Source organism: Carboxylicivirga taeanensis, from assembly GCF_051851475.1.
GTDB classification, from domain to species: domain Bacteria; phylum Bacteroidota; class Bacteroidia; order Bacteroidales; family Marinilabiliaceae; genus Carboxylicivirga; species Carboxylicivirga taeanensis.
In genome coordinates this window covers 1-115,343 of the sequence record NZ_JBPUSJ010000004.1, presented here as the reverse complement: position 1 = coordinate 115,343, position 115,343 = coordinate 1, and the positions used below count along the sequence as shown (strand labels likewise).

Sequence of the window (115,343 nt, the reverse complement as noted above, 5' to 3'; positions counted from 1 at the left end):
ATCCACATAAGAACATTGTCATTTTCATGCTGGAGAGCTTTAACCGGGAGTTTATTGGTGCATTAAACCCAACACTTGACAATGGCAAATATCAGGGATACACCCCCTTCTTGGATTCGTTGGCTCAGCACTCTCTGGTTTTCCCCAACGCATTTGCTAACGGCCGAAAATCCATTGATGCCATGCCATCTGTATTGGCAAGTATTCCTGCACTAGTACTCCCATATGTTGTTTCAGAATATTCGGCCAACAAAATAAACGGACTGCCCTACCTCCTCAAAAAAGAAGGTTACCACAGTGCATTCTTCCATGGAGCACCCAATGGTTCAATGGGCTTTGACTCGTTTGCCAATGTGGCCAGTTTTGATGAATATAAAGGCATGACTGAATTCAATAATGATAATGAATTTGATGGCATGTGGGGCATTTGGGATGAACCATTCTTTCAGTTTTATGCCAAAGAAATGGATAAAATGAAGGAGCCATTTATGACATCGCTGTTTTCGCTGTCGTCGCATCACCCATTTAAAGTACCAGAACAGTATGAAGGTGTTTTTCCCAAAGGCACACTTCCGGTTCATCAATGTGTTGGGTATACCGATAACGCCTTAAGAAAGTTTTTTGAAACAGCTAGGCAAATGCCTTGGTATAACAATACCCTATTTGTGATTACAGCCGATCATAGCACGCAATCACAATTCGACATCTCGCAGACAAGCGTTAATAAATTTCAGATTCCCTTAATACTGTTTAGTCCTGGCGACAGCACATTACAAGGGGTGAACCACGAACTGGCTCAACAAATTGACATCATGCCTACTGTTCTTAACTATGTTGGCTATGATAAAGAGCCGTACATTGCCTTTGGTAAAGATTTGCTGCACGAAGAGAGCGACCGCTTTGTAATTAACTACACAAACAACAGCTATCAGTTGCTTCACAACAACTATGTTATCCATTTTGATGGTGAAAACCTGATCAGTGCCTTTGACATTGCCAAAGATCCTATGCTAAGCAATAACATCAAAAACACGGATGAAGGCTATAAAGAAAGTCTGCCGCTCATGCAAGGGATAATACAGCAGTACAATAACCGAATGATTGAAGACCGCCTTACCATACAGTAAGAAAAGATGACATCATAGACATCTTGAAAAGAAAAAATTGCCGGTATATTGCCCACTAATCAAGGCAAGCGACTTAAGAAAGTAATGGAATTATATCCACAAAAAATAGAGGCTGTCAGTTTTGACAGCCTCTATTTGTATACTTGCGATTTTTAAAACTTATGCTTTAGTTTCTCATCCATTAACTCGCGGGCTAACTTTTGCTCACGCTTCAGTGCCGATTTTCGGTGCGTTTCAAACTCTTCTTCCACCTCACTCAGTCGAAGTTTTGTTTCATTGGTTACCGTATGACTCCGCTTAAAGAGCATAAATAAAACCAGCACCAGCACCACTAAGGCAAATACCAGCCCCCACATAATTGAGTTATAGGCAACCTTAGACACTTCAATACCCAGAAACATCATGCTGTTTTTACTGTTGGTCAAGGTCTGCAGCTGGTTTGTTAAAGAATTTATTTGGGCATCCTTGCCTTCCACTGTCCCTTTTAGTAGATCAATTTCTTCGTTTCGATCGACCAAATCATTCCTATAAAAAGCAACGCTATCAATCGAACTGCTTTTGAGCAGGTTATATGTAGATATTTTAATCACTTTGTAACGTTCATACGTTTCCGACTTGCTATACACATAATCAAACTGCTCCTTTAGGCTTAAAGAATCAAATCTTGTAGCCAAATCACTCTGCGCAACCATACTTGCTGATTGCACCAATAACAATGCGGTAAAAACCAGGGAAAAAAATCTCATTTTTAATAAATTTATAGTTGAGTGTTAATATATTTTGCAAACGCTACGGCCAATTAATTTATTGCCTCTTAGATAAATTTCTGCAAATCAAATATATCGATTATTCCTTTAAAATGTAACTATTATCTTTTTAGGTTATGTGAAAACAAAAGAGCCTGCATAACGCAGGCCCGAATTTTTTTTTAAGTGAGAACCACTACATCCGCTCTGGTACGTCAATCCCCATCATCCACATGGCATTCTTAATAGTTGTGCCAACAGCCTTACAAAGCAACAAGCGCATTGCTCGTTTGGCTTCATCCTCCTCTACAGCAATTGGCGATTCGTGATAGAATTGATTGAACTCTTTGGCTAAATCATAAACAAAATTGGCAATTAAAGCAGGACTATAGACCTTGCCTGCCTCAGCCACAACAGAAGGGAAGTTAGCGATCATTCTCATTAACTGCACTTCTTTGGCGCTCATGGCCGTTGTAGTATCTGCCTCCTGAGGAATGGTAATATTATTTGCCTGAGCCTTTCGATAAATCGACTGAATACGTGCATAAGTATACTGAATAAATGGCCCTGTATTGCCGTTAAAATCAATTGATTCTTTCGGATCAAAGGTCATGTTTTTACGCGGGTCCACTTTCAAAATGAAGTACTTTAAAGCGCCTAAAGCGATGGTTTCATACACGCGCTCAGCCTCTTCCTCGGTATAGCCTTCCAGTTTACCAAGTTCTTTGGACATATCGCGAGCCGTACTAATCATATCGGCCATCAGATCGTCCGCATCAACAACTGTTCCTTCACGCGATTTCATTTTACCTTCGGGCAGCTCCACCATTCCATAACTAAAATGTACCAGGTCTTTCCCCCATTCCAGTCCCAAACGATCGAGTAAGATGGCCAATACCTTAAAATGATAATTCTGCTCATTACCAACCACATAAACCATCTTATCGATAGAGTAGTCATCATACCTCAGCTTGGCTGTACCAATATCCTGAGTCATGTAAACACTGGTTCCATCGGCGCGCAGCAAAAGCTTTTCATCCAGACCATCCTTCTCTAAATCGGCCCACACACTGTTGTCATCTCTGCGGTAAAATACTTTCTTATCGAGGCCTTCAAGCACCATGTCGCGCCCTACCTTGTAAGTATCTGATTCATAATATATTTTATCAAAACCAACACCCATTTGTTTGTAAGTCACATCAAAGCCTGCATACACCCACTGGTTCATCTGCTGCCAAAGAGCGTACACTTCAGGATCGTGCGCCTCCCATTTTAAAAGCATTTCACGCGCCTCCTTCATTAAAGGCGAGTTGGCTTCGGCCTCCTCTTTTGATTGGCCGGCTGCAATAAGCTCAGCCTGTTCCTTTTTGTATTCCTGATCGAATTTCACGTAAAAATCCCCTACCAGGTGATCGCCCTTTTTACCAGTTGACTCGGGTGTTTGTCCTTCACCCCACTTCTTCCAGGCCAACATGGACTTACAAATATGTATCCCCCGATCGTTAACGATGTTGGTTTTCACAACCTGATTACCGTTTGCTTCCACAATACGCGACAAAGAATAGCCTAAAAGGTTGTTTCTAATGTGTCCGAGGTGTAAAGGCTTATTGGTATTGGGAGAAGAATATTCAATCATCACCAATGGGGCGTTTTCTGCCGCTTTAGTTTTTCCATGGTCCACATTGTGCACACAGGAATTTAGCAACCCTAACCAATAATCGGATGATAATTGCAAGTTCAAAAACCCTTTCACCACCTCAAATTCAGCCACATCACCACATTCCTTCAGAATATAATTTCCTAAGTCGTTGCCTGTTTCTACAGGGTTCTTTTTAGACACTTTTAATAACGGAAAGACAACTACAGTATAATCACCTTTCATGTCTTTACGGGTTAACTGCAGTTGAACAGCTTCTTCTGTAATACTGGCTCCATATAAATCATTTACGGCTTTGACCACCGAAGCTTTTATCTGACTTTCAATTATCATTTTCGTATATTTAATTACCTGGTTACTTTATCGATTTGCAAAGTTAATAAAGTTAACGTTTTTAGAATGTAAGAATATTCGAAATGTATGTATAATTATTGCATCAGCTATTTAAGAATATTTTTGTGGCTCTTGTGCGGTTGGTAGTAGAATAAAAAATAGTTTTGTATTATATTTAATTAAAATAACCGATATAAACATACTGTTAATGCCAGAGCTACTATTCGTATATTATAATATTTTCATAGCATCAATTGCTGCTTCCCACCAAGCAGGAGCTGTAGCAAGTGATGATTTGGAAGTTGGTGATGTACAAAACTTATTCTATCAAATCATAGCTCTTTTAGGCCTCTCACTTATTATTTACCTATACATCAATTTCAGAAATAACCGCACAAGGCGGCCGGCGAAACAAACACCTATCAGCATTGCACAGGAGGCCAAAAATATTTCCCATAACCTGCAGCAGGTGGTCGATCTGATACCGTACCCTGCCTGTATTTCCAACGAAAACCAAAAAGTTATTTATAGCAACACCCGATACAATACGCTTGTTGGATCAATTAGCATAAGCACCACTCCTTATTGGGATAAACAGCTTCATATCAACTACCAACCCACTCATACGCAACATGAGGAACAGTTTATTGCGAAAAGCAACCACCGCAAACGGTATAAAATTTCAACCACCCCAATTGGCATCAGCGATATCAGCTTCCAATTGTATACGGTAGTCATTGAACAGGTAACAAACTCACCAAGGCCCAAAAATGAAACGGATATCATTAAGGAAACCATTACCAATGCCGACTTTCCAATCATCCTTATTGATGACAGTTATAAGATCGCTGATTTTAACCAGTTCGCAATTGCGCTGCTGGACTCTAAAGACCTTTATCAACAGTCAATACTGGCACTATTTCCGGATGATGAACATGAAGCACTGATTCAGCTTATTAATTCAGGCAACGAAACAGGCATTCACAAAACTTTCCATTTACTATCCCGCAAAACACCCCTCGTTCCGGTAGAAGTGTATCATATTTCTATAATGAAGCCCGATAAAAAGGTTAACCTTTTTATTCTAATTGATATTTCTGAGCGCCAACAAATGGCGGCGGAGATTCTGCGTGCTAAACTACAAGCTGAAGAATCTGATCGGCTCAAATCATCGTTCTTAGCAAACATGTCGCACGAAGTGCGAACACCACTGAACAGCATCATGGGATTTACTGAGTTAATGTGTGATGAGCAGCTCTCCCCTGAGGAAAGAAAAGAGTACCATAGCATTGTTAAAACCAGCTCTAACGAGTTATTAAGGCTCCTCAATGACATCATTGAGTTCTCTAAAATAGAGTCGGGGCTCGTAAAACTGGAATTAACAGACTCCTATGCCCATGAAATTGTTAATGAACTAAGTGAAGAAATTACACCATTAGTGTCGAATAAACCTGCTATTAAGTTTATGGTAGAAGAGCCCATTGGCTTTGAAACACCAGTGGTAAGAACCGATATAAAAAGAGTGATCCAAACTTTGAGGTATTTGATTGATAATGCACTCAAATTTACCTATAAAGGCTCAGTTACATTATCTTACCAATACCGCCCGGATAGCTCCATTGAGTTTATTGTGTCGGATACAGGCATTGGCATACCCAAAGAAAAAATTCCCAATATTTTCCACAAATTCAGGCAGGCAAACGATGATAATTCAAGAGACTTTGGTGGGGCCGGCCTAGGCCTTAGCATCGCCAAGCACCTTGCTAATGTGCTTGGAGGTTTCTTATGGGTATCATCCGTTGAAAAGGTTGGCTCTGACTTCCATTTTATTCTACCCGGCATCAATTCCGGTAATCCGTATTACAAACATCAAAACACCATACTCTTCTACTCAAAAAAACCTCAGACAATTCCCTTTACGATTGCGGATGTAAAAATATTACCACTGTATCAATTTACAGCGTTAATAAATGTGCCAATAGCTCATCATATTTCAGCCATTTTGTTGGATGCAGAACTAAGCCGCGAGGAGATGACCATACTAATGGCGATTCCACAACTGCAAACCGCATCCATCATCCTGTATAACCCTACTCAATCAATTGTACTATACAGTCCAATAGCAAGAGAAAAAGGCAGTAAGTTTACAGACATTCCTCATTTAAAACGATATATTTCAAAATGTGCAGAACGGCAGCCGCCAGACAAAACCACTAAAAGGCCGACTTAGTCCAGATGAAACTCAATAGCAATATGATATTCGCCTTGCACAGACTGCCCCATTTTGGTGGCAGCAAAAAACCGCCAATCAGCGGGCATAGTCGTGGCTACTTCCATCACCGCCTTGTCAATGGCGGGATGCAGCTTTTGAGCAATGTAAAACCCAAACACTTCACCCAATTCGTTAATTTTAAGAGCTAAAACCACCCTCCCTTCAATTGCCTTATTAACTGCACTTTGAGGGTAGCTCAGGTTATTAACCAGAAAAAGATACGGAATTAGTGGGCTCCCAATAAATAAACAAGGACTGTTCCGCTTTAAATCATGCCGGTCCTGTCCGCTCACCATAATCAGTTCATCGCTATCAAAATCATACTCATAATCAATAATATTTCGAAGATTATAAAACTTCCACCTTCCAACCCGAAGATTATCCCTGTACCTCCCCCGCTCAATCACTCTGCCTTTGTAATACGTAATACTTTCGCCTTGCCGTAGGGTCGTATCAAGGGCATGAGCCCAACAAACTTCTTTTAAGTAGCCGTTTAATCGGGTGGTCAAAACACGTTCCTGTGCATTCGTAGCTATTGACGCAATAATCACCAGGCAAAGCAACAGGATAGCACGCAAATAATCAGAATCCTTCAAATTTTAAATTTTCTTTAAAAGTGAACGATGAATATACAACATTTTTTAGGGACAAAAAGGAGACCACATCCACCGCTACGATGCGGCATTGACAGTGAATGTCCCATCGTCAAGCCCCTGTCGGGCATGGTTCTTTCTCATTTTTAGAACCTAGCCTCAAATGAAAAGTGAATCATGAGCTATACACAACCTTCCTTATCCCGGCAATAGATTATCAAAACAAAAAAATAGCATGACGAATGGTAATACACGTATGTTGTGCAGAAACTTTGCTAAAAACAGTGTCCATCCTATCATATGCATCGCAAGTTTTCTATTTTTGACCACTCATAGCTGCAACAGCCTGTAATGAGTTATATGAATACAAACCGGATGCATTCTAACCAACAAGCACACAATACGAATAGTAACTTTACAAGTAGGGAGAGAACATTTGAGGTACGTCTAAGAAGAAAACGTCACATCATACCAGTCATCACGTCTGTTAACTTTTCGCCCCCCATGCAAAACAGCTTAAAAAGTGAGTAGAACAAAAACATAAAATCTGAGTCTTTGCAGAGCTCAGGTTATTCAAAAATAATAACATCGAAATAAAATTAAATCAATGAAAAATTCAATTATTTACGTGGTGGTATTCGCCGTTTTAGGGCTGATGATTGGCTACCTTTTTTTTGGCAAAATAGCAGGAGAATATATTAGTGTATCAACCCTGATTAAACCGGCTTCTAACGAACTTTTGGCCTTTGGACAAAAGCTCAGTGGCGTTGACAAAATAAGAAGCAACATTGCAATTTGTGGTGGCATTGGTGCTGTTATTGGCATTATCATTCGCCTACTGAAAAAATAATGCAACGAAAGCGCATAATTACATAAATATTCAATAATTATCCGCTATATTCGTTTCGGCTTTTGACTGGAATTTCCTTCTGGCAAGGACATTTCCATCACAGCAGCCCGTGGGTCGATTTCGGCCAAAAGCCATTTTCTATTCTACTCAGCTCATTTCAACTTGCTGCTTCACATAGTTACTATGCCTTGATTGATCAGAATCTATTTATTTATACCTGAATATTTATCATTTTTTGATAATTTTACGCCTCCATTCAAAAACAATTAACAGTGACAAAAACAGATAGTCAATTCGACCACGTCATTAATATTTGTAAAGACATCTTTGAGAAAAAGATGAAAGACTACGGCACAGCCTGGCGCATCTTAAGGCCATCAAGCATGACCGACCAAATATTCATCAAAGCACAACGCATCAGAAGTATTGAAACCAAAGGCGCTTCAAAAGTAGATGAAGGCATTCGGGAAGAGTTCATTGGCATCGTTAACTATTGTGCCATGGCCTTGGTTCAGCTCCGCCTTCAACCAGCAGATCAGCCGGAAATGGATCATGAGGAAGCTCTGCAGCTCTACCTGAATAATATTTATGAAGCAAAGGCGCTGATGGAGAATAAAAACCATGATTATGACGAGGCCTGGCGAAAAATGCGTGTGAGCTCTTTTACCGATCTGATTCTGATGAAACTGCACCGGACCAAACAAATAGAGAACAATCAAGGTCAGACATTGATTTCAGAAGGCATTGATGCCAACTATATGGACATGATTAACTACGCAATTTTTGCCCTGATTAAACTAGAATTTCCAGAAGACAAGAACTCATAAACCTCAATAAAATGCTCAAACTCATAAGCCGACTACTCACTGGTGCCATCTTTATCTTTTCAGGCTTTGTAAAAGCGGTTGACCCTCACGGAAGTCTGATAAAGATTAGCGAATACCTCGAAATCGTTGGTTTGCACAATAGCAACTCACTGGCTCTGTTTTTAGCCATTGCCCTGTCGTCCGTCGAATTTCTGATGGGTTTCCACTTACTGCTGGGCTTCAAAATTAAAAGAGTTGCTTTGCCAGCATTAGCGTTTATGATAGCTTTTACAGTCATCACCTTCTTCATTGCAATATTTGAACCTGTGTCTGACTGCGGATGTTTTGGCGATGCAATTAAGCTGAGCAACTGGGAAACCTTAATCAAGAACCTGATTATACTGCCATTCAGCCTTGTCGTGTACTATCGACGAAATGATTACAAATGCAGTCTGCCCCAATGGCGTCAGCATCTGCTAACAATAATCGCACTCGCTTTTACTGTTGGTATATCAATTTACAGCCACTATTATCTGCCGGTGCTCGATTTCAGACCCTATAAAGTAGGCGTAAACATTCCTGAAAGCATGCGCATTCCTGAAGGAGCAGATGAAGGCGAATACGAAACCACATTTATTCTTGAGAAAGATGGTGTTCAAAAAGAGTTTGATGTCAACAATTACCCCTACAATGACAGTACCTGGGTGTTTATTGATAGCAAAACAAAAGTAATTCGGGAGGGCTATCAACCACCTATTGCCGCTCTTCATTTTGAATCTACTGAAGGCGAAAACATCACCGAAAAGATTATCAGCAGTGAGCAACCTGTGTTTTTAATGATCGCCCCAAAATTAGAGCGTATCGCCACACAAAACCTTAAGCACTTTATTGAGATAAAGGAAATGGCGTATAAAAACAATGCGCGGTTTTACGCAGCTACAGCCTCCTTATCGAACGATTGCTTTCAGTTTGATCTCGCTCATCAGGCAGGCTTTGAATACGCTTTATGCGATGAAACAACATTGAAAACCATCGTCAGAGGTAATCCTGGCCTGGTTATTATTCAAAACGGAACGATACTTGCCAAGTATAACCACACGCAACTACCCGATTCCAAAGTCCTCGTAAACCCACTATCCCACTCATTAAAAGCTATGCAGAAAACGCATGATAAAACATGGTTATGGCTATGCTTTTGCGCTATTTCCGGATTAATCATTATCATATACAAATTCAAATAAACTAAAATTTTTATCAATGAGACAAAACATTGTTGCAGGGAACTGGAAAATGAATAACACCTTGGAAGAAGGTGTAGCATTAGCCAAAGAAGTGAATGAAATTTTAAAGGCTAATAAGCCTAATTGTCAAGTTGTATTAGGTGCTCCATTTATTCACCTTACCGAAGTAGTGAAAAATGTTGACGCCAACCTGATTGGAGTAGCAGCTCAAAACTGTGCTGATAAAGTGAGTGGAGCCTATACTGGAGAAGTATCTGCTTCTATGATTAAATCAACTGGTGCACAGTATGTTATTCTAGGTCACTCAGAAAGACGTGCTTACTACGGCGAAACTAACGCTATGTTGAAAGAAAAAACTGATTTAACACTTGCCAATGGCCTTACTCCTATCTTCTGTATCGGAGAAGTTTTGGAAGAGCGTGAAGCTGGTAAGCACTTTGAAGTTGTGAAGCAGCAAATTGAAGAAGCTTTATTCCACCTTTCTGCCGAAGATTTTGGAAAAGTTGTATTGGCCTACGAACCTGTATGGGCAATTGGTACTGGCAAAACAGCGTCTCCTGAACAAGCACAGGAAATTCATGCTTTCATTCGTCAAACTTTAGCCAACAAGTATGGTGCTGAAGTAGCTGATGAGACCAGCATTCTTTACGGTGGAAGCTGTAAGCCATCAAACGCAAAAGAACTATTCGCCAACCCTGATGTTGACGGCGGTCTAATTGGTGGTGCATCATTAAAAGCAGAAGATTTTCACGGCATTATCGCTGCATTTTAATTAGAGTATAGCAACTCAAAATAGTTTTTCAGAAAAAAGGACCGTCAAAAAGCTGACGGTCCTTTTTATATACTTAAAGCTAAAGTCTTTCCAAAAACTTACTCTACTATTACTGCTTCCAAAGTAACCACTTCAAGGTCGGTTACCACTCCCATTTCCACATTAACACCTTCAATAGTTTTACCAACATATCCCTCAACAGGCTCAAATGTTACGCTATAAGTACCAGGCTCGACTCCTTTAATCATAAAAAAGCCGGTTTCTTTATCAGCCATAGTGCCTAACGTATCATTCTCGGCAGAGATTGCCATAACATGAGAAGCAGATTCAATAGGAGTTACGAGTCCCTTAATAGCACCACTTGTTGCTTCTGTATAGGTTCTGATAACAGGTTTTAAAGAATAACCACCGTTGCCTTTTTTAACAATCGAGCGTCCCGCATCAAAATCAATCCATAATTTATAGGTAATACCATCAGTCAGGTCTGCATGGATGTTAAATTTAAGACCTGATTGCTGTGCTGAAGGCGTTTCCAGATCGTGATATTCTCCATCGATCATTACCTTATTATTATCTCCCAATACTAAACGCATCTGAGAAATTTTACCGGCTGGCAAAAATTCATCCACTAATAGGGTATCCATACCATTGGTGAAATCCAACAAATTATACACACCCTTTTTAGTACTTTGGAGAGTTTGCCATCCACTTTCATCTTCTGCGGATACGTTGATTTGCACTGCCTGTACATCAATCAAAACCTCCTGATAATCGCCTGGAGCATCTGTTAAGCGGATTGATAATCGAGCTTGCCCATTGTCATCAGAGCAAGAAAATAAGGCAACTGACAGGCTTATTAAAGCCAACTTTAATAAATTTTTCATTCGTCCAAATGTTTTTTAGCGGTTCTAAACTTATTATATAAGCAATGAACCTTGTTATTGTTTTCCATTGATAAAAATAGAAAAAAACTAGTAATAACGTATACGTACCAATCTTGTTTAACACAAAACTCCTATTATTTTATTTATTCTTGTGAATTAATTACGTTTTATTAGGTTTGCAATCTATTTTATACCTTACACAAACTTTATGAAACCTACTAATCAACGTTTACATGTAGTAGATGCTCTGCGGGGATTTGCCATTGTCGCTATTATGCTGCTTCACAACCTCGAACATTTTGATTTTTACTTTCTTCCACCCAACCTGCCAGAATGGATGAAAGCACTTGACAAAACAATATGGGAAACCTTATTTATTCTGTTCGCCAGCAAATCCTATTCAATATTTGCGCTATTGTTTGGCTTAACATTTTTCATCCAATCTAATAATCAAGCAGAAAAAGGGTTTGACTTCAGAGGACGCTTTGCCTGGCGACTCATTTTACTTTTTGGCTTTGGCATCATCAATTCCCTCTTCTTTCAGGGAGACATCTTAACCATCTATGCGGTCATTGGTTTATTGCTCATCCCTGTTTCAAAGTTAAGCACAAAACTACTCATTACCATTGCTATAATTATGCTATTGCAACCTCTGGAATGGCTGGGAATCATCAGGGCCATTCAAAACCCGGCAATGGAACTCAGCAATCCTGCATCATGGGCCTATTTTGGCAAAATGAATGATTACATACCTGAAAGCTCAGCCCTTAATACCTGGATAGGCAATATTACCAACGGGAAAAAGGCTGTTTTACTCTGGAACTGGGAAAACGGCCGCTTTTTCATTATATATGCCATGTTCCTTTTGGGGTTAGTAAGCGGACGAAAGCAATTATTCGTCGCCTCCGCATCGTCAAACCGGTTTTGGAAAAAGGTATTAATTATGGCAGGCTCAGCCTTTATTGTACTCTATCCGATGCGAATGGCTCTTCCTGGTTGGATTGAAAGTGCTGCGATTGAACGTTCGGTAACAACAATTTTCTCACCATGGTCGGACATTGCCCTGATGCTGGTTTGGGTATCAGGAATTACCCTTCTCTTTCAAAAGCGCTACTTCCAAAAGGTTCTTATGCTTTTTGTCCCCTTGGGCAGAATGAGCTTAAGCAACTACGTTATGCAGTCAATATTAGGTTCCAGCCTCTATTATGGTTACGGTTTAGCCTTGTATAAATACACGGGGGCCACGTATAGTTTCTTAATAGCTATCGGCCTAACGTTGCTGACTGGAGCGTTCTGCCATTGGTGGAGCAAGCGTTTTAAGCACGGACCATTGGAAGCAATATGGCATAAACTTACCTGGATAGGTAGCAAAAAATAAAAAAGGGGCTTGAGCCCCTTTTTATCATTTAAATATTATGAATACTTTAAAGTAATATTTCATTTATCATAGATATATACAATAACAAAGCAACAATAAAAGAAATGGCCAAAGTAAGTGCTAGATCTACTGCAATGGCTTTAATCAAATATATTTTCTCCCTTATTTTCATACGCCTTTACTCTATGCTGCTTACATAAGCAATAAGCGTACCATTTTTTAATCATTGGGAGTGCTGTTTTGTGACTCGTCCACCTCAATCGCCTCTTCAATTAACGAATGCGTATCCCAGGCACAATCCATTTCCTGATAAGGATGTTTTTGCTGCATCAGCAAAATATTCTCCAGGTGTTCGGCAAACTTTTTTGTCTCCATTAAAAAATGAGGGTCGTCTTTTGAATAGCGTTGCTGCAGGTTCTTCATAAAACGCTTATCCAGGTGCCTGAAGGTTAGGCCAGAACGGTAACTCTGGTGCTGACTGTGGCCCAAAGCCGATAAGGCATCAGTCCCCAACTGAATGGCTGAATCGAAAATAGCCTGGCGATGCCCCTCAACCCCAATATTTTGGAGCGCTAACTCATGAGCCACATCTACCGCTCTAACAATTAGCTTAAGATGGGGATAGTGCTTTTGTGCCAAGTGAACCAGTTTGTCAATCTGATCTCGCTCACTCATGGTAATCGCAAGCACTTTGGCATTGGCTGCCCCGGCGGCATCAAGCATATCCTTGCGTGTCATATCTCCAAAGTACACCTTATACCCAAACTTTTTAAGGTACTGCACATTGTGAGGGTTATTGTCTATAATCTTCAGTTTGATTCCATTGGCATTTAAAAAACGCCCAAACACCTGTCCAAAACGACCAAAACCGGCAATGATGACTGGATGACCATTATCCTCTACAGTATCTTCTTCCTGATTAACAGATTTAATTAAACGTGGTTGTATCAAATGCTCATTAATGATAAAAAGAACCGGCGTGATCAGCATTGACAAGGCTACAACAATTAACAGCACACCAGAGGTAAAGCCGTCGTAAAGGCCAACTTGGGCAGCAAAAGTTATTAATACAAATCCAAATTCACCAGCCTGCGCCAGGCTAAAGGTAAACAGCATGTTATGCGATGAGTTCAGCTTAAAAATTTTTCCTAATACAAATAACACCCCCAGCTTAACTCCCACCAGCACAGTTAAGATTAACACAATCAGCATCCAATGACTGATAAGCAAGTCAAAATTTATACTGGCCCCAACGGAAATAAAAAATACCCCTAATAACAAACCCTTAAAAGGCTCCAGGTTATTCTCAAGTTCGTAACGGTATTCACTATTGGCTAAAACAACACCGGCCAAAAAGGTCCCCAGTGCAGGTGATAAGCCCACTGCATCCATAAAAACAGCCACACCAATTACCAGCAGCAGAGCCGTTGCTGTAAAAAGCTCGCGCAAACCGGTCTCGGCAATTAACTTAAACACATAGTGTGCTAAATACCGGCCCCCGATAATAATAACAGCAACAGCACCTATAATAATCATCAGCTGATACCATCCGTTATCGGTTAGTCCGCCATTGCTATCTAGTTCTGCCCCGTCTGTAACAACCTGATTGGCCAGCAGCGCGATAATGGCAAAGATGGGCACCACAGAAATATCCTGCATGAGCAACACTGAAAAACTATGCCGGCCTCCACGGGTTTGCAGCATGCCCTTCTCCGATAAGGTTTGCAACACAATCGCTGTTGAAGATAAGGCGAGTATTAATCCGGTTGTGATCGCCTGAGCGGTATTCAACCAAAACAGGGCTGTTATCACCGCAAAGATAAATGCCGTAAAACCTATTTGCATCCCTCCTAAACCAAAAATCAGGCGCTTCATGCGCCATAGCATTCCTGGATGCAACTCTAAGCCAACAATAAAGAGCATGATCACCACCCCAAACTCGGCAATGTGCATTACATCCTCACCATCGCTACCAACTAGTGCTAGCGCAAACGGTCCAATAACAATACCAGCAATTAAATAACCTAAGACTGAGCCCAGGCCCATTTTTTTGGCTATTGGCACTGATATAACAGCCGCCAACAGGTAGATCATTATCCTAAAAAAAATTTCATCCAGATGCATGCAGTAAGCTTAAGTAATTAAATTATTCTGATTCCAGCACAAGCCATTTTCATGTTGTTCTGATTGTAAAAAGTTAACATCAAAACGATTGTCACGCAGGTTTTTAATCAACGCCCAATACTTCTTCACCTCTTGCTCAATATTTATTTCGCTTAACAAATGGGAGCCAAACACAACAAATGGCGATAAATAGTTCATCTGACACAGTTTGGCCGACTGCTCAAAGGGCAAAAGAAAATTTTTTATGGGATATTGATTCATTCCTTCCGCCTGATAGGTGGATTCGCGCCCACCGGTGGTAATGCTGTTCATGGCCCACTTTCCTTTTAGTGCTTTGCCTTCGCGGCCATAAGCAAAACCATGCTCCAATACCAAATCGAACCATTCTTTGAGCAATGCCGGGGCACTATACCAATAAAAAGGATGGTGCCAAACAATTACATCATGTGTTAGCAAGAGTTCCTGCTCCGCCTTTATATCAATAAAAAAATCAGGATACTTCTCGTATAAATTACTAACAGTCACACCATCCATCCGCTCAACAGCCGCTATTAACTGTCGATTAATTCGGGATTTGTGCTCAATTGGATGTGCGTATATTATAAGTACATTTTTCATTGACCGAAATTGAACTCTAAAAATACACAAAACAGAGTGTACAACAATGAATTCCCTTTTTTTTCATTCACAATCAATATATTACATCCTCATGCATTTATTTATACGCTTGATATTAAACATCTTAAAAGCAAATCAATATCAAGCTTATTAATGAAGGTTAATCCGAACGACTCCCCTTCCACCTTGATATATTTATTTTTGAAAATGCACCTGTCAGTTATAGTTAACAAAGCAGGTAAGCTTGATTTAGATATTATTAACACGAATTATAAGACAGGTAGATTGAAAGTATTGCTTATATGTCGCTAAGTGGCCAACAATCCCAGAAACATTCACGCATCAATAATTTTAGCAGTTAAACCACTCGCACAAAATACGGAAAAACCAATAAAGAAGCAGGTAAGTGAGTTGGCGAATAAGCTCCTACCAAAGCGACCAGAAATTGCCACCAATGGCAATTTCTGGTCCAAACGAGCGGTGGTGACAACCTTCATGCGCATGAGAGAAGCACACATAAAGAAACTTACAGGATAATACCCTTATAATCACAATTAAAAACCATCCATCAGCATACTGCACAAGGTTAACTCGCCAAACAGCGAATTCAAAGTTAAATAGCTTTTATCTCAACATAATAGCCACCTGCACTTACCAATTTATGCTAAAGCAATCGAAGTTTGTGACCTTTCTCATTATCTTGGTGGCTCAAATTATTTATCTTGCCTTTTTTTGAATAATCAAAACATCAATATAATGAAACAAGAGGTACAACTAGCGCAGGAACTGATTGATTTTATACACAAGAGCCCTACAGCATTTCATGTAATTGCCAACACAGCTGAGGAACTGGAAAACAATGGCTTTAAATACCTGGATATTAAAGCACCATGGAACATCGAAGAGGGAGGTAAATATTACACAACGAAAAGTGATTCGGCTCTTTTTGCATTCCAGATAGGTAGCGAAGCACCCGAAAACAATGGCCTTAAGCTCATTAGTGCACACAGCGACTCTCCAGGCTTTAAAATTAAACCACAGCCAGAAATACTGGTTGAGGATAAATATTTAAAACTCAACACAGAGGTGTATGGCGGCCCCATTCTGATGTCGTGGCTTGACCGTCCTCTTTCACTGGCCGGGCGCGTACTAACAAAAGGCCAGCACACACTCTTCCCCAAATCGCAACTCATCGACTTCAAAAAACCATTACTGGTGATTCCAAGTATGGCCATTCACTTGAATAGAGGGGTCAATGACGGAATGGAACTTAACAAGCAAATTGACATGTTGCCTCTAATGGGAATTGTGAACGAAACCTTTGAAACAGACAACTACCTGCTTAAGCTGATTGCCGATGAACTGAAGATTGATTTGGAAGAGATTCTGGATTTTGACCTATTTATATACGAATATGAAAAAGGCTGTTTAGCAGGCCCAAACCAAGAATTTATCTCATCGCCAAAACTGGACGATTTGGCAATGGTACATGCCGGACTAAAAGCAATTACCTCCCAAAATAACACAGCATCAACCAATATACTTTGTGTATTTGATAATGAAGAGGTTGGTAGTGTCACCAAACAAGGGGCAGGCTCACCTGTTTTACGGAATATCATTGAGCGCATCATGGAAAAACTTGGCAAATCGCAAGAGGAATACCAACGGGCGATCTACCATTCATTCATGATTTCAGCCGATATGGCTCACTCGGTTCACCCGAACCATCCAGAAAAACATGATCCTGTGCTTCACCCGGTTATCAACGGAGGCCCTGTAATTAAAATACATGCCAACCAAAAATACACCACTGATGGTGAAAGCGGAGCCATTTTTGAATCAATTTGCAAACAGGCCGAAGTGCCGGTTCAAAAATTTGTGAACCGCTCTGACATGGTTGGTGGTTCCACATTGGGGAATGTATCAACGGGAAAAATAGACATCAGAACTGTAGACATAGGCAACCCCATGCTGGGCATGCACTCGGTTAGAGAACTTGGCGGCACAAAAGATCACAGCTACGTTACCAAAGCATTTGAGGCTTTTTATAACTTGCGTTAAAACAGCTCATCACAAGGCAAAAGCAGCATTTTCCCAATGCTGCTTTTTTTGTTAAAAATAGTACATTTACCAAACGCTTAGAAGTGGTATTCACCTCTAACAACAAAATAACAAACCCTTAAACACAAACGAATGAGATTAATCAAACTGTCAATGCTCGCCCTAACGATTGCAAGTTTAACTGCCTGCAAAACAAGTGAAGTATATTCTGATTACGACCCAGCTGCTAAGTTTGACAGCTATTCAAGCTTCATGGTTCTGGAACATATGAAATCATTTCCTATAAAAGAAACCGCCAAGAATTGGATGCATGAAGCCATACAAACGGAAATGTCACAAAGAGGCTATACCGAGAACAACGATCCCGACCTGCTGGTCAAAGTCATGATTAAATCAGAAACAAAAGAAACAACCTCTTTGCAAAGAAACAATGATTTCTACTGGGGAAGTTCCTATTACCAATATGGCTGGGGAATTAATACCGGCGTTGACCGCGTAAGTTATAACACCCATACCGAAGGAACAATTATAATTGATGTGATTGATAGAAAGAAAAAAGAGTTAATATGGCAAGCAAGTGCCTCTGGTGCAGCGCAGCAAGATAAAACACTAAATGAGGAATCGGTAAAAAAAATCATCCGGAAAATATTTGCCACCTACCCTTTAGCTCCTACACAATAGAAAAAACAATACCTTCGCAAAAGTAGCAGCCGGGTTAAAAAAACATCCTGGCTGCACTTTGCATTGATAAACAACCTTTAACTTCATAACACATTCAACATGAAGAGCACAGAACTTTCAGAAACCGATAAGGCCTTTTATCAGGATGGACAACGCCTGGCTGAAATAGCCCTAAAAACCAAAGCAGAGGCCAATTATCTATGGCAAGCAACCCGCCAGGAACAGGATGCTATTGAAGAACTAGTTAGTGCGCTGATGGTGGAAGCTAAACGCCAAAACATTACTGTTGATTGTAAAAAAGGTTGCAGCTGGTGCTGCTATCAACCTGTATTTGGCGTAGCTCATGAGTTTCATTACTTGTGGAAATTTATAGAGCTAAACATGGATGCCGCTGAGCAAAAAGCCATTCTGCAAAGAGCCTTCGATAACTATCAGAAAAGGGGACGCTTATCGCAAGAAGAACTTGAAAAAAGCAAATTACCCTGTCCACTGCTTAAAAACGGCTCCTGCAGTGCTTATCCAGCCCGCCCAATGGCCTGTCGTATATACCTTTCAATGTCGGAAGAAAGTTGTAAAAAATATCACGACACTCCCGAGGATAAAGATAATTACCCGGCGCTTCTTGAATTTCCTCTCAGAGCCGGCCAAATGATGAACGAAGGCTTTAGCGAAGGGTTAAAAGGGGCCCAACTAAAAAATAATGAATACCTTTTTGAAGAAGGGTTGCTGATCGCCCACAACAATGGCGAACCAATAGACCTTCCACTAAACGACCACCCTCTGTTTAAAAACATGGAGTAGATCTTTCCATACCTTACCTATGCTATTGCAATCAAATGAAAAACAAAAGCAGCAGTCATCTGGGATAACCAGAGCCCTAGTTATCTCACTGCTGCTCATCACCAACCTTATAGTCATTTACCTTTACTACTATGTATTGGTGTTTTACTCAGTGGAATCGGGCAAAGTCTATGGCGAAAGCACTTACAAAGACGGTCAGTATGAAATATATACGCTAAAGTATTACTACCAGCATAAGGGAGTAAGCTACTTTGACAAGATCGACTATGTTATGGGCCATGATTTAGAGCTAGGCGACTCATTGGCTGTTAGAGTTCTGCGTCCTCACCCACCTAAACACATGGTGGATAAGGTATACAGGGATGAATCCAAAAAATTTCATTACCATAGTGATGATGGCTTCCTGATTCAGTATAATGAATTTATCAATAAGCTTTCAGACTATGAAGAAGTTTCCTCTAAATGTGTTCGAAGTCCCCAGGGAAATACCCTCCATTTAAGCAAGGAAACAGCAGAATATGATATTGGTCCGATCATCGAAGTGATTGACAACATTCGGTTTAACAGAGGTTCTCTGATAGATTACTTTATACTCGATGTTAATAATGACTCCATCCAACTAAGAGCCACTTATCATTATCTGAATAATTTCTCAACGGATGCCATGCCCTCAAGAATAATGCATCACCAACTCAAGTCATTATTTCCAAAGAAACATATTCACGTTTCTGTTATCGATGCTAACAGACCCAAAAAAGAATATATATACGATAGCAGCTGGTAAAATGAAAAAATTACCAATGATTCTTTGCTTTGATATTGACAATTCTCAATAAATACCCGTATTTGAACTCCAAAACCAGTTCAATTCTATGCCGGATAAGCTTATTAATAATAAAAATAAACTATTAAACACCTCTGAAAACCAGTACACTAACGGAGGCAAACAAGAGTATAAGCAGACACTAAGGCAAGAATTAATACAGGGATTAACCGCCGAACAAAAGTATGTTTCCAGTAAATTTTTTTACGATCGATATGGTTCTCAACTATTTAATTGGATAACTCAACTCCCCGAGTATTACCTTACTAAAGCAGAAAAATCAATACTTAAGAAGTACCGGAAAGAACTATTTGCCCACTTAAGTCATGTAAACATAATTGAGCTTGGAAGTGGCGACAGCTCCAAAATTTCATTAGTGCTGGAGACCATTCCTCAAGAGAGGCATAGCCACATTCACTATTTCCCAATTGATGTGAGCGACTCCTCTATTCGCCAATCAAAAAATACCTTAAATGATGCATTCCCAAACATAAAAGTTCAGGGCATCGCTACTGATTTTACCTGGCTAAATACACTGCCAAATGAACGCCCACGAATTATCTGCTTCTTTGGCAGCACCGTTGGCAATTTTGAACTTCACAAGGCCGAGGCGCTGTTGAAAAACCTGCAGCAGATAATGAATCCGGGCGACCAACTGATATTAGGTCTCGACCTGGTTAAGGATTCTGCTATTCTCGAACTTGCGTACAACGATAGCCAACGCATAACAGAAGCTTTTAATAAAAACATCTTACGTGCCTGCAATGCCTTGCTGAACTCCAATATTCAACCCGCCGATTTTGAACACAAGGCTTTCTTTAATGCTGCAAAAAGTCGCGTTGAGATGCATCTGATTGCCCAGGACGAAATAATAATCACCTCTCCATATTTAAAAGAGTGCATTGAGTTAAGCAAAGGTGAAAGCATTCACACTGAGAATTCTTTTAAGTATTCGCTTGAAATGATCGAAAACTTATCGGCTCAAAGTAAACTGCCCATTAATCGTATCTTTTACGACGACCAAAAGTGGTTTGCCTTGGTACAGTTTATAAAATAGTTCAATAATCCTTTAACTCAATGCCATAAAAATGACCATTGGCATCACCAATATACAGCATTCCATTATCAATAAGAGGAGTCGATAAAAAAGCACCCAGGTTCAATAACTGCTTTTCAATCTCTTCTCCATCGTCACCATACAGCTCAACGCCATCTGCAAATTGTGTCTCCGACTTAAAAAGAGATGCATAGTTTTGCAAACTGGCTTTTGTTTGAAATTCAAACACCTTCTGCCCCGACTCAGCTGACAAACCATAAACTTTACCATTGAAACAACCGAAATATATCCGCTCATTCTTTGCTAGTGCTGTTGAATACACGCGCATATTCAAAGCCTTTTCCCATAAAATCTCTCCACTATTAGCCTGAAAACAATAAAAACGATGCGTATCAGAGGTACCAAAATACAATCGGTCATTTACGACTAAGGGCGTTGCAATGATCCAGCTCCCTCGTTCTTTATAGTTCCAATGGCCACGTCCTGTTTCAATGTCCAACGCATAAATATTAAAATCCCGACTACCAAAAATTACTTTATCGCGATAGATACAAGCGGCTTTTTGAATAGCTCCGTTGGGGAAATATCTGTCACCTACAGTCTTAAACCGCCAAACCAAACTCCCGCTAACGGCGTCTAAAGCATAAAAATAACCATCAAAACTCCCAATCAGCACTTTATTATCGTGCACAACAGGTGATGCGTGCACAACACCACCTGTTTTATATTTCCATTTTAATTGGCCGCTGACAGCATCAATGGCATAAACATGATTATCGCCACTGCCAACATACACCATATGATTGACTACCACAGGCGATGAGTTGTAATAATCCCATTGGTCAACACAGCTCTCTCCTTCTGTCGAAAACGTCCAGATACGGCGTCCTGTCTGGCTATGAATAGCCGAAACTGTGCCACTACCATCATATACAATAAGCCAATTGTTATATACACAGAGTTTTGATTTAATACTGCCAGCTAATTTAATTTTCCAATTGAGCTGCCCTGTCTGCTTATTGAGCGCATATAAGTAATTGGCATTATCTCCAAAATAAAGAGTTTCCAAAAGAATTACAGGTGACGAATAGATGCCTGCTTCAGCGTCAAATTGCCACGATGTGTTAGTTTGTGCTTTTGCACAAAAAGAAATGAGCCCCAACATCAAAACAGTTAATAATTTCATCATAGATAGTAAAATTGGTTATAGTTTAAAGACAGCTGAGAACGACCTTACCCCTAACCATCCAATTTCATTTTTACAAAAGGTCCCACCATAAGTCACAAGGTCTTTACTAGCACTCTAGTAAACTATTTATAAAAACAAGATCAGCCATTAGGCCAGCCTTACCTTCGGTTTAAAAGAAGGTGAATAAATTTGTTATTCCAATGAATAACTAGTGTACCTTATTATGAGTCTAATAATGCATAAAAAGTATCAACCTGACTCACTCCATAACACCCCAGCAAAAGATATTAACTCGACTTTCCAATATTCCTGAGTGATAATTTTATACTTTTGCAATTGTTAAGGTGCTCATGCTTAAAATGGGAATCCGGTGCTATAAGATTATAAATTCCGGAGCTATCCCCGTAGCTGTAAGCCTCTTGCTTTTTAAAAGCAGGTTCTGTTGATAACCACTATCCAAGTTAATTGGATGGGAAGGCGACAAAACTGAGGTAAGCCAGAAGACCTGCCTTAACATGAAATACTTCGGGGTAAAGTGAAATAGATGGCCATTTATGTGTGGACTATGTTTTCATCGATCCTCCTGAAGCTTGTTAAACTAATAAATTTCAACAATGCAGGAGCTACAAATCAAGTCAGTTTCATCTGCCAAGGATGAAGAAATTCAACGCAAAATCAATCTTAAAACAAAGCCAGTTGGTGCTTTGGGCATGCTCGAAAAAATAGCCTTTAAGGTATGTAGAGTGCAACAAACAACCAGTCCCCAACTTTCAAAACCCACCATTCTAGTTTGTGCGGCGGACCATGGCATTACACAAGAACAGGTAAGCCCTTACCCTCAGGAAGTAACCTTTCAGATGGTGATGAATTTTTTGAACGGCGGTGCAGCCATCAATGTGTTCTGCAAACAAAATAATATCCAGCTATTAGTGGCAGACACCGGTGTAAATTACGACTTCGATACCAACAATCAATTACTAGACCTCAAAGTCCGAAAAGGCACCCGTAATTTTGCGGTTGAGCCAGCAATGACAATTGACGAGTGCAGCCTAGCCATGCAAAATGGAGCCAGGCTTATGCAACAACTCCATGAAGAAGGCACCAATATTGTAGGGTTTGGAGAAATGGGAATAGGCAATACTACGGCTGCTACCGCGCTTCTGTGTAAATATGCGGGCTACTCAGCCACCGAAGCAACTGGAGCGGGCACTGGACTTAGCCCCGAAGGCATCGCGCACAAAGCCAATGTCATCGACAAAGCTCTTACTCTGCACGAGGCTATTACCGACCCAATTGAAATATTAGCAACATTTGGGGGCTATGAAATTGCTACCATTTGCGGAGCTATCCTTAAGGCGGCTGAACTTAATATGCTGGTAATTTCAGATGGATTTATCGCTACATCAGCGCTTATTGCGGCACACGCAATCAACCCCAAAGTAATAGATTACTGCCTGTTTGCGCACAAATCAAACGAACAAGGACACAAACTCATGTTAGAACATCTGAAAGCCGAGCCCATTCTTCATTTAGATTTGCGCCTGGGAGAAGGAACCGGTTCCGCTGTGGTGTATCCAATTATTCAGTCGGCAGTTAACTTTATGAACGAAATGAGTAGCTTCGACGATGCCGGTGTCAGTAATAAAGAGTAAATAAATCAAGCTATTAGCTGATGGCTATTGGCTAATAGCATATTTTTATTCCTGGCATTTCCTAATAAACCAAAATACATGAAACAACAACTCAGCCTGCTGCTCACTGCCTTTGGCTTTTTCACCCGCATACCTGTGCCGTTTAAGGTTGCATTTTCACAAGAGAATTTAAACAAGTGCAACCGCTACCTGCCGCTGGTGGGCCTGGTGGTTGGCGGAATTAGCGGATTAGTATTCTACCTATCGGCATTGATTCTGCCACAAGCAGTAGCCGTTATGTTGTCGATGATTACCTCGATACTGCTTACCGGTGCGTTCCATGAAGATGGCCTAGCTGATGTATGCGATGCCTTTGGTGGTGGCTGGACAAAAGGAAAAATCCTTGATATCATGAAGGATTCCAGGGTGGGTGCCTATGGAGCTATTGGGATTTTACTGGCGTTACTTTTGAAATTTACAACACTCAATGAGATTCCACCGTCAAAAATGGTGCAGGTTTTAATAGCTGGCCACATGCTCAGCCGTGCTATGGCTGTATGGACGATGCACTCATTAAACTACGTAAGGGATGATGAGTTGAGCAAGTCAAAACCAATTACTAAATCACTCCAAAGTACTGATTTGATGATTGCTGTTGGCATTGCGTCCTTATCTTTAATTCTTTTTGTCGATTGGTTGGCAATACTGGTGGTATTACCTGCTTTTATCGTTAAGGTTTTGCTTGAACAGTACTTTAAAAAATGGATTGGTGGATACACCGGAGACTGCCTTGGAACCATTCAGCAGGTATCCGAAATGATGGTATACCTGTCCTTACTGGCCTTGTTCACCTATCAGGCCAGTGAAATAACATTTCCCTTTATAAAGTAATTCGCAATGGAAATATGGCTAATTAGACATACAACGCCCAAAGTGGAAAAAGGCATCTGTTACGGGCAGCTGGATCTGGATGTAAACAATGACTTTGACTGTGAAGCAAAAGCGATAATGGAGCAGCTTCCTTCTCAAAAATTCTGCTCCGTATATACCAGCCCTTTACAGCGTTGTTCTATGCTTGCCCAAAAACTATTTTACCAACAAACAATAACTCAGGAGGAGCGGTTAAAAGAGCTCAATTTTGGTGACTGGGAAGGCATGGCATGGAACACAATTGACAAAGAACGTCTAAAAGAATGGGGCGATAACTACCTATTACAACCGCCTCCCAATGGAGAGAGCTTTAGTGAGTTGATGCACAGAGTCGATGATTTTTATAGCTATTTGATTTCAAAGTCATACCAAAGAGTGGCTCTCGTCACCCATTCTGGCATCATGCGAGCATTTCTAACACGTTTCCTTCATGTTCCAGCCTCAAGGGTTTTTAATCTGGAACTAAGTTACGGCGCAATCGTTCGTGTCAAGATACATTCAGATGAATATCAACAAGTCAAATTTATAAAAGGCTAAAAATGACAAAAATCATTCTGATAACAGGCGGCCAACGCTCGGGCAAAAGCTCTTATGCGCAGCAGCTGGCATTACAGCTATCCCCTAACCCGGTTTATCTGGCCACGTCACGCATATGGGATGACGAACATCAGGAACGTATTATACGCCATCAAAACGACCGTGGCCCGGAATGGACCAACATTGAAGAAGAAAAAGCCTTATCGAAGCACGATTTTAACGGCCGGGTGGTGTTGATAGACTGTGTCACCCTTTGGTTAACCAACTTCTTTTTTGATAATGACAGTAATATTGACCAGTCGTTGAAAGAAGCAAAAAGTGAATTTGCCCAACTGATTCAGCAGGATGCTACCTTTATATTTGTTACTAATGAGATAGGCCTGGGCGGCATGCCTGAGAACCCTATTCAACGTAAGTTTACCGATTTACAGGGTTGGATGAATCAATATATTGCCAATTGTGCCAACCAAGTCTACTTAATGGTTTCGGGCATTGCAGTGAAGGTGAAATAATCCAATAGCCTCATTGGGTAAAATAACTCAATTACCCCTTTACCGTTCCCACCATGAGATAGCCTTCCTTTTCTGCCGGGCACCGTTTCTCAGCATGGGAAGACAGCCTGTTCAATTGGGTATTCCCCAAAAAGGAAGGCATCAAGGACCTCTAACACTGTAATACAATCACAAAATCGCACAAAAAAAAGGTACCTGCACAAGCAGGTACCCTTTGTCAATAGTATCAGTTGCCGATTATGGCATAGTTAATACCTCATCATAGACTCCCCAGGTATGATCATACTCTGGTAAATAATGCTCAATTTCCATGGCAAATACCATTTTCCCATCGCCATTGGTTGAAACTGTTCCACTACCCGCGATACGAGCAGGCAGCTCAACATCAGTCTGAAACCAGGCCTTCTGCTCCGGTACCGAAACGGTGCCTGCGCCCTCATCCTCAATAATCAGAATATCATACCCATCCTCATACATGGCTTCGGCTTTATAAATGCTCAATCCTTCTGCTTTGAAAATTTCCACTGTCCACGCTTCTTCAAAAAAGGCACTCACAAAACTAGCTGTTCCCACCGACTCAAACTTCAACTCCAGCTGGCCATTAAATTCAGCCGTATGGTACAGCGGCGAAGCGTTGTCGCCCGTCACACTCAATTCAAATGAGTATATTTTAGCCGGGTCAATGGCCGACGGATTGGTGGCAGATACAACCGCATATGCCACTGCCTCACCATCAGTAAAGCTCAACGTCGTACTTTCCAACTCAAACAGTCCGGTATCATCATTACTAGTCATCTCAAGGTTAGCCACTGTGCCGCTTGCATTCTTATAAGTCCGGTGTATTGGAAATGAGATACTATAATTATTATCTGCATTCAGCATGTAAGGTGCATCTATGGCTGTATGTGCCACAGCTACATAATCAACACCTCCGGTATCTAGTTTGGTCATCACATTATCCTGGTCACAGGCCGGTAATGCAACGACAGCAATCATTAAAATCAATAATATATTTTTCATCTGCTTATATTTTGTTTTTAAATTGTGTGAAACATTGAATCTGATTAAACCTACCATGGATTCTGATCTGCAGTGGCATCCAAGGCATCGTTACCATCAAATTCGGCCTGTGGAATAGACATCACCCAATCAGGACAGAGTGGATCTAAGGGATTAATATATGGTATTAATTCACTGTGGTTGCTACCGTCAAAATTGCGTGTAAAACCAGTGCCCAATCGCTTAATATCATAAATTCGTGATATCTCACCCCAAAGCTCTATGCGACGTTGCAGCATAATCTCATCCATTAAAGTGATGCTACCCGACTCTGGCGTAGTAGGGCCATTATCGCTATTGATAGTAAGCGCTTTGGAATCAGTTAAGGCACTGATATCATAGTCTTCCTGGCGTTCTTTCATCAACTTTTCCAGAATGGTTCGAGCTTCGGCATACTGGTCCAGCATACATTTAGCTTCCGCCTGCATCAGCATCATTTCCTCGTGACGCATAAAAATATAGTCACCGGCACCTGTGGCTACATTAGCAAACTGAAACTTAAACTGGTTATAGCTCTTCTCTGTACCTGTGGCTTGTTCATCTTCTTCTGCCAATGGTCCGTACCACCAGTTTTTACGAACATCTGTTTCATCCACCTGTTCATAGAGCCAGTTACTAACGCAAACGCGCGCGCGACTAGCATAATAATCAGACGATCGGGAATCCATATGGCCAAACAGCATCGCTCTACCGGCACCAGCTACCTGGTCGTCTAATACCTCAAATCCCCATAAAACACAATTTTTACTGGCATCATTAAAAGCAAAACCGCCGGAAATATCGCCAGCTGCCAGCATGGAAGAGCCACCTTTTAATGCTTCGGTAGCTGCATCGTATGCTTCCTGCCATCTTTCCTGCTCAAGCATAATGCGTGCCTTTAAGCCATTAGCCGAATAGTAGTCTAAGTTAGAGATATGCACACGTTCCTGCGCTTTATCAGGATCCAAACGCACCAATGCACTGTCAATGTCAGCATTGATAAGCTTATATACATCGTTTAATGTACCTCTGCCAACGCCTTTAGTTTCAATGGTTGTTGGCTCTGTGTAAATAGGCACTCCCGGCAAATCGCCACCTCCAACAGCAATTGACTGCTGATAGAAGCGGGCCAGGTAAAAGTATGAAAAGGCTCTTAAGGCAAAGGCCTGCCCCATTAACGAGTTAATTTTACTTGGCGCTCCCTGCAACTCATCCTTTGATGCCAGAATAGAATTAACATTGGTAATTAAAGTATAGTAGAAGTTCCAGCTCGAATACGGACGCCCTTGTGTATTGGTAAAATCCGATTTCACCTGGTACATATAGTCGTAGTAGAACCAACCACTACCCATTTCGGCCTGCACCATATCTTCAGCCATCAGGTTACCCGAATGCACAATGGAGATATGTCCAAACTGCTCATGCTCCCATCCGGTACCCCACTCTGTTACATACATTGCACGATAAAGTCCGTTGATGGTACTCATCGCTTTATCGACATCGGAAAACAACTCTGCACCACCTGCCTGGTCTGTTGGGAAAGTATCCAGATTATCTTCACAAGCAGAAATAGCGATGGCTAAACAAACTAGTATAATATATTTAAGTTTCTTCATTCTTTCAGTTTTTAAAATTTAACATCGATACCAAACAGGGTCGTACTTACCGGCGTATAGTCATAATCAGTGGTACCAGTAAAGTTATATTGCGGATCTAAACCATCGAGGTGAGAGAACAGGGCAATATTATCCAATGTTACATACAGACGTACTTTTTCAATACCTACAGAAGACACCAGGTTTTGTGGTAACGTATAGCCCAACGTTACGTTTTTAATAGCAAAATAAGATGCATCAATCAGGCCGGCATCATTTTGCGCGCGTGCAAACCCGGTTCCATTTTCCACGCGTGGAATATCTGTAATATCACCTGGCTCCTTCCAGGCTCTTTGAATATTCTTATGGTAATTGGCACCCACATAGATTGGGTTCAATAAATCCTGGTATAGGTAATCGTAAACTTTACCACCCACTGAGAAGGTAGTTAAAAACGACGCATCGAAGTGACGCAGGAACCTGAATTCACTGCCGAATGAACCATAAAAGTTAGGAATACGACTACCGCTAATGACACTTGAATTAACCGCTTCACTCTTCTGATCAGAAATAGAATAAATACGATTGCCATCCTCATCTTCTTCGAATACATGATACAGCTGAGCTCCATTGGTAGGATCAACGCCGGCACTCTTTGCCAGCCAGAATGAGTTGATCTCCTCACCCACGCGGTTAATCCGGATGCCATTGATAATTTGTTCCGTTTCACCGTCCAGTTTCAGGATCTCATTCTTAACGGTTGAAACATTTCCAGAAGCAATCCACTCAAAGTTGCTTGATTTGATGACTTCCACGGCCGTACTAAACTCGATACCCTTATTGGACATTTCACCTACGTTATCCCAATAATTACGGAAACCGCTTGACAAAGGCATTGGTCGTTGCATCAGCATATCAATGGTTTTACGATTGTAGTATTCCAATGTAAAGTTGGCCCGGTTGAATATACGAGCTTCAATACCAATATTAAAGTTCAGGTTTTCCTCCCATTTAATATTCTCATTACCTAGGTCTGCTAAACGAGCTCCTCCTAGCGTAGCATTGGGCCAGGTTAGGTCATATAAGGTTTGCCAGGCATAGTAGTTATCTTCATCCACAGTATTGATATTATCATTACCCTGCAGACCATAACTAGCCTTCAGCTTAAGGTTATCAATCATCTCAACACCATCCATGAAGCCTTCTTCAGAGATGCGCCATGAAGCTCCCAATGACCAGAAATTACCCCAGCGGTTATCCTTATGGAATCTGGATGATGCGTCAGCACGGAAACTGGCACTTAAATAATAGCGATCTTTAAAATCGTAGGAGATATTCATAAAGTATGACTCGATGGCATAATTATCTTCGTAAGAAGTTAAATCTTTGGTGGTGGTACCGGGTGCCAATTCAGTAATACCGGCAAATGGGAAACCCGACTTCTCACCGCGCATATAATTGTATTGATAGGCATAGTTCTCATGCCCCAGAAGCACATTAAAACCATGTTCGCCTACGTCTTTGGTATAACGCAGCAACTGGTTCCAGGTATAGGCAAAGGTTCTGATATTGTACTTGAACAGGTAGCCTTTTGCAGATGCATAATCGCCAAAATCAGGATTGTTATACCAGTAGCGGTTTTCATTAACGTAGTCAAACCCGAGGTTGGTGACTAAGCTCAAACCTTTGATAAAACCGCCAATACCGTCACCTATCAGATCCACATGAAAACGCCCGGACAGGTTATCGAAATTACGAACACTCTCATCTTCGTAAAGTGTTGCCACAGAGTTGAAATTAGCACTGGCCCCACTCGGACGATTCGTACCGTAGTCAAACTGTTTCTCACCTGTTTCTGATAAAATTAAATCACCATTTCGTTCGCGCTGATAAACCGGATAAAGCGAAGGCATAAACTGTGCCGAATACCACACATTGGAAGATTCTGAACCTGTTGATGAAAGGTAGTCGGTTTTGGTTTTGGCAAAGTTCACATTACCACCGTACTTAAACCATGGCTTCGTTTCAAATTCGGCTCCAACTCTACCAGAGAATCTTTCAAAGTTAGTATTCTTCAATAATCCTTCTTCTTCCAAATATGCGAATGAAGAAAACACCTGCGTATGCTCTGTACCGCCATTGATCATTATCTGATACTCCTGACGAATAGCATTATCGTTGGTTATCTCATCCTGCCAGTCACTTTCAAAAAGCAGATTAGCATTGGGATTTACCTTACCTGTTGCAGGATCGATAAGGCTGGCCACCGGCATATCATAGAAATTGTATTGCTCGTCAGAACCAAAAATACCATTGTTACCAAGCATTTCTGCAAGTGCCAGTTCTCCAGCCAAATGAGGTGCCACATTCTTCTGATAAATCAACTGGTTTTTGTAGCCCTGAAATGCCGTTTCGATGTAATCAGTTGCATTCAGCGTTTCGTAAGGCCTGATAGCGCGGTTTGATATACCCCGGGATACTTTAAGCTCAACAGATGTTTTTCCACTTTTACCTTTTTTGGTGGTAATCAGTACAACACCATTGGCCCCACGTGAACCATACAAAGCACCTGCCGAGGCATCTTTTAACACAGTAACAGACTCAATATCGCTGTTACTAATGGCATTCATATTACCATCATACGGAACGCCATCTACTACATAAAGTGGTGCATTACTGGAGTTAATGGAGCCAAAGCCCCTGATACGAATGGTCGCTCCTTCTCCCGGCTGCCCCGAGCCGGAGGTGGTTTGCACACCTGCAACCTGCCCCTCCAGGGCCTTCGTAATATTAGAAGCCACACGTTTCTCAAGTTTTTCAACTCCTACGACTTCGGCCGAGCCTGTAAATGATTCTTTTTTGGCGGTACCATAAGCCACCACCATCACCTCACCTACCTGCACTTCATCACTTTCCATTTCTACATTAATAGTAGTATTGCCATCAATTGGTATCTCCTGCGTATCCATACCAACAAATGAGAATATGAGCGTAACTGCATCATCGGGTACAGCTAAAGAGTAATTACCGTCATAGCCAGTAACGGTACCAATGGACGTGCCCTTCACCACAACCGATACACCTGGTATTGGCTGACCATCTTCTTTATCGGTTATTTTACCTGAAATGGTCGTTGTTTGAGCAAACATAACGTTAAGTCCGACTAGTAGAATTGCGAACAGTAGACATGCTAATTTTTGCATAGACTAAAGGTTTTAATTAATAATTGCGATTAGTGCCACTAGGGCTTAATAAATATTTTATAATTCACACAACTATTAAACCTTTAGCATACCGATAACCTATAAACGCGTGGTTTATTCAGTTCTCGAAAAAAAGGAATAATTAAAATCTATTGGGACTAGATTTTGGTTTAAGTTAATACGATTTTATCTGCTCGTATGAATTGTAATTTCAACTAATAGACTAAATAAAAATCGTCGTTTCGAACAACCAATTAAGGCATTCGAAATACTAATTTAATCATTTAATACGAAATAACAACATTTAACTATTTTTAATTTATTTGTTAAGTTTTTAAAATCTGGTGTAATTCTAATAAAAATCAGAAGGGGTGCCGCCTGACACCCCTTCCTCACACAACTAAACCTTTAATCTACGTTCCATCACAGCTTAAAAGTTTGTATCATTAAAACTTTACGCCTTGCGTATAGCTAAATTCAATACCATTTGTTGCATCACCAATATCTGTTGCATGCACTTCGTTAACCATCAGGTAGCCGTAATGAACTACATCTTCATAATTATAAACAAAGCCATAAACATCGCCAATTGCGATATCATTAATATCAGAACTCAAAGTTGCGTTATCAACGATTTGAACAAGCTTAGAAAACTTGTTTAAATCAGCAAAAAGCTCAACCTGATCTCCTTCCTCTATTTTAACAAAAGCCACATCTTCAGATGTCAGACTACGAGGCGAAACAAAGTTTAAAACACCTGCGTCAGCCACTTCTTCACCAGGCATAAATGCAAAATACGCATCTTCATCGCTAACAAAACCACCCATTTTATCGCCCAACATCTTAGTAACAACAGGCATTTTAAGCATGGTTGATTCCGAAAGCCCACCTGAGCTAACCGTTACCTGATATACAATGGTATCGTTCAGGTGGTAGTCAACCCCAAAAATTTCTTCTGTAAAATGATACTCTTTCCCATCCTTGGAAATAGTAAGCATTTCAAAATCAGGATTCGGATCAGCTTCAGTAATCACCTTACGAGCCATCTCTACATCACCCTGAGGCAGCTCATTAAAAATGGTATGTGCCATTAAGTTCACCTCAATGGTAGCTGTATCAAACTCTTGAACACCGGCTGCTGTAGCTTCTGCTGAAACAGCATCGATAACAGGAATGGAAAAATAACTAACACTCTCATTAGAACCAAAATCAATAGTGGTACTGAAACTCAAGTCCTCACCAACAGACCAAGCATCTCCAAAGTCATCCATATCAAATGTATTACTTCCTTGCTGCTCAGAAATAGCAATGGCTAAGTTTTCAACAAGACCACCGTTAAATATCAGCTCATTTACATTACTGTTTGAAGTAGTAAAGTTAATAGTAAACGGTGTGTCAAAGACTGTTACTTCGTCCACATCTACCCCAATGGTGTTTGAGGGCTGAAGGTTGGTATCATCATCATCTTCACAGGCCACAAACACACCTATAAAAACAACTAATACACTGTATAATAATAAATTTTTCATATTCATAAAATATTAGGGTTCAATTATTTTTGCCACCATAATTTCGTATCCATCTCATCACCACCAATTGCTTCGGCAGCTGCTGAGTTATTTGCACCATTAAGGTTTTGTTCTACTAACGGGTAGTTGATACGATTGGGCAAATCAGTTAAATCTACTAAAGGATCAAACTCATAACTAAATGTAGTTGTTGAACCATCTGCGCGAGGCACAACTACATCGTAAGATTGACCTGGCATTACTAAAGTTTTAGGATAACCCGTACGGCGATATTCTGCCCATGCTTCATAAGGTTGCATGTATAATGCTATGTACTTTTGTGTTAAAACTGTTTCTTCTGAAGCAGGGGGCAAACCAGCTACATAACTTGCTATTGCAGAAGCATCAACACCCCATTTTTCCATTGAAGCAGCAACTCCTTTTTCGTACCAATCCTGATCCCAACCATTGATCTCACTTAATAGAAAGCAAACTTCTGAATACTCCATATATAATTCTTTATACTTTGGATCAAGAATTCCATCCCCCGGCAATGATTCCCATTCGAAATCACCAACAACTTCACGGCTGGCTCCAACAGGAATACCCACCTTAATTCCTTCATCATTATCAGCTACCATTGCATCAATACGCGGATCCCATCCGAATGGGCCTCTTTCACCCTTCAATAACTCAACAAAAGTATGAGCAGGTGCAAAGTCTAAACGATTATCAATATAAAACGCAGCATACATTGGTGCTGTATTAGCATCATTATCTGCAGTATAGGTAACACCTGCATTATCTGCATTACTAGTCATTACATTGTCCTTGGCATCAGCAATGTGCTGGTTAGCCAATGTTGGATTAACGTCTTTAATTCTGTTTGCTATTCTTAATCTGAGAGAATTAGCGAATTTTTTCCACTGACCAGCATCACCGTTATAAAAGTTATCTCCATCAATGACATATTCCTTATCTATCTCATAATCATCAGCAATCATTGCCTCTGCTTCATCTAGCTCTTTCAAGAGATCAGCATATATTTTTTCCTGACTAGCGTAGGCAGGGTATTTTTGATCTCCCACTACCAAGTCTAAAGCTTGGAAATCAGGATCCTCACTTTTATAGGAATAATATGGAATATCTCCCCATACTTCCACGGCCTGATGAAACAAGTAAGCCAACATAATTCGAGCTGCGGCAATTTGATTTTCATTATTACCATACGCCGCCATATCAGCTTTAGTAGCCTCATCAGTATTTAAATCGATAATTGCTTTTAGGTCCTCGGCGTGCATATACAAATCATCCCATCCGGTTTCATTAACGGTTTCACGGTATTGAAAACGATCTTCTTCAGTATAATTAACCTGCCCCCAGTATTGTGTCCACAATAAAGCCTGACGACCAGAAAACCATTCATCTCTGGTATCAGTCATTAGCTGTTTTTGCACCCGGTTCATAATTCCGGGCGTTGGTACTACTGCTGATTCATTAGGACTGTCGTAATATTCGACTTCACATCCAGTAAACGCAGCAATAACTATAACAAATATATAATATTTAAATATTCTCATGATAGTATCAAATTAGAATGTTAATTGCACGTTAAATCCAAAGGTTCTGGTTGAAGGAATAATACCACCTTCTAAACCCTGAATATTACCAGAACCATTAACTGTTGATTCAGGATCAATTCCATCATTATCCAGTCCCCATACAAATAGGTTTCGACCATAAAGTGATACACGAGCATTTTTAATAACATCAGTAAACTTAGGCAATGTATAGCCTAATGTCACCTCTCTCAGTTTCACATACGTAGCGTCATAAAAGCTTGTTGCACTTGGCATACCAAAACCATGATAATGATAAGCTCCGTAATCCTGAGCTGAAATGTGCACATCATTTGGACGAGTAGATACAATGTTTCCATCATCATCAAAAGTTGCAATTACTCCATCTAATACTAAACCATCCTCACGAATAGTGTTTCCGTTAGATGTCGAAATAGCAGTCTTTTCATCCATCCCTGAGTACATGGCCCACATGTTAGTCAATGAGTAATACTTTCCTCCTTTTTGAATATCAATAAGAGCAGCTAAATCAAAATCTTTGAATCGGAAACTATTTCGTATACCCATATTGTAATCTGGTAATGCAGAACCAATTGATGTTAATTCACCTGAAGTGGCATAAAAGCCTGATTCTTCGTCAATTATTTTATTACCAGCATTATCATACATATAGTCATATCCCCATAACATTTGGTAAGGATCACCCTGTGAGGCGTTCACATAAGCGCCACCAAAAGGTGCTCTTGCCAACTGTATTTTTTCGATTCCCTCAGGCAACTCAAGTACCTTACTCTTGTTCTTTGCATACGTAAAATCAATATCCCAGCGGAAGTCACTTGTAACATATGGCGTTCCAGAAAGCACTAATTCAACACCAGAGTTTTCAATTTTACCGGCGTTGATAAACTTACTCCCATAACCCGTTGTAGTAGTCAAATCTAGAGCTACAATCTGGTCTTTAGTGGCACGGTTATAATAACTAAAGTCAACAAATATCCGGTTATTAAAAGCAGACGCTTCAAATCCAATTTCGTACTCAGAGGTACTTTCAGCCTTTAACTCAGGGTTGTTCAATGTTTCTGGAAGAGTAAAAATTGGAGAACCATTAAACGGCTGACCAGTTTCAAATAGAGTCTTAACTCTGTATGGATCGGTTCCGTTACCCACACCTGCGTAGTTTGCACGAATCTTAGCCATGTTTAACCAAGATAGGTTCAGACTTTCAGATAAAATATAACTCAACGAAACAGAAGGATAAGTATAAACGTTGTCGTTGGTTGGCAATGAAGTATCAAAATCCTGACGGATAGAAGCATCTAGGTACACCATATCCCGCCAGCCCAAACTAGCAAATGCAAACCAACTGTTTACCATTTTCTTTTCTAAATAATCACGTACAGCAGGAGAATTTACGGAATTATTTAAATCATATAAGCCTGGGATTACTAAACCTCCGTCAGTTTCTCCAATAAGTGATTGATAATGTTCCTTTCGACGGTTCACCCCAACATATGAAAGAATATTAAAATCATTTAACTTCTTCGTAAAGTTAAGTCGACCTTCCAGGTTTAACTCTGTACGCTGGCGATCTGCCTTATAAAAATAAGACTGAGCCTGAGAGCCAATTGCCATCCTATCTTTGATATTAAAAGCATAGGTATCCAGAAATACGTTTCCTTCTGCAGTTAAATAATCAGTCAGGTGAAATTTAATCCCTGTTGTTCCATAAATACGCTCACGATCGTCATCTGAATAGCTCTCATATGCTATCCAATAAGGGTTATCAGAATATACAGGCGTTCCGTTAGAGAATGATCTTCTGTTCCAGGTTCTTTGCGTACCGTCAGGATTTTTATAATTTCTCAAACGAGACATATCTAATTGCGTTTGCCCCCACTGAAAAAACTTCTGAGATACTGATTTATCGCCATATCCACCTTCTGGACGACCTTTTGTATAAGTATATACATAAGTCATGTTAGCATTTACCTCAGCAAAACCATCCCACAGCTCCGTGCTTCCGTTAATATTGAATGTATGTTTATCTTGACTAGAATTTGGCATTGTTCCAGTCATATTTACATTAGTATATCCAAATCTTAAAGCAGATTTTTCAGTTGTTGCACGAATAGAAACCGAATTTGTGTAAGCAATACCAGTCTCGTAATAATCTTCATAATTCTCGTCAGGATAAACCCAAGGAGCTGTTTCTGGAGTTGAAGTGATACCTTTTTCATAATCAGCGGCGCCCCACCAATGGATAACTTCGCGGTTTGGATCATATTTTGGTCCCCAACTTTCATCCATTCTATAAAGAACTACTTCATATTCATTACCACCAACTTCTTCTGTTCTGAAATCTCCAAGTCCACCTCCATACATCTTCTGCTGCTGGGGAATAACGTTAACGCTCTCCCACGAAATACCAGAATTAACATCGACAGAAAAAGATTTCTTACCAGCTTTTCCTGTTTTGGTAGTAATCATTATAACTCCATTTTGCCCACGGCTACCGTACTGAGCTGTCGCAGCACTACCCTTCAGTATATTAATAGTTTCAATATCAGCAGGATTTAAGTCATTACTCATCGAACCATAGTCGATACCACCTCCACCAGTTTGGGCGCCGGTACTGTTAAAGTTGGAGGCATCTAAAGGAACACCGTCAACAACATATAATGGTTGATTATTACCCGTTAATGAACTTGCACCACGGATCAATACATTTTGGGAACCAGCAAAGTTCGAACCTGAAATCTGCACACCGGCAACTTTACCAGCTAATGCAGAAACAGCATTGCTATTATTGGCTGCGTTTAAATCTTCAGCCTTTACACTTTGGGAGGCGTAACCTAACGACTTCTTTTCGCGTGAAACACCCAAGGCTGTTACAACCACCTCATCCACTCCAATCGCCTCAGACTCTAAAACTACATTAATTACAGTTCGTCCTCCAATAGCAATATCTTGAGTTTTCATACCCACGAATGAAAACAACAAATTAGTTGCATCATTGGGTACACTTAAAGTATAGTTACCATCAACATTTGTAACGGTACCAATAGTTGTTCCTCTAACAACAACAGAAACACCCGGCATTGGCTCACCAGATTCACTATCGGTGACAAGGCCGGTAATGGTTGTTGTTTGAGCAAACATTGCGTTGAGTCCCACGAATAAAATCAGGGACACGATTAATGCTAATCTGCGCATAAAACAAAAGGTTTAAGTTAATAATAGTGATAAAACTAACGTGACATTTACGTTAATCGATTGACATAATCTCACAACACTTCAATTTAAGCTCAGTTTGTACTGGCGAAATAAACTGTCTCTTAGGTAAGATGTTGTGATTAAATTTTAAAAATCTAAATAGGATGTTTAAAAAGAAAACGGTTTCTAGTGTTCATGATTAAAGGTTTAAATGTTAATAATGGTGATAAAGGTTAAATATCAATAATACTTATTGTGCTTTTCCACATGTATGTATCAACTGGCGAAATTGACGTTTCAAAAGTATTAAAATTACATTTCATTACAAATTACATTAACAAATAATCGAATTAAAACTACACAAGAGCTAAAAAGTATAATCTGTTATAATCTATAAATCAAAGAACTACTCAAATATAAACGATAGATCTTTCTGAAGCAAAATTTTTATAAATATTTGTTAATTTTTATTAATTATTCAACCAGCAATGTTATCGACTTTAGTTAGTAATAAATACTATTTTTGTCCTTCTAAAAACAATAGCTATGAGTCGATTAATATGCCTGTGCAAAGGCATAAAAGAGCGAGAAATAACTCAAATACTTGACAAAATAAATACTGCCAGTCTTGAGCTCATTCAAGAGAAAACAGGAGCAGGAAGCAATTGTGGCAGATGCATTTCTACCATTGAAGCAATGCTTAATAAAAGTAGAATCGACAAATAATCAACTTTTCCTGTTTCCATTATCTCCAAAAGCCATCCCTTTAAGCGCCTGGCGACAATTAGTTTTCACCCCCTGAAAATAGTTATAACCTACTGCGTCTGTACTAGCGTATTTGCCTGCTAACTCCGCAGATGATATTTAGAAGTACTGAAAGTCAAGATATAATTTGTCGGGATAGCATTCCTTCATACAGCCACGTTATTATTAATAAGACTTATTCTAAATTATCTAAATATCTACATACTTTACATGTAATATATAAATATCTACATATTTTTGCTTTTGGATTATTACATACAAAGTTCAATCGATTTATCGACCTGGCAAATGAGACATGCCAGGCAGATAAATGACAACTAAATTAATGAAATGAATAAAACGATAACCTATTCTGTACTAATTACAGTTGTTGTGCTCCTGCTGGTGAACTTTTTTCACCACGACAAGCCGCTCAATTTATCGCAGTATGAATTGAAACAGCAATTCGCAAGCAAGCACTCGAGTTCTGTCGACCACAGTCAGTTTGAAATTCTTCAGCAAGATTTCAAAACACCACAGGATGTAACTGAAGCCTGTTTAACCTGTCATAATCAAAGACACGAAGAAATTATGCATTCGAGCCACTGGAATTGGGATCGCGTGGCGTACGAAGAAGGCAAAGGGATATCCAAATTAGGCAAGAAGAATGTTTTAAACAATTTCTGCATCGGAGCCAGCACCAACGAACAGGCATGTGCCAAGTGTCACATCGGTTTTGGCATGTCGCATAATACCTTCGATTTTAATAACGCCCGTAATGTAGACTGTATGGTATGTCACGATCAAAGTGAGGAATACATCAAGGGAGCTGCCATGGCGGGTTATCCGGATCGGAATGTGAACCTGAATAGGGTGGCTCAAAGTGTAGGACGCCCAAATAAAATAAACTGTGGCGCCTGCCACTTCTACAGTGGTGGAGGAAATAATGTGAAGCATGGCGACCTGGAAGAAGCTTTATTGTCTTGCGACAGAGATGTTGACGTTCATATGGCATCAAATGGCATTAATATGGATTGCGTGGACTGTCATTCGGCTGATAAACACCAGATAAAAGGTAAATTGTATTCCGTGTCATCAACCAACACAAACCGCCTGCGCTGTGAAGAGTGTCACACTTCAACACCTCATTTGGATGATGTATTAAACCGACATTTTTCAAAAGTAGCCTGTCAAACCTGCCACATACCAACCTATGCCAAAGAAAATTCAACTAAAATGGCTTGGAAATGGTCGAAAGCAGGTAAAATGGATGAGGACGGTAATCCTTACCACGAGGAGGATTCGCTTGGTAACCACACTTATTTATCTATTAAAGGAGAATTCGAATGGGCAAATAATGTAACACCTGATTATATGTGGTTTAATGGGAATGCCCAGCATTATGCACTTGGTGACACCATCCAATCAGTTCCCGTTCAAATCAACAAACTGTTAGGTTCTGTGGATGATATCCACTCAAAAATTTATCCGGTTAAAATACACCGGGGAGATCAGATTTATGATCCCAATACCAATATGCTTATCCAACCTAAAGTTTATGCCGAAGCGAAAGGCGATAGTGCCTACTGGCAGGATTTTGACTGGAACTTAGCCGCTGAAGCCGGCATGAAAGGGGTTGGCCTGCCTTATAGTGGCGAGTTTAAGTTTATCGAAACTGAAATGTACTGGCCAATAAACCATATGGTTTCGCCAAAAGAGAAAGCCTTATCGTGCAATGAATGCCATGTGAGAGAAAATGGCCGATTAGCAGCATTGGATGGGTTTTACCTCCCGGGCCGCGACAAAAATGATTGGATTGACCTCTTAGGCAGTCTGCTGTTATGGGGCGCCTTAGCCGGGGTATTTATTCACACATTTGCGCGCATCTATAACGGTTATAAAAACAACCAAGTCGAATCAAAATAAGTGAAATAATGAAACAAGTATATATTTATAAAAAATTCGAACGTTTCTGGCACTGGAGTCAGGCAGCCCTGATACTTTTTCTGGCCCTAAGCGGTTTTGAGATTCATGGTTCGTTTACCCTTCTGGGCTTCGAAAAAGCGGTGAGCTTTCACAGGGTAGCATCTTATATGCTATTGGGATTAATCGCATTTTCAATATTCTGGCATTTTACCACAGGCGAGTGGAAGCAATACATTCCAACCATCTCCAAATTAAAAGATCAAATTCAATACTATACGGTCGGAATGTTTAAAAATGCGCCTCACCCAACCATTAAATCGGCTCGCAAAAAGTTGAATCCATTGCAGGCCATAACCTATTTAGGGTTTAAATTATTGATGGCACCCGTGATGATTCTATCCGGACTATTGTACCTGTATTATAAAACATTTGATGTCAACGACATTATTGTGGTGAGTGATATTCCGTTGGCATGGATTGCTTGGGCTCACACCTTAGGTGCCTGGCTTTTAATAGCCTTTGTAATTGTTCATGTGTATATGACAACAACCGGACACACAGTTACAACTAACATAAAGGCCATGCTAACAGGATGGGAACCACTGGAAGATGAGGAATCATCTGCAGAAGAGAATAAACATGAAGAACTCAAAAACGATAAGGCATGAGAGAAGCACCTAAAAAATACATGAATCCCTATTTGGCTGGATTCTTTCTCGGATTTGTACTATTGACAGCTATCTATGTAACTGGGCGAGGATTAGGGGCCAGTGGTGCCATCAAAAGTATGGTGCTTCAAACAGTTGAAACAGTCGCCCCGGCACATGCCAACTCAACGGACTATTACATCAATCAAAAACAAACACACCCGGAAGGGCCGTTAAAATCATGGTTGGTATTTGAAGTGATTGGCGTAGTCATTGGTGCGTTTTTATCCGCTGTAACATCCAACCGGGTTATGGTTAAAATCGAAAAAGGACCTGGTGTTAAAAACAGTGTCCGCATCGCCGCTGCCATCTTCGGAGGTGCCCTGTTTGGCTTTGGCAGCCAGCTGGCCCGCGGCTGTACAAGTGGTGCTGCGCTAAGTGGCATGGCAGTTATGTCGTTTGGAGGAATAATAACCATGTTCTCTATTTTTGGAATGGCCTATGGCATAGCATGGTTTTTTAGAAAATTATGGATCAATAAAGTAAACTAATTATGGGACCATTAGTACCAGATATTATCAGTAACGAATTTAATTTTATCATTGCAATTATTGTTGGAATGGGCTTTGGTTTCGCACTTGAGCAGGCAGGATTTGGCTCAACCCGAAAACTCGTTGGTCTTTTCTACGGCTATGATTTTACGGTCTTAAAAGTGTTTTTCACCGCAGGTGTAACAGCCATGGTAGGCATCACTTTACTTAATCATCTTGAATTATTAAATGTAGACATCATCTTTGTGAACCCTACCTTCCTGTGGGCGGCCATTATCGGTGGAGCCATTATGGGCGGCGGTTTTATCATTGGTGGATTTTGTCCGGGCACCAGTGTGGTTGCGGCATCCAGTGGTAAACTCGATGGCTGGGCGTTTGTCTTTGGTTCAGGGCTGGGTGTTTTTGCATTCATCGAGAGCTATCCCCTCATTAAAGATCTGATGGTAGCCGAAAATCTTGGCGATCTGTTGGTTTTTGAGATGATGGGCATCTCCCGCGAAGTGTTTGCACTTATCATGGTATTTGTGGCCACAGGAGCATTTATTGGCGTCACAATAATAGAAAATAAGGTGAACCACAGAGCCACTCAATGGTTGAAAAAAGATATTACCAAGTACAGCATTGGTGTTGGATTAGCAGCCATTACCGTTCTGTTAACCTTGGTAACGCCAACGCGCAGTGAACTGATGAATCAGCGAATCGACAAAAAGCTGGCTTCCAGTGAAAATCTAACTCAAACAATGGATGCTGACAAACTGGCCTTCGAATTAATTAACCAATACTATCAGTATAACGTCATAGATGTTAGGTCGCCTGAAGAGTTTGAGAAGTTTCACATTCCTACAGCTATCAACATTCCGTTGGACCAACTGCATCAGCCGGAAAATATTTCGCGCGTTGTGCAAAATATTAAAACCAATGTGTTTTACGGTAATTCGGCTGAACAAGCTCAGCGCGCCAGCCTCGTTGTTAAGTACCATGGGCGAGCCGATAACATTGCCTTATCCAACACGGCCAGCGAATTTAATAAGCTCTTCTTTCAGCTTTCGGATCGTGCACCTGAAAACAAACATGCTCACGAAACCTACCTTTTTAGAAAAGAGGCAGGCAAAAAGCTAAAGGTAATTGGCGAAGCAGTGGCCAATCTTGACAAGCCGGTGGTTAAAAAACCAACACGCGTACAAGGCGGATGTAGTTAAAAAACATTTTTCAATTTTTTAGATGGAGCACCTCGGAGTAATCTGAGGTGCTTTTTTTTATGTCGCATTTTTACAATGTCCCCATCAACAGCAGTTCTATTTTTGTCAGGTCACATTAAACTAGATGAGCATGAATAAATTAATTACCTGGGTAGAAATACCTGTTGTCAACATGAACAGAGCCGTACTGTTCTACAATGAAGTTTTTAAACTAGCATTGAAAGTCCAGGATTTTGGCCATGAGCAAATGGCTTTTTTCCCGAACAACGAAGGAGCTTTATCGAAAGCTGCTGATTTTAATCCTTCGAAAGAGGGCTCGCTTATTACCTTTTATGTACCGGATAGCATTGATGCAACCATTTCCAGAATAGAAAAGGCAAAGGGAATAATTGCTAAACCCAAAACCAAGATTGAAGCTGAAGGACTTGGTTACTTTGCTCTATTTATTGACTGTGAAGGCAATAAAGTGGGCATTTATGGCGATAAATAATCTTTTTTTATTGCAGGAGCTAATGCTCCTGCTTACTTTTATACTGTGAAACTTCAAATTATTCCTCCCTCTCCGCAACTCGCTGCCATTGTAAAACACTTTTGGCTGATGGATTATGTATACCCTAAAAACCTAACTCACACCCAACGAATTGTTCCAACCGGTCTAACAGAACTAACCTTTTTTTTCGGTGATAAAATCACTGCCCATGCTAATGATCGTAACTTTTGCTCACAGGTGGTCCTATCCGGCCAGCAAAAAGGCTTCTATTCCATTGAAGCAAAAGGGCACCTACGCATGCTTACAGTAAGCTTTCGCCCAACCGGACTTTCTTCGATAACCAAGCTACCCATCAACGAGCTTTTTAATCAAACAGTGGATGCAAAAGATATTATGGGTAATGCAGCTAATGTACTGGCAGAACAACTGAATGCGAGCACAAACTGCAGAGAACAGATTAACCACTTAGAAACATTTCTTATTAACCGTCTACATCAGCAGTGGACAGACGATTCATTAAATCGAATAAACCATGCCGTGCAGTTAATAACACCATCCAATCTGTGCCTGTCTGTTAAAAAACTGGCGAACCAAACCTGCTGGAGCAGGAAACAATTTGAGCGGGTATTCAACGCAAAAGTAGGCTGTTCGCCCAAACAATTTATGAACATCATTCGCTTTCAATACGCCCTGCATCTCAAGGCCAGTTCACCAAACCAATCATTGCTTGATATTGCATACAACTGTGGTTACTACGACCAGTCACATATGATTAACGATTTCCTTAAACAATCTGGCCTGTCCCCCACCCAATATTTTAGCGATTGCATACCTCAGTCAGACTATTTTGATTTTTAACAGTGGCTAATTTTGGATATTCAAAAACTTCAATTATTTTTGTTCGTAATTATACGAACGGTAAAGATTAATGCTTAACAAACAACATACTAAACTAGCCCGATATGCCAAGGCACTTGGTCATCCAGTCCGCATATTTGTTTTGCAAACATTGGCAAAACAGGCGTGCTGCTACAGTGGAGATTTAAGTGAGGCTCTGCCCATCGCCAAGTCTACACTATCGCAACACCTGAAGGAACTTAAAGATGCCGGTTTAATACAGGGAGAAATTGAAGCTCCCCGAATTAAGTACTGCATCAACAAGGAGAACTGGTCGGAAGCCCAAACCCTTCTGAAAACATTTTTTGAAGGCTAAAAAAATTTAAACTACTAGTTCGTCATTTGGCGAACAACGAACTATAATTAAATTAAACGAAACAACATGGATATTAAAGTACTGGGTACAGGCTGTGCCAAATGTAATTCTTTAGAAGAAGTTACCCGCAAAGCTGTTGAAACAAAAGGCATAACTGCCAACATTGAAAAAGTGGAAGACCTGATACAAATTATGACTTACGGCGTAATGACAACCCCAGCCTTGGTTATTGACGGAAAAGTGGTGGTAAAAGGTCGCGTGCCTTCAGTTAACGAAATTATGGAACTGCTATAAAACTAGGAATATGAATCTGCACAAAACAAATCGAATCTTACTTGGAACCATTGCCCTCTTTGCCGTACTTGCCTCTGCTTGCAACACATCGGGCAAAACTGATACTAAAACGAAGGCCTGCTGCAGCACAGACAGCAACACCCCAACCGTGTCGTCTATCAATACGGAGAAACTCAGTGTTTTGTACTTTCATGCCAGCCGACGCTGTGCCACCTGTGAAGCCGTAGAGAAAGTTACCAAAGAAACACTGACAGAATTATTCAACGACACCATTCCTTTTTATTCAATTAACCGAGAAGAGCAAAAAGAGCTGGCTAAAAAGTTTAATGTTGAATGGCAAACTCTCATTGTTACAAAAGGCAACGAAATAATAAATTTAACGAATGAGGCGTTTTTAAATGCCCGCACAAAACCCGAAAAACTAAAGGCCTCGATACAGTCAACCATCAACTCTATGCGCTGATATGGAAGTACTACAAAATCTATTTGAAAATACAGATATTCCTATTCTATCGGCATTTTTACTTGGTTTAATGACCGCCATCAGTCCTTGCCCTCTGGCCACTAACATTACGGCCATTGGGTTCATAAGCAAAAACATTGAAAATAAACGGAAAGTATTTGTCAACGGCTTGTTCTACACACTTGGGCGTGCCACCTCGTATACCGCTTTAGGAGTTATTTTCTTTTTTGGCATCGGGCATTTTGAGGTCTCTGCGTTCTTTCAAAACTGGGGCGAAAAACTTTTAGGCCCCCTGTTAATTGTGATTGGCCTGTTCATGCTTGGCGTTGTAAAGCTATCCCTGCCAGGTATTAGTCGCCTAAGCGAACGACTTGAACAACAGGCACGAAAAGGCTACTGGGGCGCATTTTTATTGGGCCTTGTGTTTGCTTTGGCATTTTGCCCCTACAGTGGCGTCCTCTATTTTGGCATGCTCATTCCAATGACCATAAGCAGTGCATCAGGACTTTATCTCCCTTTTATTTTTGCACTTGCCACAGGTATACCTGTGATAATCTTTGCCTGGTTAATTGCATATAGTATCGGCTCAATTGGTAGCCTTTACAACAAAATGAAGGCTTTCGAAATATGGTTTAGAAGAGTTATTGCCAGCCTTTTCATTATAACAGGTGCCTATTTTATTGCAACACTATTGATTTAAATTATGAAATTAATAAACCGTATAAATAGCTCAACCCAGTTACTGATTGCACTACCTGCATTAATTGTTTTGTACTTTTACCTGCAGCCGCTTGCTGACTTTCTTACGTATGAGCTAATTCAGCTAAAAGTGGACTCACGTTGGGGGGAAGTCCTCAATTTTTTCCTTTATGACACTGCTAAGATTATCATCCTGGTATTTCTAATCAGTTCATTAATGGGCGTAGTCAATGTGTACTTTCCGGTGGAACGAATACGAAACTACCTCACCACCCGTAAACTATACGGGCTGCAGTATTTTATAGCCTCGTTTTTTGGAGCGATAACCCCTTTCTGTTCCTGTTCATCCATCCCATTATTCATTGGCTTTGTGCAAGGAGGCATTCCTTTAGGAGTCACATTTGCCTATTTAATAACCTCCCCGCTGGTTAATGAAGTGGCGGTGGCCATGTTTTTGGGACTATTTGGGTGGAAAGCGACGCTTATCTACGCATCAAGCGGGGTGGCCTTAGGAATGGTGGGGGGTTACATTCTGGGTAAACTCAAATTAGATCGCTACTTGAGTGACTGGGTGCAGCAAATACAGCATGCCGGAGAGCAAACTATGCAGACTGGGTATGAATCGGAGCACGTGCACTTTTTTCACCGACTACCGGCCATTGTAGCAGATGGCTGGGGGATTGTCAGAAAAGTACTGCCCTACATTATTATTGGTATTGGTGTGGGTGCCTTGATGCATGGCTTTGTACCTGAAGATTTCTTTTCAGCCTATTTATCTGAAGATAAATGGTACGCCGTTCCTGTAGCCGTAATCATGGCGGTGCCTTTATATGCCAATGCCTCCGGAATTGTTCCGGTTATACAGGTTTTTGTTGCTAAAGGCGTCCCTCTGGGCACAGCAATTGCCTTTATGATGGCGGTCATTGGACTTTCACTCCCCGAAGCCACGCTGCTAAAAAAGGTGATGAAGTGGAAGCTCATTTTTATATTTTTTGGAACAATAACCTTCTTTATCATACTCTTAGGTTATCTTTTTAACTGGATACTATAAAAAGTTTGACCTGACTTTAAATGTAAAGTCAGGTCAAACCCAATTAATCCTTCAATCCACTATAATCACTAAAACAATATCATCTTGTAAATTTCAGCCGGTTTTGGCTTCACAATCAATAGTTGAGTGCCCACTACTCAGGCTCCTCTGCTTTTTGAACAGATAAATAGGCCAATGCCGGAATCATCCAGCCGCCATGCTGCAACCACTGTTCTGACCAACGCCAGCGCTGAGCCGGATCCTCATCATACGGAAGCGGTCGAAAAGCAATATCGTGCTCGTCGGTAAAACCGGCAGTAATTCCGTTACAAATTCCGCCCAAATAATTCATCGATTTTCCATCTTCCTTATAGTCCGGATTATTACGTCCGGCACCGTGCAGCATGCAAACATCATAAGGATTAAGGCCTAAAACCCAGTTTATTTGGTCGATTGCATACTGTCTTGTTTCACTTTGCATGGCCTCGGATAAAACACCTTGGGCTTTAAAGGCAGCAGTCGCCAAAGAAGCAATGCGTGCGTTCTCGCCCTGCCACCAATAACCCGTTTCATTCTGATGAGGAATAAAAAATGCCGTTCTCACATCTACCTCATCACTTGCCTTCACAAGCTGACGAGCGTAACCAAAGGGATTATTGACCTCATTGGTCACCCATAACTCAAAGTTCAATGCCTCGCTAATGAAATGCCTTGCCGTTTCAACACGTTGGCTATCGGTCTCTAAAGCTATATAATGAGCCATTGCCAGAACAGGCAAGCCAGCTTCAGCACCGTGAAAATACGGTCGCTTTCCTTCGTTATCAGCACGTAACCAGCTTCCCCCATTTTCATGCGGGACCAACCTTGAAACCAGATTTGCTGCCCTGTCCCGGGCATCGTTCAGATACATCTTGTTTTCGGTGGCTCTATAAAGCTCGGTAGCCGCCAATAACGCACAGTAATCATCTATAATATTCTCTTGTCCATCGTCGCAGTACTTTTTATTGTGATTTTTCAGATGCGAATAACCTTTAACTGCAGCATTTAAATAAGTATCGCGAGCAAATTCGCCACTAAGTTTTGCTTTATAGCATCGTGCCAAAGCAGCAATTGCCATGCCGCCCCCTTCGCGAAATGCTGCCTGATAACGCTCGTTTCGTTTTCCGTCCTGTCCCTCATAGGCACAAATCTGACGCTGAGCCGGATCTTTTGTCCATCCTGCGAAAACAGTTGCATAAAAGTATCCTTCATCATCCTGAACGCGCACCAGATAATCGGCCCCATAAGCAGCTTCGTCTGATAATTCAGCGATAAGTGGCTGCCAGTTATTGAACTGACCGCCCTTGAGCACATCTGCTGCTTCCAACATATTCCAGACCATCATTGGGAGTTGTTGCGGAGTCATATAATTAGAAAAACTTAAGTGACTCAGGTATTTACCCTTTTCTCCAGAAGCATCATACCAGCCGCCGCTTACATCTACTGTATCCATCCTTTCCCCATAAAAAGTCATTTTTTTATCAACTGTATTATACGGCGCTACGCACCGCTGAAGCTGAAAGGCCTTAACTAGCAACGTCATTAGTTCTGAAGCCAATGGTTCACCCGATATTTCAAACGGTTCGGAGCGCACGGTATGAGTGCCCGTTGTTGCCACCAGTGTGAACGTGCCTGATTGACAAAAATCGGAAAACACAGCTTTATAAGCATTTCCGGTGTGCCAGCCATCAATAGCTCCTCCTGGCAGAAATTCGCCTTCATACACTTTCTCTCCGCGCTCATTTTCAATCAAAAATGACGACGGCGTCCTGGTTGCGTTAGACTGAAGTACGGCTGATTTAAAAGCATTTTTTTGGTAGCCAATGTGGTTAATTAGAAACTGTCCATCATACTTAACTGATGGCTTACACCCCATCAGCAAAATGCTCAGAACGGTCAGGTAGATTAGTTTTCTCATTTGTTGTTTATTTTTTTGGTTACAATTACTGTCAATGCCCCCAATCGCCCTACATCACTATGATGCCGCTTAAAACAGGATATACCACACCCACATAAACCCCATTAGAGATTCATCATCAACACATTACGGACAAACTTTATTTAGAGATAGCGTCGTAGTATAAGGCAGCGGCACCCAAAACCGCGATATCCGGTTGTTCGCTCACCTCAATCTTCAATTTTTCTACTGTTTTTTCGTACTGAAACTTACGAACCACCTTCCACATATATTCTTCAAAATATGGAAAGAAACGACTGACGTTACCTCCTATGACGATACACTCGGGATCATAGGCATACAAAATAGCTATGATAGCGCGTCCAAAATCAAAACCAAACTGTTCCAATATGGCCAGCGCGATCTTATCCTGTTTTCTGGCCCGGCGGTACAGCACATCCGGCTTTAGTCCGTACTTGGTTTCGAAGTACTGCGTAGTACAATAGTACTCATAGTTATGGTCACGATAGGGAATGCATCCGAACTCACCGGCTCCGCAATTCGTGCCGGAATACAGATGGTTATTGGTTATTACGCCGCATCCCAGACCTACTCCTCCAACCACTCCAACAACATTGGCATACTTCTTGGCTTTTCCAAAGTATTTTTCGCCAATGGCAAAACAGTTGGCATCATTATTTACATATACAGCCACCTTGTACCTGTCGGACAGCAGATCGCCTAAATGCACCTCTCGCCACGAAGGCATGTGCTCCACGTTGTAAACAATTCCCTTTGATACATCAACAAGACTGGGAACCCCAATACCAATGCCTCTCACATCCTCTGTAAATACCTGATCGATGGCATCCATAATATCCTTAAGTATTACTTCTTCGGAGTTATGATTTTCTATTTCAAGTGCTAAGGATGCCTCCACTGTATTATTTCTTACCCGGCCAACGCGCAAGTTCTTCCCTCCCAGGTATACACCAACTGCACATTGGTTTTGAACGGTCATGTCCTGTATCATTATTATTATTTTGCGTAGTTAAATAGTTATTCCTTATCTACAGCATCAATATAAAGTGCTGCAGCACCTAAAATAGCAATTTCCTTAACGACGGAAGGCACAATCACAAAGTTTTCCAACACGAACTGATAGGGAAAGGTTGAAATTTCTTTCCACATAGCTTCTTTGTAGAACTCATAAGACCTGGAAACAGAACCACCTAATACAATGGCATTGGGATCGACGCTAAACAATATTGTTTTAATGGCATTGCCCAGGTGTTTTCCATATTCGGCAAAGATAGCCAGCGCATTGGCATCACCATTAGAAGCTCTTTGGGCCAGCTCTGCTCCGTTTATCTGGTGCACGTTTTCAAAAAACTGACCACTGCAATAGTATTCATAATCATGCTCCAGATAAGGTATCATCCCAAACTCGCCAGCTCCACAGTTTTGATCCTGCATCAAATGACCATTTTTGATGATGCCTCCGCCGACACCTGTGCCTGTAATCAGTCCCACAAAATCGTTGTAATCCTGTCCGGCACCATACACGCGCTCCCCAACAGCAAAACAATTGGCATCATTATTAATACAAACAGGCAGCTTAAACTCTTTTTCCAAAATTTCTTTCAGAGGAATTTTCTTCCAGGAAGGAATATTTTGCACATCATACACCACTCCATTACTTGATTTTACTAAACTTGGCACCCCAATACCTATGCCTTCCACTTCCGTTGTGATGACATCTTTTATCGTCTCTATCAAGGTGTTGGTGACCACATCAGCATCATCGGTTTTGGGCACTAAACAAGAGGATACTTCCAGTATGCTATCGCCTTCTACCAGACCCGTTCGCATATTGGTTCCGCCCAGGTCAACCCCAATGATTGTTCTTGATTGTTCCATTAATTCATTCTTTATCTTATCAACATCAGCACGTTGATTGTTCTGTTAAAAAAGCCTCGCTCATTCCCAATCGATCATCAGATATGAAAAGGTAGAGCTCTCAAAATGCTTCATTTAAAGCATGGTAAAAGAGGCCGGTATCACTTTTAGGTTGGTTTAGCGTTGTAGCAATTTAACCGGCCCCTTTTGTACTTCTACTTTTTGAGGTTCCAGCCCTCAACTCGAAGCTCCACATTATCAGGCAAAATATCGCCGGATAATCTGGCTGTAATAGTTTTAGTCTCGTTTGGCATTAGGCTGACATAATTATCATCCCAGAAAACCGGGACAACCATTTGGTTTGTTGCTTTATCCACAACTGCAGCTTCAATAAAAAATGCAATTTGATCAGATGTATTTTCAAGTTGACACTCGTAGTATACCCCATCAGCGTCTGAACTTTGCTCCCAGGCAACATTCACCTCTACATCAGGCATGCCATTTAAACCTTTAAGGTTAGCGTAATCTTTTGGCGGCGTGTAAACCCAGGTGGTTTCCTCAAATAACAGTTCATCGGCCTTAGTAGATAACCAGTAGAAATTATCGGTCACCAGCTCCTTATTTTCATTTCGCAATTCCAGGTTAATAAAATACGTTTCGGTCACCCCTTCTAAGTGAGGCATCTCAAAAGCCAGACCTGAACTGTGTGCCTGCATATCCAACTGTACTTCTTTTGTAAAAACAAGCTTTGAATGAATATCAAATACTTCAATATTAATAGACTGACTGTTTCGGGCCGTATTAAAATCGTTTACCCAATAAATATTTTTGTCTTTATAATTGTAGACTGCATTTAAAGGCTGACAGGCCTTTTTTGTGCCATAAAAAGCGCCATTAGGTACCAGGTAATAGTCGTATAATTGCCAAAACATTTCTGGCCAGGCGGAGTTCAACATCCATTGAACCACCCCAGTTGCTTCAAATTTATTGGATTGAAAAGCTTCGAACATGGGCCGTATGGCTTCGTAGTTTGATATTTGCGATTTGAAGGCAAACTCTTCCAAACTGCCTGCTTCGCCATACCGCTTGTTAAAGGAATTGAGGTAGCGATCCAATGAGCCAAACTGATGGCGTCCACAATGAAAATTCCAGGTTTCATTAATTGGCCACAGTTTATCCTCCGGAATCATTCTCTTAATACTCTCCACTGGCGGCACTTGTGGGCCAGGGCCAGTCTCGGTGTTGAAGCCGTAGGCACCACCAGCAATGGTGTCAATGTACCAATAAACAGGCGGAACATAAGAATAAGGACCCAACATTTTGACCCCGGTTGCCCCACTTACCTCACTGTGATTATAATGATCTGTTCCAAAATCCTGATACTTACACGCTGCCAGAATTGGACGTGAGCTATCAACATTGGAGATGTACGTATTCAGCTTAGCTTCAAGCTCAGGAACAGGTAACTTATCACTTCCAAACACCCATAAAAACACACTTGGATGATTTCGCAAATACAGCACCTGGTCACGATAAGACAATGCATGTCGCTCAATTTCTTCCTTGCCGGTGATAGCCATGAAATCAGTTTCTGGCCGGCCACAATAAGGTTCCCACTCCCAATGGCAGCTCCAACCTATCATTATTAACAATCCATTTTCGTCGGCCGCATCATAAATTGTTTTATCGCGTCCCCAAAAACCTTCTAAACGAATACAATTGAGGTTCATATGTTTCACATACTCTACCTGTGCAATTACTTTTTCTTTGCTATCGGCCAAAAACATATCGTCCACCCATCCGGCGCCCTTAATGGTTAAAGGCTGTCCATTGACCTTCCAACCTCTATGACCTTCCTTATTCCAGTATTCTTCAATTTCGCGAATACCAAAACGCGTAGCTAACTGCTGCGAAACTTTTCCGTTTACTTTCGCCTTAACGGTCATATTATACATGTGTGGCTCTCCTAAATTATTTGGCCACCACAATTTAGCATCCTTAACGCTTAACAGAGGATAGTCTGCTGACGTAAGGGATACATCACGGGCTTCACCTGGTTCTAGCTCAACCTTTTTAGTAACAGTTCCTATCCCTTCAATAGCAATCTCCAACAAAGCATTTTCACGCTTTTCAGAATGGTTGGTTACCATTGTAGTAATGGTGAGTTCAGCATCTGTCCAGTTATCCCGATTTAACTTTGTTTGTACAAATGGTGATTCAATTGAGACGGCTTTGCTTTGTATTAACTCAACGCCTCTCCACAGTCCCATATTCTGATCGGGTGCAGCGGGATTCCAATCCACAAACCCAATGGTTAAATCCCCTTTAACGGGAGGAATAATTTCAACAGCGAGCGCATTTTTTCCATTAACCAGATACTCACTCACATCGAAAGTCCACCTGCTAAATGGTCCTTCGATTACAGCAGCTTCTCCAACCTGATGGCCATTGACCCAGATATTGGCTTTATAATTTAATCCTTCAAAACGTAATTGATAAACCGTATTTTGATCAAAATTGGAAATTTCAAAGGCTTTTCGATACCACCAAGGCTGCTTAAACCTGGAGTCATCTACTTTTTCAATATTATTTCCCATAAATAAATCGGGGTACTCGCCATTCTCACGAAGGATGGTCATGACTGTCGCAGGAATAGTTCCTTTCACCCACTGATCGGGCACAAAAACAGGCTGACTAATTTCGGCACCTTTAGCCCCAACTTTATCGGCCGACTGGATGAACCAGTCATCATTTAATTCGGTTAGGTATCCTCCATTTTCAGAGGTGGCACAACTGGTGAACAACCCCACCAGCAGTCCGAAAATTAAATTACATAATACAGAACGTCTCATTTAATATAATTTTTTGGTTTGCAGCAAATATGCATAATATTTTGAATCTATGCAAGCGCTTGCATTTTTAGATGCACTAAAAAATCTCCCTTATGCCTGCAATACCGTGTGACTAATGTTTAAAAGATGAGTTCCTGATGAGCAATTGGATTGGCTTTAAAATAATGGAACTGTCAACCACCCCTTTATTAATACAACTAATCAGTTGTTCGGCTGCTGATTTACCCATTTCGTAGCCAGGCATATCAACGGCTGATAAAGATGGTGAGACAAACTCATTGCACCGCTCATTTCCCAATGAAATGATTGAAATAGATTCAGGCAAAGCCATACCCATACTTTTAACTGTGGAAGCAATTACCAAGCCAGTAGATGCGCTCGCTGCTACAATACCGTCCGGTCGGTCTGGTAAACTCATCCATAACCGAGCTGCATCGCGGGCATCTTGCTCTGTTAAATCACTCGCTAACAAAAACTGTGGCAAAAGCGGCAATCCATTTTTCTTGAGAGCATCGTTAAAGCCTTCCGCTCTCTCCTCAAACACTTTAGATGACACTATACCCCCCAAATGTGCTAACTTTTTGCACCCAATATTTATTAAATGCTCTGTTGCAACGTAGCCTGCTTCATAATTATCTACCACCACTTTAGGCCCAGGAACAGAGTAATTAACGCGGTCAAACATTGCAACCGGAACCCCCTTTTTTACAAACACATTAAAATGACTGACGTCCGTGGTCTCCATCGTAAGACAGCAAACTACGCCGTCTACGCGAGCTGAGTTCATGACCCTTGTCATTTCAATTTCCTGTTGAACGCTCTCATTTGTCTGACTAATAATCACATTATAGCCATTGTCGCTGGCCACTTCCTGAATACCACTTAAGGCTTTGGCAAAAAACTGCGAGCCAAGGTGCGGAATGATGACCCCAATAACATTTGTTTTGTTTTTAGAAAGGCTGGATGCTACCAAATTAATCTCGTAACCTAAATCCCTCGCCATGTCTTTTACCTTCTTCTTGGTCGCCTCACTGATTTTCGCATGATCATTTAAGGCTCTCGAAACGGTTGATGGTGAGATATTAAGTTCTCTGGCGATGTCGTTAATAGTTATTTCGCCTTTCTTTTCTTTGGGATACATAGTATTCTGTTAGTGAAATGCAAAGTAAAAAAATATAACAGATATGTCATATCTTTTTATCAACCAGTTGAGCCCTGAACATCCTATCGCCCATTTTTATGCTCCACTCAACCTCTCCAGATGCATCAATAAAAGCTATTACGCCAGGTATGGAACAAGTTACAAGATAACCATCTCGATAGGTCTCAACGGCACTCATAAAAGGAGAAAACAGATCCTGAGGTAAATCAATGCAGGCATTCACCTGCTTAACTTCACCTTTTTCATCCAGCTGATACTTCATTATACGACTTGAGGGACGCTCTGCAAAATGACCATTGTCAAATAATAATAACTCATCGGTTTTAGGTAACTGTGCATGATGCTGATACATGGGCAACATATCCTTGGCAATAGCGCCCTGGCAGCCTTGTCCAAACTTCATCAGAATCTTACCCGTAGCCGAGTTGACGCGCCATACCTGGCTCAAGACCCGAAAGCTAAGCAGGTAATTACCGTTTTCATCCTCAAAAATAGAATTACCCCAGGGCTGATCGAAGATCTGTCCAGGCTCAATAGGCAGCACATGCTGTGCCATATCCCATTCCCAAACCTTGGTACCATAAGCGGTCAATTCGGTAATACCATCTACCACCATGCCATTTACATTCACATTGGTAATAAAAGCGTAAGTACCTCTGCCAGTTAATACCACATCGTGATGTGCCATCCTGTCAAAACCACCCTCTCCGTACTTGAGCGCAACAAGGGTATCGCCACTTAAAGTTGTTTCATAAATCAGGTTGCCGTTTCCAAATTTATCCCCTGTATTATCTTCCAGTGTCAATAAAGTACCACGCTGCGTCATTTTCACCATCTTGATAAAGTTATCAGACAAACGCGACCAAACAACCTTACCATATTCATTGAAAATAAACACACCGGACGGTATACTCATTTTATTCACCAACAGACAATTACCACCCAAATTAAGATCGCCCTCTATTTTCACATCTACAAAGCTTGCATAGTCATCCGGTAATTCGGGCAAAATTATCTGTCCCTCATCCATCACCTGATCATTCAGCTGCAGCTCGTAATCAAGCACTTGCCCTGATTGAAAACCACCAACTACAAACTTATTACGATGCCTATCGGCCTGGTGACTCCAAATCACTTCCTGCGAGCGCAGGTCCACGAGTTTAATTTGAGCTGTCTGATTAGCAGCAAAATAGGTTTTAACAATCACACAATGAGGCAACTGCACGTGCGTGCCCAATGTAGCAAAGCCATGCCTTACCTCATCATGCTTATCACAAGCTACCAACACACAGCAAACAGCGAAGACTATAAATAATATCCGTTTCATGACTTTTTAAGATTAGAGGGTGCACCATACGCATTAGTATGGGCACACCCCGTAAATCTAATTTCTTATTCAACATCCCACCAAACGCGGGTTAACCAATCGTTGGTTCCCCCCATGCGATCAATGGCCTCCTGATAGCTTTCAGGGTTGTTAATGGCCTCAAAATCGGGATAGAAGAAACGGCGGGGTATGACACCTCCCGTACCGCTTGAGTACCACTCCACTGATTCAAAGGGCACCAACTCGGGGTAACCCGATCGACGGAAGCTACTGTAAGCCTCAACTCCATTCATGTATAGGTTGACCCACATTTGATTGTGTATGGCCTTTAAATTATCGGGTGATGCTGATGGTAATGGGTTTGCTTCCAGGTAGGCATCCACCACATCGGAGGCTATGACCGGTGCACCCGGGTACATGGCACAATGCTCCATGGAGGCACGCACTGCCTTTTCGTAATGCTCAGCTGCTCCTGTTGCACCCCAATCGAGCAACGCTGCCTCTGCCAACAACAACTCCACTTCGGCATAAGTCATATGGAAGAAGGGTGCCGTAAAATCAGCTACATACTTACTGGGCATCATGTGCTTATGTCCTTGGGACACCCAGGCAATGTAATTCCCCTCATCATCAATTAAATCACCATAATCACTCCACTCATTCCACCACATGGCACCGTGGGTAATACCCATCTGAAGATACTCGGTAATATCCTGTCCGTATTTTCCACTTACTACTCCCAGGTAAGTACCTCCATAAACAAATAGGCGAGGGTCGTTGGTAGCTTTCAAGTGATCAACAAAAGTATTGGTTAAACGGTAGCCCTCCGAGTCATCGGAAGCATGAAACACCTGGGAGCGACCATTTCCACGGTTCTCGCCGTCAACAAAATCAAAATCGAGATGTACTACCTTGCACAGGTCATCATTGCTTTGCATTACACCGCCTTCAATGGCAGCTCTCACTTGCTTTTCAGCTTCGGAGGGGTTCACCTTTTGCAGGCGGAAACCCAAACGCATCCGTAAAGAATTACCAAAACGCTTCCATTTTTCAACGGAACCGCCATACATAATATCACCCCGTACACCTTCTTTGGAAGCATCCAGGTCATTCACCGCCTCATCCAGCTCATTAAAGAAGTCTGCATAGATATCTTCCTGCTTATCATAGCGTGGCTGAAAAACCTTATCGGTGAAGCCTTTCCCCGCATCGAAATAAGGCACATCACCATACAAATCCGTCAGTATTGAAAACATATACACCTTTAGGATACGTGCAGCTGCCCTTGTATTTTGATAATATTCCTCACCCTCGGTACGATGAATAACATCCACAATATTTTTAATATCGCGTGGATACATCTCTTCCCAAAGCGTAAACCAATGATTTTTTTCGACAATGCGGTACTGCCCACCGTGCTGACACCACCACGAACCGGCAAAATACTGCATCATAGGACTGCAAATTCCCAAATCGTAGCGCCACAGCTCTTCACGGTTTCCACTCAAATCGAGCTGTATTTTCGTCATCTGCACACCCGGATCGATAAAATTAAAGGCCTGCGGATTAGTATTAATATCCTCAAAATCATCGGTACACGCGCCAAGTCCTAACAGTAGTACCGATATAACCAATAAGTATTTATTTAGTGCTTTCATTATTTACTTAATTTATTAGAACTTAATATTCAAGTTAAAACCATAGTGACGGCGCGTAGGCAATGAACCATACTCAAGGCCTTGTCCGTTACCGTTGTTATAAGTCGATTCCGGATCGATGTTAGGCACATTTTTGTGCAGGGTAAACAGGTTACGCCCAACAACCGTAAGGGTGAGCCCCTGTATGGGTGTATTCTTGAGAAATTGCTTGGGCACCGAATAACCCAAACTCAAATCTCTTATCTTAATATAACTGGCATCATAAACATTTGATTCCGGAATATTGGCAGATGTATGCCTCCAATAGCTCTGCGGATTAGTAATCACATCATTCTTTTCGTAGGTCACATTACCTGCGTCATCCACAACCATCTTCACACCCTGTCCTACAAATCCATTATCAAATTCGAGGGGCACATAATCATCCGGATTATTACCACCACCTATCCATTCATTTCGGGCGTCGTCATTGCGTTTAGCCCAATCGTTGAATCCTTCGCGACCAGACTCTGTAATAGCATGCGTTCCTCCATCTACCATCTGACGGTTGGTAATCGAATAGATATCACCACCAATGCGTATATCCAGATTTGCCTTTAGAGTAAAGTTCTTATATGAGAAGGTATTGATCATTCCACCTGTCCAGTCCGGCAAGATGCTTCCAATCTTTTGCGGAGCATCAGAAACAAGGGGCATGCCAGTGGAGGCATCATGCACGACATTGCCTTCCGGATCGCGCACATAGGCATTACCCATAATAGTACCAAATTCCTCGCCTGCCAGGGCCACTACGGTCACTCCCGACCACCGTGCATTAGCTATGGTATAAGCATCCACATCTTCATGAAGACTCACTACTTTATTCCAAACCTTAGTGTAATTCACAACAATGTCCCACGAGAAATTACCTTTAAAAGGTCTTGCCGTCAACTGAAGTTCAATACCCTTATTTTCGAGCGAACCGGAATTAAGAATGGCATTTTTATAACCTGATACCACGGGCAGTTCAACATTCAAAATCTGGTCATCAGTAGTTTGCTCATAATAAGTAAAATCCAACCCAAGGGCATTATTTAAGAAGCGTAAATCGGTACCTACTTCCCACGAGGTGGTGGTTTGCGACAACAAATCGGAATTGGGCACAAAATCACCCATTATTTCACCTGTTGGCATTCCATTGTAAGACTTTCCTGTTAAGGCATATGTTAACGCCAAACGATAAGGGTCAGTATCGCTACCTACCTGTGCATAAGACGCACGCAGCTTACCATAAGTCAACCAAGGCAAATTCAAATCTGCGGCATCAGTAAAAATAAAACTACCAGAGACGGATGGGTAAAAATAGGAATTATTGTTAGAGGGCAGTGTCGAAGACCAATCATTACGACCTGTTATATCAATAAATGCAAAATTCTTATAACCGAATTGGGCAAAGGCGTATATGCTCTGAATCTCCTTACGATATTCGCTCGGTAACACCTCAACATTTGTAAAGTTAATGATACTGGCAATACCCGGCTCTATGATATTGGACCCGGCAATATTATTGGTTTTAATATTGTTCTGCATAATATTACCACCCACATTCGCAGATAAATCCCAGTCTCCCAAAGTTTTTGTATAGCTCAGAAGGGCTTCGTAATTAATTTCCTGAGCATCCGTGTTAATTTCATTATAAACACCTCCGGCTTTGGTTGGCGTGTTCTTATCATAGAAATTAACAAAGCGACTACTATATCGATCAATACCTGATTTAAGGCGTAACTTTAAATCCTTAGTCAGACTCACGTTTAACGATGCAAAACCTACAAATCTGTTTTTTCGACTTTGGTTAAAGGTTTCGTTCAGGGTCCAGTATGGGTTCGCACGATAATCATTACCCGTGTAGTCGATGTAATTACCATCCTCATCGGTATACGTTTGTAACCAAGCTTGATCGAAGTTTGGTGCCAGACCAACCAGTCCGTTACCAATATTAGTCACCTCATCTGTCATTGCCGGACGGTTATTAACCTTATCGGCTATGTAAGTAGCCTTTGCATCCAGTTCCATAAAACTATTAATCTCCGTTAAAGCCCGCAGGTTAAAAGTATTTCTATTCAAGCCACTCTTGGGAATAATATCTTCGTTGTGCACATTGGTATAAGAAAAACGCACACTTCCCTTTTCACCGCCCGCCGATAAAGCTACGCTATTGTTAAATGTTTTTCCTAACCTAAAGAAACCCTGTACATTTTCATCAACCCGTGCATAAGGATACTCATTCCCATCCTGCTGACGAAGCATGATAGACGGATCCAGCTTTGGTCCCCATGCGGTAGTTGCGCTATTAGCCGGTTGTCCCTCTCGAGGCAGTAGACCGTTATTTCCCTGCCCATAAACGGTTTGATAATCATCCAGTTTGGTTGAAACCTGATCTATTGTTGCTGAAGAGTTGATTTCTACACCAAGACCTTTACGCCCCTTTGTTCCTGATTTTGTAGTAATTAAAATAACACCATTCAAAGCCCGACTACCATACAACGCGGAAGCCGACGCACCTTTTAATACTGAAATAGATTCAATATCTTCGGAGTTAAGATCGGATGTACCATCACCCAGATCAAAACCACCCCATTCAGTGGCCTGGCCCCTGGTAGAGTTATCAACCGGTACACCATCGATAACATATAGCGGCTGATTGGAACCTTCCAGTTCGCTGATACCGCGAATAACCACACGCTTTGAACCTGATGGTCCAGCTGAAGTTTGGGTGATATCAACTCCTGCTACCTTCCCGGCCAAACTGGCCATAGCATTCATTTCACCATTACGCGCAATATCCTCCGCATTTACCTCTGTTACGGAATAGCCAAGTGCCTTTTTTTCCCTTTTTATACCAAGCGCTGTGACAACCACCTCATCCAAATCCAAAACATCTTCCTCCAGCACAATTCGAAAGTTTACCTGCTCCCCAATAGGAATTTCCTGTGCTTTATAACCGACAAAGCTGACCACCAACACTTCATTTTTCAATACTGATAAGCTAAACTTACCAGTAATATCGGTAATTGTTCCATTACTGGTTCCTTTTACTGAAACATTAACTCCAGGAAGGGTCTCTCCACTAACGTCTATCACTTCTCCTTGAATAGATATACGCTCCTGAGCAAACAGTTGCATTCCATTTAGTATCATCACTGATAAAAACAGAACTGACAAAAGCCTTCCGCCAGGCCTAGTTATACATCTAATAACTAAACCTATAATCGGATTTTTTTTCATTTGATTAAATTTTGGTTAAACGATACGTGTCAATAAATAACTAGACAAATATCAAGTAAAAAATTTATTTATGCAAGCGTTTGCATAGTTGTAGTAGATTAATGCAATACGTTTGAGGTGAGACAACAGAGTTCAATACAGTCCCACTCTAGCTTTGAGCAAGCAATAAAAAATTACATTTTCTTACAATTTGAAAGGAATTTGAGAAGATACAGTGGGAAGATGTATCCTAAAATTGATCTGAAGAAATGCAATAAGTCGACTCCAATACTATTGGTATATACTATAACTCGTACACCTGATTATCAGAAACGACATGCACGTTCTCGAACACCTCCTTAGCCTCTTCCTTAAATACACTTAAGTCGCGATAGCGACTTGAAAAGTGTCCAAGTAACAGCTGTCCGACACCTGCATCACGCGCAATAGTGGCGGCCTGTCGCGCAGTAGAATGTCCGGATCGTTTGGCTAAAACTTTCAACTCATGCAAAAATGTAGCCTCATGATATAGCAAACTAACCCCTTGAATAAAAGGAATGATCCGCCGAAAATAGCGCGTATCTGAACAAAACGCATAAGAAAGAGGCTTTGCAGCAGGCAATAGCAACTGTTCCGGAGGAACAGGTGAACCATCCTCTCCAATAAAAGGCTGTCCATTCTTAATAGCCACAATCTCTGGTACTGTAAGTTGATAGCGCGCAATGGCCTCTTTTCTAATATTCGGAATACTTGCCTTCTCTTTAAAAATAAACCCACAAGTAGGCACTCGATGTGATAAGGGAATGGATTCGACCGTCACTTTTTTATCCTCATAAATAACATGTGGAGCATCGTAGTGCAAATCCTGAAAGATGATTTGATAGGGCAAATCAGCGCAAAAGTAGGCCAACTGGGGCGCCAATAGCTCCTTTAAGTCAGCATGGGCATGGATGGTTAAAGATTTGCGCCGTCCTAACAGACCAAAGGTGGAAATCAATCCCATTAAGCCAAAGACATGGTCGCCGTGCAAATGGGAGAGAAAAATATGATTGATTTTTGAAAAATTGACCTTATTTCGACGCAGTTGCATTTGCGCACCTTCCCCACAATCAATCAAAAAAAACCGCTCAGATACACAGAGTATCTGAGCGGTAGAATATCTATCCGATGTAGGTAATGCCGAATTACTTCCAAGAATAGTTAATGATAAAGACATTAAATCGCTTCAATGGCTTTTCTAATCATCTGAATACCATCCTCCAACGACGGTGCAATATTTAACACTGAGTCCAGTTGCGAAACTGAGATCAAGCGCTCAACAGCTGGCTGCAAACCTGCCAGCACAAAGACACCATCGGCATTTTTACACAATCGGTTGGCCACCAAAATTGCACTTAAGCCCGACGAATCACAATAGTTGCACTTACCCAAATCCAGTAAAATGTTCTTTTCACCATTACCGGATAACAGCACGAGTTCCGATTTTAAGGTCGGAGCCACATGGGTGTCCATCTTCTCCTTCAGAACCTGAACCAGTGTAAAATCGTCTAATTTATCAATTTTGAAGTCCATAAATCGTTGTTTTTAACTTATTCTTTGTCTCCTTCAGACTTTCCTTCATTAGCTTCTAACTGATTTTTCAGTGCAGCTAGCTCAGAAATATCTCCTAAAGTAGTCTTTTCTAAGTTATCATTCAACTTCTTCACTCCTTTTTTAGTTGCTTTAACAGCAGCTTTTTTAGCAGCAACTTCTTCTGATTTGTTCTCATCTTCGAAGATGCGTGAGTGAGAAAGAATGATTCGCTTAGCAGCTTTGTTGAATTCAATTACTTTGAAATCAAGCTTTTCATCAACTTTAGCTTGCGAGCCATCTTCTTTTACCAAGTGACGAGGAGTTGCAAATCCTTCAACACCGTACTGTAATGCAATTACGGCACCTTTATCGAAAATGTCAACAATTGTTCCTTCGTGTACTGAATCTACTGTGAAAATACCTTCAAATACATCCCATGGATTCTCCTCTAACTGCTTATGTCCAAGACTTAAACGACGATTCTCTTTGTCGATTTCAAGAACCACTACTTCGATTGAATCACCGATAGCTGTGAACTCTGCAGGGTGCTTAATTTTCTTTGTCCAAGATAAATCTGAGATGTGAATCAACCCATCAATACCTTCTTCAATTTCTACAAACACACCGAAGTTAGTGAAGTTACGAACAGTAGCAGAATGCTTGCTACCAACTGCATATTTCTCTTCAATTTTCTCCCATGGATCAGTCTTCAGCTGCTTGATACCAAGTGACATCTTACGCTCGTCACGATCCAAAGTCAATACCATAGCTTCAACCTCATCACCCACTTTTAAGAAGTCCTGAGCGCTTCTCAAGTGCTGTGACCATGACATTTCAGATACGTGGATAAGACCTTCAACACCCGCTGCAATCTCTACGAATGCACCATAGTCGGCCATAACAACCACTTTACCTTTAACAATGTCACCTACTTTAAGCTCTGAATCCAATGAATCCCATGGATGAGCAGTCAGCTGCTTCAAACCAAGAGCAATACGCTTCTTCTCATCATCGAAATCAAGAATTACAACATTCAGTTTCTGATCTAACTGAACGATTTCTTCTGGATGATTTACGCGACCCCAAGAAAGGTCTGTAATGTGAATCAATCCGTCTACGCCACCAAGGTCGATGAATACACCGTAAGAAGTGATGTTCTTAACTGTTCCTTCAAGTACCTGACCTTTTTCAAGCTTAGAAATGATGTCTTTCTTCTGCTGCTCAAGTTCAGCCTCGATAAGCGCTTTGTGTGATACAACAACGTTTTTGAATTCTGGGTTAATTTTAACCACTTTGAACTCCATTGTTTTGCCCACATACATATCGTAATCGCGAATAGGCTTAACATCAATTTGTGAACCAGGTAAGAATGCCTCGATGCCGAATACGTCAACGATCATACCACCTTTAGTGCGACACTTGATGTAACCTTTGATAACCTCATCGTTATCCAACGCTTCATTAACTCTATCCCATGAACGTAATGCACGTGCTTTTTTATGAGAAAGAACCAATTGTCCCTTTCTATCTTCCTGACTTTCTACGTAAACCTCTACTTTATCGCCTACAGCTAGTTCAGGATTATAGCGAAATTCGTTACGGCTAACAATACCGTCTGATTTGAAGCCGATGTTAATTACAACCTCACGTTTAGTAAGAGCAATTACTTCACCTTCAATTACTTCTTTTTCAGAAATTGTTGACAATGTCTTGTCATACATTTCTGCTAATTCTTCTTTAGAAGCACCTGCGCCTACAACGTCACCTGCCTCAAAACTATCCCAATCGAAATCTTCCATTGGCACGTTTGCATTTACATTTGCTTTTGAAGCATTTTCCTGCTCCTCAGCATTTACTTTTTCTTCTGCCATTTTAGTTAAATGTTAAAAATCTAGTAGTTAGACATTATATTGAAAAAATCGCTGCAAAAGTAGAAACTTTTTTCAAGGTTTAAAAGCTTCTATGTCAAATAAAAATACTTCCCTTAAAATTATGACGAATATTCACTTTCGTCAACCATCGAGGCCCACCCATCCAACGAACTAAAAAACACCTCACGGAAACCAAATCAGCATCACCCAAGTGGCGTCATCCGTTTGATTTTATAGGGTTCTCAACAATAAAAATTATATTTTTGCCTTTTGTAATAATTGAATTAAATCGTACTTTCATCTGCATTAAATACAAAAAACACTAAGAAGCCCTAAAGAATTAGACAATCGCCTATGAAAATTTCGATAGTTGGAACCGGTTATGTAGGACTTGTAACCGGAACATGCTTTGCCGATACAGGTATTAATGTAACATGCGTTGACATTGATGATAAAAAAATTAACAATCTTAAAAACGGAATAATTCCAATATATGAGCCAGGGCTGGACCAGATGGTTCTTAAAAACGTTGAAAAGGAAAGACTGAGCTTCACCACCAGCATCAAAGAGAGCCTGGAGCATGCTGAGGCAATTTTTATAGCGGTTGGCACGCCGCCCGGAGAAGATGGCAGTGCAGACCTGAGTCATGTGCTGGAGGTCGCCCGACAGATCGGCAAAAACATGAATCACTACCTGGTAGTAGTCACCAAGAGTACAGTGCCTATTGGCACTGCTAAAAAAGTAAAAGCAGCCATTCAGGATGAACTGGAAAAAAGAGGGGCTGTATTGGATTTCGATGTAGCCTCCAACCCTGAGTTCCTGAAAGAAGGAAATGCCATTGAAGACTTCCTGAAGCCTGATCGCATCGTGATTGGCACCGAATCGGAACGGGCAGAAAAATTAATGAGCCGCTTGTACAAACCTTTTGTATTAAATGGCCATCCAATCCTGTTTATGGACATTCCATCAGCAGAGATGACAAAGTATGCGGCCAATGCCATGCTTGCTACAAAAATCAGTTTTATTAACGACATAGCTAACCTGTGTGAAATAGTGGGCGCGGATGTGACCAATGTGCGCAGAGGCATTGGTTCCGACTCACGCATTGGCAATAAATTTATTTATGCAGGCGCCGGCTATGGCGGTTCATGTTTCCCTAAGGATGTTAAAGCCATCATTAAAACGGCCCAGTTAAATAACTATAACCTGCGCATATTAGAAGCTGTTGAGCATGTTAACGATGACCAGAAAAAGGTCATCATCAGGAAAATAAAAGAACACTTTGCCGACGTCAGGGGCAAAACATTTGCCATGTGGGGACTGTCCTTTAAGCCCCATACCGATGATATGAGAGAAGCGCCATCGGTGGTGATAGCTCAGACATTAACCGAACTGGGTGCCAAAGTTAAGGCCTACGATCCGGTGGCTATGAACGAATCGAAGCACATTTTGGGCGATACGATTGAGTATGGAAAAGACCCTTATGATGTGCTGATTGAGGCTGATGCGCTAATTCTAATCACAGAATGGCCCGAATTCAGAGTGCCAAATTACAAGGTGATGGATAAGCTTCTGAATAATAAAGTGATATTTGACGGACGAAATATTTATGATCCGCAAGAAATGAAGGAGTTTGGGTATACTTACTACAGTATTGGGCGCCCAACTATTAAAGAATAACTTAAAAAAAACTGCGTAAAGCCTGAAAGTCAGCTTGCTTCTTTCAGGCTTTTGTAGTTTATCGAACGGAATTTTGAAACACAGATAGAGTGCATAAATACATACGATGAAAAACAGAGTTTTAGTAACAGGTGGAGCAGGCTTTATTGGTTCACATTTATGTGAGCGACTATTAAAGGAAGGTAACGAGGTAATTTGTATGGATAACTACTTTACCGGTGCCAAAAGCAATGTCGTTCATTTAATGGAGCACCCGTATTTTGAGCTGATAAGACACGATGTCACTCATCCATACTTTATTGAGGTCGACCAGATTTATAACCTGGCTTGTCCCGCTTCGCCGGTTCACTATCAGTACAACTCCATTAAAACCATTAAAACCTCGGTGATGGGTGCCATTAATATGCTGGGACTGGCAAAACGTATAAAAGCCAGAATCCTGCAAGCATCAACCAGCGAAGTTTATGGCGATCCGTTGGTACATCCCCAAAAGGAAGATTACTGGGGGAATGTGAATCCTATTGGTGTTCGCTCGTGTTATGACGAAGGGAAGCGTTGTGCCGAAAGTCTTTTCATCAACTATCATGAACAAAACAATGTGGACATCCGCATAATCCGTATTTTTAATACCTATGGCCCACGCATGAATCCCAATGACGGACGTGTAGTCTCGAATTTCATCGTTCAGGCTCTGAAAGGTGAGGATATTACCATTTTTGGAGATGGAAAGCAAACACGAAGCTTTCAGTATGTAGACGATTTGATTGAAGGGATGATACGCATGATGAACAAAGAGGGTTTTATTGGCCCGGTTAATATTGGCAACCCCAACGAGTTCACCATGCTGGAACTGGCTAATGCCGTTATCGAATTAACCAATTCTAAATCAAAAATCACCCATCTTCCTTTACCGGCCGATGATCCCCTACAAAGACAACCCGACATCACCCTGGCAAAAGAAAAACTTGGTAACTGGACACCATCTGTTCAATTAATGGATGGCTTGAAAAAAACAATTGACTACTTTGACCAATTATTAAAAGAAAAGAACGCTTAATAATATAGAGCCTACAAATTAGCCCCCAACAAAACAATCCGGCTTAGTAAAAGGTGGTTAAACGCACTGCACTAAAGCCTTAATTATAAATAATTCATCTGCGATAAATTACAACACAATGAAAAATAGAAAAGGCATAATACTGGCAGGCGGTTCGGGAACGCGTCTTTACCCGATTACCAAAAGCATCTCCAAGCAAATCATACCGGTTTATAACAAACCCATGATCTATTACCCGCTCTCAGTATTAATGCTGGCAGGCATTCGCGACATACTGATTATCAGCACCCCTCAGGATTTACCCTTGTATCAGCAACTCTTTGAAGATGGAAGTTCACTGGGCCTAAATATTTCCTATGCCGAACAACCTTCGCCTGACGGACTGGCACAGGCTTTCATTATTGGGGAGGAATTTATTGGCGATGACAATGTGGCGTTAGTACTTGGTGACAATATATTTTACTCTTACGAGTTTAGCCAAACATTGGCCGAAGCGAGTCAGTCAGAGGATGGAGCCGTCATATTTGGTTATTACGTAAACGACCCGCAGCGATACGGGGTGGCAGAGTTTGATAGCCATGGAAATGTTATTTCATTGGAAGAGAAACCTGCAACTCCAAAAAGCAACTATGCGGTAACAGGCCTTTATTTCTACTCCAGCGATGTGGTTGAAAAAGCGAAATCTTTAAAACCATCTAAACGCGGCGAACTGGAAATAACAGACCTCAACAGTTTATACCTCAAGGAGCAGCGCCTGAAACTGAAGATGCTTGGCAGAGGAGCGGCCTGGCTCGACACCGGCACACACGACAGCCTGCTGCAGGCTTCCAACTTTATTTCAACCATCGAAAACCGACAAGGACTCAAAGTAGCCTGTATTGAAGAAATTGCCTACTCAAAAGGGTTTATCAATAAAGAACAACTTATTGAACTGGCAGAGCCTCTAAAGAAAAACGAATATGGACAGTACCTTCTGAAGGTGGCTAACCAAAACCGTAATTTTTAACAATCAACTGTTTTTAACCCAATTTGCTTTTAAATTGTTAAAACATTAAAAGATACACTTATTATCTTTCTATATTTGTATTCAAATCGGTTAATATGGAAATTATCAATACAGAAATTCCAAATCTTAAAATAATTAAGCCAGAGGTATTCAGCGATCCAAGAGGATACTTTCTTGAGTCGTTTTCTGAAATGAGGTACAAAGAGGCAGGCATTAACGGGCAATTTATTCAGGATAACATCTCCAAATCATCCTATGGGGTCATCCGGGGATTACATTACCAGCTGGCTCCCTATTCACAAGCTAAATTAGTGCATGTAATTGAAGGAGCCATTCTGGATGTGGCGGTGGACCTTAGAAAAAACTCCCCCACATTTGGCAAACATTACGCCATTGAACTTTCTGAAGAAAACAAGCTGCAGTTTTATATTCCGCAGGGCTTTGCCCATGGTTTCTCGGTGCTGAGTGAAAAAGCCATCGTGACCTATAAATGCGACAACTATTACAGTCAGGAAGCAGAACGGGGCATTGCGTTTAATGATGCATTGTTAAATATCGACTGGCAAATACCTGCCGATAAAGCCATTATTTCATCGAAAGACAGTATTTTACCTTCTTTTAGGGAGGCAGAACACAACTTTGTTTACAGCACATAATGAAAAATATTCTGGTCATTGGGTCCGAGGGACAACTAGGACACGAAATAAAAAACAGAAGCAACTCTCTACAGCAAGCCCGGTTCTCATTCACAACTTTTGAAACGCTGGATGTAACCAACTTTGACTTGCTAAAAAACACCATTGCTAAGCAGCCATACGATTACATTATTAATTGTACCGCCTACACAGCTGTAGACAAGGCTGAAAGCGAAGCAGAACTTGCCCGCAAAATAAATACTGAAGCCATACGCGTCATCGGTGAAACGGCCGCCCAAACTCAGGCTAAAGTCATTCATGTATCAACAGATTATGTGTTTGACGGCACCAACTACCGGCCCTATATCGAAGAGGATAAGACCGCGCCAAACACTGTTTACGGACAAACAAAACTGGAAGGTGAACAGCTGCTGCTTCAAAGTCATTCGAAAAGCATCATTTTAAGAACATCGTGGTTGTATTCGTCCCATGGCAACAATTTTGTCAAAACAATGATTCGACTAGGCAAAGAACGTGATGCACTCAATGTGATATACGATCAGGTTGGGTCGCCCACATATGCCGGCGATTTAGCCCAAGCAATTTTGCACATTATTGCAAGTGATCTTTCAGGCAGCCAGGCTTTCCAGCCCGGCATCTATCACTACAGTAATGAAGGGGTGGCCAGCTGGTACGATTTCACCCTCGCTATTCATCAGGCCATGGGGATAAGCTGTCAAATTCATCCAATAGAATCAAAGGACTACCCCACTCCAGCGCCCCGGCCGCACTATAGTGTTTTAAACAAAGCCAAAATAAAGAAGATCTATCAGCTACAAATTCCTTATTGGAAAGATAGTTTAACGAAATGTTTGGCTGAATTAAAGAGTTAATTATCTAACACACCACAAAATATACTACAATGCAAAATCAGGATGTTTTAAGTACCGTTATTGAAAAGGCCGAGAACTGGCTAAATGGCAATTACGATGCAGCAACCAAAGCGGCCATCAAAGCAATGATGGACAATGAAGATAAGACTGAACTTATTGAGTCGTTTTATAAAGATCTTGAATTTGGAACCGGTGGCCTGCGGGGAATCATGGGAGCCGGCTCTAATCGCATGAATATTTACACCGTGGGTGCTGCCACCCAGGGCTTATCAAACTATCTGCTTAAGAACTTTTCGGAGCTGGAGCAAATCAGCGTAGTAATTGGTTACGACTGCCGCAATAACAGTCGACTTTTTGCCGAGGTAGTGGCCGACATTTTCAGCGCTAACGGCATCAAAGCCTACCTTTTTGAAGACCTGCGCCCCACACCCGAAATTTCCTACGCCATCCGTCAGTTAGGCTGTCAAAGCGGTGTAATTATTACCGCCTCGCACAACCCCAAAGCCTACAATGGCTATAAAGCCTACTGGAACGATGGAGCACAACTCACAGCCCCACACGATACCAATGTTATTGACGAGGTCAACAAAATTGCATCGGTTGATGACATTAAGTTTGAAGGCAACAAGGCACTTATTGAACCTCTGGGCAAAGAAATGGATGAGCGCTACCTGGAGCAGGTGAAAAGCCTGGTGCTGGATCAGGAACTCATCGACCGCAACAAAGACTTGAAGATAGTGTACTCGCCTATCCACGGAACGGGCGTTGAAATGATACCGGCAGCCTTGCGCATTTGTGGGTTCGAGAACGTGATAAACGTGCCTGAACAGGATGTGGTAAGCGGTGAATTTCCAACCGTTATTTCGCCAAATCCTGAAGAACCAGCAGCACTGGAAATGGCAATAAACAAAGCCATTGAAACGGATGCTGACATTGTTATGGCCTCCGACCCCGACAGTGATCGCCTGGGGATTGCTGTCAGGAATGAAAAAAATGAGTTTATCCTGGTAAACGGTAACCAAACAGCTACTTTACTTACCTGGTACATTCTGAAAAAATGGAAAGAAAAAGGAATGCTTACCGGCAAAGAGTACATTGTAAAAACCATAGTTACATCGGAGCTACTAAAAGAAATTGCGGTTAAAAACGGCGTTGAGTATTTCGATGTGTACACGGGTTTTAAATGGATTGCCAAAGTAATTCGGGAGCTGGAAGGAGAGAAAAAATACATTTGTGGCGGCGAAGAATCATACGGTTTCTTACCTGGCGACTATGTACGCGATAAGGATGCGGTAGCTGCCATTACCATTACAGCAGAAATAGCCGCCTGGGCAAAAGACAATGGTAAAACACTGTTCGATGTTCTGCAGGATATTTACATGGAGTATGGCTTCTCGAAAGAAAAGATGATCTACATTATAAGAGAAGGCAAGTCGGGCGCTGAAGAAATCAGACAACTAATGGCCAACCTGCGCAGCACGCCTCCACAAACCCTTGCCGGCGATAAGGTAAGCGTTATAAAAGACTATTCGGAGCTGGATGAATTCCACGTACTGGCAGATAAACACCTGAAAATAGACTTGCCAGCTACTTCAAACGTACTGCAGTTCTTTACCGAAGGAGGCTATAAAGTATCTGTGCGCCCATCAGGCACCGAACCGAAAATCAAATTCTATTTTGAGGTGAAGGTTCCGATGAACAGCAAAGAGGCGTTTTATTCAGCCAACGAACAAGCCGATGGCATCATCGACAAAATTGTTAGTGATTTAGGCATCTAAATTAAAATACCATCTATACACAAAAGGCTGTCCGCTACTTGCAGACAGCCTTTTACATTTTTAGGCGCTTCGTCAAAGCCCTTTGTATAAGTGTATAAGTAATTTGACTAACAGGTCTGTTGCAACCGGGAACACTTCATTTCCGTGCTTTCTTAAAAAAACCAAACATAAGCACTTTGCGAGCCAACGCATATAAAAATCAATTACATTTGCAGCTGAGTTGAAGGATAAACATGAAGTGGAGCTTATTTAATAAAACCCTTACAAAAACAATGGTGCTAACAGCATTTATTCACCTGTTTAGCTTCATTGCTGTTGCCAATGTTCCAGTTTCCTGTCCGTCGCAACCAGAAGAAAAGCACATTGCTTTTGAGCAGCTAAAAATCAACCAGGATGGCATAATGGCTGGTACTAAATACAGCTTTGCACATTCGCCAACCGGTTCACACGCATCATCGGTAAAAGATTACAACAGCCGTTTAAAAGCATATCAGGCTAATTACACCCTTTTAGTAAAGGAACAATATACCCAGCTTTTATACTTTAGCTATACAATTAGTATTCGCTTCTGTAAATCTATTCTGCTCTACCCCTTTCATTACTTCTGGTAAACATTTCTTTAATGGAGTGGCCTGTGCCGCCAATCATTACCGACTGGGATAACCACCTTATCATCCCAAATTAACAAGCAGTATTATTAGACATTAAAGAAAATGGATTTATCAACAACCATTATAGGGCTTGCTATGCTTGGTGCATTTATTATACCCATAGCCATTTTAAACGCAACGAACAAAAATTCGTCTAAGCGTTTACTTTCTAATTTGAAGAAGTTAGCTGCCGATAATCAGCGCGACTTATCAGCGTACGATATTTTGCCACAATGTGCCATTGGTATATCTTCATCGAAAGAATACATCTACTTTGTGCGACTTGCATCCGCCTCTGCCGAACCGCTTCAAAGCTGTATTCCTCTAAAGGAAGTAAAGAAATGCTGGTTACAAAGCACTAATCACACCGTTAAGATGGATAAAGTAAGCGAAACCGTAACAGACCAAATAGACCTTTGCTTCGCCACGTCATCTGAGCTTAAAGACTATGTCTATCCTATGTATATTGCCGAAGGGGCGCTACAACTGGAAGATGAATATACGGTTGCAAATAAATGGGTGTCAATAATTAATAGCGCCATCGCGAAGAGTAATTAGCTGGTGCAACATTAACAAAAAAACGGCTGTGGTGCTATGCCCACAGCCGTTTCTAATGCAAAGCCTACACTTGAAATTATCCTATTATTAATTTCCTTACATCATTAGCTTTAGGGGTTTCCAATAGAATGATATAAACACCTGGAACATGAATCGCATCTCTTATCTCGTAGATATGTGAATTACTTAGTGGGAAACGACGTATTTGCTGTTGCCCTACAGAGTAGATGGTAACAACCGCAGGAGACGCTTCCTGCAACTCTATATCAATGGTAAAATTGGAACTAGACGGATTTGGCGAAACTACAAAACGCTTAATAAACGGATGTGAAGCATCCCCAATGTCGTCAAATGGACTACGCTCGGACACGATGATTGGTTGACTATATGACGCTGAACATTGTCCTTCAATCGCATTCAACACCAATGGGTATGTGCCGGCTCTATCAAACATGAGCGCTAAAGCCCGGCCATCTTCATTAACCACTTGCGCCCCCTCTGGTATAAGCCATGTCAGCATTTCCGGTTGGGGTGTTGAGGTCTCTAATACAACCACTTCTTCTCCCGTGAATGCTTGTGAACTTACCACAAATTCGGGCGTAATCACTTCTTCTGATGTATTAACCCGAAGTGATGTCGTTGCCTGACAATTTTTTTCGTTATAAACAACAACTTTGTAATCTCCCTCCTTATTTAAAACTGGATCTGGTTCCAAACTAATTTCCGATCCATTATAATACCACATGTACAAGGCATGAGGATCTTCAATTTTAATGTCAGCCAGATACTCTTGCCCGGCACATAATGTAACCGTATCAGGTAACAGGATACTTATTGGTTCAGGATTCTGAAGTTCCAAAACATTTACGGCATTACAGCCTGATGCATCGCTTAAAACCAACACATAGGAACCAGCACTAAGATTAGACAAGGACGATGAAGTACTGTTGGTATTCCATTGATATGAATAAGGAGGTGTGCCGCCTGTACCGAGCACTTGAATTTGTCCATCAGTACCATCAAAACAAGTTGGAGAATTTAATACGAGTGTATCCAGACCCAAAGAACCTGGCATCTCAATAGAGGCTCTACTTTGCGCAAGACAGCCAAAGAAATCAGTTACCTGCACAAAATAATGACCTGACGGTAAATTATCTGCACGATTTCCTGATCCATTACTTGTGCTCCATGTATATTCGTATTCTCCGTTATCGAAAGGGGTGCCTCCTCTGGTCTGGGCATTTAACACGCCATCCGATCCATTGGCACAACTGGCAGGTGAAGCCAGTAAGTTCACAACAAACTCAGGTGGCTCAGGCAAATAATGTCCGGCGTATATTTTATTTGTTAGTTCATAGGAATATATACCTTCAGCATTAACCACCTGCTGATAATCGCCCCATACAACCCCATTTCCATCCTCCACATTCAAACGATAATCGCCATATTGAAGGGTGTGAATAACACTATCCAAAACAATCTTGTCAGGCTGATGAACCGGTTCCCAAACGCCGCTTTGTTTATTTTTTACTTCCCAATTATACTGATACGGCAAGTCCGATGTCTGCCTGATACCGCCACTAACATCAGCTTTAATACTACCCGTCTCAAATTCATCAATTACCCCATTCAAATCCTTATCCTGCTCCGAATTAATGGCATTATCATCGTTACAATAGATTGGGTTAGCTATTGCCAGAGTCACTTTAATGGGCTCCGGTTGCTCAATTGTATCGGGCTGACTAATATAACCACAAGTGCCAATGCCCGGCACCTCTCGGTCCACTTTATCTTTTGCGACCTCGTAGTTAGCATCTTTAATTGTTAGGTAGTACTCTTTAGCAGCCAGGTTATAAAAGGTAATTGCAAAATCTTGTGGATTGGTATTAATATGTGTTTGAAACACCTCCATTTTCGGTCCGTCAGTTGTTCCTTCACGCAACTCAAAGTAATACGTTCCATCTGGCCAAGGAGTACCACCAGTGACACTAAAGATCAACTGTCCATCGTGCCAGCCATGAGCTGTTGGGTCTTTCCGAGCGGTTTCTGTAACAATTAATGGTGCTTCCGGTTCACTTATGCCAACATGAGTATTTATAATGGCACCTAATCCTCCTTTATCGCGCGCGGGGCAATCATTACTGTCATATACCTGAATGACGTAGTTCCCTTTCGGCATATCTGTGATAACATGCCTATTTCCATCACTGAAGACCTGCTTCTCTATGGGTGAAAAATTGTCCTGTCCTGTTTGCAGATTAAAGTAATACCAAGCATCGGCCTTTTCTGCTGGTACGCCTCCATTGGCGTTTAACTCAATTAAGCCATCGTACCCGCCATGGCAATTAGCTGGTACCGCCTTATGCGAAAACTCCACTGGCGTGTATTTTTCAACCTTAAAATCCGGTTGATGCCCCTCCCCATCGGTGTAATACATGCCTTTCTCGCCCTTAAACAGCATTTTTACCCTAAACCCTTTATTGGAGCTTGCCGGCAAACCCCGAAATGTATATATGACCCTCTTATTATTATCATCAAGTTTAAAATCTCCCTTTGTTAAATCATCAACTTGCTCAACTCCATCTACCAAATCATAAAACTCATTGCCGCATTCATCCGTATCTATGTGAAGGCTTAAATCTTCAAAATACATGGATAACAACTCTCCATCTTCTAATTCACGATCTAATGTAATGGTAAGCGTACCATCATTTGTATCGTAACACAGCGGTTGGGTTACGTCATTATCAACAATATGCGGCGCACTCATTTTAAGCTCATAGCTAATATCATTATCAGAATAAAATCCTTCACATAATTCGATGCGAAAAAAGATGCTTTTCCCTACATCTGTTATATCCAAAAAATCAGATGGCAATAAGGTTAATGAAGACTTTCCATTAACCTTAACTTTATCATTAAGGTTCTTCCAGCCTGCATCACTATTACTACCAACCTGGTACTGCCAAATATAAACTGAAGGATCATAGTTCGAACTCTCAGGTGTAGTTGAAAGTGTAAACTCATCCAAATAGCCAATTATATTATTACAGGTTTTGGGTTCAACCAAATTAACAACAGGATGAATAACATAATCGAAATTAATTGAGTGCTCAACCTCCCAATCACCACCGTTTCTACCCGAATTAGAGTATTTTCCAGAAATACATTTTCGTCCTATATCATATATATATCCTTCAGATGTAGATGTATTCGTCCTCTTACAATCATTTCTTTTATTATCTTCAGCCTTTCCATAGATATATACAGATTCCAGTTCTTTATCAAAGCTGAACATCTTGTAAGACATTGTATCTTTCCCTTGCCACCATAATTTCAATATATCTTCCTTAGACGGAGGCCATCCACTAATATCAGCCTTAGGTAATGGTTTATAAAAGAATTGTATATATTCATTACTTCCTTTATAACGAACCTTAAACTCATAATTTCCACCACAATAACCATCTTCAGCATCACTAAAAAATATAAAATTATACACACACATTCTATACTCCTGAGCTTGAATTGCTGCATGTCCTAACAGCCATAAAGTAATTATTAGTTTAAAGGTTTTCATTTTTTTTGAATTAGGTAGTTAATAAAATCAGTACTCAACAACAACCTGTTCCATTTGTGAGAAATGGCCATTGGGTAGAATGGCCCGAACATAATAGGTATAGGCATTACCGGGTTTAACTTTGGTATCTTTCATCTCCTTTGTTCCTGCAGGTAATTCGCTCAACAAAGCCGGACTTGCTTCATTTGTGGCTTTGTAAAGCTGTAGCTTGCTCACTTGTTCGCGGTTGTGCTGCCAGTACACCAGAACACACCTATCATTGCGTTTAATTTCATAGCCAAGAAAGGTTATTACCTGTTTTGGAGCCATATTAATTGCTTTTACCGTTAATGGTTGAGATACAGGAGAACGCAAGCCGGCCTTATCATAGGCAAATACCACATAACGGTACTGCACGCCATCTTCCACCTCAGAGTCTGTATAATGATAAAATTTATCGGTGGGCGCTGAGGTATCAAATACCTGTTTAAATCCTTTGGCTTTCTCTTCTGAATTACTCAAGTTTTGTCTGAAGACACGATGATTTACAACATCTCCACTGTAGCTTTTGATGAATTCGATAGATACAGCCCCATTTTGGAGCTTATAGTTACTGATAACCGGTGACTGGGGGGGCACTACATCCGGCTTTTCCAGTTCCAAAACAGCTGAATAGTCCGACATATTGTAACGCTTATCCACTGCCACAAGACTGTAGTACACCCGTTCGTTTAGAGATTTCACAACGGTACTGTCGATATAGCTAGTAGCCTTTATCGGCTCTGAAGTAATCTGCACCATCTCCTCGCTGGCAATATTGGCCTTAAACAAGCGGTATCCTAACAGATCGGCTTCAGTATTCGCCTGCCAGCTCAGGTGTACCACCCCAAGGGTGTCAATCTCGCCGGTCAATCCTGATGGTACGGCCGGAGGAACCGTATCAATGGGCTGTACTAACACGGCATACGACTCTGAGTTATCGCCATCAGCCCCCAGCGCTCTTATTTTAAAATAATTACTGGCTTCGAGCGGACCATAGGTTGTTTGGCGCCAGGCCGGTTGCAAACCCGCTTGAACACTTGCAAATTGTCCATTGGCAGAGGTACTGTGCAGGAGCTCAAAACCGGTTATGTGAGGCTGTCCCTCTTGTGGAAATTCCCAATAGATATCCACATTACCCTCTGCATCAATCCGTGTTTTGTTTATTCTTGCTAAATAGTTTAAACGACTTTTTCCCTCGGCACTTAACACTTCAGTATAAGGGCCCCGGTAGCCAAAACTATTAATCCCCTGCAAGCGGTAATGGTACACCTTATTATTCTGCGGAATGGTATCAACATGAAACATGACCCGGGCAGGCTTCCCATCTTTGTTATTCAGATTGACCAACGGCACATCCGTTAAGGGCTGAAAATTCTGACCATCATCAGAGCGTTCCAAAACGTATGCATTGTAAGTATTTACCAACTGGCTGTAATCCCAGCTAAGCAACATCTGCTGGTCGCCTGGGACAACCACAAAATCAATGGGCTGCGGTAAGGGCTCATAGTCATCAATACTTACATAAACAGAGCCCCTTTTTATTTGGCCCCCATAAGGAATAAGCTCATTAACCGGTGTTAAAGCTTCCACCCGGTATAAGTAATGCTCGTTGGGCTGCACATCGTAATCTGTGTAGCCCCATCCGGCTAATTGAGCGACCGTAAAATCCATATCAGCGGCCATCAGGGCAAAAGCAAAACGCTGCTCTATATCGGCCGACTGGTTGATAACAGCCTCCAGGGCCCCCTGATTGGCCATCTCCACTTCAAAGCTTTCCCCATACAGGGCCTGGGCAACAATAGCCGCCTGGTCATTATCATTGGCCAAAGGTTCCCACTCTGGTAAAGTAAGGGGCTTAAATACTCCCAAATCAATTGCTATTGGAGTATCAAGGACCTTACCTCCCTGACTGATTGTAAAACGGGTCAATCGAAATCCGAATTGGTTCGATTTTTTCCAGGCCAGGGGGTCATCAACGGCCCAACGCAGTGCTATATGATCGGCCTGTATATCTGCCTGCACCTGAACAGTTGCTTCTTTTACAGCTGTATTGGTTTGAGCTTGAACAGATGAAATAACCAGCAGCAGGATGCTCGCTATTATTACTTGGTATGTATGTAAATGATTAAACATTGGCTTATGAGTTTTGAGTTGAAAGTTGAGAATTACCATTCACTTATCTACATTTCAGGATTAAACTTCAGGTTATTACGATACTTGTAGATAGCCTTACTGGCAGGTTCGCCATCTGGCAAAACATACTGTAACTCCACTTCGTAATTTCCTTCCCGCATAAACGGATAGTCATACTCTAACACATTGCGGGCACCGGCTGGTAACTGGCCGGGATTATCAGCATGGTAGTTGGCAATCTGCCGTCTCAGATCTAATAAGTCGGTTTTATACTGATAAGGTAAATCGTAATGGTACGGAAAACGCGTTTGCAGATAGTCCAACCTTACTTCCTGCTCGAGGTAAGTAAGGTAAGACGTTACAAGCGGGATGGCTCTTACCGGTGGTATGCCCAGGCTGTCGGCTTCGCGGCTAAGTCCAAACTTGCCATCGCGAGGTAATCCCTGGTACACAAAGGGTCCAATATCTTTGTTAAAGTAATCATCGCTGAGTGTTGCCTCAACGGTTACCAAGGGCTGATGTGCCGTATATGTACTTCCTTCGAGCTCCACTAAATCAAATGGTTCAGTAGCGCTTACGTAGCTCCCCAGCATAATGATGTCTGATGCCCTTTTAATCCAGTTATTTTGCTGAACCCTCATCGCTTTAATTTTCTGCGCAAAAGTGCTGTAGTGGCTGCTTCGGAAATTGTACCCCAATCGTTCTATTTGAGCCACAGCTGCATTGGTTTGTAACTTTGCTTCCTGTGTATTGATGCGCATGGTATTATCTTCCATATCTTCGACTGCCACTTTAGCTGTCTCCTCAATCTGTCCAACATTAGGCCTGGCGTTCAGCGGGTAACTCACAATTGCCACTCTATAGTTGGTTTCCTTCTTTAACTCGGGCAGCTGATAGTCGATACGGTTGGCCTGGGTGTTATACGAAAACTTAAGCTGAACCGGCTTTTCGTTCTCAGCCAGGAAAAATACATCGCTGTTCCATTTATCGTCGGCAAAAAGATAATCCTGGCCACGTTTTAAAGCGATGAAGCCTTTCGCTGATTCTTTGCGATAGTAGTTTTGCTGTTGTAGCACCGGGTAAGCCATTTTTAGATTGGTCAGCGGGATATTTTCGGGTGCCGTACCTGCCACAAAAGCACGTTCTTCTAATTCGACAGCCTTTTGTCCATCGGTTTTAACCGTTTGAAACACACCATTTATCTGCTCCTGAAAGCTGACTTCAACGACTGCTTTGTAGCTTTGTTCACTCCCCAGTATATCAGTAGAAACAAAGTTGGCCACATCTTTTCCCGAATTCCACTCCACCTTGCCATCAATCGACTTCCCTTGGTTATCCTGTATTTCGAAGCGCTCCAGGATAATTCGGTACACATGGTCGCCATCGTCTTCGGGTATAATAACTGGTTCGCCCACTTTCATGGCGAAGGTGGCCTGCGGCATGGCAAAGACATCCACATCCTTATCTCCTTCGCGGGGCACCACTGATGTAATTATTTTAATACCACCCAAAGGTGCTGCATTAGCCATTTCACATTGCTCACCCAGTTCGAGTTTAAAACGGAACTTACCTTCAACCAGGCCACCAAGCAGGTTGTAGTAACCTCCAACATAACCACGCATCCAGAAAGGATTGGGAGCCTTGGCCTGCAGAAGCACAGCTGCACCGCCTTTTATGATGGGGATTTTTTTACGCACAAAGAACAGCTTGATTTTAATGCCCAATTCTCCCGCCAGATAAGCATAGGCCTGCCCATTGGCATACCAGCCATCGAGCCCAATCTGTTTGTTATCCCGGTTGACACATACTGTTTCGCCATAATCTTTCAGCATGATATCGAAGCCAACACCTGCCTGAAACCGGGCATATAATATCAGAAACGTTAAATCGCCGGTATCCATGGCAAAATGCGAACCAAATGCAAAACCTCGCCCATCACCCAAGGCATTTTCGTCGCGCATGTAATTCAGTTCCTCGGCATCCACTCCCAGGATACGTGCCACTTCGGGTGGCGGCGGCGGACTGCCAGGTATTTTATCGCCCACCATGAAATAGGAGGTCAGCTTAACAAAGAGAGGTCCGACACCGGCTTTGATACCAATAGGATCAGTAGGTGTTCCGATGTGCAGGTAGTTGGCATCAGGCCCGGTATGAAACACCGCCCATCCGGCTTTGCCCCCCTCACCTACACCTGTAAGCAGGTTGCCCGGCGTGGTAATGAATATTTCAAGCTCCCCATGAAACACATCATTTACATAGTCTTTTTCAATACCTATTAGGCCCTTTATATTGGCTGATAAACTCAATGGCTGGCCTTCTTTCAAATCCTTCGCCCGTTCGTACATGGAGGTATCCGACAGCTTGTCCATGGCCTTATTGGCAATAGCTCCCATTCCGCCTAACTGATCCATGGCATTAACCACCTTATCGGCCTGCTTTTGAACCGCATCGGCCAATTCGGAGTTCAGGTCGGCTAAATCGCCAATAATGGGTTTCATCACATTGGCTTCGCCAAAAAAGCCCATACGGGCAATACCTCCATGGGCCGTTGTGGTTATTTCAAAACCCGCCTTTAAAGCCACCGCCCCCTCTTCAAATGCCGACGCAAACACGGCGGCACGCACACCCGTTTTAACCAAACTATCAGGCACATAAGACAGCCCTGAAGATGACTCGAGCATGGAGGCCCCCACCTTACGACTCATCCGGTAGGAGGCGCCGCCCGAAAAACCATTTATTTGAATGGCACCTGCCTGTATTTTCAAGCCCTCCACACTCCCATCGACATACCAGTATTTGAAGGTGCGCCGCCCAAAGATGGCCTCAACTGCAATAGGCCCTAAACTACCAAAAGTGGCATCCACCTTGGCATGAAATCCTTTTCCGAACACCGGATCATTCTCGCGAAATTTAAGACTCCCATTAATAGCCATTACACCCATATTGGTATTGATACCAAACTCAGATATATCCAAACTGTGGTAGCGCCAACTCTGGCATTCATCGCGTGTTACCGAAACCGACTTTATCGTAACTTTACCCTTGGCTCCAAAGCCCTTATCCCCTTGTTCCATCAGTCCTACCTCCAACTTAAAGGTTAAGCCAATCAGATCTTCATTAGTGGTAATGCCAATTTCGGAGACCGAGGCCGGGAAGGAACCAAAGGTCAGCTTATCGTTATACCCCATGTAGTCAACTGCAAAATACGGCTTGGTGGTTTGCAGCACCATGTTCTGAAATTCTACATTGGGTACTTTCAAGGTTGCTTCTTCTGCTGGCTGTTCAGATGCTGACACAGCCATGGTGAGCGAACCCGACAGACAGGCCTTGGGTCGAAACTGTTTGTTTTTAACTGCCAGTTCCACATAGGAATTGGGCAATAGCTCTACATCAGCTTCCCAAAGCGGAAATTTCATTGTTGAGTCGATGCGCACCCCCAGGCGGTATTCCTGCTCTGAAATGAGACCATTATAACCCAGGTAAGCAGTTGAATCAGCCACAGGTAAGAGGAGCTGCCCGTCAAATGAGGCCGCATTGATGCGGCTGGCCACTAACTCCACAGCCAGGTAATCGACCGAATAGGCCCAGGAAGCACTTTGCCCGGTACGCCCTTGTTCCAAAGGAATAAGGTTATTGGCCGAAAACAGTCCCGACACCCCGTAGTTATCGATGAGCATGTGGTAGGCTTCAAGCGAAACAGCCTGCTCCTGACGACGGTCATTAAACATGTGGGGCAAGGTTACTTTTATCTGTTCAAAAAAGATGCCCCGCCAGGTTTCAGGAGCCGGCCCCAGTAACCCATTATCCCTATAATAAGTGGGGAATTTAACCACGGAGCTGTTTTTAAAATCACTCAAGTCCAAAATAGCCTTATCGGCTGAAAATATAAACGCCCCTTGCTGCTCGTAGTTTTCGAGTTGACTGGCCAAGATAAAAGGGCTGATACTGACTTCGGCCAGCAGATCGTTCCAACCGGCCGCTTTAATTTGAAAGGCACCACTTACCGCATGTAAGGGGTTTAAATCGGGTTGATTATCAACAAAAGGAATGATGAGGCTGCGCGAGACTAAGAGCTCGCCATCGAGCGACAGGTTGGCTACCCCGTCACAATTAAGCGTTACATAAGTTTGGCTGGTTATGTCGCCGGTTTGATTGTCATAGCCCCCTTTCAGCCGCACCTCCCATTCGCCATTTCCAAAAGGGATGTAAACATCGCCCAACAGGTAAAGGCGGGCATCGCCGATGATGCCTCCCCCGTGGGACAAAATAACTTTATCGGAGCCAAAAAATAGTTCTTTCGGTTTGCCCTTTTCATCGGTTTGTGGTATGCGAATGCGGGCAAACACGGTTAACTCTGAGTATTCGGGAAAAAAACGGGCGCTACTAACGGCTACTGTATACTCTACGTTATCGCCACCTGAGGAGCCATAGGCCTGGTCCTGGGTATGCATTATGCCAACCGGCAGCTGCACCAAATCATTGGTACTAATGGATTCGATCCAGGCCTGACGTTTCTCAACTTCCTCAATAGAAGCACGAGCCAGGGCGGCCTGTTCGGGTTCATCCGGTGCTTCGGGCAAAGGCATGACAGCTGTATGAACAGGGGTTGGCACCTCTGTCGCCAGCTCGGGAAGTTGAATGTATAAGACCTCATCGTTAATGTGACGGGCATATATAGCATGGCTTAGCCATAAGGTCCAAAACATTAACATCAGCCTGATTACCGTGCGTTTGCTTATTGACATAGTGATAGGTTTAAAAAGAGATTGGTTGAGGGTTGAAGGTTGTGGGGTTCAATTAGGATGGCAGCTTCATTGGCAGCTAGTATTTAAGCTGCGATCCTTACAAGTATATCGCGCGAGGACACGCACGATAACGCGAATCTTGCGTCTTGTGTCTTAAATCTCATATAAAGTTGAGAAGTTGAAAGTTGAGGGTTTCGAAAGGACAAGGCCCGCATCTTTATTTACATATTGCATTCAAGTTGCGATCCTTAAAAACGGGGTCTGAATCAAGAAGAGAAAAGCCCTGCAGGCGGGAAGGCGCTGCAGGGGTATTTAAGTGAAGTTACTTCTTAACGTATATACCATCCATATCGCTAAAAGTCAGTTCACCATTATTAATCTCAAATGTTTGCACATAGTCATCCTGCAGTTCTGCAGGTATTGATACTGCACCACCATTTTCAATTAGTTTTGTAAATTTCATTGTTAACTGGTTATCCTTAACAGAGTAGTTAAAATGAACAACCATTACCAAATCCCCTTCTACAAAAGTACTCGAACCGGTCATATCACCTTTAAAGATTACAACATAATCAGGATAATCTTTATCCACCCAAGTGCCTACTATAGGATGATTAAAATCGTCGTCGTCTTTATCACAAGAGGTAAATACTGATAAACTCATTGCGACCAATACGGTCATTGTTAATACAAATAACTTTTTCATACTAGTTTGTTTTTAAATGTTTATTGAAAAAAAATAGGTTTACAGTTGAATGTTGAGGGGTGTCAAGTGGAAAAGGCTTGCAGCTTTATTGGCATCTCGTTAGAAAGCTGCAAGCCTGAAAAACATTATTTTTTTCTGACATAAGTTATAGGCCCGTCATCTTCAAGACTAAATGTTACTTTGTCAGCTGAGTGAAAAACCACCTCATCAGTAAAAGGCTCCTTCGTAACACTTTGCCCATTCTGTTTAGTAAAGGTTACTACCATATTGTTGCCTTCAATTTTATAGTCGAAAGCTCCGGTTCCCTTATCCAACACGCCGTTATAAAGTTCTTCGTAGTATTCGGTACCTTGCCCACCTTCATTAAAGGTAATCCGCCTTGTAAAATGTTCGCCATCTTCAAATACTTTATGGTACTCCCAGGTACCTATTAATGGATGTACATTGGTATCATCATCTTTATCACAAGCGGTAAATACCGATAAACTCATAGAAGCCATTAAGGCTAGTACAAATACCTTTTTCATACTGTTTAGTTTAAGTGTTTATTGAAAAAAATAAGTTCAGGTTTTTGGGTTCAGAGTTTTGGGTTAAAGTTGAGGAGTTGAATGTTAAGGGTTGAGGGTCTTGAGTTGGATAAGGCTCGCAGCTTTATTTACATTTTGGTTTAAAGCTGCAAGCCTGAAAAAACTTAAAAGTTATACCTCACTTTCCACCACGCTCTGACGGCGTTTTTTAACTGCACGGTTATTGGTATCAATAATTTCCTGTATCAGGCGACCCAAGCCTGCATAACGTGCCTCATCGACCTGTACCATGGCGCGCAGGTACACCACCAGTTTATTATTGATAATTTTCACCACCTGCTCTTTTAGTTCGGTGGCATTGAGCTGTGTTCCTTCATGGGCTTTATCGCCCAAGTAGGCCAATTGAGACGCTTCAAAATCACTTTGGGCCACCCTTAGTTCGCCGATAATAACAGCCAGTCCCGGCAAGGCCGCCACATGTGGCTTAAGCTCGTCCGCCTCCAGCTCGTTGAGCAGCGAAACCGTTAAAGCCGACTGCTGGTTGTAACTCTCGCTCAACAAACTCAGCGTGTATTTGTCGAACACCTTACTAACCACCTGTGCTGCAGTCTTAACAGCAACATCGGGATGATGCAGAAAACCTTGCGTCAGATAGTAAATGGCACGTATTTTAGCATCGCGCACCTCATCTTTAGCCTCCAGTTCGGACTCGGCACGCGTGCGACGAATGGCACTACTGAGGGCTGTAGACTCCTGTTTCAGTTCATTAACCGTATTACTGAGGTGCACATCGGCACTCCAGTTGCCTTCATTAAAAGCATTAATAATCTGCCTGGCTACATTATCAACTTCGCCAATGCGGCTTTTGCTAATTAGTTTTTCAATCATAATCATGTGTTTAGAATTAATATTTGGTGATTTTATACAAGCACTATGCTTACTATCAGGCATAGCTATTTATCCATGACCTGCCCTGTTCAAAAGGAAGCCTTGGGAGTTTGTCCATGCCCTGTTTTATTTGAAAATGATGTCTTGGGTGTTTGCCCATGAGCTGTTTTACTCAAAAAAGATGCTTTGGGCGTTTGCCCATAAGCTGATTTATTCAGAAAAGATGCTTTGGGCGTTTGCCCATGAGCAGCCTTCTCTCCAAAGGAAGCTTTGGGTGTTTGCCCATGAGCCGTTTTCTTAAAAAGGTAGCTTTGGGCGTTTACCCAAGACCTGCTTTTAGTAAAAGCATTTGGGAGTATGCCCACGCTAAGCGAAGTTGGCCACTTCGCTTTCATTACAATGTAGTCTATGACTACTTAACAATGATTACTTGTAGAATTAAAGGCTCAATTTGGTTAATTACCGATGTAAATCCCTTGCACTGGAATAATGTAGTTACAAACTACTGGTTATGGTCGACGAAGTGGAACACTTCGCCGAGCTGCGAATTTCATTAAAATTACCACTTCGAGACTTTGCCGTTTCTTTTCTTACCAGTTAAATCTTCCGGATGTAAAACTACATATCCAATAGCTGAGACTAACGTTATTGCTCCAATCCAGAAAAAAACATGCCCCATCCAATAAGGGGGCTCATATTCATATAAGAACTTATCTCCGACGGATATTTGCTCTATGTTTTTTTGCCCATTCATATGCCATATTTCAACTAAACGTGATGTTCTTAGTTCCTCGGCTAACTCCCTTCTTAGTAATCTTTTCTTTGACTTTAATTCTGTATAATACCACCCCTTTTGTTCTACTTCCACAAAAAAAACTTCATAACTAGAATTATCAACTTCTGATTTTATTCTCTTTATCCCAAAACCTTGCACATTTCCTGAAACAACCTCTAGACCTTCAACATTACGCGGGATTTCAATAAAATAATTAATCCCTGTTATTAAACAGCCAAATCCAAATGGCAGACCAACAAATAAGGCCCGTAAATAACTATATCGCTGCCAAAATCCCATGATTACCTTAATTTATTAATATGTTTTTGAATTAAACTGATTACATCAGGATAGCGTTGTTCTAGTACTTCTTTATTACTTACACTAACTTCATCCCATGCCTTTGATAGCATTAATACTTCTTGATTAATTTCCTTATCTGCAAACTGTTTAAATATTAATGCACAATCAATTATATTACTAAGTCTTTTGTACGAATCAATTACTTTATCGGTCAATAAACCTTTTAATTCCTCATCTGCAACCTTAACTGTTAAATCAGTCAAGCTCTTGACCAATAGTATGGTATGAATTGTACGTCCAAATCTTCCCGTTGAACTGATTACTGCAGAACCTCCTGAATAAAAAGTAGCCGCAATTAATCCAATTTCAAATAGCATCTGATTACTTTCTCTTTCACTCTGGTCAATCATCCAAGCTAGCAATACACCTGGCATTACAACCGTATTATCATCAATATTTACATATTTATTTTTAGAGGCAAAATAAACGCTAACAGTTTCAAAAGGCTTCAAGTAAATGTTCTCATGATAAGATGCGGTTGTGTAAGGATTTCTACTTATCACATGCACTCTAAACCTACCATCACCTTCCAAATGCACAGTGTAACTATTAAGTTTTGAGCTATACATCCAATCAAACCAATTGCTAAATTTAGGATTGCTGGCATATTTTTTATATTTCTCAACAGTACTTCCCATTGGTTGCCATGCAAAGAAGTTTTCAGAATTTGCATTTTTTCCAGCCTCAACAACTGTGCACTTATTCTGCGAATAATAAAGCCAAGCCAAACCGTTTGCAACATTAGAAAAAACTGTCGAACGCATATCTGCCATTGTTTTAATCAATTTCTTTTCATATTCTTTCTCTTTTATTCTTGTTATTAAATGACTTGCCTGGCTTTCATCTTTTACTGTGCTAAATAGTTTATTTATACAAATAGCTTCTCTTGCAGTTAGTGTCGCATCCTGATTCAATATTTTTTCAAAGAAAAAGAATCGCCATTCAGTACTTAACTTTTCAGACATACAGTCAGACATATCAAATATTTCATCAATAATTATATCCGTTGATTTACTACTCAGACCAATAATAAGCTTTTTGAATTGCAAATTATATTCGCTTTCCGAAACCGTAAAATAATTTTTCAGCTTCAAAGCTTGTTCTGGCGATGGCTCAGCTTGTGTATCCCTTACTTCGAAAGTTAGATAGTTACTTTCTTTTCTGCCTATAATAACTCTATTTTCTTCAACAGTAACGTTTGTTACATCAATATCTTCTCAAGCTACCGCACGAGTCCTCTCGTGTGGTTCTATTTAATTACAACAATTCCAATCCAACACCTTGCACACATTATGCATAATTTCTCTAATACAATATCTTTCAGGCTATCCTTGGCAAAAACATCCATCCATTCTAACAAAGTAGACGCCTTCTGGATTATCAATTGGAAATCGACGAAGTCTAATTTATAATTGATAATAGTACTTTTTTAGTTACACCACGGAAAGGATTCGCGCGGTAGCTGGGATAGTTATAAATATAAATTTGTTTGAATCGTGATTATAGGCCAGAGGCCTCCGCATTAACGGAGCAAGCTTTATTTGCAGCGACGTAGCGAGACGCTACGCCGAACAGCTTTGCTTATTTGTTGCTACGTGGAACGGGGGGGACTAATTCTTCTTGTTTCTGTACTGAACAAATGGAATAATAAAGACCATAAATAAAAATGGTATCCCGCTAACAATCATTAAAGTAAAAACAAACCATCCAATTTCCTCATTATTCTCAACCAGTACTTGATTACCACACTTCACTTGCACAAAGTTATACTCATCAGATGTACGATACATCCACACTTTAACTCGCATTCCTTCTTCAAATAACTTAGAATAATCCAAATTAGTATTTATAATTAATTCTTTAGATGAGTCTAATTTTAATGCCATAGCATCATAATTAGATGGAGAAGCTCCTGCATAACCTACTCTTGTGAATTGTTTCTTATCGTATACCTTAACAATTTTTCCCTCCTGATTTTTAAACAAAAACAGTGGACGATTTCCATACATTTTATACGATCCATATGCAAAAGCAAAAACAATAATAATAATAAATACTAAATATCTATAGAGCATATTATCCGTATCTACCCTACTCAACCACTTTTTCATTTTTTAAAATTTTATCTATTTGATTCAAATAATTCGACAACTCACCAATTTCGGTATCCGACAATCTTCTTTTAACATCAGTATTCATCTTAACTACATCCCATAAAGTCCCTATATTTGCATAACCTGTTAATACATCTCTGACTTTCTGCTTTAAAATAGTTCCTTCTAAACTAGGTTTAATGATATAACCAAATATTTGTGAATAACTATCATATAATTTAAGAAACTCTTCGCCTTCATTATTCTGACCAACTTTTTTAATTGCATTTTTAACATCATCATTTACCAATAATAGTTTCATTAGTGCATCTACTTTAATAAAATAATTCCATGCTGTAAGAAATGCTTTGGGAACTCCCTTAGTTACCAAACCTGTAGAACCTAATGTTGCAAGTGAACTATATATAGTTACTCCTTCATTTAACATTTCAGCTAAAGCTTTGTCTGAAGCCTGTTGCCTTAACCACATTAAAACAAAGGCAGGCATGGCAATAACTTTGTCTTCAAAGCTATCCCCTAATTTAAAGTAAGGTAAATCTTTTTCTAAATAAATAACGATAGGTTCAAATGGATTCAAAATACTCTTCGCATTATTATAATCACCACATGTAATAAAGTTATCTATCTCTATGCCTTTTGTTCCATATCGCCATGTAGGAACATCACAACTAGGTGACCACCTAAAGTATGGTGTTTGGTTTTGGGAAATGAATTTTAAATTACCCCAAGTGTTCTGTTCTGTAGTGACTTTAATAAAAATATTACCCCATTCATCAGTTGAAAAGCAATCCGATAATAAAGTGGAGAATTTCATAAAATAAAGGTCAGTTAGCTCTATTATAAATCGTGAATAACACTTTTCTCCCCCTACATCGTGAAGTACATTGTCAAAATAAGCCATTAATCCATCGTTATAAAGCTTATCAAAAAGATATTCGATTTGATTTTCTGGAGTAGTCCTTATAATATCTACGACAATCCTTTCTACTGTTTCCGGTATGTTTGAACCATCATTAATAAGATGCAATAAAGCTATCCGTTGTTCTTGCGTTAGATGTTCAAACAAACATTGAGAAGATGTTGAAAGCAAACTAATAACTTGTTTTCTTGTATAATCACTGTTTTTATATTTATCAATTATTCTCTGTACAAATTGTATTTTTTGCTTTTCGAAGTCTGTATCGTTTGGAGTAAGATAATCGAGTAAAGCTTGCCCATGACTTTTATCTACTTTGATAATAAGTTCTCCAAAATCAAATTTAACAACATCTCCTCTGAATACTTGGGCAACATAGCTTTTATCTGTCTGAAATGTTAAATTTGATGGTATCTCTAGTTCGTTAACATCTTCCGATAGCTCAATAAAAATATAATCGTATGTTTGGTTATCATATAAATCAGAAAAATTTGTAACAGTAACAGTTTCTGAAAACCATTTCCAAGTATCTTTCTCAAATTTGACTTTCCTATCTGTTTTATAGGCACATCTAATTTTTTCTATTACATGTATGGCTTTTTCTGTATCCGAATTTCCTTTTAGTGCTCCCTCCTCATCACCTTCTAAAAATGTAAAAAGCACTATATCGGGGTTATGTATCTTTTCCCACTGGTATTTAAACAGGACTTTGCCATTGGTGTAGTCCATCAGGTTTTCGGTATGGCCCTGGGGTATAACTGTTTCATTACTGCTGCTAAAGGTATGGCGCAGATGAAACACGCCGTGGGCCAGCTCATGAGCCAGTGTTTGGCTATTGCCACCGGTATAGATAAAACCAAACTGCCGCTGTATGGGCATATAGCCCAGCTCCTGTGCGCTACCTGTGTTACGTGTTATATTGGAGTAAAACACATAGTAGTGGTTAGGATTTACAGGGCGCCGGCTTCTGTAGTCGTTGATAATGGCCTTTTGCTCGCCGGTATAGTTGGCATAAAAAGCACTTTCTTCCTCATTTAACTGCTCATAAGGTGCCGTGTAGGCTTTATCAACCGTAATATTAAAGCGCACACCCACACTTTTGTAGATGGCATTCAGGGTTTGCTCCAGCTCCAGGCCGGGCACCTCGCGCCCGTTGGTAGGTATCACCGTGAGGTCGATGTGTTTTTCGCCAGGCAGGTACACCAGCTCAAAAGCGCCAATCACCATATGCTGCTGCAGGGTGTCGCCCCCAGCAAGCTTGCTGCTGCAACGGGCCAGTATGGTTTCGCTGCCATACTGCTCTATCCCGTCAAGGGTAAGCGTGTTGCCGGTAGCCTGTATCACCCGCCCGGTATTCAGGGTCACAAACTCTACACTGTCGGCTACTATGCCTTCCACCACAAAATCGATAAAATCGGTTTGCCGGTACACCACCGATTTACAGGGCAGGTACTCACCTTCTACCTGTGTATATAAAGCCTTCAATTCATCGGGCGCATCGGTCGCCACAGCATCAAAGCCATACAATTGCGAGGCATTGGCCACAAAACGCACTGCCACACCACTGCTACGGTTCAGTGAAGTTAACTTTGCCTGCCCGTTACTGCCGGTAGAGATACCTTGTGTTGTTTGCGCATCGGGCTTACCGTTGGGCGACTGCTCGCCGGCCACCTGCACCCCGTCCTGGTTAATATGATACACCTTGCCGGTTGCATCCACTACCTCGTAAGAGTCAGCACCGGTAAGCACCACCTTCTCACCGTTCGTACCAATTATTGCCACACGCCCGGTTTCGGGGTAGTACTGTATATCGGCTATCTCAAAATCCACCTGGTGCTCCTTTTTGCCCTGGTTACCATCCAGCAGGTTACTCACCTCACCTGTCGATACAATATTTTGCCCGGATGCATCATAGGCCGTTTCAATCATGCCGCGCAGCATCTGGTACTGGCTGTTAATAAAAATACCGTTGAAACTCACTTCGAGGCGCGTATCGGCCAGGTAGGGCACCACAATGTATCCGCGCCCCGTATAGGTACCTTTACCACCATTAACCTCGGTAACAGTTACCGGAAAATCACCGGCCATAAAACTTTCGTTAACGGCAAGGGTAATGAGCGGTTCGGCATTGTCCAGTTCTATTTTAGGCAGCACGCCACACTGATAGGCGGTTTCTGAATCATCTCTGGATGGAGTGGTAAAGCGCTGAATAATGCTGTAGGTAAAACTCTGCTGATCGGCATTGTTACGACAGTGTCCTCCAACACGGTACTCGTACTCGGTATTTTCTTCCAGATTACTCAGGCGGGTTTGCGTATTCGGTGTATTCACCTCAAACCAGGCACTCACTTCACGTACCTCTTCGGTGGTGGTAATACGTTCGCGCTCGCCGGTTTCTTTGTTCTTAACCCTGCGGGTGACCTCTTCTGTTTTATAGCTCACCTTGCGGTATTGAAGGCGGTAGTGGTCAAAGTGTGCAGCTTCCTGCCACTGCACCGTTACACTGCGGGCCCCGGTAATGTGGCTTAACAGGTACATAGGCGCCTCGCAAGTGACAGTGTAAGTAAAATAAAAGATTTCACTACACCCATTATTCTTGAAGAGGGCCTCTGAATTATTCACATCGCCGGTAAAGGCCCTTACCCTCCAGGCATACCTTTTGCCTTCCTGCAGGGGCGGTTTCGACAGGTTATAGAGTAAACTATTGCTGCGTGTTACCTCTGTCCACAGAGGAGTAGCTGCTAAAAAAGCCTGCTCGGGCGACAGGTAGTCATCCCATATCTCAACTAATGAAAATTCGTATTGTACATTGCCTAATCCCTGGTGGCGGGGACTCCAGTTAAAAAACAGGTTAGGCACTGTTGTAGCCTGCACACTCTCGCCCCGCGAAGGCAGGTTCAATACCGGGGGATTACTCAGTGTCAGAAACAGTGGCACCTCGGTACGTTGCGACAAAGGCAAACCAGTGATATGATCATATACGGTAAACCCCAGCTTGTAAAATCCTTCGGGCAAGGGCTCGCGGTACTGAGCCGGTGTGAGCCCCTGCAGATTCTCGTATCGAAACAATGCCTGCATATCCATGTTAGACAAACGCAAGGGCTGGCCCGAATAAATGACGTAAGGATTACTTCCTTGCTGCAACTGCGTACTTTGAATATTCAGGTTATTCCCCGTTAAAGAAACATGCAAACGCACCTGCCGTGAACCTTGTTGCATATCGGCCAATAGCAACTGCACATATACACGAGGCTCAGTTGCCGTTGTGTAATCAGCCAGGCGAACCAGATAAGGCGGCATGGCCTGTACCACCACCTTAACCGGATGGTTTTGCGCCTTTAATGGCATATAAAAAGCGGCCAACAGGAATATAAACAGGATGCGTGTTTTCATGTGTTTATTTTACTTTTCTATAAGCTGAATTCGTCTGGCAATGCAGTATACCCACACCTCTACTTCTATGCGAAACCATAGTTGGCAAAGTTGTATTGTTACAACTCTTATTACATTTTGCAACACCTCACACGTGGATACTTTCAGAAACTGAAATTTAACAAGTTACATTCAAGAAAATATTTCTATCTACTCTTCCACAACATCTGTTTCAGACGCTTCTTTCTTTTTGCGATTAAATACAAAATTGATACCCACACGGGCATTCACATATTTCGCCTTCTCTATATTAAAAGCAGAGTTAATATTATCGGTGACGGCATAAATCTGGAAAGCACCAGCCTTGACCGCCAGTCCCAACCCTAAGTTAGCCGGAGCACCCTTCATCATGGAATAACTAAAAACAGTTGATAATGCACTGCCCGGCGACATACCAACTGCCAGGGTTGTTTCAGGAATCAGCTTGCCATCAGTTATAAAATGTTTGGATACAAGGCCAAAGTTTAGCCAGTCGCGATGCTGATAATCTGCAGTAATATTCATGGTTCCCATCAGGCCCGTGGTAAACGAAGCGGCCTTATCCGTAACCTGAATAGCCTCTTCAATATCACTGAATACATCGCTCAGGTAATCCTCATCCGAAACCGATACATACTCATAGCTAGCCGCTGTTTGAGCTGATAGTTCCTGTAAATTATGCTTCCATTTTATGTAGCCAATGTCGTTAAAGGCAAGTCCCACTGTGAGTTTATCAATCACATTCCAGGTACCTCCAAAATCGAAAGCCCAACCATTATTACCCGTTCTGAAATAATCTTCCACGTCGGCATTGGAGTCAATATCTACCGACTTTACCGTGCCGTCGGCATTGTATTCAATATCCAAAGGCATAGAGGCCCTAACCAGCACGTTACTGTTTACATCAATACCAGTATCATTAGACCGAATAGCCAAATTGAAATGATCGGATTGGATATTGGTACCTCCCATCAGGTACTTTATGCGTGCGCCAACCGTAATTTTGTCGGTTATTGGATAGGACGAACCTATAGCCACTTCGGTGTAATTTATGGTATTTAGCAACATGCTGGCATCGCTGTTTGAGAACGACATTATATTGGCTGCATCCAAGCCATATCGCAGGTCCATTAAGGACTTGGTGTAGTTTAAACGCGATTTGGACCGCTGATTAACATCAAAAGTGAAAAATGATTTACCGGCTTTAAAACCAAAACCTACCACTTGTAACGACAACTCCGCAGCCAACAGGTTATTCTCCTGCAGATTATTGGCTAACTTATCCAGATTGAGTTCATCATTGACTACTGCATCGGCATAGGAAAAACCACTGCTGGCACCATCTATTTTAAAACTCCCCAATGCAGGCATCGACAGATACCAACGATGTACGGGCCTGAATGCCGGGTTGATTTGAGTGGTTTGTGGAACCCCTTTCAAAAATGTCATGGCATTTTCTTGTGCCTGCGCTGTTATCATGAGCCAAACAGCTGCAAATAAAGCAAATACTTTCTTCATCCTTAATGTCTGATTGTAATTAATAGAAAGCTCTATCTAATATTTCAAGAGCTATAAAATTGAATTTTGATAATTGATCCTTATATCACTTTTCCTTCACCTTAACCACGGCTTCGCCCCCTCAGTCCCATTATTGGTCTGTCAAAAAAATTCCGTTAAGTCAGATACAGCTCTGCACTAATTGCTTTAGAAGCTATAATTGTATCCAAATGTCACTGTCAGATCCTGAATGTCTTTAAGTGACTCATTACTGGTATTTCTGTACATCTGAACGGCATTGATATTCAGACTGTGTTTTTTCCAAAAGGTATAGGCTCCAAGCAGACGCAAATTGATAATATCGCTACTCCCGCTAATTGATTGATCATGATTGTAGGCAACACCTCCACTGACGCTCAAACGACCGTGCAACCACTGCTTGCCCACATTAACGCTGCCACCATACATCTGAGCATCCTCAAAGCCGATAGTGTTGTAGGTGTAGTTCACTGAAGTATTTAAATTCACTTCGCGGTATAGCCAGAATATGGCATGCGCCAAGGCCGCATTATGTACCGATGATGCATCACCCGTTCGAACTACATCGCCTTGTTTATTAGCCACATCATTAAGATTGTAACTAAAATTAAGATTTTGAGTTTGTTGCTTATCTGCTCTAAGCGCATAATTAAGGTTGAAGGATGCCGTGCGAACAATTTGCTTAAAGTCGAGCGTATCCAATGTATTATCAACTGTTGATGCATCATTAATGAGCTCAAACTGGTTCAGCTTCATATTCGTGTATGTCGTAAAATCAGACACATTAACCTGAAGACTGAGTTTATCGGTACATTGAGCATTAACATTTAAAGCAGCCACCCAACGTCCCGTTTCTGCGCCCTTCTGCCCTTTGAGGTTATCACGCTGATATCCGCCATTAAACGCAACATTTACCTTCCCTTTAAAAAACTGACGTGTAAGATTCAGGGTAAGGTTTTCAAAATCATTATTAAAGTAGTAGGCACCCAGGGTTCTGTATTCAGGATCTATCCATTCATATTGGAGTCCAACGGTCATTTTATTGAAGAATAAGTTTACCCCTCCCTTATAAGCCTGATTGACCTGCGTACTCGTTCGGTTGTTGAAAAAATAAGCCGCTAAACCATCAGGGTTCACACTTGCCGCCCCTGCACGTAAATCATTGGTCAATGCCGATGAGGCATATTCGGCAAACAATTCGACCTGACGAGATATTTTAACCTTCCCCATAACACTCAGCACCAGATTCTCCTGAGGTAATACCTGCTTACTTTCAGGTACTGAATCCAGCGAGTGCAGGTCATCCTTTGCATAAAAGCCTATGGCTCCAATACTAAACTTGTCAGCATCCCATATTAGACGAGTCCCATACCCCATCCGCCTAAAGGCAGGGAGGGTGTTAGGATTAACATCATCATTAACCGCTGTTAGCAATCGCCCACCCATGACACTCACCTTTAAAGGCAATTTAGGTGGCGCCAGATCCAAACCTCCTCCAGTGAATAAATGTCCGTTAAGTGTATAGGGTGAGAAGTTCATTGCCACATCTCCGATATGGCCTTGAATCCACTTATAGCGAGGGTTCAATGAAAGACGATTGAATTTAAATGGCAACTCATATCCCAGGTTTTTGCCTTGATTAGTTAAGCTGTAACTAACCGGCATGGACCACGATAGAAAACCAAAATTTAAACGCCCCTGCAAATAGTAAGTATAAGCCTGGCGACCGGCAAAGGGCTGATTAGAGTGGTAGAAAATATTATTGGCAGATAAGCCACCGGTTAAACTAAAAGCTTCACCAGACTTGATTTTTTCTACCTGCTGTTTAATATCCTCATCAACACTCTCCAGATCAACAGACTGGGCGATTGCTATTTGGCTAAATATAAACATTGCTGATAAAATGATGCAGCATCTACTCATTCCTACCATATCATCATCTACTTTGCTGCTTTTTGTACTTTTATATCGCAGAGGATATAGGATTCAGCTCCTTGCTCCATACACGCCTTAACTTTGATTGCACCTCTGCGTCCTTCACTGGTCTGAAACAAAACAATATGAGGCAGGCCAGCTGAAGTAAACTCCTTTCGTCCGCCATCCGTATCCCTAATCGTTAACAGCTTTAGGGGCTCGTCATTGACCATTTGATCAAAATCAGACACTGTAAAATTCACCAACGGGTCATTGTCCTGCCGGTTAACCACAATGGTTTGTTTAGCATTAGGTATTGGATCAAATACGGTTGTTTGCACCCTATGTGGACTTACAAACTGATTGAATGAAAAGTTGGAGTTTAAGCCAAAATAAGCCAAGTCAATATCACTGCCAGTGATATCATCTACCTGCCCTCTTGTATATACCTGGCGAGTTGTGGTGGAATAAAAACAACCGATGGAACTATGTGCTGAGTTTATCCCCAATTTAACATCTTTAAATATGCGTAGATTAGAATCGTGGTACACTTCAAAACTTTTTGTCACTTCTTGTTGCTCCTTACCATTATCTGCAACCAGGCGTATCGCCACCTTTCCTGCAACAGGAAAGGTTACTTTTGGGGCCTCGTCGGTACTGGATAAAATATTGGCTCCTGCTAAATACCATTGATAGTGAGTGGCGCTTATGCTTTTGTTTTGCAACTGTATGCTAACAGGGGCCTGATAATCATCATCCGCGAAATCAACCTGCCAATCAAAATCAGCCTTTATGTGTGGCAAAACTGTAATTTGCTTACTAATAGAATGATTCTCAACCCCATTTGAGGCATTTAATGTAAGCGTGTACTCACCTGGTAAAGCAAATGAAATTAAAGGAGGTTCCGCACCCGAATAAGATTCAATATTCCCTCCTTGTAGCTCCCAGTGGAATTGAGTTAAACCGACACACTTATTGATAATCTTAATTTCGGCAGGAGGGTAAGCATTCTCCATTATTTCAATATCAAAGTCAAGTTGCACGGTTTCATAGAATTTTAGTTGAATTGCCGTGTCCTTTTGACTCCCATATTGATTTTTTGCAACCAGAGAAATGGTGTATTCACCAGCTGTATTAAAGTTTATAATTCCAGGATTCTTATCAGTTGATACTGTTGGCTCCCCCCCTTCAAAACTCCACTGCCAACTGTCGGCTCCAATAGTAGAATTGGTAATCTTTAACGTCGAAGGCACCGTATAGTCCTCGTCTTCAACTTCGAAATGACAATCCATTCGAATAGGCACAGCTTGCTCCTTGGTACAGGCAAGCAACAGCATATTGCACAACAACACAAGTAGGTATTTTTTCATACAAAGGGGATTTGGCTTAAGAGAGAATTATAAATTTGGTTAATATTTTATTGAATGTGGTGAATGCAGATTTAGGAATATATGGTTTACTATTCAGGTTTTTTAGTTCATTTTGGTCTTTACAATCAACGATGCTTATACTCTATAAAATAAGTAGCTGTATTTACAAATATCGTAAATAGACAACTCCTCAATCTATGATGAAGATATACAGTTTTTCTAAAAAAAAGTTTCGTCTAAATAAATTATCTGTTAATCAGGAAAGCAAACACAAACAGATATTCCCCTAGCCGAGGGGACTTCAGAATCGAATAATAGCAAATACATTAGTGTAATTTATAATCATTATACACTACATACACACCTTTATACAATGCAAACCCTAATTAACTAAATAATACACTTCTCACAGAATATTCTACCGCACAAATAAAAGATGATGCCTTGTATTGATACAATTGATATATAATATTACGATATATATTTATAATGTTATGAACGTGCCATGGCCTCTGGCTTATTGTTTTGTAGAAGCATAGATATTTTATTCGACACGCTATCGAATTACACACCGGTTGATTTGAACCTAGCAAAGTAAGTTACAACTTATCAACCAGCGTATTCAACGATAAAAAAATACGTTAATCCTCAAAAAATTCATCTTTAAAATTAACCAGATAAACACGTTCCGTCGCACGTGTAATAGCAGTATAAAGCCACCTGAAATAGCTGTTGCCTAATTGCTCTTCCGGCACATACCCCTGATCTATAAATACCGCTTTCCACTGTCCGCCCTGAGATTTATGGCAAGTCATGGCATAGGCATACTTCACTTGCAAAGCGTTGTAGTATGGGTTCTCCTTTACTTTTTCATACTTCTTCCTTTGGGATTTTTCATCCTGATAGTCGTCCAGCACGTTATAAAAAAACTTCTCCTGCTCATCCCGCGAAAATCCTGCAGTATCGGTATGCAAGGCGTCTAATAGTATTTTCACATCCACCTCCAGATGCTCATAATCGGTAAATCGTAAAGTCACATTGGCAAAGCGCCTGTCGTACAATTCCTCATAACCGTTGATGCGCATCACTTCGGCAATATCACCATTGGCAATAAAATCCGCCTCCTTATTATCCTTTAGCCAATGGTAATTGTTCTTCATTATTAATAAATGGTCTGTTACGGTCAGTTCTTCTTCCCGGTAGAGGATACTGCCACGAATTCCTTTATTAAACAGGTTGGCCCGTTTATTCGATCGACAAACAACCAAGGTTTCGTCCAGGCCATAATTCTCCTGACACCAGGTAAGCTCATCAATAAGTTCCTCGCCATTGATCCGCTTAAAATCGGGATAGCCCTTGGTCTCCAGCCCGGGATAGCCAATGTCCCCCATTCCTCCTTCATCCAGTAAAAAACGAAGTTTCGTAGCATTATATAAGATCCCGCTATCGGCCTCCTGACGCACTACCTCTGAGAGAAAGAACTCATTCACATGGAGCCCCATGCTTTCGAGGTATAGCTTATCCAGAGCCGGACTCTCTTCAAATCCCACCGGGGGCAACTGGGCTACATCACCTATTATTACCAGCTTACATTGCTCATTACTGAACACAAAATTTAAAAGGTCCTCGAGTAAGTTTCCACTACCAAAGAGCGTGTGCTCCATACTACGATTTGAAATCATTGAAGCTTCATCCACTATAAAAACTGCATTTCTGGCCTTATTATAGTTGAGTTGAAAGGAACCAAAATCATCGGCAGCCGATTGACGTCGATAGATGAGTTTATGAATAGTATAAGCGGGTTGATGGGCATAGCTGCTAAGAACTTTCGCCGCTCTTCCGGTTGGTGCCATCAGCTGGCAAGGCAGTTTCAATTCGGCCAGTACTTCAGTAAAGGCCCTCATCAGCGAGGTTTTACCCGTACCAGCGTACCCTTTAATAAGGCATACGGAAGATGCCGTTTCATCCATAATAAAGGTACCCAGGCCATCGATTAACTGCTGCTGCGAAGCTGTTGGTTCAAAGATAAACTTATCGCGAATTAAGGTTGATATATGATTATTTAGCATTTTTAATGTAGATAAAAGCTATTTGAAAACCGTAATATGATTTTTTTTTTAAATTTGTGCATTCAAACTAAAACAAAAATCCGAAGATAATGAAAACAGTAATTCAGATTGTTCTTACGATTGCAATTATCGCGTTAGGTTATTATTGTGTTGAAAGTATAAATAAGCCAATCCGTTTTCAAGAGCAGCAAGCTTTAAGACAAGCTGCCAACGTTGAAAAGCTGATTTATATCCGTGATGCACAGGTAGCCTACAAATCTGTTTATAATAAGTATACAGGTAACTTCGATACATTGATCAACTTCATCAAGAATGACTCTCTTCCTTTAGTGAAAAAAGAGGGTAGTTTAACTGATAGCATGCGTGAGGCAGGTATGACTGAGCTGAAAGCTTTAGCATTGGGTATTATTAGTCGTGATACCATTCGTGTAAGTGTGAAAGACTCTTTATTCCCTGCAAGGTACCATGTTGATTCGTTAAAATACATTCCATATATCGGTGGAGATAAAACGTACGAAATGGGTGCAGGTACTGTAGAAACTGGTTCTGGTGTGAAGGTACAGGTGTTTGAGGCAAAAGTGCACAACAACATCTACCTGGCAGGATTGGAAGCTCAGGAAATTATTAACCTGAACGACAAGACCGAGAAATTGGAAAGATACCCGGGTCTTAAGGTAGGTTCCTTAGAAGCTGCAAACAATAACGCCGGTAACTGGGAATAATTATATGACCAAGACATACGTTGTAGATCAGTCGTTTGATACGAGCATCACAACATCCTATTTTTTGTCCATCCGATCCTCATCGGGTGGACTTTCTTTTTGTGTGCTCGATCCGGTTACCAATACCTACATTGCCTTTGCGAATGTTCCTTTCACCGACACGAGTAAAGACAACATCAAAACACAGGAGGTCCTGTTGAGAGAGGAATTGTTGCAGCTACCTTATAAGAAAGTGTTTTTCTTGTATGAGTCCCCTAAGTCAACACTCATTCCTACGGCTCTTTATGATCCTATCAAACACAAGGAGCTCTATCACCTGAACCATTCTGCTGACGAGGAGCAAATAGAAATTAAGGCACAAAAGATTAAAATGGCCGATGCCTGGAATTTATTTGCCATGCCACAGTTTATGTATCATCTGGTGAAAACCCAATTTGAAAGTGTTGATTTTTTTCAGCACTATTCGCCTTTTGTCGAGTCGTGCTTAATAGCCAGCCAGCAGCGTAAGCAGGAAGCGGTGATGCACATCGGTGTTCATGATAAGTTTTTTGATTTATTGGTGATAAAGGATCGAAAAATGAGCTTATGCAACTCCTATGCCTACAGCAACATTAACGATTTTCTTTACTTTGTGCTTTTTACCTTTGAACAATTAAAGCTGGAGGCTGAAAACACCAATGTGCTAATGCATGGCATCCATGATAAGCAAAGCCCTCTTTACAAAGAACTAAAAAATTACCTGCGACAGACAAAACTCGCAACGCCAACGCCTCATTTTAAGTTTAGCAACGGCATGCGTATTAAGGAAAACGAGAAGCTACAGTTTCATAATTTATTTAACCTGGCCATATGCGTGTAATAAGTGGTTTTTTAAAAGGCAGACGCTTTTCTCCGCCTAAAAGTTTTTCTGCCCGCCCAACAACAGACATAGCACGGGAGAGTTTATTCAATGTGCTTACCAACCGGGTAGACTTTGAAGAGCTGTCGGTATTGGATTTATTTGGCGGAACAGGCAGTATATCTTACGAGTTTGCCTCAAGAGGCTGCAGAGACATCACAACGGTTGAGCTCAACTACAAGCATTACAGCTTTATTAAGTCGATGCTGAAAGAATTTGATCTGAGTACTGAAATAAAGCTCATTAAGGCTGATGTTTTTAAGTACATACAAAAATGCAACGCTCAATACGATTTAGTATTTGCCGATCCTCCATTTGATTTAAAAGACTTTGATAGCATTCCCAATCGCTTTTTCGAAAATAACCTGCTTAAAGAAGATGGGGTCTTCATTTTAGAGCACTCCGACAAAAAGAATTTTGCCGAGCACCCTAATTTTACCGAAGTCAAGAAGTATGGAAAGGTTCATTTCTCATTCTTCTCAACGAATAACGGCTAGTTTTCACCTGAAGATTCCCAAAATTACAATAGCCGTTTAAAACTTAAAGAATGCGATAGACTGTTTTAGGCTTTCAGCCTGCCCCGTCAGCTCCTCCGAATTAGCAGCCAGCTCTTCCGCCGCTGCGGCATTTTGTTGAGTGGTGGTATTGAGTTGTTGTATAGCCCCGTTCACTTGGTCTACCCCGCTGTTTTGCTCATAACTGGCTGCTGCAATGTTCTGCACCAAATTCGCGGTTTTTTCAACTTGTGGCATCATTTCCTGAAGCAGTGAATTGGCCCTCTCTGTCTGTTGGCGAGTCGAGTCGGCCATCAGAGTGATATCGTCAGCTGCCAGCTTACTGTTTTCGGCCAGTTTACGCACCTCAGCCGCCACAACGGCAAATCCTCTGCCCATATCCCCTGCCCGTGCAGCTTCAACCGCTGCATTTAAGGCTAAAATATTAGTTTGCGTGGCAATTTCATTAATTACTCTTACCTTTTCTGAAATATTGCTGACAGCCCTATAGCTATCATCAGACACATCGGATACATTTTGAATACGTACCGATGACTCTTTGGCGATACTTGAGGTTTGATTGGCATTATCGGTATTGCTGGCCACATTACCAGCTATTTCTTCAATGGTTGTAGAGATTTCTTCCAAGGATGAAGCCTGCTCTGCTGAGCCAGACGACAACTCTTCGGCGGTAACATTTAATTTATGACTGGCCTGCAGTAACAATTCCGCTCCTCCGTTAATATCCTGCAACACCTGCCTTAGCTTATCAGACAGTTTCTTGAGCGAATTATTTAATACACCCAGCTCATCCTTTGAATCAAGCTCCTTTACATCAATGTTAAGCTGACCATTAGACATGCTTTCAAGCTCATTGATAGCCCGTTCAAGTGGCTTGCGAAGTACCCTGTTGATATAAACAAACACGCCTACCCCAACAAGCACATTAACAGGAGTCACAATGTACGTGAGATAAGCCCCACCAAAAAACTTGGCTGTTGTAGTTAATGTCACAAAAATCACAAACAAAACGGTAATCAAACTAAAGCGGAACATGATTGATTTTTTGAAAATCAACTTTAATATTACAACAGCTATAGGTAGTGTTACCAACGTTTTAATCACTTCAATCATTACCTCACTCATAAAACTTTCTTCCTTATATAGTTAAAATTCACACACAGCAAGTACCGGTGACACATTTTATTCATGTGAAAATCCTAACACTTATTTTAATGGTTAATGACTTTCCTCAGCAGGTACAACCTCCAGTTGAACAATCCAACAGGTTGATTACCTCATATCTATACTTTGTAAATACGCCTGCCCATCGGCTTGCTCAATGGCCCCAGTCCCTTGCTTAAAACAAATTCAGTATCGCATTACGCAATTGAAAGGAGAAAGTTTGCCTAAAACCTCCCTATACTCGGAAAAAGAACATGACATTTGACACGCTGCCCATATGAAGTGAACCAAAATGGTTTGAAATAATAATTGATGGCCGTGCCTATTGGTTGGAGGAGGGTTCGCACCATCAAAAAAATGACCAGTCCCGTCATCTTTTACTAGACTCTGGAACTGGTCAACAACTTTTATATTATTAGGCACTTTACTAGTCCATTACCCACGGTATTTGTTGCGACTGATAAAAGTTGACTTCTAAATCTTTTAAAACCTTTCCGTGCTGAGCCAAACGCTTTTTGAAACTTTCCCAATTTAAGTGAGAGGCTGGTGACCACCCGATTTCGGCGTGACCAATTAAACGAGGAAATGTGAGGTATTCAATGTCATCAAGCGTTTCCACTGTTTCGGTCCAAAGTGGTGATTCTATACCCAGAATATGTTCATTATCTATCCCTTCAATGAGTTTAGCTGGGTACCAATTGTACGATTGATCCATTTCAATCAGACCTGCCCAAGCCAACCCGATGTACGTAGTCGAATCGTATTTCATATCCAAATAGGTCCGCTTCGACGGCGATAAGAGCACTTTAGCACCTTTTTCAGCACCTAAACTGGCATTTTTATCCTTAGCCCAATACTGTACAATGTCTTCAGCATTGACATCGGCATGTGCGATTTCATCCCACCCAATCATTGTTTTATTATGTTTCTTAACAATTTCCTTGGTGCGATTTATGAAGTACACATAATCATCATCTTCAGTTACGTGTGACTCATCGCCACCGATGTGCAAATAGGGACCTTCAGTCAGCGCCGCCATCTCACGGATCACATCATCCACAAACTGATAGGTCACTTCTTTACGCGTAGCCAATGTACTGAACCCCACTTTAGTGCCGGTATACAATTCTGCTTTCTTCTTATTCCCATTTAACTCAGGATAAGCCACCACAGCCGCATTGGTATGCCCTGGCATATCAATCTCCGGCACCACGGTTATAAAACGCTCGCTGGCATAACGAACAATATCCTTGAATTGCTCCTGTGTGTAAAAACCACCTTCGCCACCGCCTACTTGGGTACTTCCACCCACAGTAGTCAGCTTAGGCCACGATTTGATTTCAATACGCCAGCCCTGATCATCTGTTAAATGCAGGTGCAAAACGTTGATTTTATACATAGCCGCTAAATCAATCACTCTTTTCACATCATCAACCGAGAAAAAGTGACGGGCTACATCCAGCATCATACCACGGTAGGCATATTGCGGGTAATCAATAATTTTTCCGGAAGGAATAAGCCACATAGTCTGGTTTTCGCCACCTTTAACAAGACTTTGAATCAGTGTTTGTACACCTCTGAACAAGCCTTCAGGTGCATTCGCACTTAACTCAACCTTTCTTTCGCCTATCGCTAACGAATACCCTTCACTATTTTTTGTGCTTTCGTCGGTATTTAGATGGAGGTATATTCCTTTGGCGGGCGCCTGATCCACTTCTGTAACAGCAAGCTGAATACCAGTGGTTCGCACTAACTCACTGGCCAGACTCTGAGCTACCAGCTTTACCCCACCATTTCCTTCATTAATAAAAATTTCAGCCTTCTCTGTTAACTGAAATGAACTTCCATCGGCAGTTAACTCTACCGGAACAGGAATCAGGTTGGCTTTGGACAAATCGGCAGGAATTGGCTGATGGCACGAAACTCCCAGCTGCATTAAAAGCGCTACAGCAATTGCTGTCATTACATTTCTACTCATTGTAATTATTTTAGTTTATCGGTTTTTGAGCGTACTCATGACTTCCCTTAAGAAACATAAGTACAGAGTCAAATATACACAATTCGATGAAATTGGCCCTGCTAAAGGATTGATCATTCAGGCAAACTGTAAAAATTCAACCCATCCGATAAGGTTGCTAAATCTGGAAATTTGAACTCCCAAAATTGACATCAGTTTTACATCTCTAACAAACCTCAATAATCATCAACAATACACCGTTACCAAGCGGTTTTTTCCAGACAGAAATACCTGTTAAACCTATCCTTTGTCGACTAGGTTAGCGCTATGGCAATGCTAACGCCAATAAATGTGCCAATTACATAGCCTAAAATCCCCACCAGAATAGCCGGTGTCACCATACGCTTTTGACCCAATGAAGCAGCCATAGGTGCTGCCACCGAAGGCCCCATGATATTAGCTGCCGAAGCTACAATAACATCATACACATTAAGCTTGAATAACCGGGCCGTTGCCATAAGAAAGAGAAAATGAAACACCATAATAATCAGGTAAAACAAGAGCAGAGATGGCCCAACCTTTAACACCTCATAGATATTTGTTGAAGCACCAATAACCGCTAAAAATGCATACATCATCCACAAGCCAATGCTAAAAGAAGTGTTTTCCAAAGGCTTTAAACGTGCCGGAAAAAGGTTAGCTACCAATAACGCCAACAGTGTAATCAGCAAAATGCTCAAATTTAACTCTGTGCCAATTATCTGCTGAATAAACGGTGCAAGCCAGCCACCTAATGCAGCAATGCCAATGGCCAGAAACAATGCAACAGCTATTCGTTCCATGGTGACAGGAGCCTGCTCGCCCTGTTCTGTACTTTCATCTGTATTCTCCACAATTGTTGGACTCCAGAAGCGCTTTAAAAAAGCCAAAGCAGGAACCAGGAATAAAAACAACACATACAAATTAGCAGCGAAATTATCCACCGCGATGGTTGCCGAAAAATAGGGATTAGTACTGAAATTTAAAGTCTCTCCGGTAGCTACAAAGTTGATGCTTCCTCCAACAAGCGTAGCGGCTATCACACCGGCTGTATTGCCGGCATCATCTCCCAAGTCGATGATAAAAAAGGCAATAAAACAGCCAATCACCACGCCAATAGCTCCAATCACAAAAGCAACCAGCAGTTTGCCACTCTCCTTAATAATCTTGACAATGTTAGAGCTCAATAAAAGGAGTGGAATGGAAATAGGAATAAAATAATCAAATACCATATCATAGACAGGTACCGAAACAGCGGTACCGGAACCAACCGGTACGATACCGGCCATAGCCAGCAACGACATGGAAATCATGGTCACCAGGATGCCCGACACTTTGCCGAACCACTTTTTATGCTCCGCCCAAATGCCAAAAGCGGCCGCTGCCACCACCAGGGTTAATACAATAAAATGCTGATCTGCACTAATTAATGAATTCATAAAGTATTGATTATACGATTAGATGTGTGTGTTTATACATTAAAAGTTAAGGCTGAGCTGCTCCTCGCCTACACTTACTATCTCAGATGGCGCATACCTGTTAGTTGGTAATATGGTATAACGTTCGTTGAGATGCTCAAATGCTTTCTGAGCCAGTTCAACCCGGTTATTATCAGCCGAAATATGTGACAGGAAAATTGTTGACAAAGAAGTACCCGACAGTTGCTCAACCAGTTCAACAGCTTGTCGGTTACTGAGGTGTCCGTGATCCGATTTAACTCGCTGCTTCAGGTAGTAAGGATAAGGCCCATCCTCCAAAAGTTGCTCATCATAATTACTTTCCAAAAACACAACATCACATTGCTGCAAGTGTGCTTTTACATTTTGGCAAGCCGCGCCAATGTCGGTCATTACCCCTATACTCATGCCTTCCACTTCGATACGAAAACTACAAGGATCCACCGCATCATGCTGTTTAGCAAATGCATGTACCTTAAAAGCTCCTGCTTGAACAGTATCACCAGCCTTAAACACATGTGCTGTTTGGGGGTGATAATTGCGATGGGCCTTGTTCAGTGTCTCCTTTGTGAGATACGCATCAATGCCATGCATGTCGCATAAAACACGCAAGCCCCGAATGTGGTCGGAATGCTCGTGAGAGATAAAAACGGCCTTCACCCTGGAAATATCCAGTCGCAGTTCTTTCATTCGTTTCATAATCTGACGACGCGAAATGCCGGCATCGACTAATACTGCTTCTGTCTCTGTTCCTATATAATAGCAATTACCATTACTTCCGGAGGCTATTGCACAAACTTTTACCATGTATCGTTTCAAGCTCACTGCTGATGGCTAACTTTTAATTAGCTCTTTCAGCCGGGTTATTAATTCTAATCAACGGTCTAAAACAAGACCTATATTTTAAACTTGGCAGCGGTCAAACATTGAACTAATATGACTTTAGTAGCCTGGAAGCAGATTTTATCTGCTACAAACCAGCTATACTATACCCCACATTTTTACCGTTGATGTATACCAAAAATTCAAAATAATAAAACAGTGCTTGGGTGCTAAAAGCCACTGGCTATGGGAGAACACAATTTCTTCTGCCAAAAAGTCTGCTGCATCCAACCATCTGTTTTATTCAACTATCAATCGCTCCAGTTCTTCACCTTGAGCATACTGCTTTAGTAAGGCTACGGTTTCATCCAATGCCTTATTAAGAACCGCTTTCCCTTCAAAACCGATAATCACCATCATAAACCTTACGGTCTTTTCGGTCACCATGGTGCGTGTTGAATCACTAGTTGGGTTCCCAAAGGCACCTGCAGCATCTCTGAAAACAGGCAAGTTTTCAATATTAAGCAGCCCACGACCAATGCCTTCATAAGGTTCATCTTTGGCCCCAATACCCATACTCACGTCACCATTTATTTGATCGTAATCGTACCCACAGATAGAAAATCCGGTTTTAACAGAAATCAAGTTAAGGATATCCACTACATTATAGATATGATAAAGCCCTTTACCATTTGCTACTCGTCGCAGTAAGGCTTCTGCAGCCGGCCGGTATCGGTTGGGGTCCTTTCCAAGCAGCCTGTAAGCATTTTTATTGGCTTTTACAGTAGACAACTCACGAATGGTTTGCGGCGTATGCTGCTTTTCCAACTCACAAACCTCGTTATCTAACAAAGCTAGCAGTTCCGAACTTGACTCTGTTACCCCTACCTGAGCAACGATGGCTCCCAATAACAAATCGGGTAGTTTCGTCTTTAATATACTATCAATTGTAATGGTCATAAGGCAAAAATTACTGCAAAATAAATAAAAAAATACGGCCTATAAAGGACAAATTTTTATAATTACGTCAAGCAGCAAGCGCTTCGTTCTTTCTTACACCAAAAATATGAAACCATTGCACCCCCGCTCCTCCACTCTTCTGTTCTTCTGATAATAGCCTAAATTATATCAAAGCGCCTCATCACCTGATCCCAGAAGACCGACTTTCATGATGCCTTCGCTCAAAGTAGCTGGGAAGTCAATCGTTATTTATGTGCTCTATTCTATGAATCCATTTGTAAAACATGTTACTTTGGCTACAAATTTTATTTAATGGACCATTTAAAAGAAATAGGTGCAATCTTTTTTGACATGGATGGTGTACTGTATGACTCCATGCGCAACCACGAATATACCTGGATACATAGTCTTAAAGAATATGGAATTGACTTTTTGCCGGAAGAAGCCTATTTGAACGAAGGACGCACGGGCTATTCAACCATTCGAATTGCCTTTGAAAAATACCTGCACCGCCCGCCAACAGCAGAGGAAGAGAAAGAGGTATATGCCCTTAAAACCCGCTTGATGGGCAAGCAACCTAAAGCTCCCGTTTTGCCGAAAATGCAGGAGTTAATTAAATTCTTAAAAAAGCAAAACATCAAGGTGTTTGTGGTAACCGGTTCGAGACAGCCGTTACTGGTTGATAAACTAAAAGAGCATTTTGGTATTGAAGCGAGCCACATCATTAGTGGGGCCGATGTGACCAATGGTAAGCCCCACCCCGAACCCTATCTCAAAGCGTGGGAGCGCAGTACCCTCAAAAAAGAAGCTTGTGTGGTTATTGAAAATGCACCTCTGGGAGTGGAAGCAGCCAAAGCAGTCGGGCTATACACGATTGCTGTGAACACAGGAAAACTGAACGACAGCGTATTACGCGATGCAGGAGCCGATGAGCTATTTTCGGATACGACCTCATTATTTCATAGCTTAACCAACCGTTACCATGAGTAAACAAACGCTTAAAGCAGAGCTGGTAGCAGCGCTTAACCAGCTCGTTGAGCAAAAGGAAAGCGCCCTTCTACTGGCAATTGATGATGTTTTAGAGTCGATGCAAAATGATACCAAGAGCAGTGCCGGAGATAAGTTTGAAACCGGCCGGGAGATGATGCAAATTGAACTGAACAATAAGAGAGCCCAATTAAATCATGTGTTGCGCCTAAAAAGAGACCTGCAGCAGATTGACGTACATGCAATCAAAAACAAAGTGGAGTTTGGCAGCATCGTACAAGCCAATAATGGGTTCTATTTTCTATCGGTGCCCTTAGGAAAAGTGGTGATCAACAAAACAACCTACCTGGCAGTATCATTGGCGTCCCCAATCGGTCAGGCTCTAAAAGGCCATCAGGTACACGACACTATTTCATTTAACAAGCAAACACTAACGATCGCAGCCATTTATTAATCGCAGCATACGAGCTTTTAAAACTCTTTATTACCTTCGCGTAAATACTGGCCCATATGCATGACCTAGCTATCATAGAGCAACTCAACAAGCAGCTGCAACGACCGATAAAACAAGTGAAAGCCATTACCTGGATTACCAAAGGTTATGTTGTAAACGAACAGCAGCATGTTACGCACCTAAGTCTGTTCCGTTGCCGGTTAAAGCAATTGCCCGAAGAGCTTTTTCAGCTCCAACACCTCACCTATCTTGATATACGCGAAAACAAGCTCGATAAGCTCCCTGCCGAGATCAAGCATCTGAAGGCGCTAAATTACCTCGATGCTCGCCTTAACGGGCTCCATGCTCTGCCTCAATCCATGGCCTCCCTGGGGCAACTGGAGAAACTTTATCTGGGGCAGAATCAATTCACAGCTGTACCTTCGGTTATTGCCTCACTCACTAACCTGCAGCTGATTGACCTAACCGATAACCAGATTACCGAAGGATGCATGCACCTGCTGAAGGCTGTTCGGCTCAGAAACATCTACCTGAACAACAACCAGCTATCTGATTTTCCATTCGACAAAATTAAGAACAGGCAATTTTCAGAGGTCAACCTGACGGAAAACCGCTTGAGTGAACGGCCAGAAGGCATCGACCAAAAAATTGAACGACTCTTCCTTTAGGCAGTCCCACAACATCCTTTCTCAAACTTTGTTTACTGGTTAATTGTTAGGCAACAAGTATTGCTCATTAAACCCAACAATCCATGAAACAGACTGTTCTATTCTTGCTTTGTATTTCAGCCTTGCTATTCAGCTCGTTTAAACCCCACAAGCCAGCCTACCAGCTCTACGGAGCAAATGGCAAACAGGTATCCTATAAAAAAATGCTAAAAGATCTGGCCGGAGCAGATATCATGCTGTTTGGCGAATACCACAATAACCCCATAGCACACTGGCTCCAGGTGGAAGTAACAAAAGCACTTTACAATGCTCAAGATGGCCAAATAACCATGGGAGCCGAAATGTTTGAATCAGATAATCAACTCATCATAGACGAGTATTTACAAGGATTAATTTCGAAAGAAAAGTTTGAAGCCGAATGCCGGCTGTGGCCTAACTACCCTACCGATTATGAGCCACTCATTCGCTTTGCCAAGGACTCCGCAATACAGTTTGTTGCCAGTAATATTCCCCGACGATACGCTGCTTTGGTTCACAAACGGGGCATTGACAAACTGAATGATTTAAGTGATGAAGCAAAGCGATATATGGCGCCACTGCCAATTGCCTTTGACCCTGATTCGGTGCTGATACAAAAGATGGGAAACATGGGCATGATGGGTAAAAGTGCCTTATCCATTGCCAAGGCACAGGCAATTAAAGATGCTACTATGGCGTGGTTTATCACCCAAAACCACACACAGGGCCAACTCTTTATCCATTACAATGGTAGTTTTCATTCCGATGATGACGGTGGTATCAGAAAGTATCTGGCCATTTACCGTCCCCAACTCACTGTTAAAACAATTACAACGGTTTCGCAGTCTCAAATTGATCACCTGGATGAAGACTACCTGAACAAAGCAGATTATATTATTTGTGTGCCTGATAACATGACTAAAACCTATGTCGGGCGATAACCCCGACCGTCTGCCTTTCTAAAAAACAAGTCCGGGCACTACCTAAATGCCCGGGCGCTTTTTTATTGCTTCTGAATATTAATCTCTACATCTCAATAATCGTCACTTCAGAACGCCGGTTGGCCTGATGCTCAGCTTCACTGCAGGGCACACCATCTGCACAGCGGTTCTTCAGGCGCGTTTCGCCATAGCCTTTAGCCTTTATGCGCGTTGGATCAATGCCCCTATCAAGCATATACTGCACGGCCGATTCGGCGCGCCGCTGTGACAATAGCTGATTTGAGCTGCGTGAACCTCGCGCATCGGTATGAGAACCCAGTTCTATTTTAATGCTGGGGTTATCATTCAGGAATTCAATCATATCATCGAGCTCGGTTGCCGCATCCTGGCGTATGTGCCATTTCCCCAAATCATAAAGTATTTCAATTTCAATACTCTTACCAATCTCCGCCTTTTGCATTTCAAGTTCCAAAAACTCATTTACATTCACATAACCCGTATCAATGCCAAGCGTAGAATACGGCATACGTTTGGTAAAGTGAGCTTTTTTAGTGAACACCAAATCATAGTTGGTATCAGGCTCTAATCTGGCTTTAAACACACCCTGCTCACTACTAATCACCTCCTTACTTACACCATTAGCGGACTGAACCACAACAGTTACCTCGGGTATGGGAAGCATATCAGGCAATAAGTAAACACAGCCATAGATACCATATACCGGAAGAGGAATCAGCTCCATCTGATGCTCGGTTATCACCTCTGAAACATCTACCAACTCCTGATAAGGATGATACTCAGACGCCTCAACAGCTAAAGCCAGCTCTGTGGTTTCAAGTGGCAATCGGGTTTCAATCATCCCATTTGTATCCGATACCAGGGTATCAAGCACTTCACCTTGACTATCCTTAATCAGAATAGGCGTGTTAGCAATAACCTGCTGCGTATACTTATCCAACAGTCTGCTTCTGAACTGCTTCTCAAAACTAACGGCATTAAGTATGGTGAACCGGTAGATATCATCATCCCCTTTTCCACCTTCCCGGTTGGAGGCAAAGTAGCCGCTGGGGCTATCTTCTTCGAGGTACAGACTAAAGTCATCTTTTGCAGAATTGATGGGATATCCCATGTTTTGCACCATATATGTTCCATTACACAGCACAGCCACAAACAGGTCGAGACCACCTAATCCTAAATGCCCATTGGATGAAAAATAGAGTTTACCCTCGCCATCAATAAACGGAAACATCTCGTCCCCTTCTGTATTAACATCAGCGCCTAAATTGACAGGCTCTGCCCATCCGGTTTCGGTACGATCTGCATACCAGATATCAGAAGCTCCATAGCCACCTTCACGATCGGATGCAAAATATATTCGCTGCCCATCTTTATCTAAAAAAGCATGTCCGCTAGAAGAGTTTTCCTGATTAAATGGCAAATCAACAGGCTTGCTCCAGCTGCCATCCATTTGCCGGGTGCATACCATTAACTTCAGATGATTTGTTCCGCCCACGCCCTTTTTACCCAGCAAGCTATTGAAAGTATTGCGGGTAATGTACAATTCAGTGCCATCTGCATTGGCACAAACAGGCCCATCGTGATACATGGACTTTAAGTTGGTTGAGAATAATTCGGCTGAACCATGTTTTTTGCCCTTAATGTTTGCCGAAAAAATATTCAAATACGGTGTTTCTTTCCACGCATACTCACGCCGGATAACAACATCGATATCGCGTGCCGAAGCAAACAGCACCTTATCATCCAATACAAAAGCACCGAAGTCTGATTCCTTTGAGTTAAAGTCAAGCTCTTCAATTTGATACCGTTCTTTAGCTAAAATAGTCTCAATCACCGGCAAAGAATTATTTTGCTTCACGGCCCGTGAGTCATTTTTATTTTCTACAAGGTATTTAGCCATAAAGTCATCTGCCTGGGCATATTTACCGTTGTACTTTAAGGCCTGCGCATAAAAAAACAAATCGTCGCCGGTGAGGTGCGCATCGGCAATGGAAGCATAAACCTGTTCGGCCTCCAGCGGCTTATTGATTTTTAGATAGGCCTGTGCCAATTGTCCTTTAATCGAATCTGCGAGATATCCTTTTTGATAGATGGGTTCGAAACGCCTGATTGCTTTTGTATAAGCCAGATTTTGGTAGGCTTTTTCTGCCTGCCCCACCCGAAACTCATTAATCAGGCTATCCAGAGAATTTTTATAGGTCTGCGACTGCGCGCCTGTAGTCAGCATCAACATGCTGATTATGTATAACACTGTTCGTATCTTCATCATTTTCAGAATTCTGGATTTAACTAGAAATACCTTGGTGACTTCACTTTATTTTTCAGGAACCCATCAAAATCATAACTCAAAATAATCTCGTGACTACCATTGTTGTAGTTATTGAGTTCTGATACGGTAAAATCATAGGAGTAGCCCACCATTAACTGCCGGCTCAACTTGATATTACCAATAAGCGCTACAGCATCGCCAACCCGATAAGTGGCTCCCAGCCAATAGGTCTCCTTGATCAAAAACTGAGCCGTCACGTCCATTGATGGCGGAGCACCACTAACCATCTTTGTTATCAAAGAAGGCTTAAATTTTAGGTGCTCATTTACATCGAATATATATCCTCCCATCAGAAAAAAATGCTGTTTTAAATCGCTCAATGCTCCATAAGTTGACTGGTCACCACTCAGCTCCGTCTTAATTAGCTTTGGAACCGAAGCCCCGATGTAGTATTTATCGGTATAGAGATAGAGCCCCAGCCCTGCATTGGGCTGAAAACGTTGCTCTACATCACTCATAAAGGCATTATCGGCATCAGCACCAACGTTGAGGCTACTGAGGTTGACATAGTAATTATAAATACCACCTTTGATGCCCATCGAAAGAGTCAGTTCATCACTCAATTGAACACGGTAAGCATAATTCACATTGATGTAATAGTTATTTACCGGGCCATGGTTATCGGAAACTACCGATAATCCAAGTCCCATCTTATAGTTGTTTAATGGCGTATGCATCGTGAAATCGTAGGTACGTGGGGCACCTGCCATACCAGTCCATTGCATGCGCGAAAGCAAAAGCAAATTCATGGCATTACGTGTGCCCGCATATGCAGGATTTACAGATACGGTATTGAACATGTACTGCGTATAAAGAGGTTCCTGCTGCGCACTTGTGTTAGCAGAAATTAACAGCAAGAGGAAAGTACTTAAAACAACTAGTATATTTTTAATTGATCGCTTCATTTCGTTAAATTTTCAATTTCTTACTGTTAAACTATCGGTTCAAATAAATATACCCCTGCATTTTTTCACCAGTATCATCAATGGTAATAATGTAATAGTAGGTTCCAACCGGTAAGTCATCTCCAATCGTAAAACCAACATTAGAAACGCCATTCCAGTCGTTTGCATACTTATCCTTACGGTATACCACGTTCCCCCAGCGATTAAAGAACTCCACCTTCACTTTGTTGTATTTGTGCAACCATTCAATTACATAGGTATCATTTACCCCATCGCCGTTGGGTGAGAAGCCTTCAAGAAGCACGTGTTCGTTTGCTCCTTCCAATACTGTTATTGTAACCGATGCCTGATTGCACTGCTGAGGTTCACCCGTATCACACACTTCATAAACAAAGCTATCTGTCCCATAATAACCTTCATTTGGCGTATAGGTATACGTGCCATCGGAATGAATTTCCAAGTGACCATGCTGGGTATTAACAATAGGAATCATGTTAATTACCAGCTCATCACCATCCGGATCACTATCGTTGTCCAACAGGCTAGCGCCATTCAATACACCATTCTCCTGAACATCGGCAGCATCATCCACTGCCACTGGTGCCGCATTTACACCATGAACGGTAAT

The 115,343-nt window shown here is 41.5% G+C and carries 90 protein-coding genes and 1 riboswitch (1 of these 91 running past the window's edge); of the genes, 43 read left to right on the top strand and 47 right to left on the bottom strand.

Annotation, left to right across the window (positions count from 1 at the left end):
• Positions 1-1,127, top strand: partial view of an LTA synthase family protein gene (locus ACSX1H_RS07800; RefSeq protein ID WP_439183284.1) — the 3' portion only. It extends 817 nt beyond the left edge of the window; only the last 1,127 of its 1,944 coding nucleotides appear in the window; its start codon lies beyond the left edge, outside the window; it ends in the stop codon at positions 1,125-1,127.
• A gap of 152 nt (positions 1,128-1,279) precedes the next feature.
• Here the strand turns inward: ACSX1H_RS07800 and ACSX1H_RS07795 are convergent, their stop codons facing one another.
• Both ACSX1H_RS07795 and argS read right to left on the bottom strand, forming a co-directional pair.
• On the bottom strand, positions 1,280-1,873 hold the full coding sequence (locus ACSX1H_RS07795; protein WP_439183283.1) for a hypothetical protein: 594 nt from the start codon (positions 1,871-1,873) through the stop codon (positions 1,280-1,282).
• Positions 1,874-2,069: 196 nt separating this feature from the next.
• The gene (gene argS, locus ACSX1H_RS07790; RefSeq protein ID WP_439183282.1) at positions 2,070-3,863 is read right to left on the bottom strand and encodes an arginine--tRNA ligase; all 1,794 of its coding nucleotides are present in this window, start codon (positions 3,861-3,863) and stop codon (positions 2,070-2,072) included.
• A 208-nt stretch (positions 3,864-4,071) separates the two neighbouring features.
• Here argS and ACSX1H_RS07785 point away from each other — a divergent pair, with 208 nt between their 5' ends.
• Positions 4,072-6,093 carry a PAS domain-containing sensor histidine kinase gene (locus ACSX1H_RS07785; RefSeq protein WP_439183281.1) on the top strand — a complete coding sequence of 674 codons (2,022 nt, stop codon included), beginning with the start codon at positions 4,072-4,074 and terminating at the stop codon, positions 6,091-6,093.
• On the opposite strand, the gene ACSX1H_RS07780 is transcribed toward ACSX1H_RS07785, so the two are convergent.
• Positions 6,090-6,731: a TonB family protein gene (locus tag ACSX1H_RS07780; RefSeq protein ID WP_439183280.1), complete on the bottom strand. Its 642-nt coding sequence runs from the start codon at positions 6,729-6,731 to the stop codon at positions 6,090-6,092. The genes ACSX1H_RS07785 and ACSX1H_RS07780 overlap by 4 nt on opposite strands.
• Positions 6,732-7,335: 604 nt before the next feature.
• Between ACSX1H_RS07780 and ACSX1H_RS07775 the strand changes: the two genes are divergently transcribed.
• From ACSX1H_RS07775 to tpiA, 4 genes are all read left to right on the top strand, one after another.
• On the top strand, positions 7,336-7,578 hold the full coding sequence (locus tag ACSX1H_RS07775; RefSeq protein WP_439183279.1) for a hypothetical protein: 243 nt from the start codon (positions 7,336-7,338) through the stop codon (positions 7,576-7,578).
• 272 nt (positions 7,579-7,850) lie between these two features.
• The gene (locus tag ACSX1H_RS07770) at positions 7,851-8,405 is read left to right on the top strand and encodes a DUF1599 domain-containing protein (protein WP_439183278.1); all 555 of its coding nucleotides are present in this window, start codon (positions 7,851-7,853) and stop codon (positions 8,403-8,405) included.
• An 11-nt stretch (positions 8,406-8,416) separates the two neighbouring features.
• Complete coding sequence (locus tag ACSX1H_RS07765) at positions 8,417-9,625, top strand: BT_3928 family protein (RefSeq protein ID WP_439183277.1); 1,209 nt, start codon at positions 8,417-8,419, stop codon at positions 9,623-9,625.
• 16 nt (positions 9,626-9,641) lie between these two features.
• Entirely contained in the window at positions 9,642-10,397 is a 756-nt protein-coding gene (gene tpiA, locus ACSX1H_RS07760; protein WP_439183276.1) for a triose-phosphate isomerase, read from the top strand.
• A gap of 98 nt (positions 10,398-10,495) precedes the next feature.
• Here the strand turns inward: tpiA and ACSX1H_RS07755 are convergent, their stop codons facing one another.
• Entirely contained in the window at positions 10,496-11,281 is a 786-nt protein-coding gene (locus tag ACSX1H_RS07755) for a DUF4382 domain-containing protein (protein ID WP_439183275.1), read from the bottom strand.
• 208 nt (positions 11,282-11,489) lie between these two features.
• Between ACSX1H_RS07755 and ACSX1H_RS07750 the strand changes: the two genes are divergently transcribed.
• Positions 11,490-12,659 (top strand): DUF418 domain-containing protein, encoded by a 1,170-nt coding sequence (locus ACSX1H_RS07750; protein ID WP_439183274.1) that lies wholly within the window; start codon positions 11,490-11,492, stop codon positions 12,657-12,659.
• A 219-nt stretch (positions 12,660-12,878) separates the two neighbouring features.
• Here ACSX1H_RS07750 and ACSX1H_RS07745 read toward each other — a convergent pair whose 3' ends face one another.
• Positions 12,879-14,783: a monovalent cation:proton antiporter-2 (CPA2) family protein gene (locus tag ACSX1H_RS07745; protein WP_439183273.1), complete on the bottom strand. Its 1,905-nt coding sequence runs from the start codon at positions 14,781-14,783 to the stop codon at positions 12,879-12,881.
• Positions 14,784-14,792: 9 nt separating this feature from the next.
• On the bottom strand, positions 14,793-15,401 hold the full coding sequence (kefF, locus tag ACSX1H_RS07740) for a glutathione-regulated potassium-efflux system oxidoreductase KefF (RefSeq protein ID WP_439183272.1): 609 nt from the start codon (positions 15,399-15,401) through the stop codon (positions 14,793-14,795).
• Between the two features lie 756 nt (positions 15,402-16,157).
• On the opposite strand from kefF, the gene ACSX1H_RS07735 reads away from it, so the two are divergent.
• From ACSX1H_RS07735 to egtD, 5 genes are all read left to right on the top strand, one after another.
• On the top strand, positions 16,158-17,462 hold the full coding sequence (locus ACSX1H_RS07735) for a M18 family aminopeptidase (protein ID WP_439183271.1): 1,305 nt from the start codon (positions 16,158-16,160) through the stop codon (positions 17,460-17,462).
• A 132-nt stretch (positions 17,463-17,594) separates the two neighbouring features.
• Positions 17,595-18,143, top strand: a complete 549-nt coding sequence (locus ACSX1H_RS07730; RefSeq protein WP_439183270.1) for a DUF4136 domain-containing protein — start codon at positions 17,595-17,597, stop codon at positions 18,141-18,143.
• A 99-nt stretch (positions 18,144-18,242) separates the two neighbouring features.
• Complete coding sequence (locus ACSX1H_RS07725; RefSeq protein WP_439183269.1) at positions 18,243-18,944, top strand: YkgJ family cysteine cluster protein; 702 nt, start codon at positions 18,243-18,245, stop codon at positions 18,942-18,944.
• Between the two features lie 19 nt (positions 18,945-18,963).
• Positions 18,964-19,728, top strand: coding sequence for a hypothetical protein (locus ACSX1H_RS07720; protein ID WP_439183268.1), 765 nt, complete (start codon positions 18,964-18,966; stop codon positions 19,726-19,728).
• An 88-nt stretch (positions 19,729-19,816) separates the two neighbouring features.
• Positions 19,817-20,824, top strand: a complete 1,008-nt coding sequence (egtD, locus tag ACSX1H_RS07715) for an L-histidine N(alpha)-methyltransferase (protein WP_439183267.1) — start codon at positions 19,817-19,819, stop codon at positions 20,822-20,824.
• Position 20,825: 1 nt separating this feature from the next.
• On the opposite strand, the gene ACSX1H_RS07710 is transcribed toward egtD, so the two are convergent.
• A complete protein-coding gene (locus ACSX1H_RS07710; RefSeq protein WP_439183266.1) occupies positions 20,826-22,013 on the bottom strand; it encodes a beta-alanine-activating enzyme beta-propeller domain-containing protein in 1,188 nt (395 codons plus the stop codon).
• A 325-nt stretch (positions 22,014-22,338) separates the two neighbouring features.
• Positions 22,339-22,540, top strand: a riboswitch (cobalamin riboswitch).
• An 87-nt stretch (positions 22,541-22,627) separates the two neighbouring features.
• Between ACSX1H_RS07710 and cobT the strand changes: the two genes are divergently transcribed.
• The 4 genes from cobT to cobU all read left to right on the top strand — a co-directional run bounded on the left by cobT (position 22,628) and on the right by cobU (position 25,623).
• Positions 22,628-23,665, top strand: coding sequence for a nicotinate-nucleotide--dimethylbenzimidazole phosphoribosyltransferase (gene cobT, locus ACSX1H_RS07705; RefSeq protein ID WP_439183265.1), 1,038 nt, complete (start codon positions 22,628-22,630; stop codon positions 23,663-23,665).
• 78 nt (positions 23,666-23,743) lie between these two features.
• Positions 23,744-24,535, top strand: a complete 792-nt coding sequence (locus tag ACSX1H_RS07700) for an adenosylcobinamide-GDP ribazoletransferase (RefSeq protein WP_439183264.1) — start codon at positions 23,744-23,746, stop codon at positions 24,533-24,535.
• 6 nt (positions 24,536-24,541) lie between these two features.
• The gene (gene cobC, locus ACSX1H_RS07695; RefSeq protein ID WP_439183263.1) at positions 24,542-25,111 is read left to right on the top strand and encodes an alpha-ribazole phosphatase; all 570 of its coding nucleotides are present in this window, start codon (positions 24,542-24,544) and stop codon (positions 25,109-25,111) included.
• Between the two features lie 2 nt (positions 25,112-25,113).
• Positions 25,114-25,623: a bifunctional adenosylcobinamide kinase/adenosylcobinamide-phosphate guanylyltransferase gene (gene cobU, locus ACSX1H_RS07690; RefSeq protein ID WP_439183262.1), complete on the top strand. Its 510-nt coding sequence runs from the start codon at positions 25,114-25,116 to the stop codon at positions 25,621-25,623.
• 237 nt (positions 25,624-25,860) lie between these two features.
• On the opposite strand, the gene ACSX1H_RS07685 is transcribed toward cobU, so the two are convergent.
• The 6 genes from ACSX1H_RS07685 to ACSX1H_RS07660 all read right to left on the bottom strand — a co-directional run bounded on the left by ACSX1H_RS07685 (position 25,861) and on the right by ACSX1H_RS07660 (position 37,760).
• A complete protein-coding gene (locus ACSX1H_RS07685) occupies positions 25,861-26,643 on the bottom strand; it encodes a hypothetical protein (RefSeq protein ID WP_439183261.1) in 783 nt (260 codons plus the stop codon).
• A 50-nt stretch (positions 26,644-26,693) separates the two neighbouring features.
• Positions 26,694-28,277, bottom strand: a complete 1,584-nt coding sequence (locus tag ACSX1H_RS07680) for a RagB/SusD family nutrient uptake outer membrane protein (protein WP_439183260.1) — start codon at positions 28,275-28,277, stop codon at positions 26,694-26,696.
• A gap of 11 nt (positions 28,278-28,288) precedes the next feature.
• Positions 28,289-31,459, bottom strand: a complete 3,171-nt coding sequence (locus ACSX1H_RS07675; protein ID WP_439183259.1) for a SusC/RagA family TonB-linked outer membrane protein — start codon at positions 31,457-31,459, stop codon at positions 28,289-28,291.
• Between the two features lie 446 nt (positions 31,460-31,905).
• Positions 31,906-32,988, bottom strand: coding sequence for a hypothetical protein (locus ACSX1H_RS07670; RefSeq protein WP_439183258.1), 1,083 nt, complete (start codon positions 32,986-32,988; stop codon positions 31,906-31,908).
• A gap of 23 nt (positions 32,989-33,011) precedes the next feature.
• The gene (locus ACSX1H_RS07665) at positions 33,012-34,547 is read right to left on the bottom strand and encodes a SusD/RagB family nutrient-binding outer membrane lipoprotein (protein WP_439183257.1); all 1,536 of its coding nucleotides are present in this window, start codon (positions 34,545-34,547) and stop codon (positions 33,012-33,014) included.
• A 12-nt stretch (positions 34,548-34,559) separates the two neighbouring features.
• On the bottom strand, positions 34,560-37,760 hold the full coding sequence (locus tag ACSX1H_RS07660) for a SusC/RagA family TonB-linked outer membrane protein (RefSeq protein WP_439183256.1): 3,201 nt from the start codon (positions 37,758-37,760) through the stop codon (positions 34,560-34,562).
• A 546-nt stretch (positions 37,761-38,306) separates the two neighbouring features.
• Between ACSX1H_RS07660 and ACSX1H_RS07655 the strand changes: the two genes are divergently transcribed.
• The 12 genes from ACSX1H_RS07655 (at position 38,307) to ACSX1H_RS07600 (ending at position 47,037) form a co-directional block, all read left to right on the top strand.
• Positions 38,307-38,486 carry a (2Fe-2S)-binding protein gene (locus tag ACSX1H_RS07655; RefSeq protein WP_439183255.1) on the top strand — a complete coding sequence of 60 codons (180 nt, stop codon included), beginning with the start codon at positions 38,307-38,309 and terminating at the stop codon, positions 38,484-38,486.
• 369 nt (positions 38,487-38,855) lie between these two features.
• The gene (locus ACSX1H_RS07650) at positions 38,856-40,430 is read left to right on the top strand and encodes a tetrathionate reductase family octaheme c-type cytochrome (RefSeq protein WP_439183254.1); all 1,575 of its coding nucleotides are present in this window, start codon (positions 38,856-38,858) and stop codon (positions 40,428-40,430) included.
• An 8-nt stretch (positions 40,431-40,438) separates the two neighbouring features.
• Positions 40,439-41,098, top strand: a complete 660-nt coding sequence (locus ACSX1H_RS07645; protein WP_439183253.1) for a cytochrome b/b6 domain-containing protein — start codon at positions 40,439-40,441, stop codon at positions 41,096-41,098.
• Positions 41,095-41,628, top strand: coding sequence for a YeeE/YedE thiosulfate transporter family protein (locus ACSX1H_RS07640; protein WP_439183252.1), 534 nt, complete (start codon positions 41,095-41,097; stop codon positions 41,626-41,628). Before ACSX1H_RS07645 ends, ACSX1H_RS07640 begins: the two co-directional genes overlap by 4 nt.
• 2 nt (positions 41,629-41,630) lie before the next feature.
• Entirely contained in the window at positions 41,631-42,827 is a 1,197-nt protein-coding gene (locus ACSX1H_RS07635; protein WP_439183251.1) for a rhodanese-like domain-containing protein, read from the top strand.
• Between the two features lie 130 nt (positions 42,828-42,957).
• Positions 42,958-43,317 carry a VOC family protein gene (locus ACSX1H_RS07630; RefSeq protein WP_439183250.1) on the top strand — a complete coding sequence of 120 codons (360 nt, stop codon included), beginning with the start codon at positions 42,958-42,960 and terminating at the stop codon, positions 43,315-43,317.
• Between the two features lie 45 nt (positions 43,318-43,362).
• Entirely contained in the window at positions 43,363-44,175 is an 813-nt protein-coding gene (locus ACSX1H_RS07625; RefSeq protein WP_439183249.1) for a DUF6597 domain-containing transcriptional factor, read from the top strand.
• 70 nt (positions 44,176-44,245) lie between these two features.
• Complete coding sequence (locus ACSX1H_RS07620; protein ID WP_439183248.1) at positions 44,246-44,530, top strand: ArsR/SmtB family transcription factor; 285 nt, start codon at positions 44,246-44,248, stop codon at positions 44,528-44,530.
• A 66-nt stretch (positions 44,531-44,596) separates the two neighbouring features.
• Complete coding sequence (locus tag ACSX1H_RS07615) at positions 44,597-44,824, top strand: thioredoxin family protein (RefSeq protein ID WP_439183247.1); 228 nt, start codon at positions 44,597-44,599, stop codon at positions 44,822-44,824.
• A 10-nt stretch (positions 44,825-44,834) separates the two neighbouring features.
• Positions 44,835-45,287 carry a nitrophenyl compound nitroreductase subunit ArsF family protein gene (locus ACSX1H_RS07610; RefSeq protein ID WP_439183246.1) on the top strand — a complete coding sequence of 151 codons (453 nt, stop codon included), beginning with the start codon at positions 44,835-44,837 and terminating at the stop codon, positions 45,285-45,287.
• A gap of 1 nt (position 45,288) precedes the next feature.
• Positions 45,289-45,987 (top strand): aromatic aminobenezylarsenical efflux permease ArsG family transporter, encoded by a 699-nt coding sequence (locus ACSX1H_RS07605; RefSeq protein ID WP_439183245.1) that lies wholly within the window; start codon positions 45,289-45,291, stop codon positions 45,985-45,987.
• 3 nt (positions 45,988-45,990) lie between these two features.
• A complete protein-coding gene (locus ACSX1H_RS07600) occupies positions 45,991-47,037 on the top strand; it encodes a permease (protein ID WP_439183244.1) in 1,047 nt (348 codons plus the stop codon).
• Positions 47,038-47,170: 133 nt separating this feature from the next.
• Here ACSX1H_RS07600 and ACSX1H_RS07595 read toward each other — a convergent pair whose 3' ends face one another.
• The 11 genes from ACSX1H_RS07595 to rpsA all read right to left on the bottom strand — a co-directional run bounded on the left by ACSX1H_RS07595 (position 47,171) and on the right by rpsA (position 64,536).
• Positions 47,171-48,973 carry a glycoside hydrolase family 9 protein gene (locus ACSX1H_RS07595; RefSeq protein WP_439183243.1) on the bottom strand — a complete coding sequence of 601 codons (1,803 nt, stop codon included), beginning with the start codon at positions 48,971-48,973 and terminating at the stop codon, positions 47,171-47,173.
• Positions 48,974-49,112: 139 nt separating this feature from the next.
• A complete protein-coding gene (locus ACSX1H_RS07590) occupies positions 49,113-49,985 on the bottom strand; it encodes an ROK family protein (RefSeq protein WP_439183242.1) in 873 nt (290 codons plus the stop codon).
• A gap of 26 nt (positions 49,986-50,011) precedes the next feature.
• Positions 50,012-50,872, bottom strand: a complete 861-nt coding sequence (locus tag ACSX1H_RS07585; RefSeq protein ID WP_439183241.1) for an ROK family protein — start codon at positions 50,870-50,872, stop codon at positions 50,012-50,014.
• Positions 50,873-51,066: 194 nt separating this feature from the next.
• Complete coding sequence (locus ACSX1H_RS07580) at positions 51,067-53,703, bottom strand: glycoside hydrolase family 2 protein (RefSeq protein WP_439183240.1); 2,637 nt, start codon at positions 53,701-53,703, stop codon at positions 51,067-51,069.
• Between the two features lie 112 nt (positions 53,704-53,815).
• A complete protein-coding gene (locus ACSX1H_RS07575) occupies positions 53,816-54,844 on the bottom strand; it encodes a LacI family DNA-binding transcriptional regulator (protein WP_439183239.1) in 1,029 nt (342 codons plus the stop codon).
• Between the two features lie 46 nt (positions 54,845-54,890).
• Positions 54,891-56,192, bottom strand: coding sequence for an aryl-sulfate sulfotransferase (locus ACSX1H_RS07570; RefSeq protein ID WP_439183238.1), 1,302 nt, complete (start codon positions 56,190-56,192; stop codon positions 54,891-54,893).
• A 65-nt stretch (positions 56,193-56,257) separates the two neighbouring features.
• Positions 56,258-57,850, bottom strand: coding sequence for a SusD/RagB family nutrient-binding outer membrane lipoprotein (locus ACSX1H_RS07565; protein ID WP_439183237.1), 1,593 nt, complete (start codon positions 57,848-57,850; stop codon positions 56,258-56,260).
• A gap of 15 nt (positions 57,851-57,865) precedes the next feature.
• On the bottom strand, positions 57,866-61,114 hold the full coding sequence (locus tag ACSX1H_RS07560) for a SusC/RagA family TonB-linked outer membrane protein (protein WP_439183236.1): 3,249 nt from the start codon (positions 61,112-61,114) through the stop codon (positions 57,866-57,868).
• 283 nt (positions 61,115-61,397) lie between these two features.
• On the bottom strand, positions 61,398-62,309 hold the full coding sequence (locus ACSX1H_RS07555) for a ribonuclease Z (protein ID WP_439183235.1): 912 nt from the start codon (positions 62,307-62,309) through the stop codon (positions 61,398-61,400).
• Complete coding sequence (locus ACSX1H_RS07550; protein ID WP_262327134.1) at positions 62,309-62,665, bottom strand: STAS domain-containing protein; 357 nt, start codon at positions 62,663-62,665, stop codon at positions 62,309-62,311. Before ACSX1H_RS07550 ends, ACSX1H_RS07555 begins: the two co-directional genes overlap by 1 nt.
• 17 nt (positions 62,666-62,682) lie before the next feature.
• On the bottom strand, positions 62,683-64,536 hold the full coding sequence (rpsA, locus tag ACSX1H_RS07545) for a 30S ribosomal protein S1 (protein ID WP_439183234.1): 1,854 nt from the start codon (positions 64,534-64,536) through the stop codon (positions 62,683-62,685).
• A gap of 354 nt (positions 64,537-64,890) precedes the next feature.
• Here rpsA and ACSX1H_RS07540 point away from each other — a divergent pair, with 354 nt between their 5' ends.
• The 8 genes from ACSX1H_RS07540 to ACSX1H_RS07505 all read left to right on the top strand — a co-directional run bounded on the left by ACSX1H_RS07540 (position 64,891) and on the right by ACSX1H_RS07505 (position 72,793).
• Entirely contained in the window at positions 64,891-66,216 is a 1,326-nt protein-coding gene (locus tag ACSX1H_RS07540; RefSeq protein WP_439183233.1) for a UDP-glucose dehydrogenase family protein, read from the top strand.
• A 106-nt stretch (positions 66,217-66,322) separates the two neighbouring features.
• Complete coding sequence (locus tag ACSX1H_RS07535; RefSeq protein WP_439183232.1) at positions 66,323-67,273, top strand: UDP-glucuronic acid decarboxylase family protein; 951 nt, start codon at positions 66,323-66,325, stop codon at positions 67,271-67,273.
• Positions 67,274-67,391: 118 nt separating this feature from the next.
• Positions 67,392-68,279, top strand: coding sequence for a glucose-1-phosphate thymidylyltransferase RfbA (gene rfbA, locus ACSX1H_RS07530; RefSeq protein ID WP_439183231.1), 888 nt, complete (start codon positions 67,392-67,394; stop codon positions 68,277-68,279).
• Positions 68,280-68,374: 95 nt separating this feature from the next.
• Positions 68,375-68,935, top strand: coding sequence for a dTDP-4-dehydrorhamnose 3,5-epimerase (rfbC, locus tag ACSX1H_RS07525; protein WP_439183230.1), 561 nt, complete (start codon positions 68,375-68,377; stop codon positions 68,933-68,935).
• The gene (rfbD, locus tag ACSX1H_RS07520) at positions 68,935-69,807 is read left to right on the top strand and encodes a dTDP-4-dehydrorhamnose reductase (RefSeq protein WP_439183229.1); all 873 of its coding nucleotides are present in this window, start codon (positions 68,935-68,937) and stop codon (positions 69,805-69,807) included. The genes rfbC and rfbD overlap by 1 nt, the downstream gene beginning before the upstream one ends.
• A gap of 29 nt (positions 69,808-69,836) precedes the next feature.
• Complete coding sequence (locus ACSX1H_RS07515; RefSeq protein WP_439183228.1) at positions 69,837-71,585, top strand: phospho-sugar mutase; 1,749 nt, start codon at positions 69,837-69,839, stop codon at positions 71,583-71,585.
• A gap of 233 nt (positions 71,586-71,818) precedes the next feature.
• Positions 71,819-72,196, top strand: coding sequence for a hypothetical protein (locus tag ACSX1H_RS07510; protein WP_439183227.1), 378 nt, complete (start codon positions 71,819-71,821; stop codon positions 72,194-72,196).
• A gap of 102 nt (positions 72,197-72,298) precedes the next feature.
• Positions 72,299-72,793 carry a hypothetical protein gene (locus ACSX1H_RS07505; protein ID WP_439183226.1) on the top strand — a complete coding sequence of 165 codons (495 nt, stop codon included), beginning with the start codon at positions 72,299-72,301 and terminating at the stop codon, positions 72,791-72,793.
• A 76-nt stretch (positions 72,794-72,869) separates the two neighbouring features.
• On the opposite strand, the gene ACSX1H_RS07500 is transcribed toward ACSX1H_RS07505, so the two are convergent.
• The 15 genes from ACSX1H_RS07500 to ACSX1H_RS07430 all read right to left on the bottom strand — a co-directional run bounded on the left by ACSX1H_RS07500 (position 72,870) and on the right by ACSX1H_RS07430 (position 99,861).
• Positions 72,870-76,373: a T9SS type A sorting domain-containing protein gene (locus ACSX1H_RS07500; RefSeq protein ID WP_439183225.1), complete on the bottom strand. Its 3,504-nt coding sequence runs from the start codon at positions 76,371-76,373 to the stop codon at positions 72,870-72,872.
• A 27-nt stretch (positions 76,374-76,400) separates the two neighbouring features.
• The gene (locus ACSX1H_RS07495; protein WP_439183224.1) at positions 76,401-78,527 is read right to left on the bottom strand and encodes a fibronectin type III domain-containing protein; all 2,127 of its coding nucleotides are present in this window, start codon (positions 78,525-78,527) and stop codon (positions 76,401-76,403) included.
• A 47-nt stretch (positions 78,528-78,574) separates the two neighbouring features.
• Positions 78,575-83,272: a hypothetical protein gene (locus tag ACSX1H_RS07490; RefSeq protein WP_439183223.1), complete on the bottom strand. Its 4,698-nt coding sequence runs from the start codon at positions 83,270-83,272 to the stop codon at positions 78,575-78,577.
• Positions 83,273-83,594: 322 nt separating this feature from the next.
• Positions 83,595-83,978 (bottom strand): hypothetical protein, encoded by a 384-nt coding sequence (locus tag ACSX1H_RS07485; protein WP_439183222.1) that lies wholly within the window; start codon positions 83,976-83,978, stop codon positions 83,595-83,597.
• Between the two features lie 125 nt (positions 83,979-84,103).
• Positions 84,104-84,505 carry a hypothetical protein gene (locus ACSX1H_RS07480; RefSeq protein WP_439183221.1) on the bottom strand — a complete coding sequence of 134 codons (402 nt, stop codon included), beginning with the start codon at positions 84,503-84,505 and terminating at the stop codon, positions 84,104-84,106.
• Positions 84,506-84,676: 171 nt separating this feature from the next.
• The gene (locus ACSX1H_RS07475; protein ID WP_439183220.1) at positions 84,677-85,393 is read right to left on the bottom strand and encodes a DUF6261 family protein; all 717 of its coding nucleotides are present in this window, start codon (positions 85,391-85,393) and stop codon (positions 84,677-84,679) included.
• 89 nt (positions 85,394-85,482) lie between these two features.
• On the bottom strand, positions 85,483-85,788 hold the full coding sequence (locus tag ACSX1H_RS07470) for a hypothetical protein (protein WP_439183219.1): 306 nt from the start codon (positions 85,786-85,788) through the stop codon (positions 85,483-85,485).
• Between the two features lie 164 nt (positions 85,789-85,952).
• Positions 85,953-86,468, bottom strand: a complete 516-nt coding sequence (locus tag ACSX1H_RS07465) for a hypothetical protein (RefSeq protein ID WP_439183218.1) — start codon at positions 86,466-86,468, stop codon at positions 85,953-85,955.
• 2 nt (positions 86,469-86,470) lie between these two features.
• A complete protein-coding gene (locus ACSX1H_RS07460; RefSeq protein WP_439183217.1) occupies positions 86,471-87,625 on the bottom strand; it encodes a hypothetical protein in 1,155 nt (384 codons plus the stop codon).
• A gap of 516 nt (positions 87,626-88,141) precedes the next feature.
• Positions 88,142-88,642, bottom strand: coding sequence for a hypothetical protein (locus tag ACSX1H_RS07455; protein WP_439183216.1), 501 nt, complete (start codon positions 88,640-88,642; stop codon positions 88,142-88,144).
• The gene (locus tag ACSX1H_RS07450) at positions 88,623-92,954 is read right to left on the bottom strand and encodes a fibronectin type III domain-containing protein (RefSeq protein ID WP_439183215.1); all 4,332 of its coding nucleotides are present in this window, start codon (positions 92,952-92,954) and stop codon (positions 88,623-88,625) included. The genes ACSX1H_RS07455 and ACSX1H_RS07450 overlap by 20 nt, the downstream gene beginning before the upstream one ends.
• 189 nt (positions 92,955-93,143) lie before the next feature.
• Entirely contained in the window at positions 93,144-94,490 is a 1,347-nt protein-coding gene (locus tag ACSX1H_RS07445; RefSeq protein ID WP_439183214.1) for a DUF5723 family protein, read from the bottom strand.
• 186 nt (positions 94,491-94,676) lie between these two features.
• Positions 94,677-96,401 carry a TonB-dependent receptor gene (locus tag ACSX1H_RS07440; protein WP_439183213.1) on the bottom strand — a complete coding sequence of 575 codons (1,725 nt, stop codon included), beginning with the start codon at positions 96,399-96,401 and terminating at the stop codon, positions 94,677-94,679.
• Between the two features lie 47 nt (positions 96,402-96,448).
• Positions 96,449-97,792 carry a PKD domain-containing protein gene (locus ACSX1H_RS07435; RefSeq protein ID WP_439183212.1) on the bottom strand — a complete coding sequence of 448 codons (1,344 nt, stop codon included), beginning with the start codon at positions 97,790-97,792 and terminating at the stop codon, positions 96,449-96,451.
• A 641-nt stretch (positions 97,793-98,433) separates the two neighbouring features.
• Positions 98,434-99,861 (bottom strand): ATP-dependent DNA helicase, encoded by a 1,428-nt coding sequence (locus ACSX1H_RS07430; protein ID WP_439183211.1) that lies wholly within the window; start codon positions 99,859-99,861, stop codon positions 98,434-98,436.
• An 89-nt stretch (positions 99,862-99,950) separates the two neighbouring features.
• Here ACSX1H_RS07430 and ACSX1H_RS07425 point away from each other — a divergent pair, with 89 nt between their 5' ends.
• Genes ACSX1H_RS07425 through ACSX1H_RS07415 form a run of 3 tightly spaced genes read left to right on the top strand, consistent with a single transcriptional unit; the run spans position 99,951 to position 101,978 of the window.
• Positions 99,951-100,583, top strand: a complete 633-nt coding sequence (locus ACSX1H_RS07425) for a hypothetical protein (protein ID WP_439183210.1) — start codon at positions 99,951-99,953, stop codon at positions 100,581-100,583.
• A gap of 4 nt (positions 100,584-100,587) precedes the next feature.
• Positions 100,588-101,442: a DUF3822 family protein gene (locus ACSX1H_RS07420; RefSeq protein ID WP_439183209.1), complete on the top strand. Its 855-nt coding sequence runs from the start codon at positions 100,588-100,590 to the stop codon at positions 101,440-101,442.
• A complete protein-coding gene (locus ACSX1H_RS07415) occupies positions 101,433-101,978 on the top strand; it encodes an RsmD family RNA methyltransferase (protein WP_439183208.1) in 546 nt (181 codons plus the stop codon). The genes ACSX1H_RS07420 and ACSX1H_RS07415 overlap by 10 nt, the downstream gene beginning before the upstream one ends.
• Positions 101,979-102,014: 36 nt before the next feature.
• Here the strand turns inward: ACSX1H_RS07415 and ACSX1H_RS07410 are convergent, their stop codons facing one another.
• The 5 genes from ACSX1H_RS07410 to ACSX1H_RS07390 all read right to left on the bottom strand — a co-directional run bounded on the left by ACSX1H_RS07410 (position 102,015) and on the right by ACSX1H_RS07390 (position 108,395).
• Positions 102,015-103,121, bottom strand: coding sequence for a methyl-accepting chemotaxis protein (locus tag ACSX1H_RS07410; RefSeq protein ID WP_439183207.1), 1,107 nt, complete (start codon positions 103,119-103,121; stop codon positions 102,015-102,017).
• Between the two features lie 466 nt (positions 103,122-103,587).
• The gene (locus ACSX1H_RS07405) at positions 103,588-105,138 is read right to left on the bottom strand and encodes a beta-N-acetylhexosaminidase (RefSeq protein WP_439183206.1); all 1,551 of its coding nucleotides are present in this window, start codon (positions 105,136-105,138) and stop codon (positions 103,588-103,590) included.
• A 293-nt stretch (positions 105,139-105,431) separates the two neighbouring features.
• Positions 105,432-106,595, bottom strand: a complete 1,164-nt coding sequence (locus ACSX1H_RS07400; RefSeq protein WP_439183205.1) for a DUF819 family protein — start codon at positions 106,593-106,595, stop codon at positions 105,432-105,434.
• 39 nt (positions 106,596-106,634) lie between these two features.
• Positions 106,635-107,438 (bottom strand): MBL fold metallo-hydrolase, encoded by an 804-nt coding sequence (locus ACSX1H_RS07395; RefSeq protein ID WP_439183204.1) that lies wholly within the window; start codon positions 107,436-107,438, stop codon positions 106,635-106,637.
• A 297-nt stretch (positions 107,439-107,735) separates the two neighbouring features.
• Positions 107,736-108,395, bottom strand: a complete 660-nt coding sequence (locus tag ACSX1H_RS07390; RefSeq protein WP_439183203.1) for a B3/B4 domain-containing protein — start codon at positions 108,393-108,395, stop codon at positions 107,736-107,738.
• A gap of 312 nt (positions 108,396-108,707) precedes the next feature.
• Between ACSX1H_RS07390 and ACSX1H_RS07385 the strand changes: the two genes are divergently transcribed.
• From ACSX1H_RS07385 to ACSX1H_RS07370, 4 genes are all read left to right on the top strand, one after another.
• The gene (locus ACSX1H_RS07385) at positions 108,708-109,385 is read left to right on the top strand and encodes an HAD family hydrolase (protein WP_439183202.1); all 678 of its coding nucleotides are present in this window, start codon (positions 108,708-108,710) and stop codon (positions 109,383-109,385) included.
• A complete protein-coding gene (locus ACSX1H_RS07380; protein ID WP_439183201.1) occupies positions 109,378-109,836 on the top strand; it encodes a hypothetical protein in 459 nt (152 codons plus the stop codon). The genes ACSX1H_RS07385 and ACSX1H_RS07380 overlap by 8 nt, the downstream gene beginning before the upstream one ends.
• Before the next feature lie 56 nt (positions 109,837-109,892).
• Positions 109,893-110,504 (top strand): leucine-rich repeat domain-containing protein, encoded by a 612-nt coding sequence (locus tag ACSX1H_RS07375; RefSeq protein WP_439183200.1) that lies wholly within the window; start codon positions 109,893-109,895, stop codon positions 110,502-110,504.
• Between the two features lie 83 nt (positions 110,505-110,587).
• Complete coding sequence (locus ACSX1H_RS07370) at positions 110,588-111,463, top strand: ChaN family lipoprotein (protein ID WP_439183199.1); 876 nt, start codon at positions 110,588-110,590, stop codon at positions 111,461-111,463.
• Positions 111,464-111,548: 85 nt separating this feature from the next.
• On the opposite strand, the gene ACSX1H_RS07365 is transcribed toward ACSX1H_RS07370, so the two are convergent.
• The 3 genes from ACSX1H_RS07365 to ACSX1H_RS07355 form a co-directional block, all read right to left on the bottom strand.
• Positions 111,549-113,750: an OmpA family protein gene (locus ACSX1H_RS07365; protein WP_439183198.1), complete on the bottom strand. Its 2,202-nt coding sequence runs from the start codon at positions 113,748-113,750 to the stop codon at positions 111,549-111,551.
• Positions 113,751-113,770: 20 nt separating this feature from the next.
• The gene (locus ACSX1H_RS07360) at positions 113,771-114,715 is read right to left on the bottom strand and encodes a PorP/SprF family type IX secretion system membrane protein (RefSeq protein WP_439183197.1); all 945 of its coding nucleotides are present in this window, start codon (positions 114,713-114,715) and stop codon (positions 113,771-113,773) included.
• A 31-nt stretch (positions 114,716-114,746) separates the two neighbouring features.
• Positions 114,747-115,343: T9SS type B sorting domain-containing protein (locus tag ACSX1H_RS07355; protein ID WP_439183196.1), on the bottom strand; the 597-nt coding region annotated here is incomplete at its 5' end.

Coding starts and splice junctions, on each gene's coding strand:
- ACSX1H_RS07795 (WP_439183283.1), bottom strand. CDS start 1,873: ATGAGATTTTTTTCCCTGGTTTTTACCGCATTGTTATTGGTGCAATCA.
- argS (WP_439183282.1), bottom strand. CDS start 3,863: ATGATAATTGAAAGTCAGATAAAAGCTTCGGTGGTCAAAGCCGTAAAT.
- ACSX1H_RS07785 (WP_439183281.1), top strand. CDS start 4,072: ATGCCAGAGCTACTATTCGTATATTATAATATTTTCATAGCATCAATT.
- ACSX1H_RS07775 (WP_439183279.1), top strand. CDS start 7,336: ATGAAAAATTCAATTATTTACGTGGTGGTATTCGCCGTTTTAGGGCTG.
- ACSX1H_RS07765 (WP_439183277.1), top strand. CDS start 8,417: ATGCTCAAACTCATAAGCCGACTACTCACTGGTGCCATCTTTATCTTT.
- tpiA (WP_439183276.1), top strand. CDS start 9,642: ATGAGACAAAACATTGTTGCAGGGAACTGGAAAATGAATAACACCTTG.
- ACSX1H_RS07755 (WP_439183275.1), bottom strand. CDS start 11,281: ATGAAAAATTTATTAAAGTTGGCTTTAATAAGCCTGTCAGTTGCCTTA.
- ACSX1H_RS07750 (WP_439183274.1), top strand. CDS start 11,490: ATGAAACCTACTAATCAACGTTTACATGTAGTAGATGCTCTGCGGGGA.
- ACSX1H_RS07745 (WP_439183273.1), bottom strand. CDS start 14,783: ATGCATCTGGATGAAATTTTTTTTAGGATAATGATCTACCTGTTGGCG.
- kefF (WP_439183272.1), bottom strand. CDS start 15,401: ATGAAAAATGTACTTATAATATACGCACATCCAATTGAGCACAAATCC.
- ACSX1H_RS07735 (WP_439183271.1), top strand. CDS start 16,158: ATGAAACAAGAGGTACAACTAGCGCAGGAACTGATTGATTTTATACAC.
- ACSX1H_RS07730 (WP_439183270.1), top strand. CDS start 17,595: ATGAGATTAATCAAACTGTCAATGCTCGCCCTAACGATTGCAAGTTTA.
- ACSX1H_RS07725 (WP_439183269.1), top strand. CDS start 18,243: ATGAAGAGCACAGAACTTTCAGAAACCGATAAGGCCTTTTATCAGGAT.
- ACSX1H_RS07720 (WP_439183268.1), top strand. CDS start 18,964: ATGCTATTGCAATCAAATGAAAAACAAAAGCAGCAGTCATCTGGGATA.
- egtD (WP_439183267.1), top strand. CDS start 19,817: ATGCCGGATAAGCTTATTAATAATAAAAATAAACTATTAAACACCTCT.
- ACSX1H_RS07710 (WP_439183266.1), bottom strand. CDS start 22,013: ATGATGAAATTATTAACTGTTTTGATGTTGGGGCTCATTTCTTTTTGT.
- cobT (WP_439183265.1), top strand. CDS start 22,628: ATGCAGGAGCTACAAATCAAGTCAGTTTCATCTGCCAAGGATGAAGAA.
- ACSX1H_RS07700 (WP_439183264.1), top strand. CDS start 23,744: ATGAAACAACAACTCAGCCTGCTGCTCACTGCCTTTGGCTTTTTCACC.
- cobC (WP_439183263.1), top strand. CDS start 24,542: ATGGAAATATGGCTAATTAGACATACAACGCCCAAAGTGGAAAAAGGC.
- cobU (WP_439183262.1), top strand. CDS start 25,114: ATGACAAAAATCATTCTGATAACAGGCGGCCAACGCTCGGGCAAAAGC.
- ACSX1H_RS07685 (WP_439183261.1), bottom strand. CDS start 26,643: ATGAAAAATATATTATTGATTTTAATGATTGCTGTCGTTGCATTACCG.
- ACSX1H_RS07680 (WP_439183260.1), bottom strand. CDS start 28,277: ATGAAGAAACTTAAATATATTATACTAGTTTGTTTAGCCATCGCTATT.
- ACSX1H_RS07675 (WP_439183259.1), bottom strand. CDS start 31,459: ATGCAAAAATTAGCATGTCTACTGTTCGCAATTCTACTAGTCGGACTT.
- ACSX1H_RS07670 (WP_439183258.1), bottom strand. CDS start 32,988: ATGAAAAATTTATTATTATACAGTGTATTAGTTGTTTTTATAGGTGTG.
- ACSX1H_RS07665 (WP_439183257.1), bottom strand. CDS start 34,547: ATGAGAATATTTAAATATTATATATTTGTTATAGTTATTGCTGCGTTT.
- ACSX1H_RS07660 (WP_439183256.1), bottom strand. CDS start 37,760: ATGCGCAGATTAGCATTAATCGTGTCCCTGATTTTATTCGTGGGACTC.
- ACSX1H_RS07655 (WP_439183255.1), top strand. CDS start 38,307: ATGAGTCGATTAATATGCCTGTGCAAAGGCATAAAAGAGCGAGAAATA.
- ACSX1H_RS07650 (WP_439183254.1), top strand. CDS start 38,856: ATGAATAAAACGATAACCTATTCTGTACTAATTACAGTTGTTGTGCTC.
- ACSX1H_RS07645 (WP_439183253.1), top strand. CDS start 40,439: ATGAAACAAGTATATATTTATAAAAAATTCGAACGTTTCTGGCACTGG.
- ACSX1H_RS07640 (WP_439183252.1), top strand. CDS start 41,095: ATGAGAGAAGCACCTAAAAAATACATGAATCCCTATTTGGCTGGATTC.
- ACSX1H_RS07635 (WP_439183251.1), top strand. CDS start 41,631: ATGGGACCATTAGTACCAGATATTATCAGTAACGAATTTAATTTTATC.
- ACSX1H_RS07630 (WP_439183250.1), top strand. CDS start 42,958: ATGAATAAATTAATTACCTGGGTAGAAATACCTGTTGTCAACATGAAC.
- ACSX1H_RS07620 (WP_439183248.1), top strand. CDS start 44,246: ATGCTTAACAAACAACATACTAAACTAGCCCGATATGCCAAGGCACTT.
- ACSX1H_RS07615 (WP_439183247.1), top strand. CDS start 44,597: ATGGATATTAAAGTACTGGGTACAGGCTGTGCCAAATGTAATTCTTTA.
- ACSX1H_RS07610 (WP_439183246.1), top strand. CDS start 44,835: ATGAATCTGCACAAAACAAATCGAATCTTACTTGGAACCATTGCCCTC.
- ACSX1H_RS07605 (WP_439183245.1), top strand. CDS start 45,289: ATGGAAGTACTACAAAATCTATTTGAAAATACAGATATTCCTATTCTA.
- ACSX1H_RS07600 (WP_439183244.1), top strand. CDS start 45,991: ATGAAATTAATAAACCGTATAAATAGCTCAACCCAGTTACTGATTGCA.
- ACSX1H_RS07595 (WP_439183243.1), bottom strand. CDS start 48,973: ATGAGAAAACTAATCTACCTGACCGTTCTGAGCATTTTGCTGATGGGG.
- ACSX1H_RS07590 (WP_439183242.1), bottom strand. CDS start 49,985: ATGATACAGGACATGACCGTTCAAAACCAATGTGCAGTTGGTGTATAC.
- ACSX1H_RS07585 (WP_439183241.1), bottom strand. CDS start 50,872: ATGGAACAATCAAGAACAATCATTGGGGTTGACCTGGGCGGAACCAAT.
- ACSX1H_RS07580 (WP_439183240.1), bottom strand. CDS start 53,703: ATGAGACGTTCTGTATTATGTAATTTAATTTTCGGACTGCTGGTGGGG.
- ACSX1H_RS07575 (WP_439183239.1), bottom strand. CDS start 54,844: ATGTATCCCAAAGAAAAGAAAGGCGAAATAACTATTAACGACATCGCC.
- ACSX1H_RS07570 (WP_439183238.1), bottom strand. CDS start 56,192: ATGAAACGGATATTATTTATAGTCTTCGCTGTTTGCTGTGTGTTGGTA.
- ACSX1H_RS07565 (WP_439183237.1), bottom strand. CDS start 57,850: ATGAAAGCACTAAATAAATACTTATTGGTTATATCGGTACTACTGTTA.
- ACSX1H_RS07560 (WP_439183236.1), bottom strand. CDS start 61,114: ATGAAAAAAAATCCGATTATAGGTTTAGTTATTAGATGTATAACTAGG.
- ACSX1H_RS07555 (WP_439183235.1), bottom strand. CDS start 62,309: ATGTCTTTATCATTAACTATTCTTGGAAGTAATTCGGCATTACCTACA.
- ACSX1H_RS07550 (WP_262327134.1), bottom strand. CDS start 62,665: ATGGACTTCAAAATTGATAAATTAGACGATTTTACACTGGTTCAGGTT.
- rpsA (WP_439183234.1), bottom strand. CDS start 64,536: ATGGCAGAAGAAAAAGTAAATGCTGAGGAGCAGGAAAATGCTTCAAAA.
- ACSX1H_RS07540 (WP_439183233.1), top strand. CDS start 64,891: ATGAAAATTTCGATAGTTGGAACCGGTTATGTAGGACTTGTAACCGGA.
- ACSX1H_RS07535 (WP_439183232.1), top strand. CDS start 66,323: ATGAAAAACAGAGTTTTAGTAACAGGTGGAGCAGGCTTTATTGGTTCA.
- rfbA (WP_439183231.1), top strand. CDS start 67,392: ATGAAAAATAGAAAAGGCATAATACTGGCAGGCGGTTCGGGAACGCGT.
- rfbC (WP_439183230.1), top strand. CDS start 68,375: ATGGAAATTATCAATACAGAAATTCCAAATCTTAAAATAATTAAGCCA.
- rfbD (WP_439183229.1), top strand. CDS start 68,935: ATGAAAAATATTCTGGTCATTGGGTCCGAGGGACAACTAGGACACGAA.
- ACSX1H_RS07515 (WP_439183228.1), top strand. CDS start 69,837: ATGCAAAATCAGGATGTTTTAAGTACCGTTATTGAAAAGGCCGAGAAC.
- ACSX1H_RS07510 (WP_439183227.1), top strand. CDS start 71,819: ATGAAGTGGAGCTTATTTAATAAAACCCTTACAAAAACAATGGTGCTA.
- ACSX1H_RS07505 (WP_439183226.1), top strand. CDS start 72,299: ATGGATTTATCAACAACCATTATAGGGCTTGCTATGCTTGGTGCATTT.
- ACSX1H_RS07500 (WP_439183225.1), bottom strand. CDS start 76,373: ATGAAAACCTTTAAACTAATAATTACTTTATGGCTGTTAGGACATGCA.
- ACSX1H_RS07495 (WP_439183224.1), bottom strand. CDS start 78,527: ATGTTTAATCATTTACATACATACCAAGTAATAATAGCGAGCATCCTG.
- ACSX1H_RS07490 (WP_439183223.1), bottom strand. CDS start 83,272: ATGTCAATAAGCAAACGCACGGTAATCAGGCTGATGTTAATGTTTTGG.
- ACSX1H_RS07485 (WP_439183222.1), bottom strand. CDS start 83,978: ATGAAAAAGTTATTTGTATTAACAATGACCGTATTGGTCGCAATGAGT.
- ACSX1H_RS07480 (WP_439183221.1), bottom strand. CDS start 84,505: ATGAAAAAGGTATTTGTACTAGCCTTAATGGCTTCTATGAGTTTATCG.
- ACSX1H_RS07475 (WP_439183220.1), bottom strand. CDS start 85,393: ATGATTGAAAAACTAATTAGCAAAAGCCGCATTGGCGAAGTTGATAAT.
- ACSX1H_RS07470 (WP_439183219.1), bottom strand. CDS start 85,788: ATGAAAGCGAAGTGGCCAACTTCGCTTAGCGTGGGCATACTCCCAAAT.
- ACSX1H_RS07465 (WP_439183218.1), bottom strand. CDS start 86,468: ATGGGATTTTGGCAGCGATATAGTTATTTACGGGCCTTATTTGTTGGT.
- ACSX1H_RS07455 (WP_439183216.1), bottom strand. CDS start 88,642: ATGAAAAAGTGGTTGAGTAGGGTAGATACGGATAATATGCTCTATAGA.
- ACSX1H_RS07450 (WP_439183215.1), bottom strand. CDS start 92,954: ATGAAAACACGCATCCTGTTTATATTCCTGTTGGCCGCTTTTTATATG.
- ACSX1H_RS07445 (WP_439183214.1), bottom strand. CDS start 94,490: ATGAAGAAAGTATTTGCTTTATTTGCAGCTGTTTGGCTCATGATAACA.
- ACSX1H_RS07440 (WP_439183213.1), bottom strand. CDS start 96,401: ATGTTTATATTTAGCCAAATAGCAATCGCCCAGTCTGTTGATCTGGAG.
- ACSX1H_RS07435 (WP_439183212.1), bottom strand. CDS start 97,792: ATGAAAAAATACCTACTTGTGTTGTTGTGCAATATGCTGTTGCTTGCC.
- ACSX1H_RS07430 (WP_439183211.1), bottom strand. CDS start 99,861: ATGCTAAATAATCATATATCAACCTTAATTCGCGATAAGTTTATCTTT.
- ACSX1H_RS07425 (WP_439183210.1), top strand. CDS start 99,951: ATGAAAACAGTAATTCAGATTGTTCTTACGATTGCAATTATCGCGTTA.
- ACSX1H_RS07420 (WP_439183209.1), top strand. CDS start 100,588: ATGACCAAGACATACGTTGTAGATCAGTCGTTTGATACGAGCATCACA.
- ACSX1H_RS07415 (WP_439183208.1), top strand. CDS start 101,433: ATGCGTGTAATAAGTGGTTTTTTAAAAGGCAGACGCTTTTCTCCGCCT.
- ACSX1H_RS07410 (WP_439183207.1), bottom strand. CDS start 103,121: ATGAGTGAGGTAATGATTGAAGTGATTAAAACGTTGGTAACACTACCT.
- ACSX1H_RS07405 (WP_439183206.1), bottom strand. CDS start 105,138: ATGAGTAGAAATGTAATGACAGCAATTGCTGTAGCGCTTTTAATGCAG.
- ACSX1H_RS07400 (WP_439183205.1), bottom strand. CDS start 106,595: ATGAATTCATTAATTAGTGCAGATCAGCATTTTATTGTATTAACCCTG.
- ACSX1H_RS07390 (WP_439183203.1), bottom strand. CDS start 108,395: ATGACCATTACAATTGATAGTATATTAAAGACGAAACTACCCGATTTG.
- ACSX1H_RS07385 (WP_439183202.1), top strand. CDS start 108,708: ATGGACCATTTAAAAGAAATAGGTGCAATCTTTTTTGACATGGATGGT.
- ACSX1H_RS07380 (WP_439183201.1), top strand. CDS start 109,378: ATGAGTAAACAAACGCTTAAAGCAGAGCTGGTAGCAGCGCTTAACCAG.
- ACSX1H_RS07375 (WP_439183200.1), top strand. CDS start 109,893: ATGCATGACCTAGCTATCATAGAGCAACTCAACAAGCAGCTGCAACGA.
- ACSX1H_RS07370 (WP_439183199.1), top strand. CDS start 110,588: ATGAAACAGACTGTTCTATTCTTGCTTTGTATTTCAGCCTTGCTATTC.
- ACSX1H_RS07365 (WP_439183198.1), bottom strand. CDS start 113,750: ATGATGAAGATACGAACAGTGTTATACATAATCAGCATGTTGATGCTG.
- ACSX1H_RS07360 (WP_439183197.1), bottom strand. CDS start 114,715: ATGAAGCGATCAATTAAAAATATACTAGTTGTTTTAAGTACTTTCCTC.